The organism is Kribbella pittospori (assembly GCF_004331465.1).
GTDB classification, from domain to species: domain Bacteria; phylum Actinomycetota; class Actinomycetes; order Propionibacteriales; family Kribbellaceae; genus Kribbella; species Kribbella pittospori.
The window spans coordinates 113406-227651 of the sequence record NZ_SJKB01000003.1; the positions used below are offsets into that span (position 1 = coordinate 113406).

Annotated in this window: 112 protein-coding genes (2 of these 112 running past the window's edge); 83 read left to right on the forward strand and 29 right to left on the reverse strand. The window is 68.7% G+C overall.

Annotated features, from left to right (window positions below; translation table 11 throughout):
- Positions 1 to 156 carry the 3' portion of a nuclear transport factor 2 family protein gene (locus E0H73_RS10920; RefSeq protein WP_131353565.1) on the forward strand. Its footprint begins 153 nt before the window's first position, so the window shows 156 of its 309 coding nt (coding positions 154-309); its start codon lies off the left edge, out of view; the stop codon is at positions 154 to 156.
- A 108-nt stretch (positions 157 to 264) separates the two neighbouring features.
- Here the strand turns inward: E0H73_RS10920 and E0H73_RS10925 are convergent, their stop codons facing one another.
- Together E0H73_RS10925 and E0H73_RS10930 are read right to left on the reverse strand one after the other, a co-directional pair.
- Positions 265 to 456, reverse strand: coding sequence for a hypothetical protein (locus tag E0H73_RS10925; RefSeq protein ID WP_131353567.1), 192 nt, complete (start codon positions 454 to 456; stop codon positions 265 to 267).
- A 15-nt stretch (positions 457 to 471) separates the two neighbouring features.
- Positions 472 to 858: a hypothetical protein gene (locus E0H73_RS10930; protein WP_131353569.1), complete on the reverse strand. Its 387-nt coding sequence runs from the start codon at positions 856 to 858 to the stop codon at positions 472 to 474.
- A 173-nt stretch (positions 859 to 1031) separates the two neighbouring features.
- On the opposite strand from E0H73_RS10930, the gene E0H73_RS10935 reads away from it, so the two are divergent.
- The 10 genes from E0H73_RS10935 (at position 1032) to E0H73_RS10980 (ending at position 11847) form a co-directional block, all read left to right on the forward strand.
- Positions 1032 to 1454, forward strand: coding sequence for a DUF948 domain-containing protein (locus E0H73_RS10935; RefSeq protein ID WP_131353571.1), 423 nt, complete (start codon positions 1032 to 1034; stop codon positions 1452 to 1454).
- Entirely contained in the window at positions 1451 to 1705 is a 255-nt protein-coding gene (locus tag E0H73_RS10940) for a DUF6167 family protein (protein WP_131353573.1), read from the forward strand. Before E0H73_RS10935 ends, E0H73_RS10940 begins: the two co-directional genes overlap by 4 nt.
- 5 nt (positions 1706 to 1710) lie before the next feature.
- Positions 1711 to 4380 (forward strand): alanine--tRNA ligase, encoded by a 2670-nt coding sequence (gene alaS / locus E0H73_RS10945; protein WP_131353575.1) that lies wholly within the window; start codon positions 1711 to 1713, stop codon positions 4378 to 4380.
- A gap of 37 nt (positions 4381 to 4417) precedes the next feature.
- Positions 4418 to 4876, forward strand: coding sequence for a Holliday junction resolvase RuvX (ruvX, locus tag E0H73_RS10950; RefSeq protein ID WP_131353577.1), 459 nt, complete (start codon positions 4418 to 4420; stop codon positions 4874 to 4876).
- Positions 4873 to 6066 (forward strand): endolytic transglycosylase MltG, encoded by a 1194-nt coding sequence (gene mltG, locus E0H73_RS10955; protein ID WP_131353579.1) that lies wholly within the window; start codon positions 4873 to 4875, stop codon positions 6064 to 6066. The genes ruvX and mltG overlap by 4 nt, the downstream gene beginning before the upstream one ends.
- Before the next feature lie 4 nt (positions 6067 to 6070).
- Positions 6071 to 6895, forward strand: a complete 825-nt coding sequence (locus tag E0H73_RS10960) for a shikimate dehydrogenase (RefSeq protein ID WP_131353581.1) — start codon at positions 6071 to 6073, stop codon at positions 6893 to 6895.
- Positions 6882 to 8351, forward strand: coding sequence for an FAD-binding oxidoreductase (locus tag E0H73_RS10965; protein WP_131353583.1), 1470 nt, complete (start codon positions 6882 to 6884; stop codon positions 8349 to 8351). Before E0H73_RS10960 ends, E0H73_RS10965 begins: the two co-directional genes overlap by 14 nt.
- A gap of 13 nt (positions 8352 to 8364) precedes the next feature.
- On the forward strand, positions 8365 to 9429 hold the full coding sequence (locus E0H73_RS10970; RefSeq protein ID WP_131353585.1) for a DUF2330 domain-containing protein: 1065 nt from the start codon (positions 8365 to 8367) through the stop codon (positions 9427 to 9429).
- 11 nt (positions 9430 to 9440) lie between these two features.
- Entirely contained in the window at positions 9441 to 10148 is a 708-nt protein-coding gene (locus tag E0H73_RS10975) for a prepilin peptidase (RefSeq protein ID WP_238163936.1), read from the forward strand.
- A gap of 88 nt (positions 10149 to 10236) precedes the next feature.
- Complete coding sequence (locus tag E0H73_RS10980) at positions 10237 to 11847, forward strand: FAD-binding oxidoreductase (RefSeq protein ID WP_131353589.1); 1611 nt, start codon at positions 10237 to 10239, stop codon at positions 11845 to 11847.
- Here the strand turns inward: E0H73_RS10980 and E0H73_RS10985 are convergent.
- Complete coding sequence (locus tag E0H73_RS10985) at positions 11786 to 12970, reverse strand: ADP-ribosylglycohydrolase family protein (RefSeq protein ID WP_131353591.1); 1185 nt, start codon at positions 12968 to 12970, stop codon at positions 11786 to 11788. The genes E0H73_RS10980 and E0H73_RS10985 overlap by 62 nt on opposite strands.
- A 122-nt stretch (positions 12971 to 13092) precedes the next feature.
- Here E0H73_RS10985 and E0H73_RS45810 point away from each other — a divergent pair, with 122 nt between their 5' ends.
- The 7 genes from E0H73_RS45810 to E0H73_RS11020 all read left to right on the forward strand — a co-directional run bounded on the left by E0H73_RS45810 (position 13093) and on the right by E0H73_RS11020 (position 18134).
- Positions 13093 to 13293 carry a hypothetical protein gene (locus tag E0H73_RS45810; RefSeq protein WP_165555594.1) on the forward strand — a complete coding sequence of 67 codons (201 nt, stop codon included), beginning with the start codon at positions 13093 to 13095 and terminating at the stop codon, positions 13291 to 13293.
- 52 nt (positions 13294 to 13345) lie between these two features.
- Positions 13346 to 13606, forward strand: a complete 261-nt coding sequence (locus E0H73_RS10995) for a type II toxin-antitoxin system Phd/YefM family antitoxin (protein ID WP_202867319.1) — start codon at positions 13346 to 13348, stop codon at positions 13604 to 13606.
- On the forward strand, positions 13603 to 14013 hold the full coding sequence (locus E0H73_RS11000) for a type II toxin-antitoxin system VapC family toxin (RefSeq protein WP_131353593.1): 411 nt from the start codon (positions 13603 to 13605) through the stop codon (positions 14011 to 14013). Before E0H73_RS10995 ends, E0H73_RS11000 begins: the two co-directional genes overlap by 4 nt.
- 51 nt (positions 14014 to 14064) lie before the next feature.
- Positions 14065 to 15270 carry a chorismate synthase gene (aroC, locus tag E0H73_RS11005; RefSeq protein WP_131353596.1) on the forward strand — a complete coding sequence of 402 codons (1206 nt, stop codon included), beginning with the start codon at positions 14065 to 14067 and terminating at the stop codon, positions 15268 to 15270.
- Entirely contained in the window at positions 15267 to 15767 is a 501-nt protein-coding gene (locus E0H73_RS11010) for a shikimate kinase (RefSeq protein WP_131353598.1), read from the forward strand. The genes aroC and E0H73_RS11010 overlap by 4 nt, the downstream gene beginning before the upstream one ends.
- Complete coding sequence (gene aroB, locus E0H73_RS11015; protein WP_131353600.1) at positions 15764 to 16861, forward strand: 3-dehydroquinate synthase; 1098 nt, start codon at positions 15764 to 15766, stop codon at positions 16859 to 16861. The genes E0H73_RS11010 and aroB overlap by 4 nt, the downstream gene beginning before the upstream one ends.
- 184 nt (positions 16862 to 17045) lie before the next feature.
- On the forward strand, positions 17046 to 18134 hold the full coding sequence (locus tag E0H73_RS11020) for a Gfo/Idh/MocA family protein (RefSeq protein ID WP_131353602.1): 1089 nt from the start codon (positions 17046 to 17048) through the stop codon (positions 18132 to 18134).
- Between the two features lie 91 nt (positions 18135 to 18225).
- Here E0H73_RS11020 and E0H73_RS11025 read toward each other — a convergent pair whose 3' ends face one another.
- On the reverse strand, positions 18226 to 20220 hold the full coding sequence (locus E0H73_RS11025) for a HelD family protein (RefSeq protein WP_131353604.1): 1995 nt from the start codon (positions 20218 to 20220) through the stop codon (positions 18226 to 18228).
- A 56-nt stretch (positions 20221 to 20276) separates the two neighbouring features.
- Here E0H73_RS11025 and E0H73_RS11030 point away from each other — a divergent pair, with 56 nt between their 5' ends.
- The 4 genes from E0H73_RS11030 to fxlM all read left to right on the forward strand — a co-directional run bounded on the left by E0H73_RS11030 (position 20277) and on the right by fxlM (position 23493).
- A complete protein-coding gene (locus tag E0H73_RS11030; protein ID WP_131353606.1) occupies positions 20277 to 20873 on the forward strand; it encodes a TetR/AcrR family transcriptional regulator in 597 nt (198 codons plus the stop codon).
- Between the two features lie 5 nt (positions 20874 to 20878).
- Positions 20879 to 21319, forward strand: coding sequence for a type II 3-dehydroquinate dehydratase (gene aroQ, locus E0H73_RS11035; protein ID WP_165555656.1), 441 nt, complete (start codon positions 20879 to 20881; stop codon positions 21317 to 21319).
- Between the two features lie 256 nt (positions 21320 to 21575).
- Positions 21576 to 22244, forward strand: a complete 669-nt coding sequence (locus E0H73_RS11040; RefSeq protein WP_131353610.1) for a helix-turn-helix transcriptional regulator — start codon at positions 21576 to 21578, stop codon at positions 22242 to 22244.
- 34 nt (positions 22245 to 22278) lie between these two features.
- The gene (gene fxlM / locus E0H73_RS11045) at positions 22279 to 23493 is read left to right on the forward strand and encodes a methyltransferase, FxLD system (RefSeq protein ID WP_131353612.1); all 1215 of its coding nucleotides are present in this window, start codon (positions 22279 to 22281) and stop codon (positions 23491 to 23493) included.
- Here the strand turns inward: fxlM and E0H73_RS11050 are convergent.
- A complete protein-coding gene (locus E0H73_RS11050; RefSeq protein ID WP_131353614.1) occupies positions 23477 to 24154 on the reverse strand; it encodes a hypothetical protein in 678 nt (225 codons plus the stop codon). The two genes, fxlM and E0H73_RS11050, sit on opposite strands and share 17 nt — an antisense overlap.
- A gap of 150 nt (positions 24155 to 24304) precedes the next feature.
- Here E0H73_RS11050 and efp point away from each other — a divergent pair, with 150 nt between their 5' ends.
- Together efp and nusB are read left to right on the forward strand one after the other, a co-directional pair.
- Positions 24305 to 24868 (forward strand): elongation factor P, encoded by a 564-nt coding sequence (gene efp / locus E0H73_RS11055; protein WP_131353616.1) that lies wholly within the window; start codon positions 24305 to 24307, stop codon positions 24866 to 24868.
- Between the two features lie 25 nt (positions 24869 to 24893).
- On the forward strand, positions 24894 to 25304 hold the full coding sequence (nusB, locus tag E0H73_RS11060) for a transcription antitermination factor NusB (protein WP_131353618.1): 411 nt from the start codon (positions 24894 to 24896) through the stop codon (positions 25302 to 25304).
- A gap of 275 nt (positions 25305 to 25579) precedes the next feature.
- Here the strand turns inward: nusB and bldD are convergent, their stop codons facing one another.
- On the reverse strand, positions 25580 to 26092 hold the full coding sequence (gene bldD / locus E0H73_RS11065; protein ID WP_131353620.1) for a transcriptional regulator BldD: 513 nt from the start codon (positions 26090 to 26092) through the stop codon (positions 25580 to 25582).
- A gap of 205 nt (positions 26093 to 26297) precedes the next feature.
- On the opposite strand from bldD, the gene pyrR reads away from it, so the two are divergent.
- The 9 genes from pyrR (at position 26298) to E0H73_RS11110 (ending at position 37088) form a co-directional block, all read left to right on the forward strand.
- Positions 26298 to 26903, forward strand: coding sequence for a bifunctional pyr operon transcriptional regulator/uracil phosphoribosyltransferase PyrR (gene pyrR / locus E0H73_RS11070; RefSeq protein WP_131353622.1), 606 nt, complete (start codon positions 26298 to 26300; stop codon positions 26901 to 26903).
- Positions 26903 to 27844 (forward strand): aspartate carbamoyltransferase catalytic subunit, encoded by a 942-nt coding sequence (locus E0H73_RS11075; protein ID WP_202867320.1) that lies wholly within the window; start codon positions 26903 to 26905, stop codon positions 27842 to 27844. The genes pyrR and E0H73_RS11075 overlap by 1 nt, the downstream gene beginning before the upstream one ends.
- Positions 27845 to 27920: 76 nt before the next feature.
- Positions 27921 to 29213: a dihydroorotase gene (locus E0H73_RS11080; protein WP_131353626.1), complete on the forward strand. Its 1293-nt coding sequence runs from the start codon at positions 27921 to 27923 to the stop codon at positions 29211 to 29213.
- A complete protein-coding gene (locus tag E0H73_RS11085) occupies positions 29210 to 29704 on the forward strand; it encodes a PH-like domain-containing protein (RefSeq protein WP_131353628.1) in 495 nt (164 codons plus the stop codon). Before E0H73_RS11080 ends, E0H73_RS11085 begins: the two co-directional genes overlap by 4 nt.
- Entirely contained in the window at positions 29701 to 30855 is a 1155-nt protein-coding gene (gene carA, locus E0H73_RS11090; protein ID WP_131353630.1) for a glutamine-hydrolyzing carbamoyl-phosphate synthase small subunit, read from the forward strand. Before E0H73_RS11085 ends, carA begins: the two co-directional genes overlap by 4 nt.
- Positions 30855 to 34160, forward strand: coding sequence for a carbamoyl-phosphate synthase large subunit (carB, locus tag E0H73_RS11095; protein ID WP_131353632.1), 3306 nt, complete (start codon positions 30855 to 30857; stop codon positions 34158 to 34160). The genes carA and carB overlap by 1 nt, the downstream gene beginning before the upstream one ends.
- Complete coding sequence (locus E0H73_RS11100) at positions 34153 to 35181, forward strand: quinone-dependent dihydroorotate dehydrogenase (RefSeq protein WP_131353634.1); 1029 nt, start codon at positions 34153 to 34155, stop codon at positions 35179 to 35181. The genes carB and E0H73_RS11100 overlap by 8 nt, the downstream gene beginning before the upstream one ends.
- The gene (gene pyrF / locus E0H73_RS11105) at positions 35178 to 36014 is read left to right on the forward strand and encodes an orotidine-5'-phosphate decarboxylase (RefSeq protein WP_131353636.1); all 837 of its coding nucleotides are present in this window, start codon (positions 35178 to 35180) and stop codon (positions 36012 to 36014) included. The genes E0H73_RS11100 and pyrF overlap by 4 nt, the downstream gene beginning before the upstream one ends.
- 111 nt (positions 36015 to 36125) lie before the next feature.
- Complete coding sequence (locus tag E0H73_RS11110) at positions 36126 to 37088, forward strand: DUF4037 domain-containing protein (protein ID WP_131353637.1); 963 nt, start codon at positions 36126 to 36128, stop codon at positions 37086 to 37088.
- Here the strand turns inward: E0H73_RS11110 and E0H73_RS11115 are convergent.
- Positions 37061 to 37930: a LysR family transcriptional regulator gene (locus tag E0H73_RS11115; protein WP_131353639.1), complete on the reverse strand. Its 870-nt coding sequence runs from the start codon at positions 37928 to 37930 to the stop codon at positions 37061 to 37063. The genes E0H73_RS11110 and E0H73_RS11115 overlap by 28 nt on opposite strands.
- 68 nt (positions 37931 to 37998) lie before the next feature.
- Here E0H73_RS11115 and E0H73_RS11120 point away from each other — a divergent pair, with 68 nt between their 5' ends.
- From E0H73_RS11120 to E0H73_RS11170, 11 genes are all read left to right on the forward strand, one after another.
- Complete coding sequence (locus tag E0H73_RS11120) at positions 37999 to 38871, forward strand: EamA family transporter (RefSeq protein ID WP_202867321.1); 873 nt, start codon at positions 37999 to 38001, stop codon at positions 38869 to 38871.
- A gap of 40 nt (positions 38872 to 38911) precedes the next feature.
- Positions 38912 to 39271, forward strand: coding sequence for a hypothetical protein (locus tag E0H73_RS11125; protein WP_238163979.1), 360 nt, complete (start codon positions 38912 to 38914; stop codon positions 39269 to 39271).
- A gap of 164 nt (positions 39272 to 39435) precedes the next feature.
- Entirely contained in the window at positions 39436 to 39810 is a 375-nt protein-coding gene (locus tag E0H73_RS11130; protein ID WP_131353643.1) for a hypothetical protein, read from the forward strand.
- Between the two features lie 127 nt (positions 39811 to 39937).
- Complete coding sequence (mihF, locus tag E0H73_RS11135) at positions 39938 to 40252, forward strand: integration host factor, actinobacterial type (protein WP_131353645.1); 315 nt, start codon at positions 39938 to 39940, stop codon at positions 40250 to 40252.
- 44 nt (positions 40253 to 40296) lie between these two features.
- A complete protein-coding gene (gene gmk, locus E0H73_RS11140) occupies positions 40297 to 40938 on the forward strand; it encodes a guanylate kinase (RefSeq protein ID WP_238163937.1) in 642 nt (213 codons plus the stop codon).
- Positions 40939 to 40940: 2 nt separating this feature from the next.
- Positions 40941 to 41243 carry a DNA-directed RNA polymerase subunit omega gene (gene rpoZ / locus E0H73_RS11145; RefSeq protein ID WP_130388473.1) on the forward strand — a complete coding sequence of 101 codons (303 nt, stop codon included), beginning with the start codon at positions 40941 to 40943 and terminating at the stop codon, positions 41241 to 41243.
- Positions 41244 to 41253: 10 nt separating this feature from the next.
- On the forward strand, positions 41254 to 42507 hold the full coding sequence (coaBC, locus tag E0H73_RS11150; RefSeq protein ID WP_131353649.1) for a bifunctional phosphopantothenoylcysteine decarboxylase/phosphopantothenate--cysteine ligase CoaBC: 1254 nt from the start codon (positions 41254 to 41256) through the stop codon (positions 42505 to 42507).
- A gap of 116 nt (positions 42508 to 42623) precedes the next feature.
- The gene (locus tag E0H73_RS11155; protein ID WP_202867322.1) at positions 42624 to 43130 is read left to right on the forward strand and encodes a GNAT family N-acetyltransferase; all 507 of its coding nucleotides are present in this window, start codon (positions 42624 to 42626) and stop codon (positions 43128 to 43130) included.
- A 42-nt stretch (positions 43131 to 43172) separates the two neighbouring features.
- Positions 43173 to 44282 carry a winged helix DNA-binding domain-containing protein gene (locus E0H73_RS11160; protein ID WP_131353651.1) on the forward strand — a complete coding sequence of 370 codons (1110 nt, stop codon included), beginning with the start codon at positions 43173 to 43175 and terminating at the stop codon, positions 44280 to 44282.
- A 186-nt stretch (positions 44283 to 44468) separates the two neighbouring features.
- Positions 44469 to 45662, forward strand: a complete 1194-nt coding sequence (gene metK / locus E0H73_RS11165) for a methionine adenosyltransferase (protein WP_131353653.1) — start codon at positions 44469 to 44471, stop codon at positions 45660 to 45662.
- Between the two features lie 145 nt (positions 45663 to 45807).
- Entirely contained in the window at positions 45808 to 47841 is a 2034-nt protein-coding gene (locus tag E0H73_RS11170; RefSeq protein ID WP_131353655.1) for a primosomal protein N', read from the forward strand.
- A 110-nt stretch (positions 47842 to 47951) separates the two neighbouring features.
- Here E0H73_RS11170 and E0H73_RS11175 read toward each other — a convergent pair whose 3' ends face one another.
- Positions 47952 to 48941 (reverse strand): ArsR/SmtB family transcription factor, encoded by a 990-nt coding sequence (locus tag E0H73_RS11175; protein ID WP_131353657.1) that lies wholly within the window; start codon positions 48939 to 48941, stop codon positions 47952 to 47954.
- Positions 48942 to 49016: 75 nt separating this feature from the next.
- On the opposite strand from E0H73_RS11175, the gene E0H73_RS11180 reads away from it, so the two are divergent.
- The 3 genes from E0H73_RS11180 to E0H73_RS11190 all read left to right on the forward strand — a co-directional run bounded on the left by E0H73_RS11180 (position 49017) and on the right by E0H73_RS11190 (position 51516).
- The gene (locus E0H73_RS11180) at positions 49017 to 50228 is read left to right on the forward strand and encodes an MDR family MFS transporter (protein WP_131353659.1); all 1212 of its coding nucleotides are present in this window, start codon (positions 49017 to 49019) and stop codon (positions 50226 to 50228) included.
- A 120-nt stretch (positions 50229 to 50348) separates the two neighbouring features.
- Entirely contained in the window at positions 50349 to 50969 is a 621-nt protein-coding gene (locus E0H73_RS11185; protein WP_131353661.1) for an HAD family hydrolase, read from the forward strand.
- 4 nt (positions 50970 to 50973) lie between these two features.
- Positions 50974 to 51516 carry a DUF1707 SHOCT-like domain-containing protein gene (locus E0H73_RS11190; RefSeq protein WP_131353663.1) on the forward strand — a complete coding sequence of 181 codons (543 nt, stop codon included), beginning with the start codon at positions 50974 to 50976 and terminating at the stop codon, positions 51514 to 51516.
- On the opposite strand, the gene E0H73_RS11195 is transcribed toward E0H73_RS11190, so the two are convergent.
- Together E0H73_RS11195 and E0H73_RS11200 are read right to left on the reverse strand one after the other, a co-directional pair.
- Positions 51513 to 52643, reverse strand: coding sequence for a hypothetical protein (locus E0H73_RS11195; protein WP_238163938.1), 1131 nt, complete (start codon positions 52641 to 52643; stop codon positions 51513 to 51515). The two genes, E0H73_RS11190 and E0H73_RS11195, sit on opposite strands and share 4 nt — an antisense overlap.
- A 4-nt stretch (positions 52644 to 52647) precedes the next feature.
- Positions 52648 to 53739: a C39 family peptidase gene (locus E0H73_RS11200; protein WP_238163939.1), complete on the reverse strand. Its 1092-nt coding sequence runs from the start codon at positions 53737 to 53739 to the stop codon at positions 52648 to 52650.
- Between the two features lie 383 nt (positions 53740 to 54122).
- Between E0H73_RS11200 and def the strand changes: the two genes are divergently transcribed.
- Genes def through E0H73_RS11220 form a run of 4 tightly spaced genes read left to right on the forward strand, consistent with a single transcriptional unit; the run spans position 54123 to position 58098 of the window.
- Positions 54123 to 54671: a peptide deformylase gene (gene def, locus E0H73_RS11205; RefSeq protein ID WP_131353667.1), complete on the forward strand. Its 549-nt coding sequence runs from the start codon at positions 54123 to 54125 to the stop codon at positions 54669 to 54671.
- Complete coding sequence (gene fmt, locus E0H73_RS11210) at positions 54668 to 55603, forward strand: methionyl-tRNA formyltransferase (protein ID WP_131353669.1); 936 nt, start codon at positions 54668 to 54670, stop codon at positions 55601 to 55603. The genes def and fmt overlap by 4 nt, the downstream gene beginning before the upstream one ends.
- The gene (locus E0H73_RS11215) at positions 55596 to 57050 is read left to right on the forward strand and encodes an RsmB/NOP family class I SAM-dependent RNA methyltransferase (protein WP_131353671.1); all 1455 of its coding nucleotides are present in this window, start codon (positions 55596 to 55598) and stop codon (positions 57048 to 57050) included. The genes fmt and E0H73_RS11215 overlap by 8 nt, the downstream gene beginning before the upstream one ends.
- Before the next feature lie 58 nt (positions 57051 to 57108).
- Complete coding sequence (locus E0H73_RS11220; protein ID WP_238163940.1) at positions 57109 to 58098, forward strand: DMT family transporter; 990 nt, start codon at positions 57109 to 57111, stop codon at positions 58096 to 58098.
- Between the two features lie 47 nt (positions 58099 to 58145).
- Here E0H73_RS11220 and E0H73_RS11225 read toward each other — a convergent pair whose 3' ends face one another.
- Positions 58146 to 59105 (reverse strand): DMT family transporter, encoded by a 960-nt coding sequence (locus E0H73_RS11225; protein ID WP_202867323.1) that lies wholly within the window; start codon positions 59103 to 59105, stop codon positions 58146 to 58148.
- A gap of 120 nt (positions 59106 to 59225) precedes the next feature.
- Here E0H73_RS11225 and E0H73_RS11230 point away from each other — a divergent pair, with 120 nt between their 5' ends.
- From E0H73_RS11230 to E0H73_RS11245, 4 genes are read left to right on the forward strand one after another with little or no spacing between them, the layout of a single operon-like run.
- The gene (locus E0H73_RS11230; protein ID WP_131353675.1) at positions 59226 to 60416 is read left to right on the forward strand and encodes a cysteine desulfurase-like protein; all 1191 of its coding nucleotides are present in this window, start codon (positions 59226 to 59228) and stop codon (positions 60414 to 60416) included.
- 48 nt (positions 60417 to 60464) lie between these two features.
- Entirely contained in the window at positions 60465 to 62030 is a 1566-nt protein-coding gene (locus E0H73_RS11235; protein WP_131353677.1) for an alpha-amylase family protein, read from the forward strand.
- Between the two features lie 10 nt (positions 62031 to 62040).
- Entirely contained in the window at positions 62041 to 63285 is a 1245-nt protein-coding gene (locus tag E0H73_RS11240) for an ROK family transcriptional regulator (protein WP_131353679.1), read from the forward strand.
- Positions 63286 to 63292: 7 nt separating this feature from the next.
- The gene (locus E0H73_RS11245; protein WP_131353681.1) at positions 63293 to 64567 is read left to right on the forward strand and encodes a glycoside hydrolase family 125 protein; all 1275 of its coding nucleotides are present in this window, start codon (positions 63293 to 63295) and stop codon (positions 64565 to 64567) included.
- Here E0H73_RS11245 and E0H73_RS11250 read toward each other — a convergent pair.
- The 5 genes from E0H73_RS11250 to E0H73_RS11270 form a co-directional block, all read right to left on the reverse strand.
- Entirely contained in the window at positions 64560 to 65405 is an 846-nt protein-coding gene (locus E0H73_RS11250; RefSeq protein ID WP_131353683.1) for an ABC transporter permease, read from the reverse strand. The two genes, E0H73_RS11245 and E0H73_RS11250, sit on opposite strands and share 8 nt — an antisense overlap.
- Positions 65395 to 66315 (reverse strand): ABC transporter ATP-binding protein, encoded by a 921-nt coding sequence (locus E0H73_RS11255; protein ID WP_131353685.1) that lies wholly within the window; start codon positions 66313 to 66315, stop codon positions 65395 to 65397. Before E0H73_RS11255 ends, E0H73_RS11250 begins: the two co-directional genes overlap by 11 nt.
- Before the next feature lie 85 nt (positions 66316 to 66400).
- Positions 66401 to 67066 (reverse strand): response regulator, encoded by a 666-nt coding sequence (locus tag E0H73_RS11260; RefSeq protein ID WP_131353687.1) that lies wholly within the window; start codon positions 67064 to 67066, stop codon positions 66401 to 66403.
- 39 nt (positions 67067 to 67105) lie between these two features.
- Complete coding sequence (locus E0H73_RS11265; protein ID WP_131353689.1) at positions 67106 to 67771, reverse strand: response regulator; 666 nt, start codon at positions 67769 to 67771, stop codon at positions 67106 to 67108.
- Positions 67768 to 68898 carry a sensor histidine kinase gene (locus E0H73_RS11270; RefSeq protein ID WP_238163941.1) on the reverse strand — a complete coding sequence of 377 codons (1131 nt, stop codon included), beginning with the start codon at positions 68896 to 68898 and terminating at the stop codon, positions 67768 to 67770. Before E0H73_RS11270 ends, E0H73_RS11265 begins: the two co-directional genes overlap by 4 nt.
- Positions 68899 to 69066: 168 nt before the next feature.
- On the opposite strand from E0H73_RS11270, the gene E0H73_RS11275 reads away from it, so the two are divergent.
- Positions 69067 to 69351 (forward strand): DUF6069 family protein, encoded by a 285-nt coding sequence (locus E0H73_RS11275; protein ID WP_131353693.1) that lies wholly within the window; start codon positions 69067 to 69069, stop codon positions 69349 to 69351.
- Between the two features lie 16 nt (positions 69352 to 69367).
- On the opposite strand, the gene E0H73_RS11280 is transcribed toward E0H73_RS11275, so the two are convergent.
- The gene (locus E0H73_RS11280; protein ID WP_202867324.1) at positions 69368 to 70072 is read right to left on the reverse strand and encodes a FadR/GntR family transcriptional regulator; all 705 of its coding nucleotides are present in this window, start codon (positions 70070 to 70072) and stop codon (positions 69368 to 69370) included.
- Between the two features lie 125 nt (positions 70073 to 70197).
- Between E0H73_RS11280 and E0H73_RS11285 the strand changes: the two genes are divergently transcribed.
- Positions 70198 to 71412: an alpha-hydroxy acid oxidase gene (locus E0H73_RS11285; protein ID WP_131353695.1), complete on the forward strand. Its 1215-nt coding sequence runs from the start codon at positions 70198 to 70200 to the stop codon at positions 71410 to 71412.
- 3 nt (positions 71413 to 71415) lie between these two features.
- Here E0H73_RS11285 and E0H73_RS11290 read toward each other — a convergent pair whose 3' ends face one another.
- The 3 genes from E0H73_RS11290 to E0H73_RS11300 form a co-directional block, all read right to left on the reverse strand.
- Positions 71416 to 72561 (reverse strand): sensor histidine kinase, encoded by a 1146-nt coding sequence (locus E0H73_RS11290; RefSeq protein WP_238163942.1) that lies wholly within the window; start codon positions 72559 to 72561, stop codon positions 71416 to 71418.
- Positions 72562 to 72645: 84 nt separating this feature from the next.
- A complete protein-coding gene (locus E0H73_RS11295) occupies positions 72646 to 73284 on the reverse strand; it encodes a pyridoxamine 5'-phosphate oxidase family protein (protein ID WP_131353697.1) in 639 nt (212 codons plus the stop codon).
- A complete protein-coding gene (locus E0H73_RS11300) occupies positions 73284 to 74630 on the reverse strand; it encodes an MFS transporter (protein WP_131353699.1) in 1347 nt (448 codons plus the stop codon). The genes E0H73_RS11295 and E0H73_RS11300 overlap by 1 nt, the downstream gene beginning before the upstream one ends.
- 155 nt (positions 74631 to 74785) lie before the next feature.
- Here E0H73_RS11300 and E0H73_RS11305 point away from each other — a divergent pair, with 155 nt between their 5' ends.
- Positions 74786 to 75376 (forward strand): hypothetical protein, encoded by a 591-nt coding sequence (locus E0H73_RS11305; RefSeq protein WP_131353701.1) that lies wholly within the window; start codon positions 74786 to 74788, stop codon positions 75374 to 75376.
- 381 nt (positions 75377 to 75757) lie between these two features.
- Here E0H73_RS11305 and E0H73_RS11310 read toward each other — a convergent pair whose 3' ends face one another.
- Both E0H73_RS11310 and E0H73_RS11315 read right to left on the reverse strand, forming a co-directional pair.
- A complete protein-coding gene (locus tag E0H73_RS11310; RefSeq protein WP_131353703.1) occupies positions 75758 to 76402 on the reverse strand; it encodes an alpha-ketoglutarate-dependent dioxygenase AlkB in 645 nt (214 codons plus the stop codon).
- A 111-nt stretch (positions 76403 to 76513) separates the two neighbouring features.
- Positions 76514 to 78190 carry a carboxylesterase/lipase family protein gene (locus tag E0H73_RS11315; protein ID WP_131353705.1) on the reverse strand — a complete coding sequence of 559 codons (1677 nt, stop codon included), beginning with the start codon at positions 78188 to 78190 and terminating at the stop codon, positions 76514 to 76516.
- Between the two features lie 109 nt (positions 78191 to 78299).
- On the opposite strand from E0H73_RS11315, the gene E0H73_RS11320 reads away from it, so the two are divergent.
- The 4 genes from E0H73_RS11320 to E0H73_RS11335 all read left to right on the forward strand — a co-directional run bounded on the left by E0H73_RS11320 (position 78300) and on the right by E0H73_RS11335 (position 82639).
- Positions 78300 to 79043 carry a TetR/AcrR family transcriptional regulator gene (locus E0H73_RS11320; protein ID WP_131353707.1) on the forward strand — a complete coding sequence of 248 codons (744 nt, stop codon included), beginning with the start codon at positions 78300 to 78302 and terminating at the stop codon, positions 79041 to 79043.
- A 69-nt stretch (positions 79044 to 79112) separates the two neighbouring features.
- Complete coding sequence (locus E0H73_RS11325; RefSeq protein ID WP_131353709.1) at positions 79113 to 80477, forward strand: amidohydrolase; 1365 nt, start codon at positions 79113 to 79115, stop codon at positions 80475 to 80477.
- A 199-nt stretch (positions 80478 to 80676) separates the two neighbouring features.
- Complete coding sequence (locus tag E0H73_RS11330) at positions 80677 to 81501, forward strand: dienelactone hydrolase family protein (RefSeq protein WP_131353711.1); 825 nt, start codon at positions 80677 to 80679, stop codon at positions 81499 to 81501.
- A 292-nt stretch (positions 81502 to 81793) separates the two neighbouring features.
- The gene (locus E0H73_RS11335; protein ID WP_131353713.1) at positions 81794 to 82639 is read left to right on the forward strand and encodes a hypothetical protein; all 846 of its coding nucleotides are present in this window, start codon (positions 81794 to 81796) and stop codon (positions 82637 to 82639) included.
- A 4-nt stretch (positions 82640 to 82643) separates the two neighbouring features.
- Here the strand turns inward: E0H73_RS11335 and E0H73_RS11340 are convergent, their stop codons facing one another.
- Entirely contained in the window at positions 82644 to 82913 is a 270-nt protein-coding gene (locus tag E0H73_RS11340) for a hypothetical protein (RefSeq protein ID WP_238163943.1), read from the reverse strand.
- A 249-nt stretch (positions 82914 to 83162) separates the two neighbouring features.
- On the opposite strand from E0H73_RS11340, the gene E0H73_RS11345 reads away from it, so the two are divergent.
- The 11 genes from E0H73_RS11345 (at position 83163) to E0H73_RS11395 (ending at position 93673) form a co-directional block, all read left to right on the forward strand.
- Positions 83163 to 84434, forward strand: coding sequence for an ROK family transcriptional regulator (locus E0H73_RS11345; protein ID WP_131353715.1), 1272 nt, complete (start codon positions 83163 to 83165; stop codon positions 84432 to 84434).
- Positions 84431 to 85933, forward strand: coding sequence for a sugar ABC transporter ATP-binding protein (locus tag E0H73_RS11350; RefSeq protein WP_202867325.1), 1503 nt, complete (start codon positions 84431 to 84433; stop codon positions 85931 to 85933). The genes E0H73_RS11345 and E0H73_RS11350 overlap by 4 nt, the downstream gene beginning before the upstream one ends.
- 13 nt (positions 85934 to 85946) lie before the next feature.
- On the forward strand, positions 85947 to 86993 hold the full coding sequence (locus E0H73_RS11355; protein WP_238163944.1) for an ABC transporter permease: 1047 nt from the start codon (positions 85947 to 85949) through the stop codon (positions 86991 to 86993).
- 23 nt (positions 86994 to 87016) lie between these two features.
- Entirely contained in the window at positions 87017 to 88063 is a 1047-nt protein-coding gene (locus E0H73_RS11360; protein WP_131353717.1) for a substrate-binding domain-containing protein, read from the forward strand.
- A 30-nt stretch (positions 88064 to 88093) separates the two neighbouring features.
- Positions 88094 to 89257, forward strand: a complete 1164-nt coding sequence (locus E0H73_RS11365) for a Gfo/Idh/MocA family protein (RefSeq protein WP_131353719.1) — start codon at positions 88094 to 88096, stop codon at positions 89255 to 89257.
- Positions 89254 to 90414: a xylose isomerase gene (gene xylA, locus E0H73_RS11370; RefSeq protein WP_131353721.1), complete on the forward strand. Its 1161-nt coding sequence runs from the start codon at positions 89254 to 89256 to the stop codon at positions 90412 to 90414. Before E0H73_RS11365 ends, xylA begins: the two co-directional genes overlap by 4 nt.
- Before the next feature lie 25 nt (positions 90415 to 90439).
- Entirely contained in the window at positions 90440 to 91441 is a 1002-nt protein-coding gene (locus E0H73_RS11375) for a sugar phosphate isomerase/epimerase family protein (RefSeq protein WP_131353723.1), read from the forward strand.
- Between the two features lie 67 nt (positions 91442 to 91508).
- Positions 91509 to 91829, forward strand: coding sequence for a hypothetical protein (locus tag E0H73_RS11380; RefSeq protein WP_131353725.1), 321 nt, complete (start codon positions 91509 to 91511; stop codon positions 91827 to 91829).
- 5 nt (positions 91830 to 91834) lie between these two features.
- Positions 91835 to 92557 carry a YqjF family protein gene (locus E0H73_RS11385; RefSeq protein WP_238163945.1) on the forward strand — a complete coding sequence of 241 codons (723 nt, stop codon included), beginning with the start codon at positions 91835 to 91837 and terminating at the stop codon, positions 92555 to 92557.
- Between the two features lie 77 nt (positions 92558 to 92634).
- Positions 92635 to 92823, forward strand: coding sequence for a hypothetical protein (locus E0H73_RS11390; RefSeq protein WP_131353727.1), 189 nt, complete (start codon positions 92635 to 92637; stop codon positions 92821 to 92823).
- Between the two features lie 52 nt (positions 92824 to 92875).
- A complete protein-coding gene (locus E0H73_RS11395) occupies positions 92876 to 93673 on the forward strand; it encodes a GNAT family N-acetyltransferase (RefSeq protein WP_238163946.1) in 798 nt (265 codons plus the stop codon).
- Here E0H73_RS11395 and E0H73_RS11400 read toward each other — a convergent pair.
- A complete protein-coding gene (locus E0H73_RS11400) occupies positions 93670 to 94266 on the reverse strand; it encodes a GNAT family N-acetyltransferase (protein WP_238163947.1) in 597 nt (198 codons plus the stop codon). The genes E0H73_RS11395 and E0H73_RS11400 overlap by 4 nt on opposite strands.
- A gap of 4 nt (positions 94267 to 94270) precedes the next feature.
- Positions 94271 to 95068: an SGNH/GDSL hydrolase family protein gene (locus E0H73_RS11405; protein WP_202867326.1), complete on the reverse strand. Its 798-nt coding sequence runs from the start codon at positions 95066 to 95068 to the stop codon at positions 94271 to 94273.
- A gap of 125 nt (positions 95069 to 95193) precedes the next feature.
- Here E0H73_RS11405 and E0H73_RS11410 point away from each other — a divergent pair, with 125 nt between their 5' ends.
- The gene (locus E0H73_RS11410) at positions 95194 to 98160 is read left to right on the forward strand and encodes a sacsin N-terminal ATP-binding-like domain-containing protein (RefSeq protein WP_131353731.1); all 2967 of its coding nucleotides are present in this window, start codon (positions 95194 to 95196) and stop codon (positions 98158 to 98160) included.
- Here E0H73_RS11410 and E0H73_RS11415 read toward each other — a convergent pair.
- Both E0H73_RS11415 and E0H73_RS11420 read right to left on the reverse strand, forming a co-directional pair.
- Positions 98151 to 99947, reverse strand: a complete 1797-nt coding sequence (locus tag E0H73_RS11415) for an AfsR/SARP family transcriptional regulator (RefSeq protein ID WP_165555595.1) — start codon at positions 99945 to 99947, stop codon at positions 98151 to 98153. The genes E0H73_RS11410 and E0H73_RS11415 overlap by 10 nt on opposite strands.
- A 63-nt stretch (positions 99948 to 100010) precedes the next feature.
- On the reverse strand, positions 100011 to 100826 hold the full coding sequence (locus E0H73_RS11420) for a class I SAM-dependent methyltransferase (RefSeq protein WP_131353736.1): 816 nt from the start codon (positions 100824 to 100826) through the stop codon (positions 100011 to 100013).
- 311 nt (positions 100827 to 101137) lie between these two features.
- Here E0H73_RS11420 and E0H73_RS11425 point away from each other — a divergent pair, with 311 nt between their 5' ends.
- Genes E0H73_RS11425 through E0H73_RS11445 form a run of 5 tightly spaced genes read left to right on the forward strand, consistent with a single transcriptional unit; the run spans position 101138 to position 106637 of the window.
- Complete coding sequence (locus E0H73_RS11425; RefSeq protein ID WP_131353738.1) at positions 101138 to 102976, forward strand: ABC transporter substrate-binding protein; 1839 nt, start codon at positions 101138 to 101140, stop codon at positions 102974 to 102976.
- Positions 102973 to 104067, forward strand: coding sequence for an ABC transporter permease (locus E0H73_RS11430; protein ID WP_131353740.1), 1095 nt, complete (start codon positions 102973 to 102975; stop codon positions 104065 to 104067). Before E0H73_RS11425 ends, E0H73_RS11430 begins: the two co-directional genes overlap by 4 nt.
- 5 nt (positions 104068 to 104072) lie before the next feature.
- Positions 104073 to 104948 (forward strand): ABC transporter permease, encoded by an 876-nt coding sequence (locus E0H73_RS11435; RefSeq protein ID WP_131353742.1) that lies wholly within the window; start codon positions 104073 to 104075, stop codon positions 104946 to 104948.
- A complete protein-coding gene (locus tag E0H73_RS11440) occupies positions 104941 to 105753 on the forward strand; it encodes an ABC transporter ATP-binding protein (RefSeq protein WP_131353744.1) in 813 nt (270 codons plus the stop codon). The genes E0H73_RS11435 and E0H73_RS11440 overlap by 8 nt, the downstream gene beginning before the upstream one ends.
- Positions 105750 to 106637, forward strand: a complete 888-nt coding sequence (locus tag E0H73_RS11445; RefSeq protein ID WP_131353746.1) for an ABC transporter ATP-binding protein — start codon at positions 105750 to 105752, stop codon at positions 106635 to 106637. Before E0H73_RS11440 ends, E0H73_RS11445 begins: the two co-directional genes overlap by 4 nt.
- 30 nt (positions 106638 to 106667) lie before the next feature.
- Here the strand turns inward: E0H73_RS11445 and E0H73_RS11450 are convergent, their stop codons facing one another.
- Positions 106668 to 107690: a methyltransferase gene (locus tag E0H73_RS11450; RefSeq protein WP_165555597.1), complete on the reverse strand. Its 1023-nt coding sequence runs from the start codon at positions 107688 to 107690 to the stop codon at positions 106668 to 106670.
- A 102-nt stretch (positions 107691 to 107792) separates the two neighbouring features.
- Here E0H73_RS11450 and E0H73_RS11455 point away from each other — a divergent pair, with 102 nt between their 5' ends.
- Positions 107793 to 108764, forward strand: coding sequence for an AraC-like ligand-binding domain-containing protein (locus E0H73_RS11455; protein ID WP_131353750.1), 972 nt, complete (start codon positions 107793 to 107795; stop codon positions 108762 to 108764).
- A 222-nt stretch (positions 108765 to 108986) separates the two neighbouring features.
- Here the strand turns inward: E0H73_RS11455 and E0H73_RS11460 are convergent, their stop codons facing one another.
- Positions 108987 to 111020 (reverse strand): phosphocholine-specific phospholipase C, encoded by a 2034-nt coding sequence (locus E0H73_RS11460; protein WP_131353752.1) that lies wholly within the window; start codon positions 111018 to 111020, stop codon positions 108987 to 108989.
- A 219-nt stretch (positions 111021 to 111239) separates the two neighbouring features.
- Between E0H73_RS11460 and E0H73_RS11465 the strand changes: the two genes are divergently transcribed.
- The 3 genes in view from E0H73_RS11465 to E0H73_RS11475 are tightly spaced (each overlapping or abutting the next) and all read left to right on the forward strand, a layout consistent with a single transcriptional unit that may run on beyond the window.
- Positions 111240 to 113480: a GAF domain-containing protein gene (locus E0H73_RS11465; protein ID WP_131353754.1), complete on the forward strand. Its 2241-nt coding sequence runs from the start codon at positions 111240 to 111242 to the stop codon at positions 113478 to 113480.
- On the forward strand, positions 113477 to 113860 hold the full coding sequence (locus E0H73_RS11470; RefSeq protein WP_131353756.1) for a response regulator: 384 nt from the start codon (positions 113477 to 113479) through the stop codon (positions 113858 to 113860). The genes E0H73_RS11465 and E0H73_RS11470 overlap by 4 nt, the downstream gene beginning before the upstream one ends.
- On the forward strand, positions 113857 to 114246 hold the start of the coding sequence (locus E0H73_RS11475; protein ID WP_131353758.1) for an adenylate/guanylate cyclase domain-containing protein. Its footprint extends 729 nt past the window's final position; only the first 390 of its 1119 coding nucleotides appear in the window; the start codon lies at positions 113857 to 113859; its stop codon lies beyond the right edge, outside the window. The genes E0H73_RS11470 and E0H73_RS11475 overlap by 4 nt, the downstream gene beginning before the upstream one ends.

The window sequence follows — 114246 nt, forward strand, 5'->3', positions numbered from 1 at the left end:
GCGTACCGGGACAATCCGCCGACCGAGACGATGACTCTCGAAGGAGCGGACGGCGACACCGTGAAGTTCCGCTGGGCCGGTGGCGACACGGGCACGATGGACCTCACCTGGGCACCCGACGGAACCGTGCAGACACTCACCGTCAGCTTCGACTGAGGGACAGCGGGGGCCTGCTCAAGCGGATGAACCAGGTCGGTAGGCTGCTAGACGACCTGGGGGTGAAAGGCTCTTCGTTTTGAGGCAGTACAACCCGCCCTTCGCTCGTCACCGAAAAACCGGAAGACCGCCCGCCCTGAAGATCGCCGGACTCGCGGCGATCGTGCTGGTGCTGGCCGGCCTGGTGATCTTCGGACCGTTCTCGTCACCTGACTCGACCAGCAGCACACCGCCGATCGCGGCATCCTCGCCAAGCGCCTCCACGAGTACGACGTCCGAGTCGCCGCAGGGCGACTTCACGGGATACCGGCCGCACTACGGACCGGCCAGTCCCACGCAGGAGCCCACGGCCACCAAGGAGAAACTCGCCAACCCCGCCGCGGGTTGGTTCACCCCGACGCAGGCGGCGGCAACTCCTAGCGCACCGCAGCCGCCGTGGTCACCATCAGCGTCGCCGCGGTCGACCTCGCCCGCGCCGAAGAAGCCCCAGCCGACCAACCCTGCACCGTCGCGGCCGTCCACTACCCAACCGAGCACACCGCCCCGGCCGACCACACCAAGCCCGAGCACGCCGTCCCCAACCGACCCCGGCACCACGCCAACGGATCCGAGCACCACGCCAACGGATCCGAGCACGACTCCGACCGAGCCGAGCACCACTCCAACGGAGCCGAGCCCCAGTACGCCGGAGCCCAGCACCACCCCGGCAGACCCGACGCCCAGCCCCTGACAGTGGCCACCCACGCCGACCCCGGATCACGCGGTTTGGTGGGCGACTGTGATGTGAGGGATGGTGTCCTGGAGCGGAGTGCGACTACGCCGCGCGATAAGGTCGGGCGGTCCACGTGGTCGCAACGGGAAGGTGGATCGTTTCCATGAGCGTCGGTGAAGTCGCGGGGCTGATAGCAGCCTGCGCGCTGCTCATCCTGGTGGGCTTGCTGGCCTATCCGATCCTGAAGCTGGGCAAGGTGCTGGACGAGACCCGGATCATGGTGAAAGGGGTCTCCGACGAGACCGTCCCGCTGCTCGGCGAGGTGACCACCACCGTGACCACCACCAACGCTCAGCTGGCCAAGGTCGACACCATCACCGACAACGCGACCACCGTCACCACCAACGCGGCCGCGCTGATGTCGCTGTTCTCGGCCACCGCCGGCGGCCCGCTGGTGAAGGCGGCCGCGTTCACGTACGGCGTGCGCCGGGCACTGGGCGAGAGCCAGCGCCGGGACGTGTCCCGGCGGGTGAAGGAAGAGATGAAGGCGGAGCGCAAGGCGCGTAAGCGAGGTGACGTCCGGTGAAGCGGATCTTCTGGTTGATCATCGGTATCGCCGTCGGTGTCTATGCGGTGACGCGGCTGAAGAAGCGGGCCCAGGTGCTCGCGCCGGAGGGTCTGCAGGAGTCCGCGGCCAAGCTGGCCTCGGCAGTCCGGCATTTCGGCGACCAGGTCCGCGAGGGCATGGCCGAGCGCGAGACGGAGCTGCGTGACGCGCTGGGCATCGACACCGCACCCAACCCAACTGACACGACGCAGCGTGAGGACTACCGGTAACACCCATGGAAACCAGTGAGATCAGGCGGCGGTTCCTGCAGTACTTCGAGGACCGGGGCCACACCGTGGTGCCCAGCGCGCCACTGCCGTCGCCGGACCCGAACCTGCTGTTCAACGTGGCCGGCATGGCCCAGTTCGTCCCGTACTTCGTCGGCCAGCAGACGCCGCCGTACCCGCGGGCGACCAGTGTGCAGAAGTGTGTCCGCACCCTCGACATCGACGAGGTCGGCAAGACCACCCGGCACGGCACGTTCTTCCAGATGAACGGCAACTTCTCCTTCGGCGACTACTTCAAGGAGAAGGCGATCGAGTACGCCTGGGACCTGGTCACCCGGTCCCAGAACGACGGCGGCTACGGCTTCGACGAGTCGGTCCTGTACGCGTCGGTGTACTACGACGACGACGAGGCGATCGACCTGTGGAAGCGGATCGCCGGCCTGCCCGACGACCGGATCGTCCGTCTCGGCATGAAGGACAACTTCTGGTCGATGGGCATCCCCGGCCCGTGCGGCCCGTGCTCGGAGATCCTGATCGACCGCGGCCCGGAGTTCGGCGCCGACCGGGACTGGGAGGCGGGCGACCGCTACCTGGAGTTCTGGAACCTGGTCTTCATGCAGAACATCCGCGGCGAGGGCGGCGGCAAGGACGGCTACGAGATCCTCGGTGAGCTGCCCAAGAAGAACATCGACACCGGCCTCGGCCTCGAGCGCGTCGCGTACCTGCTGCAGGGCGTCGACAACATGTACGAGATCGACGAGATCTACCCGGTGATCGAGCGGGCCGCCGACCTGAGCGGCCGCAAGTACGGCGCCGACCACGTCGACGACGTGCGGTTCCGGGTGGTCGCCGACCACGTCCGCAGCGCGCTGATGCTGATCGGCGACGGCGTGAACCCCGGCAACGAGCAGGGCGGTTACGTACTGCGCCGCCTGCTCCGCCGCGCGATCCGCTCGATGCGCCTGCTCGGCTACGAGGACCCGAGCCTGGTCGAGCTGCTGCCGGTCAGCCTGGAGCAGATGAAGAAGTCGTACCCCGAGCTGGAGCCCGACTTCGGCCGGATCAGCCAGGTCGCGTACGCCGAGGAGGAGGCGTTCCGGCGTACTCTCACGGCCGGGACGAGCATCTTCGACGTCGCCGTACGCGAGACCAAGGCCGGCGGTGCGCACCAGCTCGAGGGCTCGAAGGCGTTCCAGCTGCACGACACCTACGGCTTCCCGATCGACCTGACCATCGAGATGGCCGCCGAGCAGGGCCTGCAGGTCGACACCGAGGGCTTCAAGTCCCTGATGAAGGAGCAGCGCGAGCGGGCCAAGGCGGACGCACGCGCGAAGAAGGCCGGTCACGCGGACACCTCGGGGTACCGGGAGCTGCGCGAGAAGGGCGTCACCGAGTTCACCGGGTACCAGGAGCTGTCCACCGACTCCCAGGTCCGCGGCCTGCTGCGTGAGGGCGTCGTCTCCGACGCCGCCGAGCAGGGCGAGACCGTCGAGGTCGTGCTGGAGAAGACGCCGTTCTATGCCGAGTCCGGTGGCCAGATCGCCGATGAGGGCCTGATCGTCGCCGACGGCGTGAAGCTGAAGGTGCTCGACGTCCAGCGGCCGGTCAAGGGTTTGATCGTGCACAGGGTCGAGGTGGTCGAGGGAGTACTGCGGCCCGGTCTCGACGTACACGCCGAGGTCGACCACGAGTGGCGCGTCTCCGCCTGCCAGGCGCACTCCGGCACGCACGTCGTGCACGCGGCGCTGCGCCAGGTGCTCGGCCCGAACGCGCTGCAGAGCGGTTCGTACAACAAGCCCGGCTACCTGCGGCTCGACTTCGCCTGGTCGTCCGCGCTGGACCAGTCCACCCGGTCCGAGATCGAAGAGGTCGCGAACCTCGCCGTCCGCCAGGACCTCCCGGTCTCGGCGCAGTACATGTCGCTGCCGGAGGCCCGGGACTGGGGTGCGCTGGCGCTGTTCGGCGAGACGTACGACGAGTCGGTCCGCGTCGTCGAGATCGGCGGCCCCTGGTCGCGTGAGCTCTGCGGCGGCACGCACGTCAAGCACTCGTCGCAGGTCGGTGCGCTGACCATCACCAGCGAGGCGTCGGTCGGTGCCGGTGTGCGCCGGCTGGAGGCGTTCGTCGGCATGGAGGCGCTGCACTACCTCGGTCGTGAGCGTGCCCTGATCCGGCTGCTCAGCGAGAATCTGAAGACGCGCCCGGAGGAGCTGCCCGCGAAGGTGGCGGACCTGTCCGAGCGACTGCGGGCCGCGGAGAAGGAGCTCGAGCGGGTCCGGGCCGGCCAGGTTCTGGCCGCCGGCGCCGAGCTCGCCGCGAACCCGAAGGACGTCTTCGGAGTCCAGTACGTCGGCCATCGCGCGCCGGACGGCGTGAACGGCGGCGACCTGCGCAAGCTGGCACTGGACGTGCGCGGCCGGATGCCGGCCGACAAGCCGGCGGTCATCGCCATACTGAGCGTGAACGACGGCAAGCCCGGCGTGGTGATCGCCCTCAACGACACCGCTCGCGAGTGGCGGCTGAAGGCAGGCGACCTGGTCCGGGTCGCGGCCGAGAAGCTGGGCGGTCGCGGCGGCGGCAAGGACGATGTCGCGCAGGGTGGCGGCACCGATCCGGCGGGTGCCGACGACGCGCTGAGCGCGGTGGAACACACCGTCGGCCAGTTGGTCACAGGTTGATCCTGATGGTCCGATCGGCACACCCGGGGGCACGCTGATGCGCCGGGGCGTGCGGCTCGCGCTGGACATCGGCGACGCCAGGATCGGCGTCGCCAGCAGTGATCCGCACGGAATCCTCGCCACTCCGGTGGAGACGGTCCGCCGTGGGCCCGGGGATCTGGATAGGATCGCGGCACTCGCCGCCGAACTGGAGGCGGTCGAGATCGTGGTCGGTCTGCCCCGCTCCCTGTCCGGGGGCGAGGGGCCGGCGGCGGTGAAGATCCGGGAGACGGCGGAACAGGTGCGAGACAAGGTGCGGGAGGGGAACTCGGGGCCGGAGGTGCGGCTGGTGGACGAGCGGTTCACCACGGTGACGGCCGAGCGGATGCTGCGCGAACGGGGAAAGAAGGGTTCCAAGCGACGCGCGGTGGTCGACCAGGCCGCGGCGGTCGTGATTCTGCAACACGCGCTCGACCTCGAGCGCGAGTCCGGCAACCCGCCCGGGAGGCCCCTGTGAACAGACCATCGCTGGACGAAGATCTGAACGAGAGCGAAGACCTGGGTTCCGGCCTCGGACTGCGGCCGGAGAGTCGGGTCGAGCGCCGGGCGAACCGCCGCAAGGCCCGCGCCCGGCGCGGGTTCGGCTGCTTCGCCGGACTGATCTCGCTGCTGGTCGTCGGCTCGCTGGTGGCCGGCGCTGTGATCGGTTTCGGCAAGGGCAAGGACGCGCTCGAGCAGATGTTCGCCGCGCCGGACTACACCGGCGATGGCACCGGTTCCGTGGTCGTCGAGATCACCCAGGGCCAGAGTTCGCAGTCGATCGCGGACACGCTGGAGAAGAAGGGCGTGGTGAAGAGTGCCCGCGCCTTCGAGCGGGCCGCCCGCGACGACCCGCGCTCGCGTCAGGTGCAGGCCGGGACCTACACCCTGCACAAGGAGATGTCGGCCAAGGCCGCGCTCGAACTGATGCTGAACCCGGCCAAGTCGATCCTGATCACCCGGATCAGCTTCCGCTCCGGCCAGACCAAGGCCGAGGTCAGCGACACCCTGCAGAAGTCGAAGCTCAAGCTGCCGGCCGGCGCCGCCGCGGCAGCCATGGCCAAGCCCGCCTCGCTCGGCCTGCCGGCGTACGCGAAGAACAACCCGGAGGGCTTCCTCTACCCGGGCACGTACGACATCCCGAAGGGCGCGACGGCGTACACGATCCTCAAGCTGATGACGGCGCAGTACGCGAAGAACGCGGCCGCGCTGGACCTGGTGAAGACCGCGCAGCGCAAGAAGCTGGATCCGTACCAGGCGGTCATCGTCGCCAGCATCATCGGTGCCGAGACGAACCGGCCGCAGGACTACGCCAAGGTCGCACGGGTGATCTACAACCGGCTGCAGGCCGGGAAGATGCTGCAGATGGACTCGACCATCCACTACGTCGTCGGTCGCGACGGCGGGGTGTTCACGTCGTCGGAGCAGCGCGACATCGACTCGCCGTACAACACCTACAAGGTGAAGGGGCTGCCGCCGACGCCGATCAACTCGCCGACCAAGGACACGCTGCGGGCGGCGATCAACCCGGCCGCGGGGTCGTGGATGTACTTCACGCTGGTCGACCTGGACACCGGTGAGACCGCGTTCGCGACCACGGCGGACGAGCACCTGCAGAACGTGAAGAAGCTGCAGACCTGGTGCGCGGCGCACAAGGGCCGGTGCTGATCGGATGACCCGGTGTGCCGTGCTCGGTTCGCCGATTGCGCACTCGCTGTCGCCGGCGATGCACCGGGCCGCGTACGCCGGGCTCGGCCTGGACTGGGGGTACGACGCCTTCGAGGTCGGCGAACACGAGTTGCGCGGCTTCGTCGCGTCACTCGGGGACGACATCCGTGGGTTGTCGTTGACGATGCCGCTGAAGCGCGTCGCTCTGGACCTGGTCGACACCGTTGACCCGGTCGCCGAGCTGATCGGCGCGGCGAACACGATGCTGTTCGAGCCGGACGGATGCCGCTCGGCGCACAACACCGACGTACCCGGGCTGGTGAATGCCTTCGCCGAGCGCGGGATCACTGCCGCGGATTCGGCCGTCGTGCTCGGCGGTGGCGCGACCGCCGCATCCACGCTGGCCGCGTTGCGTGGGTTGAAGGTCAGCGAGGTGACAGTCGTCGTCCGCGATCTCTCCAAGGCCGAGCGGCTGCTGGACCTGGCGGCCGAGCTCGGGCTGAAGACCTCGGTCGCGGACTTCTCCCAGGTCGAGCAGATCGGCGGGTTCGACCTGTGCGTCTCGACGCTGCCCGGCGGCGCCGTCGATCCGTGGGCCCACCACTTCGCGGGAGTCGCGCCGGTCGTGTTCGACGTGGCGTATCACCCGTGGCCGACGCAGCTCGCGATCGCGGCGCACCGGATCGGTACAGAGCTGTTGAACGGCCTTGATCTCCTCGTGCATCAGGCGGTCCTCCAGGTGGAGATGATGACCGGTAGGTCGCCCGCACCACTGGCGGCCATGAGGTCCGCTGCCCGTGAGGAGCTCGACGATCGTGAGCCAGCTTGACCGCCGGACGGTACTGAAGGCAGGCGGTGTTCTCGCCGCCGCCGCGCTGACCAGCTGCACCGACACCAAGGACGCCAGCGCCGGCCCTTCGAACGGCCTCACCGTGGCCGCCCCGAACTGGAACAGCCTGGCCCATTCGCTGACGGGCCGCGTGTACCTTCCCGCGTCGTCCGGGTACGCCGCCTCGCACCAACTCTTCAACCCACGCTGGGACTCCGTCCAGCCGGCAGCTGTGGTCAAGGCCGCGAACGCCACGGACGTGCAGAAATCCATCCTGTTCGCCCGCAACAACAAGATCGCGTTGGTCCCGAAGGGCGGCGGCCACTCGTACGTCGGTGCGTCCACCGTCAGCAAAGGCCTGATGCTCGACCTCGGTGCGATGCGCGGGATGAGTTACGCGAACGGCGTCCTCACCGTCGGCGCCGGCGCACGCCTGTACGACGTGCACGCCTTCCTGGACAAGTACGGACGCTCACTGCCGACCGGGACCTGTCCGACAGTCGGCGTCGCGGGACTGGCACTCGGTGGCGGGATGGGGATCCACACACGCACCTTCGGGCTGACCTGTGACCGGATTGTCTCGATGGGCGTGATCACGGCCGACGGCAAGGCGCACAATGTCAGCGCGACCGTCGATCCGGACCTGTTCTGGGCGCTGCGGGGGAGTGGCGGCGGGAACCTCGGAGTCGTCACGTCGTTCCGGATGGCCACCATCCCGGCCACCAAGCTCGGGTTCTTCCGGCTGACCTGGCCGGAGGCGAACGCGGCGGCGGTGGTCCGCGGCTGGCAGAGGTTCGCCCAGACCGCACCGGTCACCTCCTGGGGCAATCTACATATCGATGCCCGGAGCAACGGAACGCTGTCGATCCACGTGCTCGGAATCTCCACCACCGGCAATGCGACGGCTGCGGCCGCGCAACTGGAGTCGTTCGTCGGTTCGAAGGCAACGGTCCGGTCGATCACCGTGAAGACGCACCTGGAGGCGGTCGAGTACCTCGGTGGGGGGACCACCAGCCCACGATCCGGGTTCCTGGCCGGGTCCGACGTACTCAAGGGGCCGATGGATGCGGCGACGATCACCGCGTTGCTCGGTGCGGTGAAGGTGGCGGCGCGGGCCAAGACGCCGGCGTCGGCGATCATCGACCCGCTTGGCGGGCAGGCAGCCAAGCAGCCGGCCGGCGGTGCGTCCTGGCCGTGGCGGTCCGCGCTCGGCGTGATCCAGTGGTACTCCGGGACGGCAGCACATCCGAGTACGGCACAGTTGCGGGTCGCACAGACCTTCGTCAGCAATGGGCATCGCGCGGTCCAGAAGTTCTCGGCCGGCGGCTACGTGAACTACGTCGAGACCGGCCGCGCCGTCAGCACGTACTACGGTGCGAGCCTGGCGCGGCTGCAGACGGTCAAGACGAAATACGACCCGGCGAACTTCTTCCACACTGCGTACACCCTCGCCTAGCTACTCTCCCGCCATGAGATTGTGGCGAGTTCTCGCAGGAATGCTGGCGGTCGGATTCATCGCGGCCGGCGTGACCCCCGCCTGGGCGTGCGCCTGCGGTGGCTACCTGCCCGACGCCCAGTCGCGCGCCCGTGCGTATGGCGAGAACGCCTTGGTCCGATACGACGCCGGCACCGAGCAGATCACGTTGTCGATGGCGATCAACGGGTCGTCGAAGAAGGCGGCCTGGATCATGCCCGTGCCCGCGGCAGCGAAGGTCGAACTCGGCGATACCGCCCTGTTCAACCGGCTGGACCACATGACCCGGCCGAAGGTGGTGGTCCGCAAGACCTACTGGCCGTTCCGCAACCTCGGGATCATGGCGGGCGGCGGCGACACGGCCGGCGCCGCAGCACCTGGATCCGGAGTGAACGTGCGCGAGCAGATGGTGCTCGGCCCGTTCCAGGTCGCCCGGCTCGGCGGATCGACCGGCTCCGCGGTGACGGACTGGCTGCGCACGAACGGGTACGTCGTACCGGCTGGGCTGGCCGCGAACCTGACGCCGTACCTCAGTGAGAACTGGGAGATCGTTGCCGTCAAGCTCGCACCGCGGACCGACGGCGACACGATGACTGGTGCGACGCCGCCGCTGCGGTTGACGTTCGCGTCGGACCGGATCGTCTACCCGATGCGGCTGAGCAAAGGCGCGTCGACTGCGCAGACAGTCACGGTGTACGTCGCGTCGGCGCATCGTGTGGATGCGACGAAGCTGCCGGATGCGGACGTGCAGCCGGAACTGCTGTACGCCGGGCGGATCCAGGACGACGCGATGGCGGCGCCGGCCGACTTCCTGACGGCGTACACGGTCACCTATCGCGACCCGAGCAAGATCACCGGCGACTTCACCTTCGACCGGGCGGCCACCGATGACGAGTTCCAGCGGATCGAGTACGTCACCCGGAACGACGGTCTGTTGAGCACGATCGGCGTACTGTTCGGCGTCGTACTGCTGATCGGCGTCGGTGCGGCGGTGATCGCGCGAGTGCTGGTCCGGCGGTCGTCCACAGGCCGTCCGGGGCGGCCGACCGATATCGTCTAGGCTCCTGCATCGTGCCGGCTGACAACGCGTTGCTCGCCGCAGGGGCCGGTGTGGTCCTCTGCGGGCCGGCCGCGTTCGTGCTCGGTCCCTGGCTGATGCGGCGGATCCCTGAGCCTTTGCTCGAGGAAGGCGACACCAAGGTCCCGTACGCCGACCTGGCCGGGCCGCGGGCGGCGTACTGGTGTGGTGCGCTGGCGGCCGTGTCCGGCGGGCTGCTCGGGTGGATGCTCGGGATCTCCGCGGTGTTGCCGGCCTGGCTGCTGATGGCGATCTCCGGCGCGGTGCTCGGCTACATCGACGCAAGGACGCGGTACTTGCCGTCGGCGATCATCTGGCCGTCGTACGCCGTTGTCGGCGTCGCGCTCATCGGTGCCTCGGCGGGATCGGAGGACTGGGGCGCGTTGCGCCGGGCCGTGATCGCGGGCGTGATCGGGTTCGTGGTGTTCTACGTGCTGTGGTTCGTGTTCCCGAGCGGGGTCGGGTTCGGTGACGTCCGGTTGTCCGGGCTGCTCGGGCTGGCGCTGGGCTGGCTCGGCTGGGGGGAGTTCATCAGCGGGTTGTACGGCGGGTTCTTCCTCGGTGCACTGGTCGGGATCGCGTTGATCCTGGCGCGGGTGATGACACGCAAGCAGATGGTCCCGTTCGGGCCGTTCATGCTGATCGGCGCGCTGGGCGGCGTACTGCTCGGCGGTCCGCTGGAGCAGTTGTACGTCGGATAGCTGAGTCGCCGGGTCCGCCAGATGGCTGATGTGGGGGCACAGCACGCCTTTCTAGGGTCGAAGCAATCGATCTCTGGGGAGGAAACACATGCCAGTCACTCGTCGAGGCCTGTTGGCCGGGACCGCCGTCGCCGGCGCCGCACTCGCCGTACCCGGGACCGCGTCCGCCGCGGTCATCGGTGGTGCTGCGAGCGGTGCCGTCAGCGGTCTCGGTAGCGGTGAGAAGATCCGGCCGGCGGACGCGCGGTACCAGGACCTGGTGCAGCGCGGCACGAACCGGCGGTTCGTCGGTAAGCCCGAGTACGCGCGCGTGATCCGGTCGACCGAAGATGCTGTCGACGCCGTGCAGGAGGCGGTCCGGTCCGGCAAGCGGATCGCGGTCCGCGGCGGTGGGCACTGCTTCGAGGACTTTGTGGACAGCAGCGACATCGAGGTGCTGCTGGACATGTCGACGTACGACGAAGTCACGTTCGACAACCGCTACCGGGCCTTCTCGATAGGTGCGGGCGCGACGCTCGAGACCGTCTACAAGGAACTGTTCTACGGCTGGGGCTTGACCGTGCCCGGAGGCGGCTGCCTCGGCGTCGGCGTCGGCGGTCACTTCAGCGGCGGCGGGTACGGGCCGCTGTCGCGGAAGTATGGGTCCGTCGTGGACCACCTGTACGGCGTGGAGGTCGTGGTCGTGGACGCCCACGGCCGCGCCCGCTCGGTGGTGGCGACGCGCGACAACGCCTACAAGGATCTGTGGTGGGCGCACACGGGTGGTGGTGGCGGGAACTTCGGTGTCGTGACCCGGTATCTGATGCGCAGCAACGGTATGTCCGGGCGGAAGCCGTCCGAGTCGTTGCCCAAGGCACCGGCCGCGCTGCTGTCCAGCCTGATCGTGTACGACTGGAAGACGATCGGGCAGGCCGGATTCGTCCGGGCACTCCGCAACTTCTTCGACTTCTACGAGAAGCACAACACCGCCGACTCGCCGTACGCGACGCTCTACAGTCCACTCATCCTGACCACGGCTGCCACTGGAAACTTCCTGCTGTCGACGCAGCTCGACGCCGCGGTGCCGAACGCCGCGGGGCTCATGAAGGCGTTCAACGCGGCGATGATCGAGGGCCTGGACCCTGAACCGCAGATCGTCGAGGTCGGCGAGGGTCCGTTCCTGAACACCACCATGCAGCGGTCGATCGCGGATACCCCGGCGCCGGGGCGCGGCAAGTACAAGGCGGGTTACCTGCGGAAGGGCTTCACCGACGCGCAGCTCATCACGCTGTACAAGGGGTTGACGGATCCGTCGTACAACGGACCCGACTCGTCCGTGCTGTTCGTGCCGTACGGCGGGAAGGTGAACACCGTGCCCTCCGACGCGACCGCGACGGCCCAGCGCAACGTGATGTGCAAGATGGTGGCGACCGCGACGTGGACCGATCCGGCCGAGGACGCCAAGCAACTCGCCTGGGTGCGGAAGCTGTACGCCGACATCTACCGTGACACCGGTGGCGTGCCGGTGCCGAACGACACCAACTCCGGCTCGTACATCAACTACCCGGACACGGATCTGGCCGATCCGGCGTACAACAAGTCCGGCGTGCCGTGGCACGACCTGTACTACCTCGGGAACTACCCGCGGCTGCAGCAGCTCAAGGCGAAGTGGGATCCGCGCAACGTCTTCCACCACAAGCTGTCGATCGAAGCGCCTTGATCCACCAGCCTGGGTAGCGCAACCGCCAGGAGGTGTGTGGTCCGTAGTCGCCGTGGAGGCGGCGGTTGCTGACGAACTCCAGGGCGAAGTCGTCGGCGAGTTGCAGCAGGACCGAACGGCCCTCGACGGTGAAGACGAGCTCTGCGGGCAGGGCCGTCTCACCGTGGAGGGCGCCCAGGATGTTGCCGCAGATCGCGCCGGTGGAGTCGCTGTCGCCGGTGTGGGTCACCGCTAGTGCGAGGGCGTCGAGGAACTGCTCAGGCTCCGGGTAGGCGAGGGCTGCGTAGACAGCGATCGCCAACGCCTCCTCGGCGACCCAACCGCCACCCAGTTGCTGCTCGATCGTCGCCGGTCCGTGGTTTCCGGCGGCTGCGGTACGTCGCGCCGCGGCGAGCGCCGTACTGGTCTCTTCGTGGCCTTCGTGCTGGGCGAGCATCGCCATCGTCGTGTCGAGCGCCGCATCGAGGTCAGCTCCGTTGCACACCTCGTGGATGATCGCGGCCAGGGCGCCTGATGCGAGCTTGCCGGTCGGGTGGCCGTGGGTGTAGCCGGCCGCGGTCGCGGCGGAGTCGAAGACCCACTCGGTGCCGTAGATCGCGGGCATCAGACCGAACGGCGCGACCCGCATCACGCCGCCGCAGCCCTTGGAGTCGTTGATGGCCTGGTCGCCGAACTGCGGGATCTTCGGCTGGCCGTTGCGGGCCGACATCAGCGCGTTGAGGCACGTCCTGCCGGGCGCGCGTCGTACGTAGAGCCACTGCTCGGCCTGCAGCCAGCCGTCACGCTCGCCGCTCGGTCCAGGCAGGGTCTGGGTGTCCAGCCAGCGGTCGTACGCGTGCTGGAGCACGGCGACCGTGAACCCGAGGCCGCGGTCGGTGCGCACGCTGGCCCGGATCAGTCCCTCGATGGTGAACAGCGTCATCTGGGTGTCGTCGGTGATCGTGCCCGGCGGCCAGCCGGCGTCGGATCCGGCGACGAAGTCCCGTACGCCGTCCGGGTGCTTGGCCAGGATCGTCGCGCTGTCCTGGAACTCGACCGGACCACCGAGCGCGTCCCCGATCGCCCCGCCCAGCAGGCATCCGCGTACCCGCGCCCGCCACGTCTCCTCCGCCGCCCGAGTCATGCCGGAACCCTATCGACGGTGGTGTCAGCGCTACCCCCAAGACGGGTTCCAAGGCCCGTTCGCTCCGGCCGTCCGGCTCCTAACGTCGTTACCAGGACACAACGATCGCCGAGGAGCGCATCATGACCCCCGCATTCCGTCGTACCGCCGGGCGCCTGGCCGTGGCGGCGCTGGCCACCACCGCCGTGGCCGGCGCCGCGATCGCCGGCGGTCAAGCAGCCACCACCTCCACCTCCTGCGACACCTCCCCGATCGTCAAAACCTTCGACCTGGTCCTCTCCGTCCGAGACGGCCTGACCCAAGAATCCGAAACCTGCCACTGACTTGAGGAGTTCTGTCCAGTCTGTCTAGACTGTTTTCGAGGTGATGGCGACGATGGCGATCGCGGGACAGTGGCAGCTGCAGGAGGCCAAGCAGCATTTCAGTGAGTTGATCCGGGCCGTCCAGGCGGACGGTCCGCAGTTCGTGACCAAGCACGGCGAGCAGGTGGCGGTGGTGCTGGACATCCTCGACTACCGGCGGATGCGAGGGGCGGAACTCGTGGACTTCAAGGACTTTCTGGCCTCGGCGCCGGATCTGAGCGTCCTCGAGATCGAGCGGTCTACGGCTCCGGCGCGCGAGGTCGACTTCGAGTGAGCTATCTGCTGGACACCAACGTGGTGTCGGAGTTCCGGAGATCGGCGCCGCACACCGGGGCCACGACCTGGGTCGGGTCGGTGCGCTCAAGTCAGCTGTTCCTGAGCGTCCTGGTCGTCGGTGAGATCAAGCAAGGCATCGAGCGACTGGCGGCGCGCGATCCGCAGCAGGCGGCTGCGATCGAGGACTGGCGGCAGCGGTTGGTGAACGGGTACGGCGACCGGATCGTCCCGGTGTCGCTGGAGGTTGCCGAGACCTGGGGACGGCTGAACGCCGGCTCGCCGTTGCCGGTGGTCGACGGACTCCTCGCGGCGACGGCGCTCGTGCACGACTGGACTCTGGTCACGCGCAACGTCCGCGACGTCGAGCGAACGGGCGTGCGCGTGCTCAATCCCTTCGACGACTGAGCGGATGAGACCGGGGTCTTGGGAGTGGGATGGGCGTGGGAGGATTGCGGCATGCTGCGCTGGCTTACCGCCGGCGAGTCGCACGGACAAGCGCTCGTCGCCGTACTCGAAGGTCTTCCCGCTGGTGTTCAGGTCACGACTGATGACGTGGCCGACGCCTTGGCTCGTCGTCGGCTGGGGTACGGCCGCGGCGCGCGGATGAAGTTCGAGCGGGACGAGGTGACGTTCGTCGGAGGGTTCCGGCACGGTCTGAGCCTGGGCAGCCCGGTCGCGATCCAGGTCGGCAACACCGAGTGGCCGAAGTGGGAGCAGGTGATGAGCCCGGACCCGGTCGACCCGGAGACGCTGGCCGACCTGGCCCGGAACGCGCCGCTGACCCGCCCGCGCCCCGGCCACGCGGATCTGGCCGGCATGCAGAAGTACGGCTTCGACGAGGCCCGCCCGGTGCTCGAGCGGGCCAGCGCCCGCGAGACCGCGGCCCGGGTCGCGCTCGGCGAGGTCGCGGCCCGGTTCCTCCGGCAGGCGTACGGCGTGACGATCGTCAGCCACGTGGTCGAGCTCGGCACCGTCAAGGCGCCGTACGGCGTGATCCCGGCGTACGACGATGTCGCGAAGCTGGACGCGGACCCGGTGCGCTGCCTGGATGCCGACGCGAGCAAGGCGATGGTGGCCGAGATCGACGCCGCGCAGAAGGCGGGCGACACGCTCGGCGGCGTGGTGGAGGTGGTCGTGGACGGTCTCCCGCCGGGTCTCGGTAGCTACGTGCACTGGGACCGCCGGCTGGACTCCAAGCTGGCCGGTGCGCTGATGGGCATCCAGGCGATCAAGGGCGTCGAGCTCGGAGACGGCTTCGAGCTCGCGCGGACGCCGGGCTCGCAGGCGCACGACGAGATCGTGGCCGAGGACGGCATGGTCCGCCGGACCAGCGGCCGCTCCGGCGGCACCGAGGGCGGCATGAGCACCGGCGAGACACTGCGGGTGCGCGCCGCGATGAAGCCGATCGCGACGGTGCCGCGGGCGCTGCGCACGATCGACACCAGCACCGGCGAGGCCGCGGCCGCGCATCACCAGCGCTCCGACGTCTGCGCCGTACCGGCCGCCGGCATCGTGGCGGAGGCGATGGTGGCGCTGGTCCTGGCCGAGGTCGCGCTGGAGAAGTTTGGCGGCGACTCGGTGGCCGAGTCCTCGCGCAACCACAAGTCGTACTTGGCGAGCCTGCCGTCGACGATCACGCCGCGGGAGTGGGCAGAGCAGTGAGTCCGGTTGTCGTTCTCGTCGGCCCGCCTGGTTCGGGCAAGTCGACCATCGCCGCGCTGCTCGCCGAGCGGCTGAAGACCACGCACCGCGACACCGACACCGATATCGAGGCCGGCGCGGGCAAGCCGATCTCGGACATCTTCGTCGACGAGGGCGAGCCGCACTTCCGTGCCCTCGAGCGGTCCGCGATCGTGGCCGCGCTGCAGTCCGACGGCGAAGTGCTTTCGCTCGGTGGCGGCGCGATCCTCGACCCCGACACCCGCGCCGACCTCGCCGGCCACAACGTCGTCTTCCTGGACGTCAGCCTCGGCGAGGCGGCCAAGCGGGTTGGTCTCGGCGTCGCGCGTCCGCTGCTGCTCGGCAACGTCCGCACCCAGTTGCGCAACCTGATGGAGGCGCGCCGCCCGCTGTACGACGAGGTGGCCAAGCTGACCGTGCTGACCGATGACAAGACCCCGGAGCAGATCGCCGACGAGATCCAGGAGCAGCTCGGATGACGGAGCCGACCAGGATCCGGGTCGCCGCCGCAGCGCCGTACGACGTTGTCATCGGCAACAATCTGCTCGGTGAGCTGCCGGCGCTGCTGGGCGAGGGTGTGCAGCGGGTCGCCGTGATCCACCCGCGCGCGCTGCGGACCAGTGGCGACGCGATCCGCGACGACCTGACCGGCTCCGGGTACACAGCGCACGCGATCGAGATCCCGGACGCCGAGGACGCGAAGACCGCGGAGGTTCTGGCCTACTGCTGGTCCGTGCTCGGACAAGCCGGATTCACCCGCTCCGACGCGATCGTCAGCATCGGCGGCGGTACGACGACCGACCTGGCCGGCTTCGTCGCGGCGACCTGGCTGCGTGGGGTGAAGGTCGTGCACATTCCGACCACCCTGCTCGGCATGGTCGACGCGGCCGTGGGCGGCAAGACCGGTATCAACACCGCCGAAGGCAAGAACCTGGTCGGTGCGTTCTGGGAGCCGGCCGGCGTGCTGTGCGACCTGGCCGCGCTGGAGACGTTGCCTCGCAACGACTATGTCAGTGGTCTCGCCGAGGTGGTCAAGTGCGGGTTCATCGCGGACCCGGTGATTCTCGACCTGGTGGAGAAGGACCCGGCCGGCGCCGCGAGCCCGTCGTACGACGCGACCGAGGAACTCATCGCGCGGTCGATCCAGGTGAAGGCGGACACCGTCGGCGCGGATCTGCGCGAGCGGACCACGACGGCCGGGGGAGCGATCGGCCGGGAGGCGCTGAACTACGGCCACACGCTCGGCCATGCGATCGAGCGCGTCGAGCGGTACAAGTGGCGGCACGGCGCGGCGATCAGCATCGGCATGGTGTTCGTCGCCGAGCTGGCCCGCGCGGCCGGCCGCCTCGACGATGCCACGGCCGACCGGCACCGCGCCGTACTCGAGTCGCTCGGACTGCCGGTGACGTACCGCGCCGACGCCTGGCCGCACCTGCAGGACGCGATGAAGCTCGACAAGAAGACCCGCGCCGACCGGCTCCGCTTCGTCGTCCTGGACGCACTGGCCCGGCCGACGATCCTCGAGGCACCCGACCCCAGCCTGCTGATCGCCGCGTACGCCGAAGTCAGCTGAGCAGCGCCGAAGCTGAGCACCCGAAGCTGAGCACCCGAAGCTGAGCAGCCGAAGCTGAGCACGCGGGGTCGGCCGAGCACGGAGAGTGGCCGGAAACGGCCAACTCGCCGGACTCGGGTTGTACATCGGTGCATTCCGGTCAAGGATTCTGGAAAAGGCTTTCCAGCTTCCTGAAGGGCACTCTATGTCTGACCGCAAGCACCGGATCGCGATCGTCGGGACCGGCGGCATCGCCCGCTCCCACGTCAGGGCCGTCACCTCCCACCCGGACCGCGCCGAACTGGTCGCGGCCGTCGACGTCGACCTGGATCGGGCCAAGGAGTTCGCGTCCACGTGGGACATTCCCGCCGTGTATCCGAGCCTGACCGAGCTGCTCGCGGGCGGGGGAGTCGACCTCATCCACCTGTGTACGCCGCCCAACTCGCACGTGCCGTTGGCCGTGGAGTGCCTGGCGGCGGGCGTCGACGTGTTCATGGAGAAGCCGCCGACGCTGTCGCTGGACGAGCTCGACGAACTGATCGACGCGGAGGCGAAGTCGTCCGCCCAGGTCGCCTGCGTGTTCCAGCACCGGTTCGGGTCCGGGGCGGTGCGGTTGCGGCGGCTGGCGGACGAGGGTGTGCTCGGCCGGCCATTGGTTGCCTTGTGCAACACCGTTTGGTATCGGGACGACGCGTACTTCGCCGTACCGTGGCGTGGGACGTTCGACGTCGAGGGCGGCGGTCCGACAATGGGGCACGGGATCCACCAGTTCGATCTGCTGCTGTCGACCCTCGGACCCTGGCAGAAGGTGACCGCGCTGGCCGCCCGGCAGGCGCGCCCCACGCAGACCGAGGACGTCTCGATGGCACTCGTGACGTTCGAGAACGGCGCTGTCGCGTCGGTCGTCAACTCATTGGTGTCCGCGCGGCAGACCTCGCAACTGCGCTTCGACTACGAGAACGCGACGGTCGAGCTCGAGCACCTCTACGGCTACAAGGACGAGAACTGGACCGTCACACCGGCGCCTGGCCAGGAGGCGGTCGCGACGGCCTGGTCCGCCGACGCCGTCGACGTACCGAGCGGCCACGCCGCCCAGTACGCCGCAGTCCTGGATGCCCTGACGTCGGGCGAGCCCACGCCGGTCACCCTCGCCGAGGCGCGCAACACCCTCGAGCTCGCGGCCGCCATCTACGCCTCGTCCTTCACCGACAAGCCGGTCTACCGCGGTGAGCTCCTCAAAGGCACGCCATACGCCAGCCGCATGGGCGGCCCAGGCGCCCCCTGGAGCGCCTAGCGGAAGTCCAGCTCGCCGTCCGTCATCCCCGGGCGGCGGACCACCGTGCCGATGTCGACCCGGTGTGCTCATATCGGGGAGAGTCCGGCTGTCAGGCCCTGGTTCCCTTCAGCTGCGACGGGAGGTCGCGGCAGTGCAGCACGTCCAATCTCGACACCGCTCTGGTCAGGATGACGTAGAGCCGGTTCAGGCCGCGTGGCTCGGCCTCGATGATGGTGGCCGGCTCGACCGCGATGACGTGGTCGTACTCGAGTCCCTTGGCCAGGCTCGCCGGAACCATCGCCACCCGGCCGTCACCGTCCGGCGGCGTCGTCTCGATGCCATCCACCCGGAGCACATCCGCGAGCGAGTCGACCTCCGTGTCCGCTGCAATCACCCCGATCGACCCCTCCTCCTTGAGCGCAGCGCGTACGGCGTCAACCGCGGCCGAGCGGAGATCGTCGGCCCGAGTGATGCGGAGCCGCCCGTCGGCCCGGAACGACACCGTCTCCGGTACGTCGACCGGCAGCGACACGAGCAACAGGTTCGCCAGCTCGACCACGGCCGCCGGGACGCGGTAGCCGGTGGTCAGCGCAATGACCTCCGCCTCGGCCTTGCCTAGATGGCTCAACTGATCCGTCCACGTTCGGGCTGCCCAGGGCGTCGTACCTTGAGCCAGATCGCCGAGCACGGTGATGGATCCGTGCTCGCTGCGGCGGGCGATCGCGCGGCACTGCATGGGGGAGAGGTCCTGCGCCTCGTCGACAATCACATGCCCGTACGTCGGTCCGCGATGCAGCAACGCACTCACCTCGTCGAGCAGCACCGCGTCGGCCGGCGTCCATCGCGCGCTCTTCGGCTTCCGCGCGCGAGGCCAGGCGATGGCGGCTTGCTCGTCCGGGCTGAGGACGTCCCGCGCCGCGTCCGCGAGGAGCTCACGGTCACTGACGAGCTCAGCGAGGATCTCGTCCGCCTTGACGTTCGGCCAGACGGCGTCGACCGCCGGAGTGGCGGCGCGTGCCATCCGTCGCAACCAAACGCCGTTGCAGTTCTGCCCGCGCGCCTCGGCCTGGCGTTGCAGCGACGCGACGATCCGCGCGATCACCCGCTCGCGCCCAGTCAGGTACGTCGTCACATCCGCGCGAGCGTCGGACACGATCGCGTCGAACTCGTGCCGGTTCACCCGCCACTTGTACGACCCGTCCGGCACGACGAGCGCGTCGTCCGGCCGCCCGATCCGCGCATACACGGCGTTCCGCAGTACGGCGGCCATCCGCGCATCGTGCTTCACCGCGGCCGCCTCCTGCTCGTCAGTGCTGGAGGTCCGGATGCTCAGCAGCTCCTCGATCGTGGTCTGCTCGACGTCGACCTCACCGAGCGTCGGCAGCACGGCCGAGATGTAGTGCAGGAAGGCGCGGTTCGGGCCGAGCACCAGCACACCACTCCGCTGCAGCCGACTCCGGTGCGCATAGAGCAGGTACGCCGCCCTGTGCAGACCGACCGCGGTCTTCCCGGTCCCGGGTGCGCCTTGGACGCAGACGGAGACCTCCAGGTCGGTGCGGACCACCTCGTCCTGCTCGGGCTGGATGGTGGCGACGATGTCCCGCATCGGTCCGACCCGCGCTCGCTCGATCTCCCGCCGGACCAGGTCGCTGCCGGCCGACGTGTCACCTGCGGCGAGGTGCTCGTCCTCGAAGCTGGTCAGGGCGTTCGCGGACCAGCCGAAGCGGCGACGGGTCTCGATGCCGCGCGGGTCGGTGCCGGAGGCCTGATAGAAGGCCGTCGACACCGGCGCTCGCCAGTCGATCACCATCGGCGGGCGGCCGATCGCGTCGGAGATGTGCCGGCGGCCGAGGTAGTAGGTCTGACCCCCATGCTCACCGGCGTCGGCGCCGTACGCGATCAGGCCGAAGAACGGCGGGTTGTCGCCTTCCTCGCCGAGGTCCCGGGCGAGCGTCTTGAGGTAGAAGCCGAGCCGCTCGGCCGTGTACCGGTCGCCCCAGGTGTCCTCGCCGATCACCACGTTCTCCCGGGCGCCGGCCACCATCCGCCGCAGTGCCTCCCGGCAACGCTCGGCGTACGCACGCTCGTCGTCGAGGTCCCGCATCGCCCTCCCTCAAAAGTTTAACCCGGTCAATATTTTGCTCAGGTTAACATGAGTCTGTGACCGGACTCAGGGAGCGGAAGAAGCAGCAGACGTACGACGCGTTGTCGCAGGCGGCGATCGCGTTGTTCCTCGAGCACGGCTTCGACGAGGTCTCCGTCGCCGACATCGCGGCTGCCGTCGATGTCTCCAAGCCGACGCTCTTCAAGTACTTCGCGACCAAGCAGGACCTGGTGCTGCACCGGATCGCCGATCACCAGCACGAGGCCGCTCGAGTTGTCACGGCCGCCGAGGGGTCGCCGATCGACGCGCTGCATCGCCATTTCCTGGCCGGGCTGGAGCGGCGCGATCCTGTCACCGGGCTGAACGACGTACCGCAGGTGCTCGCGTATCACCGGCTCGTGTTCACCACGCCGGCGCTGTCGACGCGGATGCACGAGTTCATGGATGAGGACGAGCGGGCGCTGGCGAAGGCGCTCGGGGGAGACGCGACGGGTGAGGTGACGGCAGCCCAGGTCGTGGCGGTCCAGCGGGTGCTGGCCCGCCGCAACTGGTCGGCCATCGATGCCGGCAGTTCCGCCACAGATCGCTACCCAGAGGCGGTTGCGGAAGCCGACGCGGCCTTCGCGAGGCTGACCACTAGGGTGGTGCCGTGACTGATGTGAGTGCGCGGCGGGTGCTGGTACTGAACGGGCCGAACCTCGGGCGGCTCGGGTCGCGCGAGCCCGATGTGTACGGCGCGACGACGTTCGCCGACCTGGTCGCCGACTGCGAGAAGACCGGCGCCGAGCTCGGGCTGGACGTCGAGGTGCGGCAGACCGACGACGAGGCCGAACTGGTCCACTGGCTGCACGAGGCGGCCGACGGCAAGATCCCGGTGGTGCTGAACCCGGCGGCCTTCACCCACTACTCCTATGCGCTGCGCGACGCCTGCTCCCAGCGCACGGCACCCCTGATCGAGATCCACCTGACGAACCCCGCCACCCGCGAGGAGTTCCGCCACACCAGCGTCGTCGCCGGCGTGGCCACCGGCACGATCGCCGGATTCGGCGCGGATTCGTACCGCCTCGCGCTGCGCGCGATCACCTCGCTCACCGCCTGATTCGAACCAAAGTGCCCTTTCGGGCATCTAGCTCACTGTGGGGCCGGCCGGGGGCGGCGATGCGGCCAAGAGATCAGGCTGAGATGCCGGTGAGATATGGATGCCTCACGCTAGGGATCGGGTCGTGTTGTGGCCGTCACCAGTTCTTAAGGCTGGCTGAAGGCCAGGGGTCACGATCGGAATCGACGATTTGGGGGTTCGTGTGGCTGCGGATTCGATCCGTTCGGTTCATCAACGCTCTGGGGGAGTGACAAGAATGACGACGCAACAACGTATTCCGGTCTGGGTCAAAGCGCTGGACCCGCTGTCGCAGTTCGGGCTCGTGCACACGCTCCGGCAGCGGTCGGAGGTTGCGCTGATCAACGAGACCGACCTGGCCGCGCTGCACAGCCAGTCGACCGACCAGCGCACCGCCCCGCCAGCGGTTGCCTTGATCGCGGTCGACTCGCTGGATGCGGCCGCGGTCCACGTGCTCCGCTCGGCCACCCAGCGGGGGTGCCGCCGGACCGTGCTGATCGGCAGCGTGATCGACGACGACGCGCTGATGACCGCGGTCGAGTTGGGCGTGTCCGGCGTACTCCGGCGGACCGAGGCGACGGCCGACCGCATCGTCCACCTGGTGCAGTCCGCGGCTGCGGGTGACGGCAGCCTGCCACCCGATCTCCTCGGTCGCCTGCTCGGTCAGGTGTCGCGGATGCAGCGGCACGTGCTCGCACCACGCGGGCTGTCCCACACCGGGCTGTCGGACCGCGAGACGCAGGTACTGCGCCTGGTGGCCGACGGCAAGGACACCCAGGAGATCGCCCGGGAACTGTCCTACTCGGAGCGGACGGTGAAGAACGTCCTGCACGACGTCACCAGCCGCCTGCAACTCAAGAACCGCTCGCACGCGGTCGCCTACGCCCTGCGTGAGGGCCTGATCTAGCGCATCCGAGTAGGCGCGCGACTACGCTGGATGCATGACAGATCAGCGCAGCGACGCGGCTCAGGCCGATGCGCTGCGTGCCGCGCTGACCCGGCATCTGGTTGCCGAAGGCACCATTCGGGACGAGCGGGTGGCGGCGGCCTTCGCGGCTGTGCCGCGGCATCTGTTCGTTCCGCGGAGCAGCCTCGACATCGCGTACGCCGACGATGTCGTGCTGATGAAGCGGAACGCGGCCGGCGTGGTGATCAGCTCGGTGTCGCAGCCGAGCATCGTCGCGCTGATGCTGGAGCAGGCCGAGGTCCGTCCCGGCGATCGCGTGCTGGAGATCGGTTCCGGCGGCTACAACGCTGCGCTGCTGTGCGAACTGGCCGGGCCGAAGGGCGCCGTGACGACGGTCGACATCGACCCCGAGGTCACCGACCGGGCCCGGGTCGTGCTCGACGATGCCGGGTACGGCGACGTCCGGGTGGTCGAGGCCGACGGGGAGTTCGGGGTGCCGGAGGATGCGCCGTACGACCGGATCGTGGTGACTGTGACGGCGTGGGACATCGCGCCGGCCTGGAGCGATCAGCTCGGCGCCGGCGGCCGGATCGTCGTACCGCTGCGGTTGCGCGGGCAGACGCGGTCGATCGCGTTCGACCGGGTGGAGGAGCATCTGGAGAGCCGGTCGACGACGCCGTGCGGTTTCGTCTCCATGCAGGGAGCGGGGGCGAACTACGAGCGGCTGATCTCGATCTGGGGCGACGCGGCGAGTGTGAGCTTCGACGAGGACCAGGTGCCGGAGGAGCACCCGTTCGACGGGGTCCTGGATCAACCGCGCGAACAGGTCTGGTCAGGCGTCGTGGTCAACCGCGAGGAACAGCTCTCCGACCTCCAGCTCTGGCTGGCCAGCACACTGCCCGGGTACTGCGTTCTGTCCGCGGAGCGATCGCTCCAGGAGGAAGGCGTGGTCACGCCGTCGCCGCACTGGGGAGCGGCAGCGGTGGCAACTGGCGACAGCGTGGCGTACCTGACGTCGTGTCCGGCCCGGCGGCGGCCGGAGTCGCACATGGAACTCGGGGTGAACGGTCACGGCCCGGACGCGGATGACCTGATCGACCGGCTGATCGACCAGGTGCGGATCTGGAACCGGCGGCTCCGGCACGGTCCCGGGCCGCGCTACCGGATCGACGCGGCCGGGACCGAACTGCCCGCCGGTTTCCACATCGACCGGCGGCACAGCAGCGTCACCGTCAACTGGCCGGCGTAGTCCCGGGGCGCGCTGCGTTCCGGACCGTCTCCCAGAGCTCGTCGATGTCCGAGCGGTCGTCGGGCTCCGGCTTGTCGACCCAGCCGCTGGACCAGGTCTCCTCGTCGCGGTCCAGGTCGAAGATCGACTCGGCGAACGCGGCGGAGCCGACGTACCGGGTGTCCTCGTCGGCCCCAGGCTCGGGAATCTCCGGCGCAGGCTTGCTCTGGGCCGGCTTGTTCTGGGCCGGTTTGTTCGCGGTACCCGTTGGCTTGGCGCCCGCCGGAGCAACCAGGTTGCGGGCGTACTCCTGCGCTTCGAGCAGGCCCATGTCCAACTCGTCGGAGAGCAGCCGGACCGCGCCCACCTCGTGGCCCGCCGTCATCAGCTCGCGCACCCGGGTGTCCACATCCTGCCGGGGAGCTTTCTGACGCTGCTGGAACTGGATCTGCGGGTACGGCGCCGGCGGCTGATACTGCTGCGGCGGTGCTGGCTGGGCGTACTGCGCGTACTTCGGCCCGAGCTCGAGCGGCGGGCCGCCGTTCTTCTGCACCTCGGCCTGGATCCGGTTGATCACCGCCTGGACGCGGGGGTTCGGCGTACCGCGTGTCTTGCTCTGCTGCTTGGCCTTGGCGACCAGGCTGACGATGATCATGATCACGACGAAGATCGCGAACTCCACGGCTGACCTCCTTGTCGTCACGTCCGAAAAGCCAGCCTACGGGGCAACAGGGGCCGTCCACGTCGTGCCGCGACCGCGGAATCGGAGGATGCGGGGTGTGACCGCTACAATCCACTGTTACCGCTGATCGATTTCGAAGGGCATACCCGCGTGGCAACGACGAACGACCTCAAGAACGGCATGGTGCTCGACCTGGACGGGCAGCTGTGGTCCGTGGTCTGGTTCCAGCACCACAAGCCGGGTAAGGGCGGCGCCGTGGTCCGGACGAAGCTGAAGAACGTGCTGTCCGGCAAGGTGGTCGACAAGACCTTCAACGCCGACGTCAAGGTCGAGGTGGCCCAGGTCGACAAGCGCGACATGACCTACCTGTACAACGACGGCTCGGCGTACGTCTTCATGGACAAGTCCACCTACGACCAGCTGCAGATCCAGCCCGAGGTGGTCGGCGACGCCTCCCACTTCCTGCTGGAGAACCAGGACGCGATCGTCGCGGTGCACGACGACCTGCCGTTGTACGTCGAGCTCCCGGCCTCGGTCGAGCTCACGGTCGAGTACACCGAGCCGGGTCTGCAGGGCGACCGCTCCAGCGGCGGCACCAAGCCGGCCAAGCTGGAGACCGGCTACGACATCCAGGTCCCGCTGTTCCTGACCACCGGCGAGAAGGTCAAGGTCGACACCCGCACCGGGGACTACCTCGGCCGCGTCACCTCCTGACGTTCGAGAGAGCTGACAACAGAAGATGTCTGCCCGTAGCAAGGCCCGTAAACGCGCACTCGACGTGCTGTTCGAGTCCGAGGTCAGGGGGCTGCCGGTCGGCGGCACCCTGTCCGACCGGGTGGCGGACAACGACCCGCCGGTGAACGAGTTCACCGTGGCGCTGGTCGAGGGTGTCGCGAAGCACATCGACGTGATCGACGACCTGCTCCAGACGCACTCGGTGGGCTGGTCGCTGGACCGGATGCCCGCGGTGGACCGCAACATCCTGCGGATCGGGACCTACGAGCTGCTGTTCGACGACCAGGTGCCGGATGTGGTCGCGGTGAGCGAAGCGGTCGCGATGGCGCGCGACCTGTCGACGGACGAGTCGCCGGCGTTCGTGAACGGCCTGCTGGCCAGGCTGCTGCAGTTGAAGCCCACCCTGGGCGTCTGAGGAACGAGGGGGGCGAGCCCTCCGGGAATCGGGGCCCGGTGACCGTCTCGGTACGGTCCCGGGCCGGCTTGTCGTCCCCGTGGTGTGGCTCGGGGGGAACGGCCCCGGCCTGGTGCGGCGGGTGAGGTGATGCCCGCCACTGGTCCTGCATCTTTGCGTACTGCGTAATCCGTGCTGCGTTCCTGCTTCTTCTGGTCAAGCCCGGCCCCGCAAGGGAGCGGGCGGGCGGCCGCGGGCCAGCTGCTACGAGCCCCGACCGTCTCTCACGCCTCGCTTCAGGCGCCGGCTACCTCGGACTCCTCGACGTCGCCCTTCGCCTCCGGGTTCAGAACTCCCCAGGAGATGAAGCGCTCGGTCAGAGTCGTCGGCGACTCGTCGTAGATCACCGCGAGCGTGCGCATGTCGTCCTGACGGATCGACAGCACCTTGCCGTTGTAGTCCCCGCGCTGAGCCTGGATCGTGGCCGCGTACCGCGTCAGCGGACCGGCCTCACTCGCGTCGAGGTGTTGCAGAGCCTCCAGGTCGAGGATCAACCGGGGCGGAGCGGCAGCCGCAGCGGCCGCGCTGGCGGAACCAGGCAGCAGTTCACGGATCGGCACGCCGTAGAAATCGGCGAGCTCCGCGAGCTTCTGGACCGTGACGGCCCGATCGCCGCGCTCGTACGAGCCGACGACGACCGCCTTCCAGCGACCCTTGGACTTCTCTTCCACGCCATGCAGCGACAGTCCCTGCTGCTGGCGGATGGCACGTAGCTTGCCACCCAGTGTCTTCGCGTATTCGCTAGGCACGCTGGTTCTTCCCTCCGACTAGTTTCGTCTAGTCCGGCCCGCCGGAACGGGCCGGTCGGTGAAACCCCCCTCGATTACACAGAGTAACAATATTCCGGCGGCGAGGCCAGCGTCAAGACGGCGTGTCACATCCGATACCATGTCAAGCGGTCCGAACGTCCTTTAAAGACCCGTCCAGAGAGGCGGGAAAGGAGGAACGGTAGCGATGAGCCCTGCCCACAGCGCAGAGTCCCCAGACGTCGCGGCCGCGCCGAAACCGGCGCCCCGCACGGTCCTGGACGCTTCCGACATTTCCCGGGCACTGATCCGGATCGCGCACGAGATCCTCGAGCGCAACCGCGGTGCCGACCCGGTCGTCCTGCTCGGCATCCCCACCCGAGGCGTCGGTCTGGCCCGGCGTGTCTCCGACCGGATCGCGGCGGTCGAGGGGCAGAGCGTGCCGACAGGGTCACTCGATGTGACCATGTACCGCGACGACATCCGGCTCAAACCACCCCGTGGCCTGGAGCACACCGACATCCCGCCGGGCGGCATCGACGGCAAGGTGGTGGTGCTGGTCGACGACGTGCTGTTCTCCGGCCGCACCATCCGGGCCGCGCTGGACGCGATCGGCGACATCGGCCGGCCGCGCGCGGTCCAGCTCGCGGTCCTGGTCGACCGCGGCCACCGCGAACTGCCGATCCGCGCCGACTACGTGGGCAAGAACCTGCCGACCTCCCTGGTCGAGCGCGTCACTGTCCACCTGACCGAGTACGACGGAGCCGACGCGGTACTGATCGCGGACAAGACCGGAACGGGGGCGAAGGCCTGATGAAGCACCTGCTGAGTGCGGGGGATCTGAGCCGGGACGAGGCGAACCTGATCCTGGACACCGCCGAGGAGATGCGGTCGCTGGCCGACCGCCCGATCAAGAAGCTGCCCGCGCTGCGCGGCCGGACCGTGGTGAACCTGTTCTTCGAGGACTCCACCCGGACCCGGATCTCGTTCGAGGCGGCGGCCAAGCGGCTGTCCGCGGACGTGATCAACTTCTCCGCCAAGGGCTCCAGCGTGAGCAAGGGCGAGAGCCTGAAGGACACCGCGCTCACCCTGCAGGCGATGGGCGCCGACGGAGTGGTCTGCCGGCACGGTTCGTCCGGCGCGCCGCACCTGCTCGCCACCTCGGGCTGGATGACCGGCTCGGTGGTCAACGCCGGCGACGGCACCCATGAGCACCCGACCCAGGCGTTGCTCGACGCCTTCACGATGCGCCGTCACCTCGGCTCGCTGGAGGGCCGCCGGATCACGATCGTCGGCGACGTACTGCACTCCCGGGTCGCCCGGTCCAACGTGTTGCTGCTGTCGACGCTCGGCGCGGACGTCACTGTGGTCGCGCCGCCGACGCTGCTGCCCGTCGACATGACGAGCTGGCCGTGCGCCACGTCGTACGACCTGGATGCTGCGCTGCCGAAGAGCGACGCGGTGATGATGCTGCGGGTGCAGCGGGAGCGGATGAACGACGCGTTCTTCCCGAGCGCTCGCGAGTACACCCGCCGCTACGGGCTCGACGTGCACCGGATGGCGCAGTTGCCGGACGAGGCGATCGTGCTGCACCCCGGCCCGATGAACCGCGGCATGGAGATCAGTGCCGACGTCGCGGACTCGACCCGCTCGGTCATCGTCGAGCAGGTCACCAACGGGGTCGCCATCCGGATGGCGGTCCTCTATCTACTGCTGTCCGGAAGCAACGAGAACACTGAGGAGCAGACCGCGTGAGCGAGCGAAGCGAGTTCACCATTCAGCACAGCCCGTGTCGCGCCTCATCGGCGCCCGGAGCGAAGCGAGGACGTCGATGAGCTCGTACCTGATCACCGGAGCCAGGATCGTGGGCGGTGAGGTCGCGGATCTGCTGCTGGACAACGGCGAGATCGTTGCTGTCGGCACCAACCTGGAGGCGCCCGCGGGTGTGGAGACGATCGACGCCAAGGGCCTGATCGCGTTGCCCGGGCTGGTCGACCTGCACACGCACCTTCGCGAGCCCGGCCGGGAGGACGCGGAGACCGTCCTGACCGGCAGCCGCGCCGCTGCCGTGGGCGGTTTCACCGCGGTGTTCGCGATGGCGAACACCGACCCGGTCGCCGACACCGCCGGGGTCGTCGAGCAGGTCTGGCGGCTCGGCCGCGAGGGTGGGTACGCCGATGTGTTCCCGATCGGCGCGGTCACCGTCGGCCGGCAAGGCTCGCAGCTCGCGGAGCTCGGCGCGATGGCGGACTCGGCTGCGCGCGTGCGGGTGTTCTCCGACGACGGCGACTGCGTCTGGGATGCCGCGCTGATGCGCCGGGCGCTGGAGTACGTGAAGGCGTTCGGCGGCGTGATCGCCCAGCACGCGCAGGAGCCGCGGCTCACCCAGGGCGCGCAGATGAATGAGGGAGCGCTCTCCGGCGTCCTCGGCCTGACCGGCTGGCCGAGTGTCGCCGAGGAGGCGATCATCGCCCGCGACGTCCTGCTGAACGCGCACGTCGGTTCGAAGCTGCACATCTGCCACCTGTCCACCAAGGGCTCGGTGGAGATCGTCCGGGCGGCGAAGGCGCGAGGCCTGGACGTGACCGCCGAGGTCACCCCGCACCACCTGCTGCTGACGGAGGACCTGGCTGCCTCCTACAACCCGGTCTACAAGGTGAACCCGCCGCTGCGGACCAAGGAGGACGTCGAGGCGGTCCGCGAGGGCCTGGCCGACGGGACGATCGACATCGTCGCCACCGACCACGCGCCGCACCCGGTCGAGGACAAGGACTGCGAGTGGAGCGCGGCGTCGCCCGGCATGATCGGTCTGGAGACCGCGCTGAGTGTGGTCCAGCACGCGATGGTCGACACCAAGCTGCTGACCTGGGCCGACGTGGCCGACCGGATGAGCAACCGCCCGGCCGAGATCGGCCAAGTCGGTGACCACGGCCGTCCGCTCGAGGCCGGTGCCCCGGCGAACGTCGTACTCATCGATCCGGCGGTCGAGCGGACCGTCGTACCGGCGGAGTCCAAGTCGCTGTCTCGCAACACGCCGTTCGAGGGGATGACCCTGCCAGGGCGGGTGGTGGCGACCTTCCTGCGCGGTACGCCGACCGTCCTGGATGGAATGCCGGCCCGGTGAAGGCCTTCCTGGGCATCGCCGGCACGCTGCTGGTGCTTGCGCTGGCCTACTACGGCATGCTCCGGGGCTGGCGGAACCGCCAGGCCCGGCAGGCCGAGCTGGCACCGCTGCCTGCAGTGCCTGAGAACGACAAGACCAAGGGCGTGGAGGGCATCTACGTCGCCACCACCTCGGCCGGCGACTGGATGGACCGGATCGCCGTGCACGAACTGGGCGTCCGCAGTATCGCGGACCTGGCCGTCAGCGAGGCCGGCCTGATCTTCCATCGGCAGGGCGCGGCGGATGTCTTCATCCCCGCGGACCACCTGACCGCCGTCCGGACCGACCGTGGCATCGCCGGCAAGGTGACCGCGGAGAAGTCCGGCCTGGTGGTGGTCACCTGGAACCACGACGGTCGCGAGCTCGACACCGGCTTCCGTCCCCGCCGCAAGGCAGACACCGCCCCGCTGACCGAAACCATCGCGACCCTGATCGGAGTCGAGCAAAGATGAGCCAGCCCGCCCACAATCCTGCACTGCTGGTCCTGGAGGACGGCCGGGCATTCACCGGTACGTCGTACGGGGCAACCGGCGAGACGTTCGGCGAGGCGGTGTTCACCACCGGGATGACCGGCTACCAGGAGACGCTGACCGACCCGTCGTACCACCGCCAGATCGTCACCCAGACCGCACCGCACATCGGCAACACCGGGGTGAACGACGAGGACGACGAGTCGCAGCGGATCTGGGTCGCCGGGTACGTCGTTCGCGACCCGGCCCGAGTGCCGTCGAACTGGCGCGCCACCCGCTCATTGGACGACCAACTCAAGGGCCAGGGCATCGTCGGGATCGCCGGCATCGACACCCGGGCCCTGACCCGGCACCTGCGCGAGCGCGGCGCGATGCGGGCCGGGATCTCCACCGAGATCCTCGACCCGGACGCGCTGCTGGAGAAGGTTCTGCAGCAGCCGCCAATGGTCGGTGCGGACCTGGCCTCCGAGGTCACCACGTTCGAGCCGTACGTGATCCCCGCCGAAGGCGAGAAGCGGTTCACCGTGGTCGCGCTCGACCTCGGGATCAAGTCGATGACGCCGAAGCGGATGGCCGAGCGTGGCATCGAGGTGCACGTCCTGCCGGCCACCGCGACGCTGGAGGAGGTGCTGGCGGTGAACCCGGACGGCATCTTCATGAGCAACGGCCCGGGCGACCCGGAGACCACCGAGCACCCGACCGACCTGCTCAAGGCCCTGCTGCAGCGCGGGAAGCCGTACTTCGGGATCTGCTTCGGCAACCAGGTGTTCGGCCGGGCGCTCGGACTGGGCACGTTCAAGCTCAAGTACGGGCACCGCGGGATCAACCAGCCGGTACTCGACCGGGCGACTGGCAAGGTCGAGATCACCGCGCAGAACCATGGGTTCGCGGTTGATGCGCCGATCGACTCGGTGGTGGAGACGCCGTACGGCACGGCCGAGGTCTCGCATGTCTCGCTCAACGACAACGTGGTCGAAGGGCTCAAGCTGACCGGCCGCGATGGTCGGGTCCTCGCGTTCTCGGTGCAGTACCACCCGGAGGCGGCGGCGGGTCCACATGACTCGGCGTACCTGTTCGACCGGTTCATAGAGTTGATGACTGTCCATTCGGAGCAGTTGGAGGGGCGGGCCTGATGCCGCGGCGTACAGACATCGAGTCGGTCCTGGTGATCGGCTCCGGCCCGATCGTGATCGGTCAGGCCTGCGAGTTCGACTACTCCGGGACCCAGGCCTGCCGGGTGCTGCGCGAGGAGGGGTTCCGGGTCGTCCTGGTCAACTCCAACCCGGCCACGATCATGACTGACCCGGAGTTCGCCGACGCCACCTACGTCGAGCCGATCACCCCGGAGTACGTCGAGAAGGTGATCGAGAAGGAGCGCCCGAACGCGCTGCTCGCGACCCTGGGCGGCCAGACCGCACTGAACGCGGCGATCGCCCTGCACGAGAACGGCGTACTCGAGAAGTACGGCGTCGAGCTGATCGGCGCGTCGGTCGACGCGATCCAGCGCGGCGAGAACCGGGAGTCGTTCAAGCACATCGTCGAGAAGCTCGGCGCGGACGTCGCGCGGTCGCGGATCTGCCACACGCTGGACGACGTCTTCGGTGCGGCCGCTGAGCTCGGCTACCCGCTGGTGGTGCGGCCGTCGTTCACGATGGGCGGTGTCGGCTCCGGGATGGCGTACGACGAGGCGGACCTGCGCCGGATCGCCGGCGCCGGACTGCAGGCCAGCCCGACCACCGAGGTGCTGATCGAGGAGTCGATCCTCGGCTGGAAGGAGTACGAGCTGGAGGTGATGCGCGACAAGGCCGACAACGTTGTGATCATCTGCTCGATCGAGAACGTCGACCCGATGGGCGTGCACACCGGCGACTCGGTCACGGTCGCGCCGGCGATGACGCTGACCGACCGCGAGTACCAGGTGATGCGAGACCTTGCCATCGGCATCATCCGCGAGGTCGGCGTCGACACCGGCGGCTGCAACATCCAGTTCGCGGTGAACCCGGCCGACGGCCGGCTGATCGTGATCGAGATGAACCCGCGGGTGTCCCGCTCGTCCGCGCTGGCCTCCAAGGCGACCGGCTTCCCGATCGCCAAGATCGCCGCCAAGGTGGCGATCGGCTACACCCTGGACGAGATCCCGAACGACATCACCCGGCAGACGCCGGCCAGCTTCGAGCCGACGCTGGACTACGTGGTGGTGAAGGTGCCGCGGTTCGCGTTCGAGAAGTTCCCGGCCGCGGACGCCACCCTGACCACGCACATGAAGAGCGTCGGCGAGGCGATGGCGATCGGCCGCAACTACACCGAGGCGCTGCAGAAGGCGCTGCGCTCGCTGGAGAAGCCGGAGGCCCGGTTCTCCTGGGCCGGATCGCCCGCGACCGATCTCGAGCCGTTGCTGGAGGCAATCAAGACGCCGCACGACGGCCGGCTGCGGACCGTCATGGACGCGATCCGGGCCGGGGCGACGCCGGAGCAGATCTTCGACGCGACGAAGATCGACCCGTGGTTCGTGGACCAGCTCTACCTGATCCACGAGATCGCCCTGCAGACCGCGGCGGCGCCGCGGCTCACGCCGGAGGTGATCCGGCTGGCGAAGCGGCACGGGTTCTCCGACCTGCAGCTGGCCGAGATCCGCGGGCTGACCGAGGACGTCGTCCGCGGGGTCCGGCAGGCGCTCGGGATCCGGCCGGTCTTCAAGACGGTCGACACCTGCGCGGCCGAGTTCAAGGCCGAGACGCCGTACCACTACTCGTCCTACGACGAGGAGACCGAGGTGGCGCCGCGGACCGAGCCGGCCGTGCTGATCCTGGGATCGGGGCCGAACCGGATCGGGCAAGGGATCGAGTTCGACTACTCCTGTGTGCACGCCTCGATGGCGCTGCGCGACGCGGGCTACTGCACGGTGATGGTGAACTGCAACCCGGAGACGGTCTCGACCGACTACGACACCTCGGACCGGCTCTACTTCGAGCCGCTCACCTGCGAGGACGTGCTCGAGATCGTGTACGCCGAGATGCAGGCCGGACCGGTCGCCGGAGTCATCGTGCAGCTCGGCGGGCAGACGCCACTGGGTCTGGCCCAGCGGCTCGCGGACGCCGGCGTACCGATCGTGGGTACGTCGCCGGAGGCGATCCACCTGGCCGAGGAGCGGGGCGCGTTCGGGAAGGTGCTCGCGGACGCGGCTCTGCCGGCGCCGAAGCACGGTACGGCGATGTCGGCCGACGAGGCGCGTGAGGTTGCCGAGGAGATCGGGTTCCCGGTGCTCGTGCGGCCGTCGTACGTGCTGGGCGGCCGCGGGATGGAGATCGTCTACAGCGAGGCCGAACTGACGGCGGCGCTGGGACGGCTGAGCGGTGGTACGGGGTCGTGGGAGCACCCGGTGCTGATCGACCGGTTCCTCGACGACGCGGTCGAGATCGACGTGGACGGGCTGTTCGACGGCGACGAGTTGTTCCTCGGCGGCGTGATGGAGCACATCGAGGAGGCCGGAGTGCACTCCGGCGACTCGTCCTGCGCGCTGCCGCCGATCACGCTCGGGAACGCGGACATCGAGAAGATCCGGCAATCGACCGAGGCGATCGCGCGCGGCGTCGGCGTACGCGGCCTGCTGAACGTGCAGTACGCGCTCGCCGGTGACGTGCTCTACGTGCTGGAGGCGAACCCGCGGGCGTCCCGGACGGTGCCGTTCGTGTCGAAGGCGACCGCGACGCCGCTGGCGAAGGCGGCGGCCCGGGTGATGCTCGGTGCCTCGATCACGTCGCTGCGCGACGAGGGCATGCTGCCGGCCGAGGGCGACGGCGGGACGCTGCCGACCTCGACGCCGATCGCGGTGAAGGAAGCCGTGATGCCGTTCAACCGGTTCCGGACCGTCGACGGCCGGTCGGTGGACACCGTGCTCGGGCCGGAGATGCGCTCGACCGGCGAGGTGATGGGCATCGACGACACCTTCGGTACGGCGTTCGCCAAGTCGCAGGCCGGGGCGTCGCAACCGCTGCCGGGGAGCGGCAAGGTGTTCGTGTCGGTGGCGAACCGGGACAAGCGGCACATGATCTTCCCGGTGAAGCGGCTGGCCGATCTCGGCTTCGAGATCTACGCGACCGACGGGACGGCCGACGTACTGCGCCGCAACGGGGTCGAGGCGATCACGGTCCGCAAGAACAGCCAGGGACCGGGGCCGAACGGCGAACCGACCATCGTCCAGATGGTCCACGACGGTGAGCTCGACCTGATCGTCAACACCCCGATCGGGATCACCCAGGGCGGTTCGCCCCGCCTGGACGGGTACGAGATCCGCAGTGCTGCCGTGGCTCGGAACATCCCGTGCATTACCACGGTGCAAGGGCTGGCGGCCGCGGTACAGGGGATCGAGGCGCAGCAGGCCGGTGACATCGGCGTACGGTCGCTGCAGGACTGGGTGCCGAGGATCCGCGGTGTATAGCCGCGTCGTCCGGCCGGTCCTGTACCGGCTGGGGAAGGGCGACGCCGAGGTCGCACACGAGCAGACGCTCAACGCCCTGCGCCGCCTGGGCCGCGTCCCGGGTGCCGTCCGGCTGATGTCACGGTTCCAGACCGGCTCGGAGCGGACCGTCTTCGGCGTCCGTTTCCCGGGCGCCGTCGGCCTGGCCGCGGGCATGGACAAGAACGGGATCGCGCTGCCGGCCTGGCGTGCCCTTGGGTTCGCGTTCGTCGAGGTCGGGACGGTCACCGCGCACGCGCAGCCGGGGAACGAGAAGCCGCGGCTGTTCCGGCTGGTCGAGCACGAGGCCGTGATCAACCGGATGGGCTTCAACAACCTGGGCTCGGAGGCACTCGCTGCCCGGCTGGCGGCGTACGGACCGCTCGGCTATCCGCTGGGCGTCTCGATCGGGAAGTCGAAGGTGACTCCGCTCGAGGATGCGGTCGAGGACTACGTGACCTCGCTGCGGCGCCTCTACCGGTACGGCGACTACTTCGCGGTCAATGTGTCGTCGCCGAATACGCCGGGGCTGCGCTCGCTGCAGGATGCCGGGCACCTCCGGGAGTTGCTGACGGCGCTGCGGGCCGAGGCTTCGTCGCTGAGCGTCGGCGGTCTGGACGGGAAGCCGATCCTGGTGAAGATCGCGCCGGACCTGACCTCGTCGGCGATCGACGAACTGCTGCAGGTCTGCACCGACGTCGGCATTGCCGGGATCATCGCCACCAACACCACGATCGGCCGGCCCGGGGTGGAGTCACACCCGCTGGCGTCGGAGACCGGCGGCCTGTCGGGGCGGCCGCTGACCGAGACGGCGGCCAAGACGGTCGCCCACATCCACGCCGAGACCGGGGGAGCGTTGCCGATCATCGGGGTCGGCGGCATTCTCGACTCAGCCGACGCGGCCCGGCTGTTCGACGCCGGCGCCAGTCTCGTCCAGATCTACACCGGGCTGATTTACCGAGGCCCCGGCCTTGTCCGCCAGATCAATCGGGGAGTGAGATGAGCAACCAACCCTTCGGCGCCCGGCTCCGGGCCGCCATGGACACCCGCGGCCCGCTGTGTGTGGGCATCGACCCGCACGCCCACCTGCTGGCCGCCTGGGACCTGCCCGACGACCCGGACGGCCTCGCGTCGTTCACGTACGGCGTGGTGGACGCGTTGGCGGACCGGGTCGCGGTGTTCAAGCCGCAGTCGGCATTCTTCGAGCGGTTCGGGTCGGCCGGGATCGCCGTCCTCGAAGAGGCAACGATCCGGCTGCGGGAGGCCGGTGCGCTGGTGATCATCGACGCCAAGCGCGGTGACATCGGGTCGACGATGGACGGGTACGCGGCGGCGTATCTGGCGGAGAAAGCGCCGCTCGCGTGCGACGCGCTGACGGTCAGTCCGTACCTCGGGTTCGGGTCGCTGCAGCCGGCCATCGATGTGGCGCGGGAGTCCGGTGCGGGTCTGTTCGTGCTCGCGTTGACGTCGAACCCGGAGGGACCGCAGTTCCAGTCGGCCCGGACTGTCGACGGTCCGACGGTGGCGGGCGCCGTACTGGACGGGCTGCGGTCGCTCAACGCCGACGCCGACGGGCTGGGGTCGTTCGGTGCGGTCGTTGGCGCGACCATCAAGCCGACCGACGAGGTCCTCGACATCAACGGTCCGCTGCTGGCGCCGGGACTCGGTGCGCAGGGCGGCACGGCCGAGGGGTTGGCGGCGGTCTTCGGGTCGGCGGTGCGGAACGTCGTACCGTCCAGCTCACGCGAGATCCTCGGTGCCGGTCCGAGCGCCGGTGCGTTGCAGGATGCGGCCGATCGTGCCAACGACGCGTTCCGGACGGTGCTCGGGTACTGACAAACACCGGTTTGTTCCGGTAGGATTTGATTTACCAAATGGCGCGATGAATTTCGCGCCATTTGGTGTTTTTTCTTGAGTTCCACGGGGTTGGCGTGCGATCTTTCCAGCATGTTTGTTTCTGGGCAGGAATTGAGTCGGCGGTTCTATCTGGAGAAGGTGCGGCCGGTTGTCGACGTACCGCACAGTGCCGCGTTGCTGGGCCGCACCTCGGAGGTGCTCGGATTCGACGACGAGATGTCGACCGACCACGACTGGAAGCCGCGGGCGCTGCTGTTCGTTCGGGAGGGCGTCACGCTGGAGCCGGACGTGCCGGACAAGTTCGAGGGGTGGCCCGCGTCTGTCGAGGTGCACACGCTCCGGTCGTACTTCCAGAAGCAGTTGGGATTCGATCCGGATCAGGAACTCGCCGCCCGGGATTGGCTGACGTTCCCGGAGTCGATCCTGCGGCAGCACACGGCCGGTGCGGTCTTTCACGACGAGATCGGGTTGCAGGCGGTGCGGGACCGGTTGAATTACTATCCGCCGGACGTCTGGCGCTATTTGATGATCGCGGCCTGGTGGTGCGTGCACCCGGAGATGAATCTGGTCGGCCGGGCCGGATACACCGGCGACGAGCTCGGATCGGCGGTGATCGGTGCGCAACTCGTCCGCGACCTCATGCAGTTGTGTTTCCTGCTGGAGCGGCAGTACGCGCCGTACCGGAAGTGGTTCGGTACGGCGTTCAGCCGGCTGTCCTGTGGTCCGACGGTCGGACCGCTGCTCCGCGACGTGCTGCGCGCCGAGACCTGGCAGGAGCGAGAGGCCGCGCTGATGGCGGCGTACCGGCCGATCTGTGAACTCCACAACCGGCTGGAGATCACGCCGCCCGTCGAGCTCGGGGTCGAGCAGATGTGCGGCCGGCCGTTCAAGGTGGTCTGGGGTGACTTCCCCGGCGCGCTCGCAGCGGGGATCGAGGATCCGGAGGTGAAGCGGATCGCCGAGCGCTGGCCGGTGGGCCGGATCGAGCAGATTCGCGACGTGTTCTGGCACGCGAACGACCGCCGTCAGTTGGTCGAGCTGGTGGACTCTTGATACAGACCGGACAGGAGGTCGACTGCCGCCTGGGTCGCGGGGTGCGGGTCCTGACGGTGCCAGATCAGGTGGACGTCGACCGGCGGTGCGTCGCGGAGCGGACGGTAGACGACGCCGTCCCGACGGTACTGCGCTGTCGTCGCCTGGGGAGTGACACCAACGCAACGGCCGGACGCGATGGCGGACAGCCAGTCGTCGACGTCGTGGGCGTACTCGATCCGCGGGCGTGCTTCCCCGGGCCAGAGGTCGGCCGTCGTACTGCCGGTCCTTCGGTCGATCACCAGGACGCGGTCGCGGAGTTGGTCGAGGGTGACGGTTCGTTTGCGGGCGAGCGTGTCGTCAGCCGGCAGGGCGCAGTACCGGCGTTCCTGGGCGACTGTGGTGTGCGCGAACCGGCGCAGGTCGATATGGGTGCGGACGACCGCGAGGTCGCACAGTCCTTCCGCGAGGCCGCCGGTCGACGTGTTGGTCCGGATCAGCTGGAGCTCGATCTCCGGATGCTCGGCCGCCCATCGCCGCTGGAACTCGGCCGTATGACGTCCCATCGCCGACCACGCATGCCCGATCCGCAACCGCGTGTGCCCGGTCGTCGCCTCGGCCACCAACTCGTCGACGTCGTTGAGGATCTGGCGAGCCCGCGCCAGCACCTGCACTCCCGCGGTCGTCGGTGTCACCGACCGGCTCGTCCGATGCAGCAGCCGAACCCCCAGCCGACCCTCCAGCGCCAAGAGGTTCCGCGACACCGCGGCCTGCGAGACGCCCAGCTCGATCGCCGCATCGGTGAACGTCCCGGTGTCCACGACCGCGACCAGGCAGCGCAGGTGCCGGAGCTCGAGATCCATAACCACAGCGTATAGATCGCTGCGCCGGTGCATTTTGCCGAAGGCGCGGCGGCACGGAACCTCTGACCATGGAGAGAGGTCGGCTGGGTGGGGTAGCGATGATGCTCGGGAGCGGGCTGTCGACTCAGGTGGGTGCGTCGGTCGCCGCGCTCGCGTTTCCGGTCATCGGGCCGGTCAGCGTCGTGGCTGTCCGGCAGTGGATGGCTGGGGCGGTGTTGCTGGCGGTCGGGCGGCCGAAGCTGCGGACGATCACCAAGCGGCAGTGGCGGGCAGTGCTGGCCCTGGCCGCGGTCTTCGCGGTGATGAACCTGTCGCTCTACATGGCTATCGACCGGATCGGCCTCGGGCTGGCGGTGACGCTGGAGTTCCTCGGTCCGTTGGCGGTGGCGTTGCTCGGGTCGCGGCGGATGGTCGATCTGCTCTGTGCACTGACTGCCGCGCCCGCGGTCCTGCTGCTCACCCGGCCGCAGGCGACGTCGGACTACCTCGGCATCGGCCTCGGGTTGCTCGCCGCGGTCTGCTGGGCCTGCTACATCCTGCTGAACCGGACCGTCGGACGCGAGTTGCCGGGCGCGACCGGATCGGCGGCCGCAGCGGGCGTTTCTGCCTTGGTGTACGTCCCGATCGGTGTGTTCGTGCTCTGGCAGCACCCACCGACGGTTGCGTCGGTGTCGTACGCCCTGGTCGCCGGGGTGCTGTCGTCGGCCGTCCCGTTCCTGGTCGACCTGCTGACACTGCGCCGGGTGCCGGCTCAGTTCTTCGGCGTGTTCATGAGCGTGAACCCGGTGCTGGCCGCCCTGGTCGGGCTGGTGGTGCTCGATCAGCACCTCGGCCCGATCGACTGGATCGCGATCGCGGTGATCGTGACGGCCAACGCCGTCGCGATCTCGGTCGGAGCTATGACCCCACGGTCCGCAAAGGTGTCTGCTGACGGGGAGTGACGGTCTCCTCGCAGCAGAGTAAGGAACGCAATTGCGTAAGGTGGCGGCCCTCGCGGCGGTAATGACCATGGGCATCGGCACGCTGACGGCGTGCTCGGGTGTTGATTACTGCAGCGAGCTTCAGAACTACGCCGAGGCGGCCAAGAACCTCGACATCAAGGACTCCGAGGCGGTCGGCAAGATGCTCGACGAGGCGAAGAAGGTGTCCAAGTCGGCGCCGGACGACCTGAAGGACGACTGGAAGGTCGTGCTCGACTACGCCGAGAAGGCCAAAGAGGCGAACGGCGACATGACCAAACTGGCCGAGCTGGGCAAGAACGACGGCGAGAAGGTCGCGTCGGCCGGTGCGGCCATCGCCAAGCAGGCCAAGGACACCTGCAAGGTCACCATCGACGGCTGACCCCACGCCACCGGCACAGTTCGAGGGGAGATCCCCTCGAACTGTGCCTTCTCCCTCCGTATACGAGCAGAGAACCCACCATGGGTAGGGACATCCCCTCGAAGGTGGGTGGCGGAAAGTATTCGTTTCTGATCATTTGGTCACCGCCGGTAGCCTCGGCAGGCATGAAGCGCACCCTCGCCCTGGCCGCCACCGTCATCGCCGGTACCGCCACGCTGACCGCCTGCACCGAGGAGCAGGCCTACTGCGTCGATCTCGCCGGGTACGCCGCCAACGCGGTGAACGTCGACCCGCAGAAGCCGGCCGACTACGTGAAGATCCTCGAGGACGCCAAGAAACTGCGCGATTCTGCCCCCGCGGACGTGAAGGACGACTGGGGCGTCGTGGTCGGCTTCGCCGAGAAGGCCCAGAAAGCGGGCTCGGACCGGGTCGAACTGGCCCGCCTGAGCAAGGAGACCGGCACCGTGATGACGGCGTACAAGGCGATCAGCACGCACGCCAAGGACTCCTGCAAGGTCGACGTTCCCGCCCTGAACTGACCGTGTGATCGATCCAACCCGCCGCCCGGCCGGTGACTCGGCCGTCAGAGGGCTCTGTTGAGCGTTGGAGGCGCCCGAAGCCGTGTTAGGTTCCCTTGCGAAGCCACACAACGGGACAGGTGAAACGGTGCCACTTCCTTCTTTGACCCCGGAGCAGCGAGCGGCGGCTCTGGACAAGGCCGCGGCGGCGCGGCGTGAACGAGCCGAGATCAAGAACCGGATCCGGCATTCGGGAGCGTCTCCGACGGAGGTGCTCCACGAGGGGCAGACGAACGACGTGATCGGCAAGATGCGGGTGAGCGCGCTGCTGCAGTGCATCCCCGGCGTGGGCAAGGTCCGCGCCCAGCAGATCATGCAGCGGGCGGGGATCTCGGAGACGCGGCGGGTGCGCGGCCTCGGCTCGAACCAGATCGCCGCGCTCGAGCGCGAATTCGCCGAGTGAGCCGAACCGAAGTTCTCCCCGGCTCGTTGGACACTGGTGTGACGATGACCACGCACCCGAGGAACCAGACAGACAGCCCGGCGGGCTCCGGCCGGACCGGCAAGTCGACGAGCGGGGGAGCCGTGCTGACTGTGCTCGCCGGGCCGACGGCGGTCGGGAAGGGCACGGTCGCTGCCGACGTCCGCGAGCGTTACCCGGACATCTGGATCTCCGTGTCGGCCACGACCCGCAAGCCCCGGCCGAACGAGGTGCACGGCGTGCACTACCTGTTCGTGTCCGACGCCGAGTTCGACCGGATGATCGCCGACGGTGAGTTGCTGGAGTGGGCGGTGGTGCACAAGGCAGCCCGCTACGGCACCCCGAAGCAGCCGGTGCTCGACAAGCTGGCCGAGGGCCGGCCGGCGCTGCTCGAGATCGACCTGCAGGGTGCCCGCCAGGTCCGCGAGTCGATGCCGGAGGCGCAGTTCGTCTTCCTGGCGCCGCCGAGCTGGGACGAGTTGGTCCGGCGCCTGGTCTTCCGCGGGACCGAGACTCCGGAGGAGCGGGAGCGCCGGCTCGAGACCGCAACGGTCGAGCTGGCCGCCGAGAAGGAGTTCGACGCGACGATCGTGAACGCGTCGGTTCGGGAAGCCGCTGATCAGTTGGTAAAGTTGATTCGATCACCCTCCATCTCTGGAAAGAGCTGACCTTGTCTGGCAACCAGCCCGTCGCCATCGGCATCACGTCCCCGCCGATCGACGACCTGCTCACCCGCACCGACTCCAAGTACAAGCTGGTGCTGTACTCGGCCAAGCGGGCGCGGCAGATCAACGCCTACTACTCGCAGCTCGGCGAAGGCCTGCTCGAGTACGTCGGGCCGCTGGTCGAGACCCACGTGCAGGAGAAGCCGCTCTCGATCGCGATGCGCGAGATCAACGAGGGCGTGCTGACCTGCACCGACATCGACCCCGAGGCCGAGGCGGAAGCCGCCGCCGCGGAGAAGTCCGAGTAGTTCTCCCGCGATGGCGACCGGGTCCGCCGGCACGGGCCGGCCGAACGTGGTGCTCGGGGTCGGCGGTGGTATCGCGGCGTACAAGGTCTGTGACCTGCTGCGACGGCTGACCGAATCCGGGCACAGTGTGCGGGTGGTTCCGACCGCGGGTGCGCTGGAGTTCGTCGGCGCGGCGACCTGGGCCGCGCTGTCCGGTCAGCCGGTGACGGCCGATCCGTTCGACAACGTGCATGAGGTCCCGCACGTCCGAATCGGCAAGGCTGCCGAGCTCGTCGTGGTCGCCCCGGCGACGGCCAACCTGATCGCCAAGGCCGCGCACGGCCTGGCCGACGATCTGCTCACCAACACGCTGCTGACCGCACGCTGCCCGATCCTGTTCGCGGCCGCGATGCACACCGAGATGTGGGAGCACCCGGCCACGCAGGCGAACGTCGCGACTCTGCGGTCCCGCGGCATCACCGTGCTCGACCCGGCCGTCGGCCGGCTCACGGGCACGGACACCGGCCGCGGCCGGTTGCCCGAGCCGTCGGAGATCTTCGCGATCAGCCAGTTGATGCTCGCTGACGAGGCTTCCCGCGCGGCCGGTCATGAGGTTGCCGACCTCACCGGCAAGCACGTGCTGGTCAGTGCCGGCGGGACGCGTGAGCACCTCGACCCGGTCCGCTACCTCGGCAACTCCTCGTCCGGCAAGCAGGGCTACGCGCTGGCCCGGATCGCCGCCGCACGCGGCGCGAAGGTCACGCTGGTCGCGGCCAACTCCGAGCTGCCCGATCCGGCCGGAGTCCAGCTCGTCCCAGTGACGAGCACGCGCGATCTGTACGACGAGATCACGAGCCGTGCTGCCGATGCGGACGCGATCGTGATGGCGGCGGCCCCGGCCGACTTCCGCCCGGCCGACGTCGCGGAGCACAAGATCAAGAAGACCGCGGACGGCTCGGTCCCCGCGGTCAACCTGGTGCAGAACCCGGACATCCTGCAGACCATCTCGCACGACCGCGGCCGGGCCGATCAGGTGATCGTCGGCTTCGCCGCCGAGACCGGCGACGCGGAGCACTCGGTGCTCGAGCTCGGTCGCGCCAAGCTCGAGCGCAAGGGCTGCGACCTGCTGGTCGTGAACGACGTCTCCGGCGGCAAGGTCTTCGGCAGCGACACCAACGAAGCCGTCATCCTCGACCGCGCCGGCGTCGCGCTCCCGGTCCCGTCCGGCAGCAAAGACGCCCTGGCGGGTGTGATCTGGAACTTGGTCGCGGCTCACTGGAAGTGAAGAAACGGGGATGACCTGGAACCTGGTCGCCGCTCGCCGGAAGTGAAGAAAACGAGGAGTAGTGAAACGAGCGTGACCTGGAACCTGGTCGCCGCTCGCTGGAAGTAGAGGCTGACGTGCCGGTGCGGGTGGAAGTGGCGACCGAGGCTGATGTGCCGGTCATTCTGGGGTTGGCCGGCGAAGTCGAGCACTGGTTCGGGCCGATGGTCGGTCATCCAGGGTTCCAGCGTGCACTGGACGATCACATCGCCGGGCAACGGGCTTTCGTGGCGTTCGGACCGGGCGGGGAGCCGGCCGGGGCGGTCCTGTTCGGTGGAGCGCCGCCGCGCTTTGCCGTGCACTGGCTGGTCGTTGCCGATCATGTCCGTGGTCAAGGCGCCGGACGCACCCTGATGAGCGCCGTGATCGAGCGGCTGACCGACGGCGCCGGCCTCGCCGAGGGCGAAGTGGTGGAGGTCGTCACGTTCGGCCCCGACCATCCCGGCGCGGTCGACAGCGGTGCGCGGGTGTTCTACGAGCGGCTCGGCTTCGTGCCGGCCGAGCCCGCACCGGACGGACCGGAGGGCGGCTCGCGCCAGGTCTTCCGCCTGAACGCCCGACCTCTGAACGGCGGTCGTGGCTAAAAGGGGTCAGAAGTTGTCCGCTTCTGCCGCTACGGTCGGGGCATGGAGATCAGTTGGCAGGGCGTCGTTGCTCGGCGGATGAAGCGACACCACTTGAGCGACCCCGGTGCCACTCCGGTCGACGTTGTGCGGGCGATGTGTGGGGCGCATGCTCAGGTTCTGTCGGCGGGGGAGATGTCGGTGGCTCTCCGGCTCGCGGATGCGACCCGGGAGACGGTGCAGCAGGCCGACGAGCTCGTGAAGACGTTCGGGCCGCGTGGGACTGTGCATCTCCTGCCGCTCGACGATCTTCCGATGTGGACGGGAGCGCTGTCTGCTCTGCCGACCGGGCTCGCGCCGCCGTTCATGCGGATGACTCCGGAGCAGACCGCCGAGGTCATCGTGGCCGTCGGTGAAGCGCTCGCTCACGACGACCTGACCGTCGACGAACTCTCCGACGAGGTCGTACGGCGTACTGGGTCCTGGGCGGGCGACCTGGTGATGCCTGCGTTCCAGGGCTACTGGCCACGGTGGCGGCAGGCGATCTCGGTCGCGGCCAACGCCGGCGTCCTCTGCTACGGGCCTAACCGCGGCCGCAAGACGACGTACACGAACCCGCATCGCTTCCAGCCCTTCGATCCGATGAACGGCGACGCAGCGCTCACCGAGCTGCTCCACCGCTACCTGCACTCCTACGGACCGGCGACGCCGCAGCAGTTCGCCCGCTGGCTCAACACCACGCCGACCTTCGTCAAGCCGTACTTCGCCGGCCTCCCGCAGGTAGAGCTCGACGGCCAACCCGCCTGGCACGCACCCGGTGACGGCGACTTCGACGACGAACCGCCGCGAGGCGTCAGGCTGCTGCCGTACTTCGATGCGTACGGCGTCGGCAGCTACCCGAGAGAGCTGTTGTTCCCGGGCAAGGCCTTCACCCGGGCGCTCGCCCGCGGCCAGGCCGGCAACTACCCGCTCGTGCTGATCGACGGCATCGTCGCGGGCGTCTGGCACCACAAGAAGGCCGGTCGGACGCTGCACGTGACCGTCGAGGTGCTCACCTCCCTCAACCGGACACGGCGCCGGCAGCTGGAGGCCGAGGTGGACCGGTCGGCTGCGATCCTGGCCTGCACACCGTCGCTCACCGTGGGCGACGTAGCGGTCGGTCCGCACGCCTGAAACCCGACCCTTTGTCCACGATGCGGCGCCGAGTCCCGTATGGTGGATGAATTCGGAGGGTCACCGGGACGCGGGCGGAAACTGCTGGCATACTTCCCAAGATGCATCGCCAACCGCCGGTGCATGGGGGGATCGCACGGCTGCCGCAGACAGCCGCGTGGCACAAGAGGAATCCGAGGGAGAACTGTGGCGAGGCGCCTTTTCACGTCCGAGTCCGTGACCGAAGGTCATCCGGACAAGATCGCTGACCAGATCAGCGACTCCATTCTCGATGCCCTGCTGGCCGAGGACCCGCGCAGCCGGGTCGCGGTGGAGACCTTGATCACCACCGGGTTGGTCGTCGTCGCGGGTGAGGTCACCACGACGGCGTACGTCGACATTCCGGGGATCGTGCGGGCACGCATCCTCGAGATCGGCTACGACTCGTCGCTGAAGGGCTTCGACGGTGCGTCCTGTGGGGTGCAGGTCGCCATCGGCAGCCAGTCGCCGGACATCGCCCAGGGCGTGGACACGGCGTATGAGAAGCGTTCGGACGCGTCGAGCGACGAACTGGACCTGCAGGGGGCAGGCGACCAGGGCCTGATGTTCGGCTACGCGTCGAACGAGACGCCCGAGTTGATGCCGCTGCCGATCACCATCGCGCACCGGCTGTCCGAGCGGCTGTCCGAGGCCCGCAAGGATGGCACGCTGGCGTACCTGCGGCCGGACGGCAAGACCCAGGTCACGGTCGAGTACGACGGTGACAGGGCGGTCCGGATCGACACCGTGGTGGTGTCCAGCCAGCACGCGGCCGACATCAGCCTGGACACGATGCTGACGCCGGACATCAAGAAGCACGTGGTCGACCCGGTGCTCGAGCAGTTCGACATCGACTCGGCCGGCTACAAGCTGCTGGTGAACCCGACCGGCCGGTTCGAGGTCGGTGGCCCGATGGGTGACGCGGGCCTGACCGGCCGCAAGATCATCATCGACACCTACGGCGGGATGGCGCGGCACGGTGGTGGCGCGTTCTCCGGCAAGGACCCGTCGAAGGTGGACCGCTCCGCGGCGTACGCGATGCGCTGGGTGGCGAAGAACATCGTCGCCGCCGGGCTGGCCGACCGGGTCGAGTGCCAGGTCGCGTACGCGATCGGCAAGGCCGCGCCGGTCGGTTTCTACGTCGACACCTTCGGCACCGAGAGTGTGCCGGTGGACAAGATTGCCGACGCGGTCCGCGAGGTCTTCGACCTCCGTCCGGCCGCGATCATCCGCGACCTGGACCTGCTCCGGCCGATCTACGCCCAGACCGCCCGCAACGGCCACTTCGGCCGCACCGGCGAGGACTTCACCTGGGAGCGCACCGACCGCGTCGAAGCGCTGAAGGCCGCGATCAACAAGTAGGGCGTGTCTCCCAATCCCACGCCTACTGCGCGGCACTCGGCGAGCACCTGCTCGCTACGGCGTGGGATTGAGAGACACCCCCAGATTGTCCACAGGGACGGCAGTGCTTACGCGCACTGTCGTCCCACCGGACTAGAGTTTCCCGGTGACATCGAACGGGGACTCGCCGGAGCAGCTGACACTGCTGCGGGACACCGTTCGCAAGTCCCGCACCAAGGAGCCGGCCGGGATCACCGAGACGTTGCCGGTGGCCCGGATCGCGGTCGATGTCTCGCTGCCGCATCTCGACCGGCCGTTCGACTATCTCGTGCCCGAGGATCTCGCCGAGGCGGCGCAGCCCGGTGCCCGGGTGAAGGTGCGTTTCGCCGGCAAGGACCTGGACGGGTTCGTGCTGGAGCGGCTCGAGTCGTCCGACCACGAGGGCAAGCTGGTCCGGATCCGCAAGGTCGTGTCGCCCGAGCAGGTGCTGACGCCGGAGATCGCCGACCTCTGCCGCGCGGTCGCCGATCGGTACGCCGGAGTGTTCGCGGACGTGACCCGGTTGGCGGTGCCGCCCCGGCACGCGAAGGTCGAGGGCGAGCCGCTGCGGTGCAACCAGCCCGCGCCACCACCGGTGTCCACCTCGCGCTCCGAATGGTCGCCGTACCCGGCCGGCTTCCTGGACGCGATCGCGCGATCGGAGTCTCCGCGTGCGATCTGGACCGCCATACCTGGGGCTGATTGGCCGCTCGCGTTCGCCCAGGCCGCGGCTGTGTGCGCGGCGTCGGGGCGGGGTGCGTTGCTGCTGGCGCCGGATGCGCGCGATCTCGAGCGATTGGCGGCGGCGTGTACGGCGGTGCTCGGGGAGGCCGGATTCGTCACGCTGTCGGCGGATCTCGGGCCGACGGCTCGCTACCGCGCTTTCCTCGCGGCGTTGCGGGGGTGTGCGCGGGTGGTGATCGGGACGCGGGCGGCGGCGTTCGCGCCGGTGGCGGACCTGGGGCTGGTTGCGTTGTGGGATGACGGTGATGACTCGTACGCCGAGCCGCGCGCGCCGTACCCGCATGCGCGCGAGGTGTTGCTGCTGCGGGCGTTCCGGCAGAAGTGTGCGGCGTTGGTCGGTGGGTTCGCGCGGTCGGTGGACTCGGCGGCGTTGATCGAGTCAGGGTTCGCGCATGAGCTGATCGCGGACCGGAGTGTGATCCGGGCGGCGGCTCCTGCGGTTCACATCGCGGGGGAGTCGGACACGGATCTGGCGCGCGACCCGGCGGCTCGGGCGGCGCGGCTGCCGCATCGGGCCTTCGAGATCGCGCGGGAGGGGCTGCGGTCCGGGCCGGTGCTGGTGCAGGTTCCGCGGGCTGGGTATCTGCCGAGCCTGGTGTGTCAGACGTGCCGGGCGCCCTCACGGTGTTCGACGTGTGGCGGGACGTTGCGTCGTACCGGAGGATCTGGGCCGGCGAGTTGCAGCATCTGCGGACGGCCGGCGGCGGATCACCGTTGCCCGGAGTGTGGTGACACCCGGATGCGCGCCGCCGTTGTCGGAGCCCGTCGTACGGCGGAGGAGTTGGGCCGAGCCTTTCCTGGATTGGTGGTGCGTACGTCGGGCGGCGACAACGTGCTGGACGTCGTGCCGGACAAACCCGCGCTCATCGTCAGTACGCCGGGCGCCGAGCCGGTCGCGGAGGGAGGCTACAGCGCGGCATTGCTGCTCGACACGTGGCTCATGCTCGCCCGTCCGGATCTGCGTGCGCCTGAGGAAGCGGTACGGCGATGGTTCAACGCGGCGGCGCTGGTCCGTCCGGCCCGTGACGGTGGGACGGTCATCCTGGTCGGCGAACCGTCGGCGCTTCCCCTCCAGACCGTCGTTCGCTGGAGTCCCGAAGGCTTCGCCGCACGCGAGATCGAGGAACGCCGGGCCGCGCGCCTGGCGCCCGCCGCCAAGCTCGCCGAACTCACCGGCCCAGCCGACGCGGTCGCCGACCTCATCACCCGGCTGCGCCCGCTGCTCCCCGCGGCCGCCGGCCTCGAGGTGCTGGGCCCAGTCGACGTCGACGACGAGACTGTCCGAGCCGTCGTCCGCACACCCCGCGCGGCCGGCACTGCCCTCGCGCGTTCGCTCAAGGAAGCCCAGTCCGCCCGCATGACGAAGAAGAACCCCGGCTCGGTCCGGATCCAGGTCGACCCACCCAGCTTCGGCTGACGTGTGGCCGGACCTGTGCCACTCACCAACCCGCTCGATCGGGCGGACGCCGGTCTGAGTGAGCGGGCCGTGGGTGCGCCGCAGACGTTGGTGAGTGGCGGGAGTCCGCCTCAGGCCGTCGAAGCCAGGGGAGTGGCGGCCGTGAGGAGTTGGCTGCCGAGCGAGGTGCGGTAGTAGAGGACGGTCCGGCCGTCGCGGCGCGAATCGACCACGCCGGCGTTCCGCAGGATGCTGAGGTGCACGCTCAATGTCGGCGCCGACACCCCGAGCTGATGGGCCAGATGCGTCGTCGACATCGGCAGATCCAGGTGACTCACGATCGCGGCCCGGGTCCGCCCGACCAGGTCGGCGAGCGGCGAGTCGGCCGTCTCCTGCCGGTCCTCCCACAGCCGCCCGAGACCGCGCGGCGGGTACGTGATCGTCGGCACGTGCGGCGCCGCGGTCACCGCCAGCGCGGCCGGCCAGTTGAACACGCACGGCACCAGCAGCACACCCTGCCCGGTCATCGGCTCGCCATGACAGCAGAACGGCCGGTCGATCTCGATCCGGTCGCCGGTGAAGCTGACGGACGGATGCAGACTCCGGAACAGCCGCTCCAGCCCGCCACTGGCCAACTCGTCCAGCCGGAAGGCCAGATCCTCCTGCAGCAGCGACCGCATCCGCCGCCAGTCGGGCTCGATCGCACGCCGCCAGTACGTCTCCAGCGACGAGGTGATCAGCTCCAGCGCCTTGGCCGGACGGGCGATCAGGTCCGGCAGCAGGGGATGCGGGTTGTCAACGTGCAGGCGGCCGATCTCGTCGACCACCAAGTGATGCGGTGTGGCCGCGATCGCATCCAGACCCGACTCCAGACTGGTCGACCGGCGTGGTGGCGCCGGCGTCATGAAGTCGGGGATGTAGCCGACCGGCGGGATGAGTGCCCTCAGCAACGTCAGATCCGGACCCTCGATGATCGGCCGGACCTTCTGCAGCCACGGGCCGTGCACGCTGCGCGCGGTGTTGTTGCTCAGCGCCCGCACACTGGTCACCGCCTCCCACACCGGTGAGAGCGCGAACCGGATCCGGCCGACATCGCCCGCGTTCAGGCTGATCGTGATCACCTGGGCAGGCTACCCCTCGATTAGTCCTGTGCCTAATGTTCGACACCGCCCGAGCTCGCCGGGACAGTTGTCACCATGAGTGCTGTCGTCGTCGAGTCCCCTGCGCCCGCCGCCCTGCCGAGGGCGTTCTGGGCGCTCTGGGTCTGCCAGCTCGTCAACCGGCTCGGCAGCTTCGTGCAGCCGTTCCTCGTCCTCTACCTGACCCACGACCGCCACCTGTCGGCCGGTACTGCGGGTGCCGTGGCCGCCGCGGTCGGTGCCGGCAGCGTCGCCGCCCAGCTCAGCGGAGGGTGGCTGGCCGACCGGGTCGGACGCCGCCTGACCATGCTGATCTGCTTCTTCGGCACCGGCGCCGCCCTGATCCTGCTCGGCTCGGCCCGGTCGATGGCAATGATCTGGGTGACCGCCTTCCTGGTCGGCCTGCTCGGCGACCTGTTCCGTCCGGCCGTGCAGGCGACCGTGGCCGACCTGCTCGAGCCGGGCGAACGCGTCCGGGCGTACGGACTGCTGTTCTGGGCGATCAACCTCGGCTTCTCGGTATCCACCGTGAGCGCGGGCGTGCTGGCCTCGGTCGGCTATGGCCTGCTGTTCTGGCTGAACGCCGGTACGTCGGTGATCGCGGGCCTGGTGATCTGGGCGATGGTGCCGGAGAGCCGCCCGACACCGGAGGCCGGCGTACTGCGCCGGCCGCTGCTCCCGGTGGTTCTGCGCGACACCGTGTTCTTGCTGATGATCCTCCTGCAGATCGGTTACGCGACCATCTATATGCAGGGCTACTCGACGCTCCCGCTCGCCATGGCGGACGACGGTCTGCCGTCCTCGACGTACGGGTTGGTGATCGCGCTGAACGGCGTGGTGATCGTGCTGATCCAGCCGTTCCTCGGCAAGTGGCTGGTGAAGATCGACAGGCCGAAGCTGCTCGCGGCGTCGATGCTCGTGGTCGGTCTCGGGTTCGGGATCGGTGCCGTCGTCCACACCTGGTGGGGTTACGGGGTGTCGGTCGTGGTCTGGACGATCGGCGAGATCGGGTTCGCGGCTGTCATCGGTGCCGTGTTCGCCGACCTCGCTCCGATCGACCTGCGGGGGCGCTACATGGGTCTGGCCGGGATGGCGTTCGGCGTCGGCACAGTGGTCGGCCCTCTGACCGGGACCAATTCCCTCGAGCACTTCGGTCCGACCGTCACGTGGCTGGGCTGCGCCGTACTCGGCGTGGTGATCTTCATCGGGCAGTACTCGCTGGCGCCGGCGCTGCATGCGCGGGCTGCCGCGAACGCGGCGACCGCATGAGGTGAGCCGTCACCACGGTCGCGGCGACGACCGCGGTCGCGATCCAGAACGCTCGGTTCCCGTCCTCCGCACCGTGAAGGTCGCCGCACCCTTCACCCCAGGTCTCGTAGGGTTGCGGGCATGACTGAGCGGACGATCGATGCAGCGGTGTTCGACATCGGCGGAGTGTTGCTGGACTGGAGCCCGGACTACCTGTACGCCGACCTGATCCCCGACGAGCAGGAGCGGACCCGGTTCCTGACCGAGGTCACCTCCCCGGCTTGGAACCACCAGCAGGACGCCGGCCGGCCCTGGTCAGAGGCGGTGGCGGAGCTGAAGAGCCTGCACCCGCAGCACGCCGACCTGATCGAGGCGTACGACACCGGCTGGCTGACGATGGTGAGGGGCGTCTTCGAGGACACCGCCACGGTCATCACCGAGCTACGTGCGCTCGGCATCCCGACGTACGCGCTGACCAACTTCTCGGCGGAGAAGTGGGAGGTCGCCAAGGAGGCGTTCCCGATCCTCACCCGCTTCGACGGCGAGATCGTGTCCGGGGTCGAGCAGACGGTGAAGCCGGACGAGAAGATCTACCGGATCCTGCTCGAGCGCTTCCACCTCGACCCTGCGCGCACGTTCTACACCGACGACATGCAGCGCAACGTCGACGGCGCTCGCGCGGTCGGCCTCGACGCCGAGCAGTTCACTGGCGCCGCCGACCTCCGCGATCAGCTCCGTGCCCGGGGGATCGCATTACAGTGAGACGGTGACCTCTGTACCGGACGACCGCTCATCGTTGATCAGGTCCGACGACCGCGACACGGCCGTCGAGCGTGTGCAGGAGGCTTTTTCGGCCGAGCTGATCTCGCACGAGGAGCTGGACCAGCGCCTCCACCAGGTGCTCACCGCCACGACCCAGCACGACATCGAAGCGGCTCTGTCCGGGCTTCCGGCGCCGGATGCCGGCACCACGTCCACGATCGCCGCTGCCGCCGGGCGCATCCGGCGGCGCGGGGAGTGGCTGGTGCCCCGGACGCTGAAGGTTCACTCCGCCTTGGGACGGGTGAAGCTGGATCTGTCCCGGGCGATCATCAAGCATCGGGTCGTGGACATCGAGCTGCAACTCGGCACCGGCGGCGCCAAGATCACCGTGCCGCGCAACGCGATCGTCGACATCGAGGCGCTGCACACTGGTTGGAAGGACTCGCAGTACCAACCGCCGCGACAGACTGGTGCAACAGGACCGACGATCCGGATCTCCGGGGTCATGGGGATGGGAAAGCTGCGAATCCGCCACGCGCGGCGCTAGGCGACGGCGGCTGAGATCGCTTCCGTGTACGTCGGACTGCCGGACAGGTCGGCGGCTTCGACGTACACCGTGTTGTCCTGGCAGGTCATCGGTGTGAGCGCGGTCCCGGGCTTGCCGGCGTAGATGCGCTGCGGCTTGTCGAGGCCGGGACGCCAGCGGTTGATCTGGTAGACGTCGTCGCCACCCGTGACGGCCCGGGTCTCCCAGAGGATCCAGTTGCCGCAGGCAATGATGGCGTCGGTGACGACCGTGCCGATGGGACGGGCGGGGGAGTCGGCGGACTCCCGGACGTACGCCTTGCTCTGGTACTGGTCCGCGTCGGTGGCGCCGACCTCCGACCACACCGTTGCCCCGCGCACCGATGCGCCGCTCCACTGGATGCACTTGGTTGCTGCCGGCACCGGCTGGGCCGGGCCGCCGGACAGCGGTGCGGTCAGTAGGCGTTTGCAGCGTCGCGTGGTCTCGGGTGCGGTGATCTCGCTGAATGTCACCGAGTCCGCCGACACCACGGGATCCGCGACGTACCCGGGGTCGGCGACGCAGGTGACGGTCCGCCCCTTCAGCGTGGCGAGGTCGGCGACGATCAGGCAGGACCGGTTGCGCGCATCGGTCGAGCTGTAGGCGAACGTGCCGTCGTACGCGCCGATCTCGGGTTCGGAGACCTTGGGGAGCTGGGACAGTTCGGCCGAGCGGCCGGTAGTCAGGTCGTAACGGAACACCTTGATTTCGGGTGACGGGCCGTCGGACCGGATGTCCTCGATCAGGGCCCAGTGGTCGTCGATCACCACCGGCGACTGCGCGACGAAGCCCGCGGCCGGGGTGTGCCGGATGACGACCTTCTTGCTGCTGCGGTCGGTCACGGTCGTGATCCCGGCGTCGTCGCTGGCGCGGGTGACGACGTACTTGCGCTGCTGGGTAACCAGGTGCAGGCCGTCCACCGGTTGCCGCATCACCTTCGTCCACGCCGGGACCGCCGTACCGGAGTCGGTCGGCGGCCCCGGCGTTCCGGTTGGGGTCTGGCTCGGGCTCGGTGTGCTGGACGGTGAGCTTGTCCCGTCGGTTGACGACGAGCAGCCGGCCAGCAGGAGGACGAGAACGGTGCCTACGGCAACGGTGGTACGGCGCATCCGGTCAGAGTCCGATGTTCTTGAACGAGTTGGCCAGGGTGGCGTTGAACAGGGCGGACGCCGGGATGTTCTTCGGTCCGTCGGTCACGTTGCCGCGGCTGTTGAACCGGCGCTCGTTGAACACCTCGAAGATCGCGATCGTGTTCTTCGCCCGGTCGTAGCCGCGGCCGACCTGGTAGTGGCCGCTGTGGTTGAAGGCTAGGTACGGGAAGTACCGCTTCAGCAGTTGCACGTGCTCGATCACGGGTGCCTTGTAGACGCCGAGGTGCTTCTCGTGCACGGTCATGAAGGTCTTGGAGTTCCAGCCGGAGACGTTCTGCACGATGTAGGTGCCGGCGGACTTCGGCCAGGCCGTCTTCAGGTTGGTCTGCTTGACCATCGCGGAGATCGCCGTACCGGACGTGGTCGCGCCGAGGTCCTTGGCCCAGGACGCCTGCGTGTCCTTCTGGTTGTCGTCGGCCCAGTCAATCGACTGGAAGGTCGCCGGCCCGCACCAGTACCCCTTCTCCTGCGAAGTCTGAAACCCCTTCATGATGTACGCCGCCCCCGGAGCCACCACCGGCACCACCGACGGAGTAACAGGCGCCGGAGTCCCCTGAGTAGGCGCCGACCGCGTCGGCAACACCGTCGGAGTAGGAGTAGGAGTAGGTGTAGGAGTCGTGGTCGGCGTTGCGTCCGTCCCTTCTCTTTCTTCCCCGTTCGTCGTCGGCGCAGCCGCCGGCGAACGGGTCTCCGCCAGGAGCCGCAACTCTCGCGCCTTCGCCCGCCCGTCCCAGGCGGCTTGCATTTCGTCTAGTTCGGTGGTGACTCGGGCGCTCTTCGGCATCGCCGCGCGCTCCGCCACGAAGGCGGCCGGGGTCAGGTCCCCGGTCGGGATGTCCTGCTCGACCGCGACCTCACCGTCCGCTCGAACGGCCGGCGGGCTCATCACCTCCTGCAACTGAGCCCCGGTCGGCACCTGATCGACAAACCCCAGCCCGAGGCAGTAGTTCTCCTCCTCCAGCTTGAAGCACCGCATGATCGACGACGCCTGCGCGGACGCATCCGCCGCCTTCAACTGGAGGTTGTTCGGCGACGTCTCCGTCACCTGCTTCACCACATCACTCCACGACCGCGCCGCCTCAGGCTCAGCAACCGGCTCACTGGGCGATGCGCTAGGCGACGTCGGGGTGACCGTGGGCTCCGCGGAAGGGACCACGGTGCGAGGCGGTCCGGCGGTCTCCGGGTCGCGCGGTTCGTAGGCGGCGGCGGTGAGGGGTGCCTGTGCAAGCAGTGCACCCAGGAGGATCAGAGTTGCCCCCCGTGCTGCTGTGGGCATTGGGTCTCCCGTTGGGCGTGTGACGACAGTGACTGAGGGTACGCCTGAGACCACAGTACGTGCTTGTGGCAACAATGTGGAGAGCCCCCTGCCACCTGAATCCACACCGCACGCCAACTAGACTTGCTCGGTCCCGGTCCGTGGAACGCTGTGGAGAATCTGTGTCGGTCCAACCCATCCGCCTGTTCGGCGACCCCGTCCTGACCACCAAGGCCGAGCCGGTCGTCGACTTCGACGCCGAGCTGCGCCGCCTGGTGGCGAACCTCACCGACACCATGCAGGACGCGCCCGGCTCCGGCCTGGCCGCGCCGCAGATCGGCGTCGGCCTGCGGGTGTTCACGTACCACGTCGAGGGCGAACTCGGACACCTGGTCAACCCGGAGCTGACGCTGTCCGCGGACGAGCAGTTCGGCCCGGAGGGCTGCCTGTCGATCCCCGGCCTGACCTTCGACTGCCGCCGCGCCCTGTCCGTGATCGCCAAGGGCTTCAACATGTACGGCGACCCGGTGGTGATCGAGGGCTCCGACATGCTGTCCCGGGCGATCCAGCACGAAACCGACCACCTGGACGGCATCCTGTTCGTCGACCGGCTCGACACGGTGACCCGCAAGCAGGCGATGAAGGCGATCCGCGAGGCCGAATGGTCCGGCCTCAGCGGCCCGCCGCAGGTCAGGATCTCGCCCCACCCGACGAACGGATTCGGCCTGTGAGACTCGTCTTTGCCGGTACGCCGGAGCCTGCTGTCGCTGCGCTGAAGGCGATCGTTGCCAGCCGCCACGAACTCGTCGGCGTCGTGACCCGTCCGGACGCGCCCGCCGGCCGTGGTCGCAAGCTGGTCGCCTCGCCGGTTGCGCAGTACGCCGAGGAGCTCGGAGGCATCGAGATCCTCAAGCCGGTCAAGCCGCGGGACCCGGACTTCCTGGCCCGGCTGACCGAGATCGCGCCGGACTGCTGCCCAGTGGTCGCGTATGGCGGTCTGCTCCCGCAGGCTGCCCTGGACATCCCGCCGCACGGCTGGATCAACCTGCACTTCTCGGTCCTGCCCGCGTGGCGTGGTGCCGCGCCGGTGCAGCACTCGATCATCGCCGGGGATGACGTCACGGGCGCGAGCACGTTCCGCATCGTGAAGGCGCTCGACGCCGGCCCGGTGTACGGCGTACTGACCGAGCCGATCGGTCCGCAGGACACCTCGGGCGACCTGCTCCACCGGCTGGCCGAGTCGGGGGCGAAGCTGCTCGTCGACACGCTGGACGGGATCGAGGCCGGAGTACTGGAGGCGCGGGAGCAGCCGGCCGATGGGGTGACGCTGGCGCCGAAGATCACCGTTGAGGACGCGGAGCTGGATCTGGCCGCGCCGGCGCAGCGCGTGGATCGGCTGGTGCGTGGGTGCAACCCGGCACCGGGCGCGTGGACGGTGTTCCGTGGGGAGCGGTTGAAGGTGCTTGCGGTCCGGCTGACCGACGAGGAGCTGAAGCCCGGGGAGTTGCGCGCGACCAAATCGAGCGTCGCGGTCGGCACTGGGAGCAAGGCGGTCGAGTTGGTGACGGTGCAGCCCCAGGGCAAGAAGCCAATGGCCGCGGCCGACTGGGCCCGTGGTGTCCGCCTGACCGACGAGGACCGTCTGGGACTGGCCGGTGAGTGACCGGTCGCCTCGTAATCGGGCGCCGCAGCGTCGGCCGGATCGGGTGCGTGGGGTTGCGTACCAGGTCATCCGACAGGTCACGGCAGAGGGTGGTTACGCGAACCTCGCGCTCAACAAGGCACTCCGCGAGCAGCGCCTCAGCGGTCGTGATGCGGCGTTCTGCACCGAGCTCGTGCATGGCACGCTGCGTTGGCAGGGCACGTACGACGCCTTCCTCGCTCGCAGTGTGTCGCGTCCCCTCGCCGACCTCGACCCGGAGCTGCTCGACCTCCTCCGCCTCGGCACCCACCAACTTCTCCGCATGCGCGTCGACTCGTACGCCGCGGTCTCCGAGATGGTCACGCTCACCCGAGCCGAGATCGGCCAGAAACGCAGCGGACTGGTCAACGCCGTACTCCGCAAGATCAGCCAACGCACCCTCACCCAATGGATCGACACCGTCGCCCCGTCGGCCGTGGAAGACCGCCTGGGTCACTTGGCGATCGCGAAGGCTCACCCCCGCTGGGTCATCGAGGCCTTCGCCCAAGCACTGGGCGAGGAGCCGGCGGCTACGCCGCCGGGAAGGGGAGGAGTGGAGCCGGCGAGCGGCCAGGACCGGCTGCCCGAGGAGAGTGGTGGGTTGGAGGGGTTACTGGATGCGGATAACGAGGCGCCTCGGGTGACGTTGGTAGCTCGGCCTGGGGTTTCGGATGTGGACGAGTTGGTGGCGGCGGGTGCTACTGCGGGGCGGTGGTCGCCGTATGCGGCTGTGCTGGAGGGCGGGGGTGATCCGGGGCGGATCGACGCCGTTGCGTCCGGACGGGCCGGCGTTCAGGACGAAGGGTCCCAACTGGTTGCGGTCGCGTTGGCGACGGCGGAGATAGAGAGTGCAGACGCGAGCTGGCTGGATCTGTGTGCGGGTCCCGGCGGGAAGTCGGGGTTGTTGGCAGCGCTCGTGAATCAGCGCGACGGTCAGCTGACCGCGGTAGAGCCGCTCAAGCACCGCGCCGAGCTGGTCCGCTCCAACCTGCGCGCGATCCCGGGGGAGCACAAGGTGCTCATCGGTGACGGCACCAAGCCGACCTGGCCGGCCGGTTCGTTCGACCGCGTGCTCGCCGACGTTCCCTGCAGCGGCCTCGGCGCACTCCGTCGCAGGCCCGAGGCCCGCTGGCGTCGTACGCCGGAAGACGTCGCCGAACTGCGCCCACTCCAAGAGGACCTGCTCGACTCGGCCATCACCTCCGCCCGCCCGGGCGGCGTGGTCGCGTACGTCACCTGCTCCCCGCATCCAGACGAGACGCGAGCAGTCGTGGACGCCGTACTCGCCAAGCGCGACGACGCCAAACTCGAGGACGCCCGCCCGCTGTTCCCCGGCGTACCCGACCTCGGCGACGGCCCCGACGTCCAGCTGTGGCCGCACCTGCACGGCACGGACGCGATGTATCTCGCGCTCATCCGCCGGACGTAGCGGACCATCACCTGGACCTGCTGTCAGGTGCAAGAGGCGCGACGGTCATGATAGAGGGGTGACAACGATCGCCCCTGCGCCGCGCTCGACCCGACAGCACCACCTGATCGGGCTGACCGCTGCTTTCGGCATCGGCATGCTGGTCGCGGTCCAGTCCCGGCTGAACGGTGAACTCGGCGACGTCCTCGCCGACGGCATCGCGGCCGCCCTGATCTCGTTCGTCACCGGCCTCGCTGTCCTGCTCGCCGGCGCAGCCCTGGTCCCGCAGATCCGCCACTCGCTCGGCAACGTCTGGCGAGCCATCCGTACGCCGATGCGCGGGTACGGCGGCCTGCGCTGGTGGCAATGCCTCGGCGGCCTCTCGGGTGCCTTCCTCGTCGCCACCCAATCGATCACGGTCTCGGTGATCGGTGTCGCCGTCTTCACCGTGGCCGGCGTCGCAGGTCAAGCGATCAGCAGCCTCGTCGTCGACCGGCTCGGCTTCGGCCCAGCCGGCCCGCAGCCGTTCACCACCGTCCGCGTTGTCGGCGCAGTGGTCGCGCTGATCGCCGTCGTACTGGCGGTCTCGGATCAACTCGGTCACCCCGACGGCCTGCTGCTCGCGATCCTGCCCGCACTGGCCGGGTTCGGCGCCGCAGTCCAGCAGGCGATCAACGGACGCGTCGCCCGGACCGCTTCACCGGATGCGTACGGCGCCATCGCGGCCGGCGTGGTCAACTTCCTGGTCGGCTTCGCCGCCCTGCTGCTCGTGTTCCTCGTCGATCTCGGGTTCGAGGGCTTGCCGCACCACCTGCCGAGCGAGCCGTGGCTGTACCTCGGCGGCACCTGCGGCGTGATCTTCATCAGCGCCGCGGCGGCCGTGGTTCGCGTGGTCGGTGTGTTCGTGCTCGGCCTCGGCACCATCGCCGGTCAGCTGATCGCGAGCCTGTTCATCGACCTGTTCCTCCCGGCCGCCGACAAGGCGGTCACCTCCGCGGTCGTCGCCGGGACGGTGCTCGCCCTCGCCGCCGTCGTGATCGCGGCAGTGCCCAACCTCCGCCGCCACTAACCGATCGCCGCCACTAACCGATCGCTGCCACTAACCGAGTGCCGCGACTAACCTGTCGTCGCCGGAGCAACGACCGCCGGCTTGCGCCGCAGCGACGCCAACAACCCCTGCGAGACCGCAACACCGAGCAGTACGACGAGGCCGCCGACCGGCTGGTACCAGGCGATGTGCTCGTGCAGCACGATCACGCCGACCAGGATCGAGAACACCGGCATCAGGTAGGTCACCATCGACGCCCGGCTGGCCCCGATCAGCCGGATGTTGCGCATGCTGAGCACGAACGCGAGCCCACTGCCGAGTGCACCCAGCGCGACCACACTCAGCACCACCTCGATCGACAGCGACCACGGCACCGGCGGCGCCTGCCGGGTCACGATCGGAGCCACGATCGCGAGCTGAACCGTGGCGCACAGGAACATGCTGGCCGAGAGTGCGGTGCCGGACAACGATGTGCCCGCAACGAACCGCTTCTGGTACGGGATCACGACCCCGTAGCTGACCGCCGCCAGCATGCACAGCACCTGTCCGAGCAGGTCCGCACCGCCGTCGATGTGCCACGCCCCGAGGACGACGAGCATGCCGCCGAAGCCGATGACGAGCCCGGTGACCCGCTGCGCCGAGAACGTCTCGGTCCGGAAGACCAGCACGGCGACCGGCAGCACGACGAGCGGGGTGATGCCGTTCCAGATCCCCGCCAGGAGCGAGGGGATCCGCTCCTCGCCGTACCCGAACAGCGTCCACGGAATCGTCGAGCCGAGCGCGCCGATGACGAACGCGTGCACCCACAGTCTCGGGTCGCGGGGGAGCGGTTCGCGCTTGACCGCGAGGAACGCCAGCAGCACCAACGCCCCGGCGACGACCCGCCCGAGCGCCAGGTAGAGCGGCGGGAGCTCCCGGACGCCGACGGAGATGAACAGGAAGCTGCAACCCCAGATGGCCGCGAGGACCAGCATCGTCGGGAGCCAGGCTTGCAGCGGAGCCTGGTCAGTAGTCGTCTCGGTGCTCACTCCTGACATCCTGCACTACCCGATCGACAGTTCGTACATATTTGCCCGGCAGCGGGCAGTGATCGTGGGAAATGGACACCCAGTGACTGAGTGCTTGTCCGGCGGGGGAGGATGACGGCCATGGGTGCCTTCGACGTGATCTCGGTCCGCAAACAGTTCCCCGCGCTCGACGAGGGCGCCGCACACTTCGACGGTCCGGGCGGCTCGCAGACGCCGCGCGTGGTCGCCGACGCCGTCGCGGCCACGATGGTCTCGGCGATGGCGAATCGCGGTCACCTCACCGCGGCCGAGCGACGGGCCGACGAGATCGTCGTCGCCGCCCGCGAGGCCATGGCCGACCTGCTGGGCACCGATCCGCGCGGCATCGTCTACGGCCGCAGCATGACTCAGCTGACGTACGACTTCTCCCGCACGCTCGCGAAGTCCTGGGCACCTGGCGACGAGGTGATCGTTTCGCGCCTCGACCACGACGCGAACGTCCGCCCGTGGGTGCAGGCGGCCGAGGCCGTCGGCGCAACCGTCCGCTGGCTCGGCTTCGACACCGAGACCACCGAACTGGACGACATCGCACCGCTGCTGACCGACCGCACTCGTCTGGTCGCCATCACCGGCGCATCCAACCTGCTCGGCACGCGACCCGATGCCGCCCGCATCGCCGACCAGGTCCATCGGGCCGGTGCGCTGATCTACGTCGACGGTGTCCACCTGACCGCCCACGCGCCGGTCGCTGCGACGTACGCCGACTTCTACGCCTGCTCGCCGTACAAGTTCTTCGGGCCGCATCTCGGCGTACTGACGGCCGCGCCCGAGCTGCTCGAGACCCTGCATCCGGACAAGTTGCTGCCGTCGGCGGACGTCGTACCCGAGCGCTTCGAGTTCGGGACGCTGCCGTACGAGCTCCTGGCCGGGACGACCGCGGCGGTCGACTTCATCGCCGGACTCGGTGGGACCGGAAGCACCCGACGCGAGCGTCTGCTCGACTCGCTGCGGCTCGTCGAGGAGTACGAGGACAACCTCCGGGAGGACCTCGAATCCCGGCTGGCCGCCATCCCCGGCATCACGCTCCACGGCCACGCCTCCCGCCGTACGCCGACCCTGCTGTTCACCGTGGACGGCCGGGAACCGTCGGCGGTGGCCGCGCGGCTGGCGGCGGCCGGCGTCAACGCTCCGGCCGGCTCGTTCTACGCCTACGAACCCGCCCGCCACCTCGGTCTGGGCCCTGCCGGTGGGGTCCGCGTGGGCCTCGCGCCGTACACGGATCAGTCCGATGTGGACCGTCTCGTGGACGCGATCGCCCGTCTTGACGATTAATCAGGCGACTATCTAAAGTCTGTGGGGAAATTCGTTCGAGGGGGTTGGGTGAGAGAACCGAGCGCGGTCTTCGTCCAGGTCGGTTCTGCGGACGCCCTGACCACAGCGGTCCGGAACGGCACGACTTGGTCGGCCGCCGGAGTCGACGTCGCCTGGTCCGACGGCACCGTCGACGTGACCGCCGCATCCGTCTCGCGAGTCGCCCTCCGCTGGGCCGAAGCCTTGCCCACCGAAGCACTCGTGCTCGGCGACGCCTGGGAACGCTCGTACGGCGACCTGCAATGGCGGCATCTGCAGCCCGAGCGACTGCTCCCGTGGTACTTCCTCACCCACGATCCGCGGACCGGCAGCACCACCGGCGCAGGCGTGGACGTCCAGCCGAATGCGTTCTGTGCGTGGACGGTCGACGCGGATGGGTTCACTCTGTGGCTAGACCTTCGCAACGGTGGCGGCCCGACCCAGCTGAACGGCCGGACCCTGACCGCCGCGATCGTCCGGAGTTTCGACGACGCCGGCACCCCGTGGCAGACCCTGGAAGCAGCGGTCGCCACCATGAGCTCCCGGCTACCGGCGCGACCTGAGCCCGCGCCGGTAGTCGGGGCCAACAACTGGTACTACGCGTACGGCCAGAACTTCGACGAGAAGGCGGTACTCAAGGACGCCGCCACGATCGTCGAGCTGGCCGACGGTCACCCGGTCAAGCCGTTCAGCGTGGTCGACGACGGCTGGTACCCGGGCGGTATCGCGTCCGGCGGTCCGTGGGACCTCGGCAAGCCCGGTGTCTTCGACGACATGGCCGGTACGGCGGCCGCGATCAAGGAACTCGGCGCCCGGCCAGGCCTGTGGTTCCGCCCGCTCCTGGTCCGCGAGGCCGGCCCGTGGAGTCGGTCCGGACCCGGCAACGGCCGCGCGCTCGACCCGTCGTACCCGGAGATCCTGGACCTCGTCCGCGAGGATCTGCAGCGGTTCAAGGGCTGGGGTTTCGAGCTGGTGAAGCATGACTTCAGCACGTACGACGTCTTCGGCCGGTTCGGGCCGGCGATGGGGTCGCGGCTGACCGACAGCGGTTGGCAGCTCCACGATCCGGCGCGGACGACGGCCGAGATCGTGCTCGCGTTCTACCGCGAGATCCGGTCCGCGGCCGACGACGTCGTACTGATCGGATGCAACACCGTCGGGCACCTCGCGGCGGGGCTGGTCGACGTACAGCGCACCGGTGACGACACGTCCGGCCGGGACTGGGAGCGGACCCGGAAGATGGGCGTGAACACGCTCGCGTTCCGGCTGCCGCAGCACAACCGGTTCTTCACCGTCGACGCGGACTGCGTCCCGTGTACGCCGGAGACGCCGTGGGAACTGAACCAGCGCTTCCTGGATCTGGTCGCCCGGTCGGGGACGGCGCTGTTCGTGTCGGTCGATCCAGCGGCGCGGACGGAGCAGACGGACCGGGCGCTGAGTGACGGTATACGGTTGGCGCTCAGTGGTGGGGACGCGTCCGGGATCGAGCCGGTGGACTGGCTCGTGAACACCACACCGAACGCGTGGCGCACGGGGAGCGGGACCGTCCACTACGACTGGTCACGTCCGTGGGGTGCGGACCCGGTTTCCGGCTGATGGGGGAGTTGTGAGCGTTCGCCGGGGCACGAACCTCGATCGCGTCGGAGGTTTCAACGACGCGGTGGTCCTCGACGCGATCCGCCGCAGTACCCGGCTGAGCCGGGTGGAGCTCGCCGAGGTCACCGGTCTGTCCGGCCAGGCGATCTCCAACATCACTCGCCGACTGCTCGAAGCGGGACTGCTCCGCGACGCCGGTCGGCAGAGGACTTCAGGTCTCGGCAAGCCGCGGACATTGCTCGAGCTCGAACCCGCCGGACAGTACGCCGTCGGCGTTCACCTCGACCCTGCGGTCGTGACCGTCGTCGTCCTCGACCTCACCGGTGAAGTGATCGCTCGTCGCAGCGTGGGTACGCCGCACGCCGACGACCCGGACGTCCTGATCGACAGGATCGCGGCCACGATCGAGGACGTGATCACCGAGGCCGCGGCACCGCGCGATCGCGTCACCGGTGTCGGGATCGCCGCCCCCGGACCGATCGACGTCGAACGCGGCGTAGTCGTCGACCCGCCCAACTTGTCCGCCTGGCATCTGGTCCCGCTACGAGACGAGTTGCGCGAGCGGATCGGACTACCTGTCCTGCTGGACAAGGACGTGACGGCGGCAGCGTCGGCCGAGAAGTGGGCCGGCGGAGGCGGCAGCTTCGTCTTCTTCTACCTCGGTACGGGCGTCGGCGCCGGGCTGGTGATCGGCGACGAGGTGGTCCGCGGATCGTCCAGCAACGTCGGCGAGATCGGTCACGTGATCGTCGATCCGGACGGCCCGGTCTGCTACTGCGGACGCCGCGGCTGCGTCGGCGAAGCCAGCCAGCCGCGCTACCTCGTCCAGCAGGCGATGCAGACCGGAGTACTTGCTCAGGGCATCGACCTTGACGATCGCGGCGCGGTCGACGCGGCCTTCGCCCGGCTCTGCTCGGAGGCCGAAGACGGGCCGGGGCTCGCGCGTGAGATCGTCGCGGTGCTGGCCGAGCGGATCGCCAAGGTGGTCGAGGACATCGCGAACCTGCTCGACCTCGAGCGGGTGGTCTTCGGCGGGCCGCACTGGGAACAGCTCGCGCCGCTGCTCGGCGACGCGGTCCGAGCCGCCCTCGAGGAGCGGTTCCTGGTCCGCTCGGTGCACCCGTTCGAGGTCGCCGGTACGGCGCTCGGCGTCGACGTCGGCGCGATCGGCGCCGCCAGCCTGGTGCTCGACCAGACGTTCTCGCCCAATCCCTCGGTGCTGCTGCCCGACCGTGAACTCGTTGGTGAAAGGTGATGTGTCGATGATCGATCCCGAGGTTCTGTCCCGCGCCACCGAGGCGGTTCGCCGGGCGACCGGCGACGAGGTGATCGCGGAGATGTTCCGGCGGTCGATGGCCGAGAACCTGCCCGCGGTGGCCGAACGGCGGCCGGACGGCACCACGTTCGTGCTCACCGGCGACATCCCGGCGATGTGGCTGCGCGACTCCGCCGCCCAGCTCCGCCCGTACCTGCTGCTGTGCAAGGACGATCCCGCCCTGCAGGACGTACTGATCGGCGTCCTGCACCGCCAACTCGAGTACGTCGTCCTGGACCCGTACGCGAACGCGTTCAACCGGGAGCCGAACGGCGAGGGTCACACCGACGACGAGACCGAGATGTCGCCGTGGGTGTGGGAACGCAAGTACGAGATCGACTCGCTGTGCTTCCCGCTCGACCTGGCGTACCGGCTGTGGCGGATCACCGGACGGGCGGACGTGATCGACGAGCGCCTGCGGGCCGCGGCCGACGCGATCATCGATCTGTGGACCGTGGAGGAGGATCACGAGGCGAGGTCGCCGTACCGGTTCCAGCGGGACGAACCGGACATGCTGCCGACGGACACACTGGTCCGCGAGGGGCGTGGTCCGCTGACCCGGCCGACGGGGATGTCGTGGAGTGCGTTCCGGCCGAGTGACGACGCGACAGCGCTCGGGTTCAACGTGCCCGGCAACATGTTCGCGTCGGTTGTGCTCGGCTACCTGCAAGAGATGGCGGCCGAGGTGTTCGCGGACGAGTCACTGGCCGCGCGGGCCAAGGAGCTGAAGGCCGACATCGACGACGGTATCGCGCGGCACGGCATGGTCGATCACCCGGAACACGGCCGGATCTACGCGTACGAGGTCGACGGCGCCGGCGCGACCCTGCTGATGGACGACGCCAACATGCCGAGCCTGCTGTCGATGCCGCTGAGCGGGTACGCCGCCGCGGACGATCCGACGTACGTCGCCACTCGCCGACTGCTGCTGAGCGCCGAGAATCCTTTCTACTACAGCGGAACGCACGCCGCCGGCATCGGCAGCCCGCACACTCCGCCGGACCAGGTGTGGCCGATCGCCCTTGCTGTGCAGGGTTTGACGAGTACGTCGGCGGAGGAGCGCCAGCGGTTGCTGGAGCTCCTCCGCGACACCACGGGCGGTACCGGCCAGATGCACGAGTCGTTCCACGTCGAGGATCCGGCGAACTTCACCCGCGAGTGGTTCTCCTGGGCGAACGCGATGTTCTGCGAGCTGGCGCTGGTCCACGCCGGGATCAGGTGATGTCTCGCCGGCGCGTCGTCCAGGCGGCCAATCCGGCGAAGACCGCGCAGTAGGCGAACAGGGTCAGGAGGGCACGGCCACCGCTGACCGCATCCCGCACCCCAGGGGGTGCGTCGGCCGCGCTGATGCCGGTGACGGCGAACACCAGCGATCCGGCGTTGGTGCCCGGCAGCGCGTTGGTCACCACGTCGAGGTCAGGCAGCAGGCTGCTCACGACGCCGGCCAGCAGGGGCTCGATCCCCAGGATCCAGACCACGCCCAGCCCGATCGGCAGTGCGACGTTGCGGAAGGCAACGGCCAGGACCGCACCGGCCAGGCACCACATCATCAGGACCAGCCAGCCGCCGGCGAGGCCGCGGAGCAGGTCGAGCGGACCCGGCCAGCTCATGGAGCCGTTCTCGCCCGCGGCGATCCCGATACTGCACAGCGCGGAGGCGACGAAGATGCCGAGCACCCAGATCACGATCATGGTGCCGAGGGCGAGGAACTGTGCGGTCAGTACGGAAGCGCGACCGGGCCGCTGGGTGAGGATCGTCTTCAGCGTGCCCCAGGTGTACTCACCGCCGATCACGATCGCGCCGAGCACCAGGGCGAGTGCGCCGGCGAAGATCGGATAGCCGCCGATCGTGTTGTCCAGCACGTGGCTCGGCAGCATGCCCTCGAGGACCTGAGCCCGCGGTACGCCGTCGGTCCCCGGGTTGTCGTCGCCGGTGGCATAGCCGAGGTATGGCAGCAAATAGCCGAAGATCAGGCTCAGCACCAGCCCGGCGCCGAACAGCACCCACACCGCTGATCGCTTGCGGAGCTTGAGCAACTCCGCCCGGTAACTACCCAACATCGGCCTTCTCCTCGCTGGTGGTGAGCTCGAAGAAGATGTCCTCCAGAGCCCGCTCCGTGCTGTGCAACTCCGACACCGCGATGCCGGCCTCGACCAGGACCCGGTTCACCTCGGCGGCCCGGTCCGGGGCGACCTTGACCCGCAGCGTGTCGTCGTACAGGTGGACCATGCCGGTGCCGAGGAACTCGGTGAGGACCGTCTGCGCGGTCTCCCGCGGTGCGGCCCGCACGACCAGCTCCTGCTCGCCGCGCAGGTCCTCGACGTTGTGCTCGGCAACCATCCGGCCGGAGTTGATGATCCCGACCCGGTCGCAGATCTGCTGCACCTCGCCGAGCAGATGGCTGGACAGCAGGACCGTCCGTCCCTCGGACCCGAGCTCCCGGATCAGCCGGCGCATGTCCCGCATCCCGGCCGGGTCGAGCCCGTTGGTCGGCTCGTCCAGGATCACCAGCTCCGGGTCCTTCAGCAGCGCGGCCGCGACCCCGAGCCGTTGCTTCATCCCCAGGGAGTACGTCGAGAACCGGTCCTTGGCCCGATCGGCGAGATCGACCAGGTCCAGCACCTCGTCGATCCGTTCCCGCGGCACCTCGGCGTACTCGGCCAGCAGCCGCAGGTTGTCCAGACCGGACAGGTATGGATAGAACGCCGGCGACTCGATCATCGACCCGGTCCGCCCGAGTACGTCGGCCTGTCCCGGTGCGCCACCGAGCACGCGCACACTCCCGCTCGTCGGCGCGATCAGCCCGGTCAGGATCCGCAACGTCGTCGTCTTCCCGGCGCCGTTCGGGCCGAGGAACCCGTAGACCTCGCCGGGCAGCACCGTCAGATCGACACCGTCAACCGCCAGAGTGTCGCCGTACCTCTTCGTCAACCCGGTCACCTCGACCAGCGGAGCAGCTGTCTCGTTCATAGCAACGAGACTGCCGGTCGAGCGCCTGGTGCCGCGTCGGCCAGAGGGAGTGACCGCTCCTACCGCAGCCGGAGTACTCCGGGGGTCAGCCGAGCCACCCCGGGCGGACGAGGCCGGTCTGGTAGGCGACCACGACGAGCTGGGCGCGGTCGCGGACGCCGAGCTTGATCATGGCGCGGCTGACGTGGGTCTTGGCGGTCGCCGGGCTGAGCACGAGGCGCTCGGCGATCTCGTCGTTCGACAGGCCCTCGCCGACCAGGGCGACGATCTCCTTCTCGCGTTCGGTCAGGACGTCGAGCTCCTTGCTGGCGTGCGGCTGCCGGCTCCGCGTCGCGAACTCGGCGACCAGCCGCCGGGTCACGCCGGGGGAGAGGAGCGCATCGCCGCGCGCCACCACCCGCACCGCCTGCAGCAGCTCGACCGGTTCCGTGTCCTTGACCAGGAACCCACTCGCCCCGACCCGCAGCGCCTCGAACACGTACTCGTCCAGATCGAACGTCGTCAGGATCACCACATGGACGTCGGCCAGCGTCTCGTCGGCCCCGATCAGCCGAGTCGCCTCCAGCCCGTCGGTCCCGGGCATGCGGATGTCCATCAGCACGACGTCCGGCTTCTCCGCCTGCGCGACCGCGAACGCCTCGGCGCCGTCGGACACCTCACCGATCACCGTGATGTCGTCCTCGGCGTTCAGCAACGACCGGAACCCGGCCCGCACCAACGCCTGGTCATCCGCCAGCAGCACCCTGATCATGCGCTCACGCTAGAGCATGCGTCAGGCCAAGCCGCTCCGTCAGGCGAGTCCGGCGTCGTGCGCGAGGAGGGCGATCTGGGTCCGGTTGCCGAGCTCGAGCTTGGTCAGGATGTGCGAGATGTGCGCCTTCACCGTCGCGAGGCTCATATACAGCTCGGTGGCGATCTGCGCGTTCGCCTTTCCTTGCGCGACCGCGAGCATCACGTCGTACTCCCGTGGTGACAGCCGCTCGAGCGCCTGCTGTGCCGTCGTGTGTGCGTCGGCCTGCGTGGCCGCGCGGTCCATCAGCCGCCGGGTGATCGCCGGCGACAGGATCGGGTCGCCCGCGGCCACCCGCCGTACGGCGTCGACGATCTGCGCCGGCGGGGTGTCCTTCAGCAGGAACCCGCTCGCCCCGGCGCGGAGCGCGTGCAGCACGTTCTCGTCGGTGTCGAAGGTCGTGAGTACGACGACCTCCGGCGGATTGGTCCTGGCCCGGAGCCGGCGGGTCGCGACGATGCCGTCCACCCGGGGCATCCGCAGATCCATCAGCACGATGTCCGGGAAGTGCGCGTCCACCGCGGCGGGTACCTCGTCTCCGTCGGCCGCCTGACCGACCACCGCGATCCCGTACGCCCCGTCGAGCATCATCTCCAGGCTGGCCCGGACGAGCGCGTCGTCGTCCACCACCAGCACGCGGATGGTCGCGTTCTCGGTCCCGGTCATGCAGGCCACGGTAGCGAGGCTTCGAGCCGGAACCCGCCGCCGGGCGCCCTTCCATGGTCGAGCGTGCCGCCGGCCAGATGGACCCGCTCGGTCAGACCGACCAACCCGGTCCCGCTGCCCGGGGTGAGCGACGTTCCGTTCGACGCCGGGTTGATCAGCTCGATCCGCAGGCCGTCGCCCGGCCCGCCGGCCACGGTCAGCCGGACCGGATGCCCGGCCGCGTGCTTGCGTGCGTTCGTGAGCCCTTCCTGCACGACTCGGTACGCCGTCCGTCCGGTTGCCGGAGGCAACGTCGTGGCGTCGGCGACATGGTCGTCGTACGAGACCGTCGTACCCGCCTCGCGGGACTCGGCCACCAGCGCGGGGAGATCGCCGAACGTCGGTTGCGGCCGCCCGCCGGGCAACTCGTCGATCTCGGTGTCGCGCAGCACGCTGATCACCTCCCGCAGTTCGTCGAGCGCCTGGTGGACGCCGGAGCGGATGACCCCGGCGGCCTTGGCGAGCTTCTCCGGCGACGAGTCCGGCCGGTACTCGAGGGCACCGGCGTACGTCGCCAGCAGGGACAACCGGTGTGCGAGGACGTCGTGCATCTCGCGGGCCATCTGGGTCCGCTCCAGAGTGCGCGCCTCGGCGACCCTGCGACCCTGCTCGGCCTCGGCGCGGTCGGCGCGCTCACGCAGGGAGTCGACGAGTTGCCGGTGGGCTTGGGTCCACTGGCCCCAGCCGAGCAGCGCGGCGTGGACGGCGACGTCGAGGATGGCGAACCACAGGTAGGTGATGTTGCCGTTGGGGCGCCAGAGCCCCTGGACGAGGTGGCCGGCGGTCCCGGCCAGCGCGACGAGGGCCGCCGTACGCAGCGGGAATCGTTGGGCAACGGTCAGTGTGCCGACAGTCGACGGGGGAGTGGCGGCGGGGGAGAGGGTGGCAAGTACGGCCAGGCCGACCGCGGTGGACAGCGGCCGTCGGGGCAGCAACAGGAGGAGTCCGGTCGAGACGATCCCGACGATGATGTCGAGCGGTAGCCATTGCGTGTCGTCGGTGCTGGCGACCCGGCCGTAGATGGTCGCGGCCGACAGGACTCCGACAACGGCCACGCCGACCAGGAACGCCCACCGATTCCGCCTCACCGGCGCACAAACCTCCATGCCGTTGACCCTAGGGCGGCCTCCGGTTCCTCACCACCGACCAAAGTCGATCCCTTCCAGACTTCGGGCCACCCCACCCGAGCCCCGCGGCCGATGCCGGTACGCGCCGCCCTCAGCCACCGTGATCCCACCACCAACCACGGAGGCACCATGGCAACCAACCTCACCCAACCAGACATCAAGCAGATTCGTGTTACCGGTCGCAGCCGGCTCTTGGTCGTTGGAGTAACAGCGGCGGCCGCTCTGGCGCTGTGGGCGATCCTGGCTCCACTCGCCGGCATCACCCTGGAAGCACAGCAGGGAGCCCTGATGCACATCGGCGCCGGAGCGGTCTTCTTCGCCTCGGCCGCGATGGCCTTCGCGGGCTCGGCCTTGCCTCACTCCACTTTGTGGTCGGCGCGGCGATCATCCTCGGCCTGCGTCGCACCGCTTTGACCGCGCAGGAACGCTGCTAAGGGGTCTGCAGCTGGGCGGCCTGGTAGAAGCCTCGGATATGCGCGGTCACCAAGTCGGCCGCGCCCTCCGGCTCACCCGCCCGGATCGCCGCCACGATCGCGCGGTGCTCGCCCCGCAGCGTGACGGCCATCGCCTCCCAGTCCGGCAGATTGGGTACGGCGGCCAGCACGTACCCATGAATCGCGGACCGCAACGACGCCATCACCGCGGCGATCAACACGTTCCCCGCCAGCCCGGACAGCGCCACATGGAACTCCGCGTCGAGCAGATGGAACTCCTCCGGCGACAAGCCATCGGCGTCCATCCGGTCCAGCAAGTCATCGGCGACCTTCAACTCGGCCGCGTCCAGCCCTGGCGCACGCCCGGCGGCCTCCCGCGCGGACCACGACTCCAGCAGGATCCGGGTCTGTACGACGTCGCTCATCGGCAGGTGATTTGTTGCCAGGTGCAACCGCAGTACGGCGGTCAGCGGCGACACCGGCTCCGCGACGATCACCGCACCGGCCTCCGGACCGGATCCGGTCGCCGTCCGCACCACGCCCATCGCCTCGAGCACCCGGACGGCCTCACGCACCGACGGCCGGCTGATGCCGAGCTGCTCGGCCAGCGTCCGTTCACCGGGCAGCCGTCCGCCGATCCGCAACCGGCCGGCGGCCAGGTCGGCCTCGACCCGGTGCAGCACCAGTTCGTAGTTCTTCACGCGACAACCCCCGCCTCGGTTGTGGGCGACTCTACCTGTGTGGTCGGACCACAGGCTATGCTGTGGTCCGACCACACGATCAGGTGCGCCTGGTCGTCCGCCGAACCGGCCGTTCCGGAGTTCTGATGACCGATCGACAGCTGCCCAAATGGTCCGAGCTGAAGCCTCTGCTGCGGCCGAAGCCGATCACGGTGAACGCAACCGACCGCCGGCTGGAGAAGGCGCTCACCATCGCGGACCTGCGGACGATCGCCAGGCGGCGGACGCCGCGGTCGGTGTTCGACTACACCGACGGTGCCGCCGAGGCGGAGATCAGCCTGCGCCGCGCGCGCCGGCTGTTCGCGGAGATGGAACTGCAGCCGTCGATCCTGCGGGACGTGTCCGACATCGACCTCGGGACGTCGATCCTGGGCGGGCGCTCCGAGCTGCCGTTCGCGTTCGCGCCGACCGGGTTCACCCGGATGATGAACCACGAGGGCGAGAGCGCGGTCGTCAAGGTCGCCGAGGAGATCGGCATCCCGTACGCGCTGTCGACCATGGGCACCACCTCGATCGAGGACGTCGCCGCGGCCGCTCCGGACGCGCGGAAGTGGTTCCAGCTGTACGTGTGGAAGGACCGCGACGCCGGTGAGGACCTGGTGAAGCGTTCGGCCGCCGCGGGGTACGAGGCCTTGATGCTGACGGTCGACGTGCCGGTCGCCGGTGCGCGGCTGCGCGACGTACGCAACGGCTTCACCATCCCGCCCCAGCTGACGGCGAAGACTGTGCTGGACGCGTCGCTGCACCCGGCGTGGTGGGCCAACCTGCTGACCACGCGGCCGCTGACGTTCGCGTCGCTGTCCACCTGGGACGGCACGGTCGCTGAGCTGCTGGACAAGCTGTTCGACCCGACGATGACCATCGACGACCTCAACTGGCTGCGCTCGATCTGGGACGGCCCGCTGATCGTCAAGGGCATCCAGACAGTCGACGACGCCCGCCGGGTGGTCGATGCCGGCGCGGACGCGATCGTGCTGTCCAATCACGGCGGCCGGCAGCTCGACCGGGCTCCGACACCGCTGCGCATCCTCCCGGACGTTCGCAAGGCAGTGGGCAGTGACGCCGAGGTATACCTCGACACCGGCATCATGTCCGGCGCAGACATCGTGGCCGCGATCGCTCTGGGTGCGGACGCGTGTCTGGTCGGCCGTGCGTACCTCTACGGCCTGATGGCCGGCGGCCAGCGGGGTGTGGCGCGTGCTGCGGAGATCCTGACCAAGGAGGTCCGTCGCACGATGGCGCTGCTCGGCGTCTCGCAGGTGGCGGACCTCAACCCGTCACACGTCCGCCTGCCGGAGTAGGCGCTACAGCGGCAGGTTGGCGATGATGCGCAGGCCGCCCGTCGGTGTGCGGGTGGCCGTGAGTGTCCCGCCGAGGGCAGTGGCTCGCTCACGCATGCCGATGATGCCGTTGCCTTCCTTCGGCGCGCCTGCGAGGGACTGACCGTCGTCGTCGACCTGCAGTACGAGCGACTGTTCGCCGTACTGGATGCGGACGGTCGCCTCGCTCGCCTTGGCGTGCCGGACGATGTTGGTGAGCGACTCCTGGATGATGCGGAATGCGGCCCGGTCCAGTCCGGTCGGGAGCGGATGCGGGTCGCCGTGGACGACGGTGTGTACCTCGAGCCCGGCCATCGACGTCCGGTTGACCAGATGCTCGAGCCGCTCGAGTCCCGCGACCGGTTGACGTGGTGCGGTCTCGTCGGACTGCCGCAGGATTCCGACGATCGAGCGCAGCTCCACCAGGGCTTCCTTGCTGGCGTCCTTGATCGCTGACAGCGCCGGTCCGGCCTGTTCGGGCTGCCGGTCGACCAGATGCAGGGCGGTCGAGGCCTGCACGTTGATCAGCGAGATGTGGTGCGCCACAACGTCGTGCAGCTCCTGTGCGATCCGCAGCCGTTCCTCACCGGCCTTGCGTAGTTCGGCCTCCCGCCGGGTCCGGGCCGCAGCCATGACGCGGTCGCGGTGCGCGCGGAAGAGCTCGGCGATGAACCCGAGTACGACGAAGCAGGTGGCGACGAGGAGAACCTGGTACACACCGTCCTCGTTGATCCCGAGGATCAACCGGCCGAGCAGATGTCCGACGTACAAGGTGATGAGGCCGGTCCAGCCGGCCAGCCGGTAACCGCGCCGGATCACGCTGAAGACCGCGATCACGAACGCGAAGATCACCGGGCCGTACGCGTACTGCATCAGCATGTAGACGAGCGTCGAGCCGACCGTTGCCCACAGCACCGGGATCGGCCGCGTCTGCAGCCAGTACAGCGACACCGTCCCGATCAGCACCAGCACGACCATGAACCAGTCGGCGGCCCGGCGATCCGGCTCGCCCCGGGACGCGCCGAGCGAGCCCACCACGCCGATCAAGGAGAGCACCAGCGGCAACGCGATACGCCGCACCCGGGCCATGGCGGTGGGTGCGGTTCCGGTTGTCGGCGTAGTCGTGCTCACAGTACGAAACCGTACGGGGCCGCGCGGTCAGGTGTCATCGTCGCCACGGAGTACTTCGTTCTGCTCCGCCCGGAGTATCCGGAGTCAGTACTTGACTTGGTAGATCTTCTCCTCGTACGCCTTGCCGTAGTACTCCTCCAGCTCGGCCAGGTCGGTGTCCGTCCGCTCCAGGGTCTTCGAGATGGTGGCGCGGTTCGCCATCGCGGTCGGGTCCCAGGTCTCGGGCTTCCACAACTGCGAGCGCAGGAACGCCTTCGAGCAGTGATGGAAGACCTCCTCGATCTCCACCAGCAGCGCGAGCTGCGGCCGGTTGCCCTTGACGATCATCTCGTCGAAGAACGGCGCCTCGCGCACGATCCGGGCCCGGCCGTTGATCCGGAGCGTGTCACCGCGGCCGGGGATGAAGTAGACCAGGCCGACGTGCGGGTTGGACAGGATGTTGGTGAAGCCGTCGACCCGCCGGTTGCCGGCGCGCTCGGGGATCGCGATCGTGCTGTCGTCGAAGATCTTGGTGAACCCGGCCGGGTCGCCCTTCGGCGAGACGTCGCAGCTGCCGTCGGCCGCGGACGTCGCGATCAGGCAGAACGGCGAGACCGACAGCCACTGCCGGTCGAGCTCGTGGAGCTCCTTGCGGGTCTTGTTGGCGGCGGCGCCGAGCGGCTGCGGGACCACGCTGCGCAGCTCGTCGTACGTCGTGATCTCGACCAGTCCGGGGATGTCCATCAGACGGCGTTCTCCTCTACCGGCAACGGCTGGTCCGCCTCGCTGACGGTCCTCGTCCGTGCGGCCCATCGTACGGCGGGACCAGTTGCGCAACTGGTCCCCAGGAACAGTGCTCCGACAGCGATCCAGCCGATCGGACCCCATCCGAGGACCACGGTTGTCAGCAGTGCCGGACCGAGCATCCGGGCGATCGCGGGGCCGGTGCCGAAGAAGCCCTGGTACTGCCCCTGCTTGTCGGCCGGCGCCAGTCCGAAGCTGATCTCCCACGCCCCGGACGCCAGCTTCATCTCGCCGAGCGTCAGGAGTGCGGCTGCGACGACCAGGACGACGGCTGCGGTCCAAGCGGCCATCTTGGCGGCGGAGATGGCGAACACCGCGCAAGCGGCCAGCATCGCGACTCCGGCGTACCGGACCGAGCGGGTGGCGGTGCGCAGGTCCCGCACGCTGCGGGCGATCCGCACCTGGAAGAACGTGACTCCGAGCGTGTTGACGATCAGCAGCGAGGCGACCACCCAGTCCGGTGCGTCTGTGTGCGAGACGATCCACAGCGGTGCCACCAGGCTGAGCAGCGGCATGAACAGCAGCATGATCGAGTTCAGCAGCGCGAGGACGGCGTACGGGCGGTCGTGCAGTACTGCGAGACGCGGCTCGCCCATCACGCGCACTGTGACCGCCACTGATGGGACGCGGTGAAGGAGACGGGCCGCGATCAGGAAGCTGAGTGCGTCCAGCGCGAAGACCGTCAGGTACGCCGTTGAGGTATCGAAGCGGAGCGCGATCCCGCCGAGTGCGGCGCCTACTGCGAGTCCGGCATTGACTGTGGACTGCAGGAAGGCCCGGATGCGGGTGCGCTCGGCCGGCGTGACCAAACCGGCGAGGAGTGCCTGCCGGGCGGCGGTGAGACCGGTCTGGCTGCAGGCGTAGACGATCGCGGCGACCAGGAACAGGGCGAAGCTGCGGACGAAGAGGAACGAGGCGACCGAGGTTGCGGTCGTCAGGGCGAGCAGGACGGCTGTGCCGCGAGGGCCTCGGCGGTCGGCGAGGTTGCCGAGCGGGACACCGGTGAGGAAGCCGACCAGCCAGGCGATCGTGAGGCCGAGGCCGACCTCGGCGGTCGACAACCCGACGACCCGGGTGAAGAAGAGCGCCGACGTGACGATGAACGCCCCGTCACCGACCGAGTTGGCCAACTGCGCCATCGCGAGATCGCGAGGAGCTCCAGCCGGCGGCAAGATGCTCCCGGCGCCGCTGCTGCGGCGTGTGCCGCCGCGCCCGCTGCGGATGGTGCTGCGTTCGCCGCGGATGCTCCCACGCCCGCTGCGGATGCGGTCTGTCGTGATGCTCATCGGAGTCTCCCTCGGCTCGGTCTGCTTCGAGCCTAGAGCACAGCGGCCCAGCAGGCAGATCCACTTCAAGCCGCCTGTGATGGGCCATTTGCGCATCGAGAAATTGCTCTGTGGATAACTCTCTACGGCCGTCGGAACGACGGCACTTTCTAGGTATGAGCTTCAACAACCTCCCACCCACGTGGACCACCCAGCCCCTGTCCGACCCCGCCCGCGCCGCCGACGTCGTCGACCTCATGGTCACCCTCGGCGACCGCCGCCGCGGCACCTTCACCGTCCTCCTCTGCGACCCCGACAACCACTACCGAGCAGCCCTAACCCTCGACCTCCCCGAAGACTTCGCAGCCCCACTCGAGCACCCCACCCCGCTGCGAGATGTCGACCAGCACCACGACAACGCTGCAACCGCCGGCGCCCCACATCACCACCGCGCCGGGACTGCCGACGCCCCACATCACCGCCGCGCCGGGACTGCCGACGCCCCACATCACCGCCGCGCCGGGACTGCCGGTGCCTGCTCATCAGCCCTGGACCCGATCCTGCCCGCGGTCCGAACAGCGCCAGGCACAGGTCTCATCCTGGCCCTGGGCCGCCCAGGACCGCCGTTCCAGCCGGAGGTCGACACCGAATGGGCCGAAGCAGCCACCCGCATCTGCCAAGCCGCCGACGTCCGCCTCCTCGGCTTCTACGTAGCCTCCGCCAACCACGTCTACCAACCCCAACTCCAAACCCGCGCGGCAGCCTGACCACTCCGCACCCATCCACAGCCCCAGCCGGACCAACCGCCCGGCCCCCACCCACGGCTGCCTGATCACCCACACGCCCCATCCACAGCCGCAGACGACCGGTCACTGCACGCCCCGCATCCCCAACCGATCACCGACGACCACCGCCCGAGGGGTCACGGCACACCCCGGCCCCCAACTGGTTCACCAGAGCCGGACCGGTCGTGGCGCGCACCGCCCACCTCCGACGGGTCAGCGCGCACCACCCAACCTCGACGGGTTACCGCCCGCCGCGGCCACCCGACCGGTCATCGCCCGCTGACCGGACGCCGCACTGCTCACGACTCGCGGGCACGCACTGCGCGGGCGGGCGGGTCCACTGCACGCCCCAAGCCCGACGGGTCAGCGGACGCCTCGGGGGCGGAATTGGATGCTGATTCGGGGGCCAATCCGACCGGACGCCTTGGGGATTGCATGTTCCCAGGTGCGTTGACACGAACCACCCATCACGATGAGGTCCCCATGCCCGAGCGGATAACGCACCGTCGAACCCACCGGCCCACTCGACCCACCAGGCCGGGGCCGCAACGCCAGCACGCGCGGCTCACCGACCGACAGGATCGCGACCATCGTGTCCTCGTGGTTCCCGCGCCCGATCCGATCCCCATGCCAAGCGACGCTGTCCCGCCCGTCCCGGTAGAAACACAACCCCGCCGTCCGGAACGGCTCGCCCAACTCGTCCGCATAGTGCTCACTCAGCAGATCCCGAGCCTCGTCCAGGATCGGCACCGGAAGCTCCTCGTTCTCCCCGTAGAAGCACAACAGCCGCGGTACGTCGACCACCCGGTCGTACATCTGCCGCCGCTCCGCCTGCCACGGCACATCTCGCGCCAACCGCTCGTACACCTGGTCGGCCCCGGTCAACCACCGCGGCAACACATCGATCCACGCCCCAAGCCCCAGCTCCGTCCGCCCGACCCCCGCCAGCGAACCCAGCGCAGGATCCTCGAACGCATCCAGCAACGACCCTTGAAGCCCAGCAGCCATGACCCCCACCATACCCGAGATTCGAACATATGTTCCCATAAATCCTCGGAACGATGTCTTTCACGGGGTCGACGAAGATCAGGCGCTGTGCAGCTGTGGTCATGGATCAGGTCAGGAGCCTATTGAGCTCCAGAAGGCGCACTGGTGTTCCTGGGCCAGGTCGGCTGAGGCGATTCTTGGCGTGGCGAGTGACTGGACGTGGTCCTTGTTCTGGAACGGCTGCCACCGTGGCTGACCCGGACTGTTCGGGTTCCCGGTGTGCGCGAACTGCGTCCAGTAGCGCATCATCGTCGCGGAGAGTTGTTCCTGCGCGGGTGTGCTCGGGCCGGGGAGTTGCTCGTCGGCGAAGAGGTACTGCAGTTCGGCGCCGTGGAACGCGCCGGTCGGGAAGTTGGGTTTCGGGAGTGTGCTGAACCACGGAGCAGTCTCGTCGGCGAACTCGTAGGCATACAGCGGTGTCTGCGCGGCGAGTACGCGATCTCGATCGAGGACCGGGCAGCCCCACGCCCAGTCGGTGACGACGGTCGACAATGCCTCGCCGGCGGAACGGAACTGTTCGACGGGATAGCGGGCCAGGACCCGTTCGGCGTCCGACGGGTCGAACAGCGTGTGGATTTCTTCGCGGTAGCTGGCCGGAGTCGTCACCTGACCGGTTGCAGTTTCGATGGCCGCGGTGAACAGGCGGTGCTCGTCCCGCGTGGTCCCCTGGATGATCGGTACGTGGCTGAAGCGGCCGGTTGCGAAGGCGCGATCCGGGCTGAGAGGCAGCACGCCACCACCAACGGTGGGTCCTGATCCGACCCCGACGTCAGACAACTTGGCGAGTTCGTCCGTAGGTTTGGCCCGCAGGCAGGCCGCAGCGGTACGCAGGTCGGAGCAGCCGACCTTGGCCGCGACCTCGAGCCCGTGCTGCTCGCGCTCGGACCGTGGCAGCGGAAACCAGGTCGGCGGTCCGGGCGACCACTTCTGCCCGGTGCATTGAGCGCTCTGCAGGATCGCCTTGTCGAACAGTCCTGCGGATCCTGGTGCGACCAGATGAGAGCAGACGCTGGTGCCTCCAGCGGATTCACCGAAGATTGTGACGTTGCCCGGATCGCCGCCGAACGCCGCCGCGTTGCGCTGGACCCACCGCAACGCAGCCTGCTGATCCTCGACGCCGAAGTTCCCCGAGAGTTGCCGAGCTCCGCCGTGGTCGAGCGCCGGATGGGCGAGGAAGCCGAAGATGCCCAGCCGGTAGTTGGGGCTGACGACAATGACCTGGCCGCTGTCCGCCAGCTGCTGTGCGTCGTACAGGCTGCCGGCTCCACTGATGAAGCCGTTGCCGTGGATCCAGACCATGACCGGCAACTTGTGTGCGCCGCTGTCGCGTGGCGTGGCGACGTTGAGGTAGAGACAGTCCTCGGTACTGCTGGCCGCGTCGATCAGCCCTTCGGCCTGGGCACAGCGATTCCCGGGCTTGGTGGCGTCCCGGATGCCATGCCATGACGCGGCCCGTTGCGGCGATGCCCAGCGGAGCTCGCCGACCGGCGGTGCGGCGTACGGAATTCCCTGGAAGAGCCGAGCATCCGCCGTAAGCGTGCCGCGTACTGCCCCGGCGTCCGTCGAGACCACGGTGTTCGCCGGAGACTCCGGCGTACCGCGGCTGCTCGTCGCGGCTTCGGCCGCTCCGCCACAGGCCGCCGCCGAGCTCGAGAGCAACGCCGCGGTCAGCAGCACTCCGAGCCGGCGAGAAAGGCCGAATCGCGGTCGTCGCCGCCCCGGTCCGTCGTGGTGATCCTGCTGTCCCATAGCGCGCTCGCATCCTCAGCTGTATTTGTGTGTGGTCCCCACTAATATAAAGTGTAAGGTACACACGAAGTTAAACACCGAGTTTCGCGGGGTGTGAGGAGCCGACCTGATGCCGTTGACCGACGATGCGCACCTGCCACCGGGGCTCGTGCTGGCGTGGGGCCTGCCCGCCAAGGCGAACAAACTCGGCCGGAAGCCGACGCAGAGCGTCGAGCAGATCGTCGACGCAGCCCTCGAGCTGGCCGATGCCGACGGGTTCGCGGCGTTGTCGATGCCCAAGATCGCCCAGAAGCTCGGGCTGACCGCCAACGCGATCTACAGGTACGTCAGGTCCCGCGACGAGCTGTTGGTACTGCTCGGTGAAGCAGCCTGGGGTCCGGCGCCGGACCGGGTCGCCGACGCACCGGACTGGCGAGCCGCAGCGACCATCTGGACGCAAGCGATGGTCGATCGGTGCGACGTCCACCCCTGGCTCTGCGATCTTCCCATCCGCGGAGCGCCGGTGACGCCGAACCTGCTCGGCTGGGCAGAGACGATCCTGAAGGTGCTCACCGGCGCCGGCCTGAGTCCCAGCGAAAGCCTGTCGTGCGCGTTGCTGCTGGACGGTTATGCCCGGCGGATTGCCAGCGCGCGTCGCGATGTCCGCGACAGCACCACCACCTCCGTCGAGCCGGCCGCGGTGACACGATTCCTCGAACCTCGCCTGCACGAACTCGGATACGAGATCCTGGCCACCCTGATGGCCGGCAACCAGTACACCAACGAGATCCACGGCACCGACGTCACCTTCGGCCTCGACCGAATCCTCGACGGCATCGACGTACTGATCGCCCAGAAGCAGCAGACGGTGTGATTGGCCTGGCCATCGACAAGACTCTGGTACGACGGGATGAAGGGACGACGGCGATCGGGTGGAGGGCTGATGGGCCGGCTGGTGATTCGGAATGTGTCGGTGCTGGTGGTTCCTGAGGTGGGGGAGTGCCGGATCGACGAGTTTCAGGATCTGCATGTTCACGACGACCGGATCACGGCTGTCGCCCCGACCGGAGCCGACCCGGAAGTCGGGTTGGAGGAGGACGGGGGTGGGCTGGGGGAGGTGGAGGTGATCGACGGGACGGGGTTGCTGGCTGTGCCGGGGTTGGTGAACTCGCATACGCACAGTCCGATGGTGATGATGCGCGGTGCGGCCGAGGACGTGTCGATCGATGACTGGTTCAACCAACGGATCTGGCCGATGGAGGTGAATCTGACGCCGGAGCGCGTGCGCGTAGGCGCGCGGCTGGCGTGTGCGGAGATGTTGCTGGCCGGCGTGACCACGTTCGTCGACCACTACTTCCACGCCGACCAGATCGCGCAGGCCGCCCTCGAGTCCGGCATTCGCGCCGACCTTGCCCCGACGTACTTCTCCTCGACCGGCCCGGAGGCCATCGAAGCCGCCATTGCGACCACCCGCGAGCTCAGCACCCTCGACCCGCGCATCACCGCCAGCCTCGGCCCACACGCGACGTACACGGTGACGGATGAGGATCTTCGTCGTACGGCGGACGTCGCACGAGCTGAGGGGTTCCGGATCCACCTGCACGCGGCCGAAACCGAGGAGCAGACCCGTTCGTCGGTGGACCGCCTCGGTGTCACGCCGATGGAGGTCCTCGACCGCACCGGCGTGCTGGAGGCCGGTGCTCTGATCGCGCACGGTTGCGGCATCCGGGAGTCCGACCTCCCGATCCTCGAGCGCCATGCCGATCGCATCGCGGTCGCCAGTTGCCCGAAGGTGTACCTGAAGCTCGCGATGGGTTCGGTGACACCGATCCGAGGCCTGCAGTCGATCGGCGTGCCGGTCGGCGTCGGCACCGACGGAGCCGCCGTTCACAACACGCTCGACGTCTGGGAGTCGTTGCGGATGGTCGCCCTCACCCAGAAGCAACGCGAACAAGACGCCGAGTGGATGACCGTCTCCGACACTCTCCGCCTGGCCACGCGGGGTGGCGCCAAGGCGGCCGGACTCACCGACACGATCGGCGCTCTCGAACCGGGACGCCAAGCCGATATCGCCCTGCTCGACCTCTCCGGCCCGCATTGCCAACCGCTCCACGACCCCCGAGCAGCCCTCGTCTACTCCGTGAGAGCCTCCGACGTCGTCACCGTCCTCGTCGCCGGCCAGGTCGTCGTACGCGACCGCCAGCTCACGACCCTCGACCTCGACGATGTCCTCGCCGAAGCTCGGGACCTGGCCCACACCCTCGTGGACCTGTCGAAGGGCGGCGCCGTCCAGCACTACGCCCCCTGAACAGCACGCCCCCGGCCAACGAGCCGGGCGTGCTGCCCGTCAGCCCCCCAAGGGTCTCAGAGTGACATTCGCCGGAAATACGACAGAGCGTCGGCGCTCAGCGCCTGCCGGAGCGGATGTCACAAGCTGCAGCGCGCTGAACGACAGGTTGTCGCCGCTTGCGCACTCTAAGCTTTGGGGACGACTTCGAGGAGGCGTGATGGCGGCATCGAGCTCCGATCTGTCCGGCTGGCGGCGAGGACCGTTCACCGGCGCCGGACTGACCTACGACTGCTTCGAGAACGGGTCCGGTCCAGGAGTCGTACTGATCCCCGAGATCCCGGGACTCACGCCCGAGGTCCAGGCCTTCGGTGAGCACCTGGTCGCCGCCGGGTTCACCGTCGTCATCCCGTCGCCGTTCGGTACGCCGGGACGCGGCCCGAGCATGGGCTACACGCTGAGGACGGTCGCGCGCCTGTGCGTGTCCAAGGAGTTCCGGGCGTTCGCGACGGACGCGGAACGGCCGATCACGAAGTACCTGCGGGCCGTTGCCGCCGACCTGGCCACCCGGACGCCGGGCCGAGGGGTGGGCGTGATCGGGATGTGCTTCACCGGCGGGTTCGCCCTGGCCGCAGCCGTCGAGGAGTCGGTGGTGGCGCCGGTCCTCAGCCAGCCGTCGGTGCCGTTCCCGGTGACGCGCACGATGCGCCAGGACCCGGGCCTGTCCCGGCGGGAGTTCGAGATCGTCAAGGAACGGACGCGGAACGATGGACTCTGCGTGCTGGGTCTGCGGTTCAGCAAGGACCGGGGGGCGCCGCCGGAGCGCTTCGCCACCCTCCGCGCGGAGCTCGGTGACGCGTTCGAGGTGATCGAGCTCGACTCCGGCCCGGGCAATCCGGACGGCTTCAAGAGCACGGCCCACGCGGTCGTGACCCACGAGGTGCGGGAGGACCCGCCGAATGCGGCGTACCGGGCGCGGGCCCGGGCGGTCGAGTTTCTCCGCGAACACCTTGTAAAGCAAGGCGAAACTCAACCGAACGATTGAACTCTGTGGTAACCAGGCGGTCCGTCACAGCGTGCCGAGTAGCTATGACCGTCGGTGCCGAAATGTTAAAGCGGTGTGGAGGAATACGCAGCGTGTGAGTATCCCGACTCCGGGTGGGGAAACATACCGAAATCTGGGGTGGATCGTTGCGTTGTGAAAGGGAGGGGGAGCAGTGGGTGACGCTCGGTGATTTCCTCTGGTATCAAGCGCGGGGGACATGGCACGATCGGCCCCCGGAGGCACATCAGGGGGCAGGCATGGCGATGGCCACGCACTTGAAGAGTGAGGCTGTATGAACGGGCGGACAGCACAGGACAGCCGGCTCCCGGTCAACGGGACGGCGGCGGCTAACGGGACCAACGGTCACGGCCCGCAGCCGCAAGCTCCACTCGGCCACCTGCCGGCGGACGAAGGGGCCGGCGAGCAGAAAGCTCCCGCGGAGCATCGCGACCACAAGAAGCGCGGCCGCGGCAAGTCCCAGGACAACGCTCCGGCACGCGATGCCGGTGCGCGACCCGGCAACGCCGCAGGCGGGCCCGAGCCTGGTCCTCAGGCAGGCCCACAGAACGGGTCCCCGAACGGTCCAGCGAACGGCGCCGGTCCCGAGCAGGTGCATTGGTCCCAGCGGCCGAGCACGCGGGTGAACGGTACGCCGCTGGGCGAGTTCAACACTCCGGTCCGCGTCGACGAGATCGCGGTCGCGGCGATGGCCCTGTCCGAGAACCTGCAGGCCGCCACCCGCGGCATGCCCGAGTCCGTCGAGTTGCGCCGGTTCCGGCGTGAGCTCGACCAGGCCGCCAGCACGTTCCGCACGATCGCGGGCGAGCTCGAGGCGACCGCCGGCAGTCTCGTCCGCCTGGCAGCGAACGAGGCCCAGGCGTGCGGCGTCGGCTGGGGCGTCTGCCCCGAGCACGGCCTGACGCTGATGAACGTCGGCGACACCGTCACCTGCCACATCCTCGGCTGCCACCGGCAGAACGAGGGCGCGGTAGAGCGCTGCCAGCACCCGGTGGCCTACCGCGTCGTGGACGCGGCCGGCCCGTCGCTGCTGACCTGCGCCGGCCACGCCATCGCCTGCCGTCTCTACCTCGACAACCCGGTCATCACCGCCGCAACGGACAGCATGGAGCTGTTCTAGACCCTCAGGCCGGCCACGGCTGGGCGGGCCGGGTTGCCGTCACGGGCGCCTGGCCCTTGAACATTCGGCCGCCGTCGTTGGTCAACCGCAGGTAGTAGTCCGACGTACACGCCGTACCGTCCTCGTCGAGGGCGCGGATCCCGGAGCCGGCCGGAACCCAGGCACCGCTCTCGGCGGTCTTCGCGATCTGGTTGCCCTCGCTGTACTCGTCGAACATCGTGATGTAGAGACCCTGCACCCCGACGCGGGTGAGGTTGTAGAACTGGCGCCACATCAGGTCGCCATGACGCCGATGGCTCGCGGACGTCCGGCCAGCTCACGATCGCGGTGTTGGTGGGCAACGGCGGCAGTCGAGGCAAGCAAAAGTACGGCGGGAGAGCTTCAGGGGGCGGACTCCTGTCGGGGGCGGAGGAAATCTCGAACAGACTCTTGCAAGAAAGCGATAGTGACAAGGCCTTGACGGCCCCACCGCTGAAACTTAGTTTGTTGCCTCAACAGACAAAGTCTGAGGAGAGGTGGCCTGATGACGTTGACCGACGGTCGCCGCCCGGGGGACCGAGCGGTTGCCGCTGACCACGTCTCGCTGCGCCGTAACAACCTCTCCGTGGTCCTGCGCCACGTCCGCGAGTCCGGCCCGAAGTCGCGAGCCCGGATCGCCGCAGACACCGGCCTGAACAAGGCCACGGTCAGCAGCCTCGTCGCAGAGCTGGTCGAGCGTGGCCTGCTCCGCGAAGGTCCGGCCGACTCCACCCGCGCCCTCGGCCGTCCCGGCCAGCTGGTCGAGCTCGACGGCAGCGGCGTGTGCGGGATCGGGGCCGAGATCAACGTCGACTACATCGCCGTCTCCGCCCTCGACCTGGCCGGCGACACCGTCATCGAACGCCGCGACCCGCTCGACGTAGCCCACCTCGACCCCAGTACGACGCTCGACAAGGTGTCCGACCTGGTCCGCGAAGCCGTGACGGCCGTGCAGGAACGCGCCGGCCAGCTCGCCGGCGTGACCCTGGCCGTGCCCGGCCTCGTCCAGGGTGACACCGGCGACCTCAAGCTCGCGCCCAACCTGGGTTGGGGCGAGGTCCAGGTGATCCAGGAGATGCGGTCGCGGCTCGGCGAACCGTCGTACCCGCTGCACGTCGACAACGAGGCGAACCTCGCCGCGCTGGCGGCCTACTCGGAACTGCGCAAGAACACGCCGGTGCAGGATCTCGTGCTGCTGACCGGTGCGGTCGGTGTCGGCGGCGGAATGGTGTCGAACGGGCACCTGCTCCGCGGCGGCCGCGGCTACAGCGGCGAGGTCGGCCACATGCCGGTCGCGCCACCCGGCCGGACCTGCGGCTGCGGGCGGACCGGCTGCTGGGAGACGGTCGTCGGCCTGAGCGCACTGTTGCACAAGGCAACGGACAGGGACGACCCGGTCCGGGATCCGTCGCTGGACGTGGAGCAACGGCTGGCCGGGATCACCCGGCGGGCCGAAGCGGGGGACGCGCGGACACTGACCGCGCTGAAGGAAGTCGGTACCTGGCTGGGGATTGGGGGAGCGATCCTGGTGAACATCCTGAACCCGGACGTGCTCGTGCTCGGCGGCTACTTCGCCGTCCTCGGGCCGTGGCTGAAGGAACCGCTGGAGAAGGCGATCCGCGACCGCGTGATCGCGCCGGACGGCGGCGGCTGCCAGGTGGTCCGGTCGGACCTCGGGTTCGCCGCGGCGGTCCGTGGCGGCGCGCAGATCTCGCTGGAGCAGGTCCTGGTCGATCCGACCGTGATCGGCCGCGTGGACTCGGGGGTGGCGCAATGAACGATCTGCTGATGATGACCGGGATCGTCAAGGAGTTCCCCGGCGTACGGGCGCTCGACGGCGTCGACCTGGACGTCCGGGCCGGCGAGGTGCACTGCCTGCTCGGCCAGAACGGCGCCGGCAAGTCCACGCTGATCCGGGTGCTGACCGGCGCTCATCAGCCCGACGCCGGAGCGATCTCGATCAACGGCGAACAGGTTCAGCTGAACAGCCCGACCGCGGCGATCCAGCGCGGTATCGCGGCCATCTACCAGGAGCTCGACCTGGTCCCCGAGCTGTCCGTGGCCGAGAACATCTTCCTCGGCCACGAGCCCTCCCGCTTCGGCTTCAGCCGTCGGCACGAGGCGACGGCCCGGGCCCGCGAGATCCTGCAGGGCTTGGGGCACGGCGAGATCCCGGTGCATCGGTCCGTCGGTTCGCTGCCCGCCGCCGGGCAGCAGGTGGTCAGCATGGCCCGCGCACTGTCGCGGGATGCGCACCTGATCGTGATGGACGAGCCGTCCGCGGTGCTCGATCCCGAAGAGGTCGCCAACCTCTTCCGCGTCATCCGTGGCCTGACCGCGCGCGGGGTGGCGGTCGTCTACATCTCGCACCGGCTGGAGGAGATCCGCCAGATCGGCGACCGGGTCACCGTGCTGAAGGACGGCGCGACCGTCGCCACCGGCCTCGACGCCCGCGCGACGCCGACCAAGGAACTCATCCGGCTGATGACCGGCCGCTCGATCGAGTACGTCTTCCCGCCCCGCCGGGAGATTCTCAGTACGGCGCCCGTCGTACTCGAGGTGGAGGACCTGACCCGGCCGGGTGAGTTCGCCGGCATCGGGTTCACCGTGCGGGCGGGCGAGATCGTCGGGCTGGCCGGGCTCGTCGGGTCAGGGCGGTCAGAAGTTCTCGAGACCGTGTACGGCGCCCGCCGGGCCGCCACCGGATCAGTCCGGGTCGACGGCGTGCCACTGCGGCCGGGCCGGGTGCAGGCCGCGGTGAAGGCCGGTGTCGGGCTGGCGCCGGAGGAACGCAAGAGTCAGGCGCTGCTCCTGGACGAGGCCGTGTTCAAGAACATCACGGTGTCGAGCATGGGGCGGTTCGCCAGCGGGGGATTCCTGAACGGCCGGGCTGAGCGGGAGGCCGCCGCGCAACTCGCCACAGCACTGGATGTCCGTCCGTCCGGGGTGGAGTATCCCGTGCGCAACCTGTCCGGTGGGAACCAGCAGAAGGTCGTGCTGGCCCGCTGGCTGCTGCGGGAGTGCCGCGTGCTGCTGCTCGACGAGCCGACGCGAGGCGTCGACGTCGGGGCGCGGTCCGAGATCTACGCGTTGATTCGCAATCTGTCCGCCAACGGGGTCGCGATCGTGCTGGTCTCCAGTGAGGTCGAGGAAGTGCTCGGTCTGGCCGACCGGGTCGTCGTACTGCGGGAGGGGCGTGCCGTCCACATCGGGCCCGCGCAAGACATCGACGAGCATCAGGTCCTGGACCTGGTGATGGAAGGAAGTGCTGTGTGATGAGTGAGGCCACATGACTGTCGAGGATGGCGCACGTCCTCCGGAGCAGACCACGTCTACACAGGCAACGGTCACTCCACCTGCCGCGCAACGCTCGACCGGGCTGATGCACAGTGGCGTGGGACGCAACCTCGGTCTGGTGGTGGCGCTGGTTCTGCTCTGCATCGTCGGAGTGATCACGGCGGGGGACACGTTCGCCACCGGCGCCAATGTGCTGACGATCCTGCGGCTCGCGGCCGTGATCGGCGTGGTCAGCATCGGCATGACGTTCGTGATCACCGGTGGCGGGATCGACCTGTCGGTCGGCGCGATGGTCGCGCTCGCCTCGGTCTGGGCGACCACGCTGGCCACTCAGCAACTGGCGTCGGACCTGCACTGGATCTTCATGGTCACTACGGCGCTCGTCGTCGGTGCGGCCTGTGGCCTGGTGAACGGGCTGCTCGTTGCCTACGGCAAGGTCGTGCCGTTCATCGCGACGCTGGCGATGCTGGCGGCGGCCCGCGGTCTGGCCGAGATCATCTCCGACCGGAAGACCCAGATCATCACGGTGAACTCGTTCGTCGACTTCTTCGGCGGATCGCTGATCGGCGTACCGGTGCTGGTGTGGATCTTCCTGCTGGTCGCCGCGGCCGGCTGGGTGCTGCTGAACAGGACCACGTTCGGCCGCCGCACCTTCGCCGTCGGCGGCAACTCCGAGGCCGCCCGGCTGGCCGGCATCAAGGTGCAGCGCCATACCGTCGCCCTCTACGTCCTGGCCGGGCTGTGCTGCGGGATCGCCGCGGTGATGCTGATGGCCCGGACCACGACCGGTAGTTCGACCCACGGCCAGTTGTACGAGCTGGACGCGATCGCGGCCGTGGTGATCGGCGGCACGCTGCTGTCCGGCGGCCGCGGCACGATCGTCGGCACCGTCTTCGGTGTCCTGATCTTCACCACCCTGAACAACGTCTTCACGCTGAACAACCTGAGCATCTCCGCCCAGTCGGTCGCCAAGGGGGCGATCATCGTGATCGCCGTCCTCCTCCAGCAGCGACTCGCCGCCCGGGCAACCAGCCAATGAACCGCCACAAGGAGGGGACAACGATGTCCGCACGAACACGAACATTCGCAACCGCCGCCATCGCCGGTCTGGGTGTGCTCGCCCTGGCCGCCTGTACCAGCAACACCCCGAAGGCCGAGGAGAGCGACAACGCCCCGGCCCCTGCGGTCGCGGCCGGGAAGAACGACGAGCCCGGCAAGAAGGTGCGGATCGGGTTCTCCGCGCCGGCCGCCGACCACGGCTGGATGGGCGCCATCACCAAGACGACCCAGGCGGAGGCGAAGAAGTACCCCGACGTCGAGCTGATCGTTGCCGAGGGCACGAACGACGTGAACCTGCAGATCAGCCAGGTCGAGACCTTCATCAACCAGAAGGTGGACGCGATCGTGCTGCTGCCGTTCGACGGCGCGGCGCTCACCCCGGTGGCGACGAAGGCGATGGAGGCCGGTATCACGGTGGTGAACGTCGACCGTGAGTTCGACAGCCCGTTCGCGGCCCGGACCACGATCCTCGGTGACAACCACGGCATGGGTGTCTCGGCCGGCACGTACATCTGCCAGCAGCTGAAGGACAAGAAGGACGCTGTGGTCGCGGAGATCGCCGGCATCGACTCGCTGCCGCTGACCCAGGACCGCAGCAAGGGCTTCAAGGAAGCGCTGGCCGACTGCGGCCTGAAGGTGAGCAACCGGGTCGCCGCCGAGTTCACCGTCGAGTCCGGTGAGAAGGCCGCGGCCAACCTGCTGCAGGCGGCGCCGAAGATCGACGCGATCTGGAACCACGACGACGACCAGGGCGTCGGCGTGATGGCCGCGATCAAGAACTCCGGCCGCAAGGAGTTCTTCGTCGTCGGCGGGGCCGGCTCGGCGAACGTGATGCGGGACATCAAGTCCGGCAACTCGTTGCTGAAGGCCACCGTCATCTACCCGTCCACGCAGGGCGCCGACGGTGTCCGGCTGGCCCGCCTGCTGGTGCAGAAGAAGGCCCTCGGCGACCTGGTGGAGGTCGAGGTGCCGCGCACCGTGCAGCTGTACGCGCCGGTCGTCACCAAGGACAACGTGGACCAGTACATGCCTACCGCCTTCGAAAGCTGACAAACACAGCGAGAGCTGACGAGGAGAGCTATGACGAACCTGGGCATCGGCCTGATCGGCTACGCGTTCATGGGCGCGGCCCACTCGCAGGCCTGGCGGAGCGCGCCGCGCTTCTTCGACCTGCCGCTGGACCCGGCCATGAACGTGCTCTGTGGCCGCAACCCCGAGGCTGTCCAGGCGGCCGCGACGAAGCTCGGCTGGAAGGAGACCGAGACCGACTGGCGCAAGCTGCTCGGCCGCGACGACGTCCAGCTGATCGACGTGTGTACGCCGGGGGACAGCCACGCCGAGATCGCGATCGCCGCTCTGGAGGCCGGCAAGCACGTCCTGTGCGAGAAACCGCTGGCCAACACGGTCGAGGAGGCCGAGGCGATGACGGCCGCGGCGGAAGCGGCCAGGGCCAAGGGGATCAGGTCGATGGTCGGGTTCACCTATCGCCGGGTGCCGGCGATCGGGCTGGCCCGCCAGCTCGTTGCCGAGGGCAAGCTCGGGACGATCCGGCACGTCCGGGCGCAGTACCTGCAGGACTGGATCGCCGATCCGGAGGCGCCGCTGTCGTGGCGGCTGGACAAGGAGAAGGCCGGCTCGGGCGCCCTCGGCGACATCGGCGCGCACATCATCGACCTGACGCAGTACATCACCGGTGACAACATCGCCGAGGTGAGCGGTCAGCTCGAGACGTTCGTGAAGGAGCGGCCGGTCGCGGCCGAGCACTCGGGCCTGGCCGGTACGGCGGGCACCGAGCGCGGACCGGTCACCGTCGACGACGCGGCGGTCTTCCTGGCGCACTTCCGGTCCGGCGCGCTCGGGGTGTTCGAGGCGACCCGGTTCGCGACCGGGCGGAAGAACGCGATCCGGATCGAGATCAACGGCAGTGACGGCAGCCTCGCGTTCGACTTCGAGGACATGAACCTCCTGCACTTCTACGACGGAGCAGAAGACGCGAGGACCGCGGGCTTCCGCCGGATCCTCGCCACCGAGTCCGCCCACCCGTACGTCGAGGCGTGGTGGCCGCCCGGCCACCTGCTCGGCTACGAGCACGGGTTCACCCATCAAGCCGTCGACCTGGTGACCGCGATCGCCGAAGGAGCCGATCCGACGCCGTCGTTCGCCGACGGGCTGCGGGTCCAGCGTGTGCTGGCCGCGGTCGAGGCCAGTTCGACCTCCCGACAATGGCAGGAGATTCCTGAATGACTAGTTATACCCCGACCAAGGACGACAAGTTCTCGTTCGGTCTCTGGACGGTCGGCTGGCAGGGCGTCGACGTCTTCGGTACGGCGGTCCGTCCGGCGATGGACCCGGTCCACGCGGTGGAGAAGCTCGCGGAACTGGGAGCCGCGGCGGTCACGTTCCACGATGACGACGTCGTTCCCGACGACGCCACCCGCGGTCAGACCCTCGAGCGCTTCACGAAGGCCCTGGCCGACACCGGCCTGGCCGTCGAGATGATGACCACGAACCTGTTCGCGCACCCGGTCTTCAAGGACGGTGGCCTGACCGCCAACGACCGTCAGGTCCGCCGGTACGCGCTGGCCAAGGTGCTCCGCAACGTCGACCTGGCGGCCGAGCTCGGCGCCACGACGTACGTCCTCTGGGGCGGTCGCGAGGGTGCGGAGTCCGGTGGGTCCAAGGACGTGCGGGCCGCACTCGACCGGTACAAGGAGTCGATGGATCTGCTCTGCGCCTACGTGCGGGAGCAGGGCTACAACATCCGCTTCGCGATCGAGCCGAAGCCGAACGAGCCGCGCGGTGACATCCTGCTGCCGTCGATCGGGCATGCGATTGCCTTCATCAACGATCTGGCGGATCCCGAACTGGTCGGCATCAACCCCGAGGTCGGCCACGAGCAGATGGCCAGCCTGAACTACGCGCACGGGATCGCGCAGGCGCTGTGGCACGGGAAGCTGTACCACATCGACCTGAACGGGCAGCACGGTCCGCGCTTCGACCAGGACCTGCGGTTCGGTGCGGGCAATCTGCGGGAGGCGTTCTGGACGGTCGACGTACTGCAGGGATCCGGGAACCAGCCGGCGTACGACGGCTACATCCACTTCGACTACAAGCCGCCGCGGACCGAGGACGAGGAAGGCGTCTGGGAGACCGCGCGGGGCTGCATGCGCAACTACCTGATCCTGCGCGACAAGGTTCAGGCGTTCCGCGCCGACCCCGAGGTTGTGGAGGCGCTGGCCGCCGCACGGGTGGCGGAGTTGTCCGAGCCCACCCTGGCCGAGGGTGAGAGCCTGGCCGACCTCCGTAACTCCAAGTACGACCGGGAAGCGCTGGCCGAGCGCGGTCTCGGGTTCGAGAAGCTGGACCAGTTGGCGATGGAGCACCTGCTCGGCGTTCGGTGACCCTGTTCGGAAAGGAGAGGATGACATGGCTCGACCGATCACCCTGTTCACCGGCCAGTGGGCCGACCTGCCGTTCGAGGAGGTCGCCCGGCTGGCGTCCTCCTGGGGCTACGAAGGGCTGGAGATCGCCTGCTGGGGTGACCACCTCGACGTACGGCGTGCGGCCGAGGACGAGGCGTACGTCCGCGATCGCCGCGACATCCTGGAGAAGCACAACCTGAAGGTGTGGACGATCTCCAACCACCTGCTCGGCCAGGCGGTCTGCGACGACCCGATCGACCAGCGGCACCAGGCGATCCTGCCCGCGCACATCTGGGGCGACGGCGATCCCGAGGGAGTGCGGCAGCGCGCCGCCGAGGAGATGAAGACGACCGCCCGCGCGGCCCGCGCCCTCGGGGTCGACGTGGTCGTCGGCTTCACCGGGTCGTCGATCTGGAAGACGATCGCGATGTTCCCGCCGGTGCCGCCGGCCATGATCGAGGCCGGGTACCAGGACTTCGCCGACCGCTGGAACCCGATCCTCGACGTCTTCGACGAGGTCGGGGTGCGGTTCGCCCACGAAGTACATCCGTCGGAGATCGCGTACGACTACTGGTCGACCACCGCGACGCTGGAGGCGATCGGCCACCGGGAGGCGTTCGGGCTGAACTGGGACCCGTCGCACTTCGTCTGGCAGGACCTCGACCCGGTCGGCTTCCTGTGGGACTTCAAGGACCGGATCTACCACGTCGACTGCAAGGACGCGAAGCGCCAGGTCGGCAACGGCCGCAACGGCCGGATGGGTTCGCACCTGGCCTGGGGCGATCCGCGGCGCGGCTGGGACTTCGTCTCGACCGGCCACGGCGACGTCCCGTGGGAGGCGTGCTTCCGGATGCTGAACACGATCGGATACGCCGGCCCGATCTCGGTCGAATGGGAGGACGCCGGCATGGACCGCCTCGTCGGCGCCGCCGAAGCCCTCCAGTTCGTCCGCTCCCTCGCCTTCGACCCACCCACCGCCTCCTTCGACGCCGCCTTCTCCTCGTAGAGCCTGCTGGGAGGTCCCTGAGGGGACCTCCCACGGTGGCCGGCGGCCTGGGGCTACGCTCGGTCTCATGACAGCTGGCAGGTACGTCGCGCGCATCGTCGAGGTGCCGGATCACGGCATCAAGCTCGAGCCGGCGGAGGACTCGGTCGCTCCCGATCAGCCGACCGAGGTGAACCTCCTCGGCATGGCGATCGCGCTCGCACTCGGCGCCGCCGGATACCGGCATCACGCCGAACAACGCGACCCCGAGCTGCAGACGCTCGACGCGTTGCTGACCGGCGAGGCGGTCATGCCGTGGCGGTCTCCGGATGAGTCCTCGTCGCCTTACCTGGTGTGCCAACTGAACGACGGCCTGCCGACCTGCGAGGTCCGTCCGACCGTCGACTGAACGCGGTGGACGTGATCTGGCCGGATGCGCCGGAGCTCGAGCGACCGCGGATCCTGCGGCAGCAGTGGCTGGATCTGACGTTCCTGCACTGGGCGCTGGACCCGGCTGAGGTCGCGCACTTCTTCCCGCCGGGCACGTGTCCCGACACGTTCGAGGGCCGCACGTACGTCGGGCTGGTGCCGTTCCGGATGACCGACACCGGGTTCCCGCACGGTCCCGCCGTACCAGTGCTGGGGTCGTTCCTCGAGATGAACATCCGGCTGTACTCCGTCGACGAGTCCGGGTGTCGTGGTGTCGTCTTCCTCAGCCTCGATGCCGACCGGCTTGCCGTGGTCGCGGCGGCCCGTACGATCTTCGGCCTGCCGTATCGCTGGGCGCAGATGACGCACACGCAGGTCGCCGACCAGCACACGTACACGTCGGTCCTTCGCCGGCCGGGTGTGCACGCGGCCTCGACGATCACCGTTGAGATCGGCTCGCCGGTCGCATCAGATCCGCTGACCGACTTCCTCACCGCTCGGTGGGGCCTCCACACGCACCGGGCCCGGCGTACCTGGTATCTGCCCAACCACCATCCGGTGTGGACGTTCCGCGCCGCCACTGTCAGCACCTTGGAGATCGGCAGTCTGTTTGCCTCCGTCGGCCTCACCGAACCGACCCGCCCACCAGACCATGTCCTCCACAGTCCCGGCGTCCCTGCGACTTTCGCGCTGCCGATCCGGATTTGATGTCAAAGTCGCCCGATCGGCTCCGACGTAGGGGTGTAGGCGCCGGCAGACGGTGCCCGGAACCGGAGGACGAAACGATGGAACCGCTGAACCTGATGGTGTCGCTGAGTCACAACGCCGCGGATCGACGCGAGCAGAAGACCGATCCGATCACCACGGAGAGTGAGAATCGGGTCGAGCGCAAGAGCACCCAGCGCCCTCGTCGGAGTGCCCGCGGCTGGTTGCGGTTCGGGTGGCGCGGCGCGACGAGAGTGGCGACACGCTGAAGCTGGGTCAAATGCGACGCGGGACCACCTGCAAGCGTGTCAGAGTCCTGTTGTGACGGATGTAGCGAAGACTGAGCTGGCAGAGCGCCTGCTGGCCGTGTACGACGAGCAGATGCGCGGGACGAGTGAGACCGCCGACGTACCGACGAGCTGGGACGGGCCGGTGATCCGGGTCGAGTACCCGAGCCGGGGGTTCGTCAGCTATCGCACTCTGGAAGGCCTCGACGATGCCGAGGTCGACGCCCTGATCGCACGCCAGCGGGACTTCTTCGCGGCGAAGGGTCAGGCGGTCGAGTGGAAGCTCCGCGGCCACGACCTCCCGGCGGACCTGCCCGATCGGCTGCGTGCGGCCGGCTTCGTGCCGGAGGACCAGGAAACCGTTCTCGTCGCGAACAGCTCGGACATCGCCGAGCGCCTGCGCGGCCGCGCGACCGTCGAGGGAGTGACGATCGGCCTGGTGAACGACCGCGCCGACTTCGAGCGCATCGCCGCGATGGAGTCGACCGTCTGGAACGAGAACTGGTCCTGGCTGGCCGACGACCTGGACCGTCGCCACGCGACCGGTTTGACCGACATCTACGCCGCCGAGGCCGACGGTGAAGTCGTGTCGGCGGCGTGGGCGGTCTACAAGAAGGGCACTGAGTTCACCGGCCTCTGGGGTGGTTCGACGCTGGCCGACTGGCGCGGCAGGGGCATCTACAAGGCGCTGGTGGCGGTTCGCGCCGCGCGCGCGGTCGAGCTCGGCTACCGCTACCTCCACGTCGACGCGTCCGACGACAGTTCCCCGATCCTCCAGCGTCTCGGCTTCCTCGCCATCACCACGACGACGCCGTACGTCTACACGCCCTAGTGTCCTGACCTCGCAGGCCGGTAGAGGGCGTAGTGGATCGGCCCGTCGTGGGGGAGTTGCAGCTCAGCGACGGTGACGAAGCCCAGGGACTCGTAGAACGGCAGGTTCGCCGGCTCCTGGGTTTCGAGGAACGCCGGCGAGCGGTCCTGATCGGCCGCGGCCAGACCGGGCGCGACCACTGCTCGCCCGAGTCCCTGGTGCTGACGGTCGGGCTCGACACCGAGCAGCCCCAGGAACCAGATCGGCTCCCGCGGACGGAAGATGCCCATCGCCTCCTCGTACTCCGCGGCGAGCGCGGCCCGCGACCCGGCGAGCGCCTGGAACGCGTCCGCGTGCGGCGCGAAGACGTCTGCCGGCGTCGACGGAGTCGTCCAGACCGCGACCGCGCTGACATCGTCAGTGACCCAGACGCGTCCTTGGGCCAGACCGATCTCGGTCAGGAACAGGCGCTGGTACTGCGCGAGTCTGGCCGGATAGTCGTCCGGGTCGAGACCCATCCGGGTCATCGGATAGTCCTCGAACGCGCGGGCCAACGTCCGGACCGCGGGCTCGACGTCCGAGACCGTTGCCTGCCGCACCTTCTGGCCGCCCACGACGTCAGACCTTCAGTGTGGCGATCACGAGCTCCGCTACGGCGCGCATGCCGGCCGCGTTCGGGTGATACGGGACGACGCCGCCGAGCATTCCCGGCGGGCGCAGCGTGAACGCGGTGATCCACGGCTCGGGCGAGCCGATGGCGTGGTCGCGGCTGGCGGCCGACGCGGCGACCAGGTCAGCGCCGCCGGCCGCGGCAGCCTTGGCGAAGGCGGCAGCCAGACCGTCGGCCATCATGGCGACGCTCGGCAACTGCTCTTCGTTCAGCGGTACGTCGAGACGCGGCCGAGTGCTCGGCCCGACCAGGGTCAGGTAGTCGACGAGCACGATGCGGGCCTGTGGAGCACGACCACGAACCTGCTCGACGACGTTCGTGAGCGAGTCGGTGACGGCTTGGTACTCCGTGTCGTCCTTGAGGTAGCTGACCCGGGCACGGATGCGATTGGCGACACGGCGGCCGAGGAGGGTGGCCGGTTTCGCGAGGGTGTTGAGCATGCTGCCGCGGATGAACGTCCCGATGTAGTCGAGATCGTTGCCGCCGACAGTGATCGTGACGAGCGCGGCGTCCGGCGTGACGGCGTCGAGTTGTGGCGGCGCGTCGTCCTGCTGGGTGTCGAGGACGTTGGCCGTGGTGGCGCCGGAGTACGTCACGTCCACGAGGTCCAGGCCGAACTCCGCGGCGACCAGGTGCGCGTAGTTGCGGCCCGATCGACCGGCCGGCTTGTGCACGATCGGGTCGATCCCCGGTCCGGCCGCGAACGAACTGCCAAGGGCGACGTACCGGCTGCCGGGATCGATCACCCGACCACGATAGCGACCTGACACGATGAGCCGACAACCTGTTATCGAAAGGAACCGGGTCATGCGGCTGCCCCTTCCAGTAGGCAGGTAGCCCGGTCCGGAGCCGCACCCGGCATACTGCACCGGTGAGCGACGACGTGTTCGGTACGGCGGGGATTCGCGACCGGGTGCTGGCCGGGTGGTCGGCGGCGCCGGTGCGGTTCCGTGAGGACGCCAACGCCGAGGAGGATCTCGCCCTCGGCGGGTACGCCGACCGCCTGGTGATCGAACTGGCGCAGAACGCGGCCGACGCCGCGGCACGGGCCGGTACGCCGGGACGCGTTCTCTACGAGCTCCGTGGCAGCACGCTGGTCGTGGCGAACACCGGTACGCCGTTGTCCGCCGAGGGAGTCGAATCGCTCGCGACCTTGCGTGCCTCGGCCAAGCGGGACGAGGCCGCGGTCGGGCGGTTCGGCGTCGGATTCTCCGCCGTACTCGCAGTGACCGACGAGCCGGTGATCCTGTCGCGCACCGGCGGCGTGCGGTTCTCGAAGGCGGACACGGCGGCGGCGATCGTGGCGGTCGGGTCGTCCGGGCTGGACACCGAGGTACGCCGGCGCGACGGGCAGGTGCCGGTGCTGCGGCTGCCGTTCGAAGCCGACGGTGAGCCGCCGGAGGGCTACGACACCGCAGTGATTCTGCCGCTGCGGGACGAGAACGCGGCCGCGCTCGTTCGCCGGTTGCTCGAGGAGGCGGACGACGCGCTGTTGCTTGCGCTGCCTGATCTCGAGCGGATCGACATCGATACCGCGGACGGGCACCGGGTCCTGGAGGACGCCGAGTCCCGTTGGTGGGTGGGTCGCGCCGCCGGTGTCTTCGACGACCGTGAACGCGAGAAACTGCTCGCCGACCGTCCGATCGAGGAGCGCTCTCGCCCGACCTGGTCGGTCCTCTGGGCCTTGCCGCGCGGTCAGGTGGAGCTGCCTGGGGTCGTGCAGGCGCCCACTCCGACCGATGAACCGTTGTCGTTGCCGGCGTTGTTGCTGGCGAGCTTCCCGCTCGATCCGACCCGGCGGCATGTCGCCAAGGGGCCGCTGACCGATCGACTGGTTCGCGGAGCGGCGACGGCGTACGCCGATCTGCTGCAAGCGCGTGTCGAGGACGGCGACGACGTACTCCACCTCGTGCCGACCGGGCTCGCGGCGGGAACGCTTGATCGCGCTCTCCGGGAGGAGATCGTTGCCGTCCTGCCCGGGACCGCGATCGTCCGGGCGGTCGAGGACGGGACGTTGCTCCGGCCGCGGGACGCCGTCGTGGTCGACGGCGCCGATGCCGCGTTCAACGCAGTTCTCGCGCCGATTGTCCGCGGGCTGATTCGGTCGACGCTGCAGGACAGGCTGGCCCTCGAGACGCTTGGTGTCCGCAGGCTCGAGTTGGCCGAGGTGGTGGATCAGCTCGGGGGAGTGGCCGCCGACGAATCTCCCGCTTGGTGGCGCGCTCTCTACGCGTCTCTCAGCGGGATGGTGACCGACGCGTTGCTGCGTGAGTCCCTTGGCACGCTTCCGGTCCCGCTCGCCGACGGTCGGCTCGTGCGTGGTGTGCGCGGGCTTCTCCTGCCTGGGCCGGAGATTCCGACTGGCATCCTCGCTGCCTTCGGGGAGTACGGCGTACGGATCGTTCATCCGGAGGCGGTCGACCCGGCGCTCGAGCGGCTCGGGGCGCTGTCCGCTACGCCGCGGTCGTTACTCGAGGACAGCGCCGTGCGGACCGCTGCCGAGCACTCCGTCGATGCCGATGATCCGGATGCGATCGCGGATGCCGTGCTCAGTCTGGTCGCGGCCGATCCGTCGCAGGCGGAGGGATTGTGGTGGCTCTCGGACCTTGTCCTGCGTGACGCTGACGGCGAACTGGTGCCTGCGAACGCTCTGGTGATTCCCGGGTCCGAGGCTGCAGAGGTGCTCGACGACGAGGAAGTCGCGCCGATCGATCGCGCCGTACTCGATCGCTATGGTCTGCCGGCGCTGGAGGCCGTCGGGGTCCTCGCGACGCTCGGCCTGGTAACGGCTTCGGACGTCGCGCTTGACCAGCTGCCTGAGTCATTGAAGGACTTGGATGGCATCGAGGACTGGGCGTACGACGTGGCGCCGGATGGATCTCGGTACGGCGCGACGGTCGGTGAGCTGAGCGCGATCCGGGACCTGGACTGGATCACCGATGACGCTTGGCCGCGGGTGCTCGAGTTGCTCGGATCGTCTCCGGACTTGCGTCGCGCGTTGGTGACACAGGTGCGCGTTGTCGGGCCGGACGACCGGCCGCTCGGCGTACCGTCGTACTCGGCTTGGTGGATCCGGGAGCGCGTTGTGCTCGAGGACGGGGAACCGCTGGCCGGGCGGGCCGATCCGGATGCGGAGCCGGTGCTGGCGACGTTCCTGGACGAGGCGCCGGAGTGGACCGCGGGGCTTGATCCTGAGGTGCGTACGGCGATCGGCCTGGTTCGGGAGGTCGGCGATCTCGATGCCGATGGCATCAGTCTGGTGCTGGAGCGGATCGCGGACCCTGAGCGCGAGGTCGACGAGAGTGCTCTGCTGCGTCTCTGGCGTCAGTTGGGGACGTTGTCGCTCTTCCCTGGTGATGCGCCGGATCAGGTGCGGGTGCTGGGCGACGACGGGGCGACCCAGGTGATCGATGCGGGTCAGGCGGTGGTCGTCGACGGGCCGATGTGGTTGCAGCGCGAGGATCTCGGCGGTTTTGTGGTGGCGTCCGGTGCGGCGGCGGACGGGTTGAGTGACCTGTTCGACGTACCGATGGCGCAGGAAGTTGCCGAGGGCAAGATCGACGGCGAGGGTACGGCGGCCGACGTACCCGATATTGTCCGTGAGCTGGTCCCCGGGGTCCCGCAGACCTGGTGGGAACACGAGGAACTCACCGTCGACGGCGTCGAGGTGTCGTGGTGGGTCGACAGCGACGGCGCGCCCCACGCCGCGACCTTCGACGGCCTGGCCAAGGCACTCGCCTGGGCCAGCGCCCGCTGGGACCAGCGCCACGTGATCCGAGCCGTACTCAACGAACCCCACCGAACCTCAGAACTCCTAACCGACGCCGCCTACGACTGATAACTGATGAGGTTGTGGAGGGCGGGGTTGTCGATTGTGGTGCTTAGGGTTTGGGCGGTTTGGGCTGCTTGGGGGTTGCCTAGGTGGCTTAGGTGGAGGTTGGCGTGGACCAGGAGTTCGCGGAGGTCGCAGCGGGCGGCCAGGGCGGATAGGCGGCCGGCCAATTGGAGGGCGCGGTCGTGGTCGGACTGGTCGAGGGCTGCGGTGATTGCGGCGTCCAGGACGTGGGCGTGGACCCACTGGTAGCGGTCCGGTTCGGTACTGGCGCGGGTGAGGGCCAGGTCCAGCCACTTGGTCGCCGCGGAGTGGTCGCCTTGCTGGGCGTTCAGCATTGCGAGACCTCGACCCGCCATCCCTTCCCAGCAAGGGTCGCCGAGCTGGCAACCCAACGCCCAGGCCTGTTCGAAACCCTCGACCGCGGCGTCGAGTTTGCCGGCGTGCAGGTCGAGTTCGGCGGCGAATGTCTGCGGCCAGGGCAGGAACGCGATCCATCGTTCTCGGTGGACCAGGTCGAGTGATTCCGCCAGCGCCGCCGTGGCCTCGCCGTACTCACCGCGCAGCAGATGTGCGCGTCCGACCAGTGACAGCGACCAGGCCTGTTGACGTCGGTCGCCGCAGCGTGCGGCGAGTTCGACCGATTCGCCCAGTTGCTCGAAGGCGGTCGGGTAGTCGGATCGGTCGGAGGAGTTCATCCCGCGTACGCCGAGGATCGCGGCGTTCTCCTCATCCGAATCGGCGAGAGCCTGGGCCTTCGCCAGCCACTCATCACCGGTCCTCCGGCGACCCGCCTGGACCTCGATGAACCCCAGCTCGCGGAACGCGAGAACGGCGGTGGCGCGCTCACCCGCCTGATCCGCCACGAGCAGAGCCTCGTGCAGAACGATCGCACCTTCCTCGTCATGACCGCGGATCGCATGCACGAGGGCACCGCCAAGAGCCGCGAGTGCACGCGCTTCCAGCGTCTTGTCACGACACTGCACCGCCAGCGCAGCAGCCTGGCGCAGACACTGCAGACCCGCATCGACCGCACCGGCAACGATCGCGGCACGTCCTGCTTGAAGCTGACTGACGGCAGCCGCGCGACCGCTCAGGGGAGCGGGCGACTGCGGCGCGACCGTCGCGGCCTCCTGCAGCGACGTCGACACCTCGACGCCCAGTTCGCGCCGGAACAGGTCCTCGCAGATCGCTATCTGCCGCAGTGCCGCGACGCGATCACCTGACGTGGCCAGGCTGCGGATCAGGAGTTCATGGTTGCCCTGCTCATGCGGATTGATCGCGACCGCCTTGGCCGCAAAGGGAATCGCCTGGTCAGCCTGCCCAGCGGCGAGATGAGCGACCGCGTTCTGCCGCAGCCGTGCCTCGAGCGCTCCGGCCACCCGACGCCGCTCGACCAGCAACCACGACTCGAACTCCGGGCAGGACTCGAGCTCCACGCCCTCCAGGAGCTCTCCGCCCAATGACAGCAGGGATTCCGGCGCCGTGGACGGTTCGCCGACGAGCAGTACGTCGACTGTCGTTGCATCGTCGAGAGCCGTCACCACCGGATCACCCGTCAGCAGATCCGGTACGCCGATCGCCCGTCGGAGCTCAGCCAACGACCAGCGCAATGCACCCAGTGGATCCTCGGCGTCGGCGAAGAACAGTTCGGCGAGGCGACGCCGGCTGGGCGGCCGCTCGGCCAGGAGCAGATAGCCGAGCAGCGCCCACGCCTTGCGCCCCCGAGGTTGACGGCCCGGTTCGCCGTCGCGCTCGATCTCCGGTGGTCCCAGCAGACGGATCGTCGGCAAAGACCTCACCCCCTCCGTGAGGTCTCCAGTGTCGCCCGCCTCCCGGGATCCGTGGAGAGCCAACTAGCGGCGCGTTCCGACCGCCTCGAGATATTCGGCGCGGGCGGCAACCGTTCCGTCGTCCGCGTAGTCGAACGCTCGCGGTACGTCGGCGAGGTCGCTGGCGAAGTGGCGATAGTCCTCGCCGTCCAGGCTGCCCGCGATCCGCGTGATCGGACCGTAGAAGTCCATGAACCACTCGGCGAAGTGCTCCGGCGAGTGGTAGCGGAACACGTACTCGCGCTTGGTCAGCGCCGTCCATTCGACCCGGTCGCCGAACAATTCGAACAAATGGTCCTCGGCTCCCCACAGGGTGGCGGGCTGGACACCGGCGGGCGGCGGCGCCCACTTCGAAACGACCTTGAACAGCTGGCCGATCATCCCGGCCGGCGTCCAGGACGCCAGCGCGATCTTCCCGCCCGGCTTCGTGACCCGGACCAGTTCGTCCGCGGCCTGCTGATGGTTCGGCGCGAACATCACGCCCACCGTGCTCGCGACCAGATCGAACGACTTGTCCGGCACCGGAAGGTTCTCCGCGTCCCCCTCGGTGAACGTCACCGGCAAGTGCTCCGCCGCGGCCCGCTCACGCCCCTGCTCGAGCAGATTCACGGCGTAGTCCACGCCGGTCGCTTCGGCGAAACGGCGCGCGGCCGCCATCGCCACATTGCCCTGACCGCACGCGACGTCGAGCACCTGCTGCCCGGCGCGCACGTCGGCGGCCTCGACCAGGAGCTCGGCGATGATCTGCAACGTGTTGCCCACGCGGGGGTAGTCGCCGGTCTGCCAACCGGCCCGCTGCTTGTCCTTGATCGCCTCGAAATCCACGGCCGTACTCGTCATGTCTCCCCCTGGAAGTCACTACCACTTTGGAATCGTTTCCGGCCGCTCTGGTGGCCGATACCGGACATCGAACTCGGTCACCGTGTGACGCGGCGTGTGACGACGACGACCAGTCCCACCGTGCGCCCGGTCACGGAGAGCAAAACATCGTTGTCAGAGGTTGGTATATCCACTGATCTGCGCATTCGATGACCAGGTTCCAACGTGGCAATGAACTCTTGCCAACGTTGTCAACGCTACTTATAGTCCGTGACACCTCTCGGTCGGTGATCGCCCTGTCCGCGCAATTGAAAACGGAGGTGACTTTCGTCATGAACGAAACACCGCGCCCCCAGTTCGAAAATGTCGAAGAGGTCGTCCGCTATCAGCTGAGCCGGCGCAGCGTGGTCGGCGGAGGAGCCGCGGCGGCGATGGCCGCCTTCTTGGCCGCCTGCTCCGGTGGCGGCGGCTCGTACTCCGACAAGCCCGCCGACAACAAGCCGGCCGCGACCAAGTCGGTCCAGATCGGCAAGGCCAACATCCCCGTCCCGCGGGAGCAGACGGTGATCGTCGGTCAGGTCGAATACACCGTCTTCGACAGCTTCAACGGGATGATCCCGAACGGCACGCCGGGCGGTGCGGGTGTCGAGCTCACCACCGAGCCGCTGTTCTACCTCAGCTTCGCCACCGGCAAGCTCACGCCGTGGCTGGTCACCGAGTACAAGTACAACGACGACCACACCGAGCTGACGTTCAAGTTCGACCCCAAGGCGCACTGGAACGACGGCCAGCCGCTGGGCGCGAACGACTTCAAGTTCACCGTGATGCTGCTGAAGGACCGCCCCGACCTGTTCGGCGGCGGTGGCGAGCTGAAGGAGTTCGTCAAGGACATCGAGGTGCCGGACCCGCAGACCGCGGTGGTCAAGTTCCTCAAGCCGACGCCCCGGTTCCACTACAACTTCATCTCCGCGATCGCCGGACCACCGGTCGGGATCATGCCCGAGCACATCTGGAAGTCGCAGGATCCGACGAAGTTCAAGGACAACCCGCCGGTGCACAGCGGGCCGTACAAGCTGAAGCAGGCGATCCGGAACCAGAAGATGTTCGTCTGGGAGAAGGACCCGAACTACTGGAACAAGGACAAGCTCGACGTCAAGCCGCAGTACGTCGTCTTCCAGAGCACCTCCAAGCAGCTCGATCAGGCCTCGCTGGCGTTCGAGCGGGCCGAGTTCGACGTCGGTTCGGTCGACGAGCCGCACGCCAAGCAGCTGCGCAACACCGGCTATCCGAGTCTCGTCACGACGCAGTTCCACGACCCGAACCCCCGGGTGATGTGGCTGAACTGCGACCCGTCGCGCGGCGTGATGGCCGAGTCGAAGATGCGCTGGGCGATCAACTACTGCCTGGACCGGGAGAAGATCGGCAAGTCGATCTGGCCGGTCCCGGTGCCGCCGGCGCAGTACCCGTGGGCGGACTATCCGACCAACGACAAGTGGAAGAACGACGAGCTGGCGAACAAGTACAAGTTCGAGTACAACCCGGACAAGGCGGCCCAGCTGCTGGACGAGATCGCGCCGAAGAACGCGGCCGGCAAGCGCTCGTACAAGGGCAAGGAGATCAACCTCGAGATCATCACGGTCTCACCGGTCGACGGCCCCGAGTACGCGATGGCGAACGTGCTGAAGGCGGACCTCGCGAAGGTCGGTGTGCCGGCCACCCTGCGCAGCCTGGCCGGCAGCGTGCACGACGAGAAGTTCCAGCGGGGCGAGTACGACATCGACTCGAACTGGGAAGGCATCGAGATCGATCCCGAGCAGATCTACACCGACTGGGAGAGCAGCAAGGCCCAGCCGGTCGGCAAGAACGCCGCCCAGAAGAACAAGATGCGGTTCCGCAACCCCGAGTTCGACAAGATCTCCGAGCAGCTCGCCGCGCTCGACCCGGAGTCGGAAGAGGCCAAGCCGCTGCTGGCCAAGGCTCTGGAGATCTACTTCCAGGAGTTGCCGTTGCTGCCGGTGATCCAGACCGGCTACCCGCAGTACTTCAACACCACGTTCTGGAAGGGCTGGCCGACCGACGAGGACCTGTACGAGGTGCCGTTGAACTGGTGGCAGCACTTCATCTTCGTGCTCGGCCGGATCGAGAGCACCGGGCAGAAGGGACCGGCGTGACGGCGGAGGCCCCGCCGGTGGTAACTGTCGACAAGAGCCAGGACGCCGCACCGTCCTCGGGGGTGCGGGCCTGGCTGTCGCGGCATCCGCTGGCGGCGTACGCGATCCGCCGGTTCGGGCTCTACCTGGTCGAGCTGTGGGGAGCGCTGACCATCGCGTTCTTCTTCTTCCGGCTGATGCCGGGTGACCCGATCCAGACGCTGATCCAGACCCTGCAGCAGAACTACATCTACAACCAGCAGGCGAGTGTCGAGATCATCACCCGCTACCGGCACGAGTTCGGTCTCGACGGCAATCTGTTCTCCCAGTACCTCAAGTACATGCAGAAGCTGATCCTGCACGGCGACATGGGGCCCTCGCTGATCAACTACCCGACCTCGGCGCAGACAGTCATCCTCAGATCGTTGCCCTGGACGATCGGTCTGCTCGGCATCTCCGCCGTATTGGCCTGGATCTTCGGCGTGGCGATCGGCGCGATCGCGGGCTGGCGCCGCGGCAAGCTCGGATCGCGGATCGCGACCAACCTGTCGATCGCGCTGTCGCACGTGCCGTACTTCTTCGTCGCGCTGATCCTGGTGTACATCTTCGCGTACTCGCTCGGCATGCTGCCGGCCAGATCGGCGTACGACTCCAACATCAGTCCGGGGATCACACCGGAGTTCATCGGCAGCGTGCTCAAGTACGGGCTGTTGCCGGCGTTGTCCATCGTGCTGATCGGGACGTTCAGCTGGATCCTGTCCACCCGGATGCTGATGATCCCGATTCTCGGCGAGGACTACCTGGTGTACGCCGAGGCCAAAGGCCTGAAGGGCTCGCGGATCCTGACCCGGTACGCGCTGCGCAACTGCTACCTGCCGCAGATCACCGCGTTCGGTATCTCGCTCGGCTTCATCTTCAACGGCAACGTGCTGGTCGAGCAGTTGTTCAACTACCCGGGTCTCGGGACGACGCTGGTCACCGCGATCCAGCAGCTCGACTTCAACACGATCCTTGGGGTGACCAACATCGCGATCTTCTCCGTGCTGACTGCCGTCCTGATCCTCGACCTCCTGCTCCCGCTGCTCGATCCGCGGGTCAAGTACTGGAAGTGATCACGATGAGACTCCTGACAGCGGTACTGCGGACGATCCGGAACAGCCGGCGACTGGCCATCGGACTGGTGGTCCTCCTGCTGCTGGTGCTGGTGGCGCTGTGCAGCCCGTTGATCGCGAAGGCCGTCGGTGGTGGCCAGGATCCGATCGAGCTGGCGGCGTACGAGAAGTGGCTGGTGCCGTCGCCACAGCACCTGCTCGGCACCGACCAGTTCGGCCGGGACGTGTTCGCGATGGTGGTGAAGGCGCTCTCGGTGTCGCTGCAGATCGGCGCGATCGCGGGCGTGATCTCGACTGTCGTCGGCGTGGTCGTGGCGTTCGTGGCCGGGTACAAGGGCGGGTGGATCGACGGGGTGCTGTCGACCTTCACCGGGATTCTGCTGGTGATCCCGACGTTCCCGTTGCTGATCGCGTTGTCGGCGTACGCCAAGAACGTGAGCCTGTTCCAGGTCGGCGTGATGATCTCGATCTTCTCCTGGCCGTTCGCGGCCAAGACGATCCGGTCGCAGGTCCTCAGCCTGCGATCGCGCCCGTACGTCGACCTCGCCAGAGTGAGCAAGTCCAGAGACCTGGAGATCATCGTCACCGAGCTGCTGCCCAACCTGCTGCCGTTCATCGGGGTCGGGTTCGCGTCGTCCGCCCTCGGTGCGATCTTCGGTCTGGTCGGTCTGGAGATCATCGGGCTCGGGCCCGGTGGGGTGATCGATCTCGGGCAGATCATCTTCAACGCGATCGGCACCGGTGCGCTGACGCTGGGCGCCTGGCCGATGTTCGTCGTACCGATCGTGTTGCTGACCTTGCTGTTCGCGGCGCTGAACATGGTGAACATCGGGCTCGAAGAGGTCTACAACCCGCGGCTGAGAGGAGTGGCCGGTGAGTGACTCCGTGCTCGAAGTGAAGGGCCTCGACGTCACGTACTCCACCAACCGCGGCGACGTGAAGGCCGTGCGAGGGCTCGATCTGGACGTACGGCGCGGTGAGATCCTCGGGATCGCGGGGGAGTCGGGCAGTGGCAAGAGCACCCTCGCGGTCGCGCTGCTCCGGCTGCTCAAGCCGCCCGGGAAGGTGACCGGCGGTTCGGTGACGTTCTATCCGGGCGGCCGTTCACCGGTCGACCTGCTGAAGGTGGACGGCGAGGAGCTTCGGGTACTGCGCTGGAGCGCGCTGTCCTATCTCCCGCAGGGATCGATGAGTTCGCTCAACCCGGTGATGCGGGTCCGGGACCAGTTCAAGGACGTGATCCTCGAGCACGCGCCCGGCCGCAGGAGCGAGGTCGACACGATGATCCCGCGGCTGCTCGGAGAGGTCGGGCTGGAGGCACGGGTCGCGGGGATGTACCCGCACGAGTTGTCCGGCGGCATGAAGCAGCGCGTGCTGATGGCGATCGCGGTCGCGCTGGAGCCGGACCTGATGATCGCGGACGAGCCGACCACCGCGCTGGACGTGACGATCCAGCGGGTCATCCTGCAGTCGCTCGGCGACCTGCGGCGCGACTTCGGCGTGACGCTGATGGTGATCTCCCATGACATGGGAGTGCACGCGCAACTGGCCGACCGGGTCGCGGTGATGTACGAGGGCCGGCTGGTCGAGGTCGGCGACGTACGCCAGGTGTTCAAGGACCCACGGGATCCCTACACCCGGCAGCTGATCGAGTCGATCCCACGGCTAGGACGGAGGGCCTCGTGAAGTCTGAGCTCGAACTTCGTGGCGTACAGCAACGATTCCACGCGCGTGGCGTGGAGGGCGGCTACATCACCGCTGTCGACGATGTGAGCTTCACGCTCGCGGCGGAGCCACCGCAGGTTGTCAGCCTGGTCGGGCAGAGCGGCAGCGGGAAGAGCACGATCGCTCGCAACGTGCTCGGCCTGCAGAAGCCGACCGAGGGTTCGGTGCTGTACGGCGGCAAGGACATCTTCAAGCTGAGCAGAGCCGAGTACGACGAGTACCGGCGCGACGTCCAGCCGGTGTTCCAGGATCCGTACGCGATCTTCAACCCGTTCTACCGGGTCGATCGCGTGCTGTGGAAGGCCGTGAAGAAGTTCGGGCTCACCAGCAGCCGGTCCAAAGGGCTGGAGCTGATCGAGGAGTCCTTGCGGGCGGTGCGGCTGGAGCCGGAGAACGTCCTCGGCCGGTATCCGCACCAGCTGTCCGGTGGCCAGCGGCAACGGATCATGCTGGCCCGGGTGCACATGCTCAGGCCGTCGTTCATCATCGCCGACGAGCCGGTGTCGATGCTGGATGCCCAGGTGCGCAAGCACTTCCTGGACATCCTGCTCGACTTCCAGCGCGAGCACGGGATGACGACGCTGTTCATCACCCACGACCTGTCCACCGTCTACTACCTCGGTGGCGAGGTCATGGTGATCACCAAGGGCTCGATCGTCGAAAGCGGCCCGGTCTCCACCGTGATGCACGAGCCGTCCCACCCCTACACCCAGCTCCTGCTCGACTCCATCCCCCAACCCGACCCCGACAACCGCTGGACCACCCGCATCAACGTCGACGCCGTTGAGGAGCTGGACGACAGCACGCCGGCCGACGCCCCCAAGCCGGAAGCGCCCATCCTCTAGGCCCGGGCCGCCTTTAGGCCATGGCCGCCTCTACGCCGGGGCCGCCTCGATGACGTGATAGCCGAAGGGAGGCAGCGACTCGCTGACGGCGACTGTGGTGAAGTCGGCTTGCTCGAGGAGCCCGCGGAACTCTTCCGCGGTGCGCTCGCGTCCGCCGGTGATCACAAGCATGTGCAGGTCGACCAGCAACGTGGGCAGGTCATCCGGACCGGTCACCTCGGGAAGCAGCCGCTCGAGGATGAGCAGCCGAGCGTCCGGCGACATGGCCGCGCGGCAACTGCGGAGGATGGCCACGACCGCCTCGTCGTCCCAGTCGTGGAGGATCTGTTTCAGCAGGTAGACATCGCCTCCGCCGGGTACGGCGTCGAAGAAGTCGCCGGCCTCGATGCGGCAACGATCCTTGACGCCCGCCGCCGTCAGGGTGGCGGCCGCCGCGCCGAGCCCGGACTCCAGATCGAAATCTATCCCCTCGAGCGTGGGCTGTGCCTGGAGCATCTCCGCGAGGAGTGTGCCGTCGCCGCCACCGATGTCGACGCAGGTCCGGAAGCGATCGAGCTGGGCTGCCTCGATGAGGGCGGGCGCGGCGGCTCGGGTGTGCTGCGACATCGCCTTGTTGAAGTTGGCGGACGCTTCCGGCCGCCGGTTGTAGAAGTCGATCCAGGTCATCCCGTGCGCACGGCTCCAACCGGTCTCACCGGTACGAACGGTCCAGAGGAGTTCACCCCAGGCCGACCACGCTTCGGGACCCCAGAGCATTGTCATCAACGCGTGGATCGAGGTGGGAGTTCCGGTGCGGAGCGTCGTACCAAGATCCGTGAGGGTGAACTCGTCGGGTTGACGCTGCGTCACGAAGCCCAGCCCGGAGAGCATCCGCAGGACCCGATGCAAGGACGGCGCGTGCACGCCGATGCGCTTGGCGAGGTCCCCGGTCGACTGTGGTCCGTCCGCGAGCAGGTCGGCTATGCCGAGTTCGGCCGCTGCAGTCAGGACCTTCGTTGCGGTGGCGCCGCGGAGCAGGTCGTGGTCCGTCCGCGGGTCGATGTCGTTGGTCATGCCCTCGACGTTCGCAGGCCTCACACTGCAGCGCATGACTACGAGTGCACAGCTCTTGCGCACGGGTGAACGAATGGCGGGTATCGCCGTACGGTGGACGGTATGAGCATCGTGTTCAGCGCTGATGATCAGCCCCTGAACGCGCGGGCCGACTACTGGCACCACGTGGTCGGGGATTCGCTCGGGCGCCTCGACCTGGCGCCGCCGGCCACAGCGCTCGATGCCCGCGACCAGCTACGGATCGGGGATCTCGGGCCGGTGCGCGTGATTGAACTCTCCACAGGGGAGTCGAGCCAGGCCGCTCGGAAGCGGTCGCACATCAGCAGCTCGGACCCCGAGCTGTGCAAGATCGACGTCCAGGCGCGCGGACGTGGCGTGATCGCGCACAGCGGTCGCGAAGCCCGGTGCGCACCGGGAGACTTCGCGCTGGTCGACCTGCTGCGCCCGTGCAGTTGGGCGAACGGCCCGTCCGCCGGAATCGTCGCCGTCACCTTTCCCCGCGCATTACTGCCGTTGTCATCGGACGACCTCGCCGAGCTGGCAGGCGTCCGGATGCGCGGGAGCGACGGGTTCGGTGCGCTCGTCTCCTCATTCGCCCGCCAGCTCCCCGGACAGGTCGACGACCTCGCTCAGGCCGATGCCGCACGGCTTGGGACGACCATGCTGGACCTGTTGACGGTCACGCTGGCCCGTCGGCTCGGTAACCGTCGCCTGATTCCGTCCGACTCGCGACGCCGGACGCTCGTGGTCCAGATCCAGGCCTACATCGAGGAACACCTCGCCGATCCGGCGCTGTCACCACGGATGATCGCCGACGCTCACTACATCTCGGTCCGCTACCTGCACAAACTCTTCGAGACCGAGCCGGCCACCGTCGTCGAGCACATCCGCCGGCTGCGCCTCGACCGCTGCCGGCACGACCTTCTCGACCCGGCGCTGCGGTCGTTGCCGGTCAGCGCGATCGGAGCCCGCTGGGGCTTCCCAAACCCCTCCCACTTCAGCCGCCTCTTCAGCTCCACGTTCAGCCTCCCACCAGTAGAGCTCAGACGTCTGACCGACGACCGCTGGTCATGAGGAACTGGTAGAACCAGGCCTTGAACTCCGGATTGGTCAGCAGGGTTCGGTAGCGGGTCAGTTCGGCCCGGGGTGGCGCCGGCGGCCAGCAGGAGCGGTTCGGCCTGCTGATTGAGGTTTCGGTGCAGGAGGCAACCATCGGTGCCGCCGGTCGTCGTCTGCGAGTACTCCATCGTCTCGACGTCGACGAGCCCGGCGGCGGTAGGCCGTGCTGACTTGAGGTCAGACGGTCTTGATCGCGGGGTCGCTGCGGCCTGGAATGCCGGTTTCTACGTGGCCGGCGAGGCGGCGGGTGTACGTCGCGTCCGTCGTGATGGTGACGGTGACGTCGTACCAGTGCTCGGTCGTGGTGATGGTGTGCGTGGTCTTGCCCGGGCGGAGATCGAGGCGCTTGGGCTTGCCGCCGTACGCGTTGGTGATGGTGACGCGGCGGGCGGTGTCGCTGGTCAGCGTGAGGTCGACGTTGCCGGTGCGGGCGTTCTCGCGGGCGGTGATCTCCAGACCGGTGGCGGGCTTGCCCTGGAAGGTGCGCAGGAAGCCATTCGGTCCGTGCACAGTCAGGTCGTAGACGCCGTTGGAGTAGATCGTGTTCCAGCTGTCCGCGATGCTCTTGCCGGCCTCGGTCGTGTAGGTCCACGGTCCGTCGGTCCGGTTCGCCGACGTGATCAGGAACTGCGCCCCGGCGTGCGCGCCGGACCGGAAGCTCAGCGTGTACTTGCCGCCGGCAACCGATCCGTCGACGACCGGTGCGTAGGGCAACGGCCGGGTACGGCGGGCGCCGCGCTCCTGACCGGGCACACGGCTGACCGACGGTGGCGTCGGCACGTAGTCCGGGTGCCGCTCGTTGTCCGGCGGCAGGTACGACGACGTGTCCGGCAACTGGGCCGGCCGAGTGCTCGTCGTACCGAAGTCGAAGGCCGACGTCAGGTCACCGCAGATCGCCCGCCGCCAGGGCGAGATGTTCGGCTCGTGGACGCCGAACCGGCGCTCCATGAACCGGATGATCGAGGTGTGGTCGAACACCTCCGAGCAGGTGAAGCCGCCGGTGCTCCACGGTGACACGACCAGCATCGGCACGCGCTGGCCGAGACCGTACGCGCCGTGCGAGACCTTCGTGCCGGTGTACAGGTCGGGCGCCGGGCCGATTGTCGACAATCCCTGCGCCGCGGACAGCGGCGGGTACGGCGGGACCGCGTGGTCGAAGAAGCCGTCATTCTCGTCGTAGGTGATGAACAGCGCGGTCTTGCTCCACACCTCCGGGTTCGAGGTGAGCGCATCGAGGACCTGGGAGATGTACCAGGCGCCGTAGTTGGCCGGCCAGTTCGGGTGCTCGGTGAACGCCTCCGGCGCCGCGATCCAGGAGATCTTCGGCAGCCGGTGCGCCTTCACATCGGCGGTCAGCCGGGCGAACAGGCTCTCGCCGGCCTTAGCGTTCGTGCCCGCGCGCGCCTTGTCGTACAAGGGATTCCCGGGCTGCGCGTTGCGGTAGTTGTTGAAGTACAGCAGCGAGTTGTCGCCGTAGTTGCCGCGGTAGGCGTCGTCGATCCAGCCCCAGCCGCCGGCCGCGTCCAGCCCGTCGCCGATGTCCTGGTAGATCTTCCACGAGACCCCGGCCTGCTCGAGCCGCTCCGGGTACGTCGTCCAGCCGTAGCCGGCCTCGTCGTTCCCGAGGACGGGGCCGCCGCCGGCGCCGTCGTTGCCGGTGTACCCGGTCCACATGTAGTAGCGATTCGGGTCGGTCGACCCCATGAACGAGCAGTGGTACGCGTCGCACAGGGTGAACTTGTCCGCGAGCGCGTAGTGGAACGGGATGTCCTCGCGGGTCAGGTACGCCATCGTGGTCGCGGTCTTGGCCGGGATCCACTGGTCGTACTTGCCGTTGTTCACCGCCTGGTGCGCGTCGGACCAGCTGTGCGCGAGGTCCTGGATGAACTGCAGGCCGAGGTTGTCGGCCTCCGGCCGGAACGGGAGGATCTCCTTCCCGGCGCCGTCGGTCTGGTGCCACACGGGCTTGCCGCTGGGCAGCGTCACCGGGCGCGGATCACCGAAGCCGCGGACGCCCTTCAGAGTGCCGAAGTAGTGGTCGAACGAGCGGTTCTCCTGCATCAGGACGACGATGTGCTCGACGTCGCTGATGTCACCGAACCTGCGGTGCGCGGGGATCGCGGCGGCCTGCTCGATGCTGTTGGCCATCGCGGCGAACGCGGCGGACGCACCGGCGAGTTGCAGGAACCTGCGGCGGTTGATGTCTGGCATGCCTGCTCTCCTTGTGGGCGGAGGGGACGGATGGAGGTTTCAGCACCAGCACGGCATTAGCTTGAACGATTAACCGACGGAAGATGAACTTTGCTGCTCCGTTCCCGTCGGTTCCAAACCGTCCTGCGCGTTCAAGACGAGCACAGTGATTGCCCCTCGACAACAACGGCGAGAGACTGAGAGGAGTGCGGCCTGGGGGCTCGGGTGGGGGAGGCTGCGATGGGCGGGCGGGCGCTCGCTGGGGGCGCCGGAACACGGGCGGAGCAGGAACGGCTCCGGGGGCAGCTCGCGGCCCTGACCGATCAGTTCGCCGCCGCCAACGAGGTCCTCTCCGCCGTCGGCCGCTCCGCCGGAGACCCGGATCATGTGCTCACCACGCTCGTCGAGAGCGCACGCCGGCTGTGCCGGTGCGAGGCCGCACAGCTGTACCTGTTCGAGGACGGCTACTACCGGCTGTCCAAGGCGATCGGAATGTCGGAGGAGTCGATCCGGCACATCCGGGAGCATCCGATCCCGATGGACCGCGGGACGCTCATCGGCCGGGCCGGGCTGGATCGCACCACGCAGCAGATCCCTGACGTGCTGGCGGATCCGGACTACAACCGGCCGGACCTGCAGCGAGTGGCGGGCTTCCGGACCACGATGGGCGCGCCGATGCTCGTCGACGATCAGGTTGTCGGAGCGTTGTGTGTATGGCGCAACGAGGTCAATCCGTTTGACGAGCGGGAGCAGGGGCTGGTCACGGCGTTCGCCGGGCAGGCGGCGATGGCGGTCAACAGCGTGAAGCTGGTGCAGCAACTCGAGGCTCGTGGCGCGGAATTGGCGCGCAAGCTCGGTGAGCTGGAGGCGCTGCGTGAAGTCGGCGAGGTGGTCAACTCCAGTCTTGATGTGGCGAATGTGTTGTCGACAATCGCCAAGCATGCGGTGCGGATCTCGGCGACCGACGGCGGGTCGATCATGGAGTACGACGAGGACGCGCAGTGCTTCCTGGTTCGCAGCGTCTACCAGACCGCTCCGAGTGTGATCGAACGGCTGCGCCATACCCGCATCCATCTCGATGAGACGCTGGTCGGTCGCGCGGCCAAGCTCGGCCGGCCGTTGGCGGTCCCTGATCTGAGCGCGGTCGAGCTCGACCCGCACCTCGCCGTTCTGTACGACGCCGGCTGGCGGTCGCTGGTCGCCGTACCGATGCTGCGCGAGGGACAGATCGTCGGCTCACTGGTCGTCCGCCGGATGCGACCGGGGGAGTTCGCCGAGGAGACGCTGACGTTGCTGGAGATGTTCGCGGACCAGTCGACACTGGCCCTGCTGAACGCGCAGCTCTACCGCGAGCTGAAGCAGCGCAGCGCGGAGCTCGAGGTCGCGAGCCGGCACAAGTCGGAGTTCCTCGCCAGCATGTCGCACGAGCTCCGTACGCCGCTGAACGCCGTCCTCGGGTTCTCCGAAGTCCTGCTGGAGCGCATGTTCGGCGACCTGAACGAACGCCAGGAGGAGTACCTGCGCGACATCCACGGCTCCGGCAAGCACCTGCTCGAACTACTGAACGAGATCCTCGACCTGTCCAAGGTCGAGGCCGGCCGGATGGAGCTGGAGTACTCCACGTTCCCGCTGCGCCGCGTGCTCGACAACACCGCGTCCATGCTGCGCGAACGGGCGGCCGCGCACGGCATCGACCTGCACGTCGAAGTCGGTCCGGGCATCGACCAGGTGTACGCCGACGAGCTCCGGCTGAAGCAGGTCGTGCTGAACCTGGCGACCAACGCGGTGAAGTTCACCGGCGACGACGGAGCGGTCGTGATCCGGGCGACGCGGTCCGGGGCCGAGGTCCACATCTCCGTCACCGACACCGGCCGCGGCGTACCGCCGGAGGACCGGGAGCGGATCTTCGAGTCGTTCCAGCAAGGCGGCCGCGGACCGTCGCAGGAGGAGGGCACCGGCCTTGGGCTGACACTGTCGCGCCGGATCGTCGAGCTGCTCGGCGGACGGATGTGGCTGAACAGCGAGGTCGGGGTCGGCAGCACGTTCGGATTCTCCTTGCGGAGCAGGGAAACCGAGTCGGGGCGGGATGCGGCCCGGACCGTCGGCGACGTGGTCGTGATCGAGGACGACCGTCCGTCGCTCGACCTGATCACGGCGTACCTGTCCGGTGCTGCACTCCGGGTGACGGTGGCCGGCGACGGTCAGTCCGGACTGGACGCCGTACGCCGGGTCCGGCCCGCCGCTGTCCTGCTGGACATCCGGTTGCCGGGGATCGACGGCTGGGCCGTACTGCAGGCGCTGAAGGCCGAAGCGGAGACCCGCGACATCCCGGTGATCATCGTGTCGATTGTCGACGAACGGACTCGCGGTACGAAGCTCGGTGCCGCCGCTTATCTGGTCAAGCCGGTGAGCCGGGACGCGCTGCTCCAGGCCTTGCGGGCAGTGGGAGCCGTCGCGGGAGACGAGGGGGAGGATCGATGAGTCCAGGACTGATCCTGGTGGTGGAGGACAACCCGAAGAACCTCAAGCTGCTGCGCGACGTGCTGCGGTTCTCCGGCTACGACGTGATCGAGGCGACCTCGGGTGAGGACGGTGTCCGGCTGGCCGAGTCCGAGCAACCGGACCTGATTCTGATGGATCTGCAGCTGCCCGGGATCGACGGTGCCGAGGCCTTGCGCCGGATCCGGGCCAGTGAGCGCAGTCGCGCCGTACCGGTCGTCGCCGTGACAGCGTTCGCGATGGACCACGATCGGGAGCACGCGTTCGCCTCGGGCTTCACCGGGTACGTCGAGAAGCCGATCAGCGTCCGCCTTCTGCCACAGCAAGTCCGGGACTTCCTCCAGCTCGGAGGTGCACGATGACCAAGGTGCTCGTCGTCGACGACCAACCACCGAACGTACGGCTGCTGGAGGCGATCCTCACCCCGCGCGGGTACGACGTACTGACCGCATCTTCAGGGGAACAGGCGCTGGAGGTGATCGCGGCCGAGGACGTCGACCTCGTGCTGCTCGACATTCTGATGCCCGGGATCGACGGCTACGAGGTGTGCCGCAGGATCCGCGACCAGGTGGACACGGCGTACCTGCCGGTGGTGATGGTGACGGCCAGCGGCGACGAGCAGAAGGTGAAGGCGCTCGAGGCCGGTGCCGACGACTTCCTGACCAAGCCGGTCAACCAGAGTGAACTGCTGGCCAGGGTCGCGTCGCTGGCGAGGATCAAGGACTACCAGGACACGATCAAGCGGCAG

Excerpts from the sequence above, each read along its gene's own strand:
- E0H73_RS11330 (WP_131353711.1), top strand. The coding sequence starts at position 80,677 with ATGGCGGCATCGAGCTCCGATCTGTCCGGCTGGCGGCGAGGACCGTTC.
- E0H73_RS11230 (WP_131353675.1), top strand. The coding sequence starts at position 59,226 with ATGGGTGCCTTCGACGTGATCTCGGTCCGCAAACAGTTCCCCGCGCTC.
- E0H73_RS11245 (WP_131353681.1), top strand. The coding sequence starts at position 63,293 with ATGATCGATCCCGAGGTTCTGTCCCGCGCCACCGAGGCGGTTCGCCGG.
- ruvX (WP_131353577.1), top strand. The coding sequence starts at position 4,418 with ATGCGCCGGGGCGTGCGGCTCGCGCTGGACATCGGCGACGCCAGGATC.
- alaS (WP_131353575.1), top strand. The coding sequence starts at position 1,711 with ATGGAAACCAGTGAGATCAGGCGGCGGTTCCTGCAGTACTTCGAGGAC.
- E0H73_RS11455 (WP_131353750.1), top strand. The coding sequence starts at position 107,793 with ATGAGCATCGTGTTCAGCGCTGATGATCAGCCCCTGAACGCGCGGGCC.
- E0H73_RS11130 (WP_131353643.1), top strand. The coding sequence starts at position 39,436 with ATGAAGCGCACCCTCGCCCTGGCCGCCACCGTCATCGCCGGTACCGCC.
- E0H73_RS11435 (WP_131353742.1), top strand. The coding sequence starts at position 104,073 with ATGAGACTCCTGACAGCGGTACTGCGGACGATCCGGAACAGCCGGCGA.
- E0H73_RS11120 (WP_202867321.1), top strand. The coding sequence starts at position 37,999 with ATGGAGAGAGGTCGGCTGGGTGGGGTAGCGATGATGCTCGGGAGCGGG.
- E0H73_RS10985 (WP_131353591.1), bottom strand. The coding sequence starts at position 12,970 with ATGACTCGGGCGGCGGAGGAGACGTGGCGGGCGCGGGTACGCGGATGC.
- aroB (WP_131353600.1), top strand. The coding sequence starts at position 15,764 with ATGACGGAGCCGACCAGGATCCGGGTCGCCGCCGCAGCGCCGTACGAC.
- E0H73_RS10960 (WP_131353581.1), top strand. The coding sequence starts at position 6,071 with ATGACCCGGTGTGCCGTGCTCGGTTCGCCGATTGCGCACTCGCTGTCG.
- E0H73_RS11295 (WP_131353697.1), bottom strand. The coding sequence starts at position 73,284 with ATGGACATCCCCGGACTGGTCGAGATCACGACGTACGACGAGCTGCGC.
- E0H73_RS11375 (WP_131353723.1), top strand. The coding sequence starts at position 90,440 with ATGGCTCGACCGATCACCCTGTTCACCGGCCAGTGGGCCGACCTGCCG.
- aroC (WP_131353596.1), top strand. The coding sequence starts at position 14,065 with ATGCTGCGCTGGCTTACCGCCGGCGAGTCGCACGGACAAGCGCTCGTC.
- E0H73_RS11315 (WP_131353705.1), bottom strand. The coding sequence starts at position 78,190 with ATGGGACAGCAGGATCACCACGACGGACCGGGGCGGCGACGACCGCGA.
- pyrF (WP_131353636.1), top strand. The coding sequence starts at position 35,178 with ATGAGCAACCAACCCTTCGGCGCCCGGCTCCGGGCCGCCATGGACACC.
- E0H73_RS11255 (WP_131353685.1), bottom strand. The coding sequence starts at position 66,315 with ATGAACGAGACAGCTGCTCCGCTGGTCGAGGTGACCGGGTTGACGAAG.
- E0H73_RS11110 (WP_131353637.1), top strand. The coding sequence starts at position 36,126 with ATGTTTGTTTCTGGGCAGGAATTGAGTCGGCGGTTCTATCTGGAGAAG.
- E0H73_RS11470 (WP_131353756.1), top strand. The coding sequence starts at position 113,477 with ATGAGTCCAGGACTGATCCTGGTGGTGGAGGACAACCCGAAGAACCTC.
- E0H73_RS11465 (WP_131353754.1), top strand. The coding sequence starts at position 111,240 with ATGGGCGGGCGGGCGCTCGCTGGGGGCGCCGGAACACGGGCGGAGCAG.
- E0H73_RS11425 (WP_131353738.1), top strand. The coding sequence starts at position 101,138 with ATGAACGAAACACCGCGCCCCCAGTTCGAAAATGTCGAAGAGGTCGTC.
- E0H73_RS11355 (WP_238163944.1), top strand. The coding sequence starts at position 85,947 with ATGACTGTCGAGGATGGCGCACGTCCTCCGGAGCAGACCACGTCTACA.
- E0H73_RS11285 (WP_131353695.1), top strand. The coding sequence starts at position 70,198 with ATGACCGATCGACAGCTGCCCAAATGGTCCGAGCTGAAGCCTCTGCTG.
- E0H73_RS11390 (WP_131353727.1), top strand. The coding sequence starts at position 92,635 with ATGGAACCGCTGAACCTGATGGTGTCGCTGAGTCACAACGCCGCGGAT.
- coaBC (WP_131353649.1), top strand. The coding sequence starts at position 41,254 with ATGGCGACCGGGTCCGCCGGCACGGGCCGGCCGAACGTGGTGCTCGGG.
- E0H73_RS11450 (WP_165555597.1), bottom strand. The coding sequence starts at position 107,690 with ATGACCAACGACATCGACCCGCGGACGGACCACGACCTGCTCCGCGGC.
- E0H73_RS11265 (WP_131353689.1), bottom strand. The coding sequence starts at position 67,771 with ATGACCGGGACCGAGAACGCGACCATCCGCGTGCTGGTGGTGGACGAC.
- carB (WP_131353632.1), top strand. The coding sequence starts at position 30,855 with ATGCCGCGGCGTACAGACATCGAGTCGGTCCTGGTGATCGGCTCCGGC.
- E0H73_RS11260 (WP_131353687.1), bottom strand. The coding sequence starts at position 67,066 with ATGATCAGGGTGCTGCTGGCGGATGACCAGGCGTTGGTGCGGGCCGGG.
- gmk (WP_238163937.1), top strand. The coding sequence starts at position 40,297 with ATGACCACGCACCCGAGGAACCAGACAGACAGCCCGGCGGGCTCCGGC.
- E0H73_RS11305 (WP_131353701.1), top strand. The coding sequence starts at position 74,786 with ATGAGCTTCAACAACCTCCCACCCACGTGGACCACCCAGCCCCTGTCC.
- pyrR (WP_131353622.1), top strand. The coding sequence starts at position 26,298 with ATGAGCCCTGCCCACAGCGCAGAGTCCCCAGACGTCGCGGCCGCGCCG.
- fxlM (WP_131353612.1), top strand. The coding sequence starts at position 22,279 with ATGACAGATCAGCGCAGCGACGCGGCTCAGGCCGATGCGCTGCGTGCC.
- E0H73_RS11025 (WP_131353604.1), bottom strand. The coding sequence starts at position 20,220 with ATGCGGGACCTCGACGACGAGCGTGCGTACGCCGAGCGTTGCCGGGAG.
- E0H73_RS45810 (WP_165555594.1), top strand. The coding sequence starts at position 13,093 with ATGACCCCCGCATTCCGTCGTACCGCCGGGCGCCTGGCCGTGGCGGCG.
- E0H73_RS11180 (WP_131353659.1), top strand. The coding sequence starts at position 49,017 with ATGAGTGCTGTCGTCGTCGAGTCCCCTGCGCCCGCCGCCCTGCCGAGG.
- E0H73_RS11420 (WP_131353736.1), bottom strand. The coding sequence starts at position 100,826 with ATGACGAGTACGGCCGTGGATTTCGAGGCGATCAAGGACAAGCAGCGG.
- E0H73_RS11195 (WP_238163938.1), bottom strand. The coding sequence starts at position 52,643 with ATGCGCCGTACCACCGTTGCCGTAGGCACCGTTCTCGTCCTCCTGCTG.
- E0H73_RS11040 (WP_131353610.1), top strand. The coding sequence starts at position 21,576 with ATGACGACGCAACAACGTATTCCGGTCTGGGTCAAAGCGCTGGACCCG.
- E0H73_RS11365 (WP_131353719.1), top strand. The coding sequence starts at position 88,094 with ATGACGAACCTGGGCATCGGCCTGATCGGCTACGCGTTCATGGGCGCG.
- nusB (WP_131353618.1), top strand. The coding sequence starts at position 24,894 with ATGTCTGCCCGTAGCAAGGCCCGTAAACGCGCACTCGACGTGCTGTTC.
- E0H73_RS11380 (WP_131353725.1), top strand. The coding sequence starts at position 91,509 with ATGACAGCTGGCAGGTACGTCGCGCGCATCGTCGAGGTGCCGGATCAC.
- E0H73_RS11275 (WP_131353693.1), top strand. The coding sequence starts at position 69,067 with ATGGCAACCAACCTCACCCAACCAGACATCAAGCAGATTCGTGTTACC.
- E0H73_RS11160 (WP_131353651.1), top strand. The coding sequence starts at position 43,173 with ATGGAGATCAGTTGGCAGGGCGTCGTTGCTCGGCGGATGAAGCGACAC.
- E0H73_RS11075 (WP_202867320.1), top strand. The coding sequence starts at position 26,903 with ATGAAGCACCTGCTGAGTGCGGGGGATCTGAGCCGGGACGAGGCGAAC.
- E0H73_RS10980 (WP_131353589.1), top strand. The coding sequence starts at position 10,237 with ATGCCAGTCACTCGTCGAGGCCTGTTGGCCGGGACCGCCGTCGCCGGC.
- E0H73_RS11335 (WP_131353713.1), top strand. The coding sequence starts at position 81,794 with ATGAACGGGCGGACAGCACAGGACAGCCGGCTCCCGGTCAACGGGACG.
- E0H73_RS11345 (WP_131353715.1), top strand. The coding sequence starts at position 83,163 with ATGACGTTGACCGACGGTCGCCGCCCGGGGGACCGAGCGGTTGCCGCT.
- E0H73_RS11360 (WP_131353717.1), top strand. The coding sequence starts at position 87,017 with ATGTCCGCACGAACACGAACATTCGCAACCGCCGCCATCGCCGGTCTG.
- xylA (WP_131353721.1), top strand. The coding sequence starts at position 89,254 with ATGACTAGTTATACCCCGACCAAGGACGACAAGTTCTCGTTCGGTCTC.
- E0H73_RS11080 (WP_131353626.1), top strand. The coding sequence starts at position 27,921 with ATGAGCTCGTACCTGATCACCGGAGCCAGGATCGTGGGCGGTGAGGTC.
- carA (WP_131353630.1), top strand. The coding sequence starts at position 29,701 with ATGAGCCAGCCCGCCCACAATCCTGCACTGCTGGTCCTGGAGGACGGC.
- E0H73_RS11185 (WP_131353661.1), top strand. The coding sequence starts at position 50,349 with ATGACTGAGCGGACGATCGATGCAGCGGTGTTCGACATCGGCGGAGTG.
- E0H73_RS10935 (WP_131353571.1), top strand. The coding sequence starts at position 1,032 with ATGAGCGTCGGTGAAGTCGCGGGGCTGATAGCAGCCTGCGCGCTGCTC.
- E0H73_RS11115 (WP_131353639.1), bottom strand. The coding sequence starts at position 37,930 with ATGGATCTCGAGCTCCGGCACCTGCGCTGCCTGGTCGCGGTCGTGGAC.
- E0H73_RS11340 (WP_238163943.1), bottom strand. The coding sequence starts at position 82,913 with ATGTGGCGCCAGTTCTACAACCTCACCCGCGTCGGGGTGCAGGGTCTC.
- E0H73_RS11020 (WP_131353602.1), top strand. The coding sequence starts at position 17,046 with ATGTCTGACCGCAAGCACCGGATCGCGATCGTCGGGACCGGCGGCATC.
- E0H73_RS11460 (WP_131353752.1), bottom strand. The coding sequence starts at position 111,020 with ATGCCAGACATCAACCGCCGCAGGTTCCTGCAACTCGCCGGTGCGTCC.
- E0H73_RS11250 (WP_131353683.1), bottom strand. The coding sequence starts at position 65,405 with ATGTTGGGTAGTTACCGGGCGGAGTTGCTCAAGCTCCGCAAGCGATCA.
- E0H73_RS11325 (WP_131353709.1), top strand. The coding sequence starts at position 79,113 with ATGGGCCGGCTGGTGATTCGGAATGTGTCGGTGCTGGTGGTTCCTGAG.
- E0H73_RS11320 (WP_131353707.1), top strand. The coding sequence starts at position 78,300 with ATGCCGTTGACCGACGATGCGCACCTGCCACCGGGGCTCGTGCTGGCG.
- E0H73_RS11310 (WP_131353703.1), bottom strand. The coding sequence starts at position 76,402 with ATGGCTGCTGGGCTTCAAGGGTCGTTGCTGGATGCGTTCGAGGATCCT.
- E0H73_RS11300 (WP_131353699.1), bottom strand. The coding sequence starts at position 74,630 with ATGAGCATCACGACAGACCGCATCCGCAGCGGGCGTGGGAGCATCCGC.
- E0H73_RS10970 (WP_131353585.1), top strand. The coding sequence starts at position 8,365 with ATGAGATTGTGGCGAGTTCTCGCAGGAATGCTGGCGGTCGGATTCATC.
- E0H73_RS10995 (WP_202867319.1), top strand. The coding sequence starts at position 13,346 with ATGGCGATCGCGGGACAGTGGCAGCTGCAGGAGGCCAAGCAGCATTTC.
- E0H73_RS11350 (WP_202867325.1), top strand. The coding sequence starts at position 84,431 with ATGAACGATCTGCTGATGATGACCGGGATCGTCAAGGAGTTCCCCGGC.